The organism is Streptomyces sp. NPDC014870, from assembly GCF_043081505.1.
Classification (GTDB): domain Bacteria; phylum Actinomycetota; class Actinomycetes; order Streptomycetales; family Streptomycetaceae; genus Streptomyces.
This window is the reverse complement of the sequence record NZ_JBIBWQ010000002.1, coordinates 677,400-789,823: the sequence shown is the minus strand read 5'-3', so window position 1 is coordinate 789,823 and position 112,424 is coordinate 677,400. Positions and strand designations below refer to the sequence as shown.

Genomic DNA, 112,424 nt, shown 5'->3' with positions numbered 1-112,424 from the left:
AAGCGCCCGCGCACCTTGGAGATGCCGAGGTGGCGGATGGTGAAGCCGACGGCGGAGTGCAGCGGGTCGAAGGTCCAGCGCCCGGCGGTCAGCGGAAGCGCGGTCGGGGTGGCGGTCGTGGGGATCTGTGCGTCGTTGGTCATGGCTCCACGCTGCTGCCTGGCCGCACGGGGAGGAAGGCCGTGCCGGGAGGGGTAGCACGCAGACGGGTAGCGCGGAGAGTGGTAGTGAGAGGGCCACCCTCGCGCGCGTGCCGCCTCGTACGATCGAGGGATGAGCGACAACGAGCTGGGGGCGTTCCTGCGCGCCCGCCGCGAGGCCCTCACCCCCGCGGAGGCGGGGCTGCCGGCCGGGACGCGGCGTAGGACGCCGGGGCTGCGGCGGGCGGAGCTGGCGATGCTGGCCGGGATCAGTGTCGAGTACCTGGCCCGCCTGGAGCAGGGCAGGGACCGCAACCCCTCCGCGCAGGTCCTCGGCACGCTCAGCGACGCGCTGCGGCTGCAGCTCGACGCCCGTGTGCACCTGCGGCGGCTGGCGAAGTCCGACGGCGGCAAGCACCTGTGCGCGGCGGCTCCGGCGCCGGCCCGCGAGGTGCGGTCGACGGTGCGCGCCCTGGTCGACCGGCTCGGGGAGACGCCGGCCGCCGTCACGAACATGCTGGGCGAGACCGTCGCGTACAGCGACGGCTACGCCCGGCTCGCCGGGCCGCTCGGGCTCCTCGACGGCGATCCGCCCAGCCTGCCGCGGTACGTCTTCACCGATCCCCGGGCCCGTGAGGTCTTCCCTGACTGGGACCGGGTGGCGGACCGGCAGGTGGCGGCGCTGTACTTCGGCATCACTGGCTCCGACCCCACGATGGCGGAGCTGGCCAGGGAGCTGACGGTCACCGGGGGCGCGCCGTTCTCGGACCGGCTGGCCGCCTCGGGCGTCCTGCCGGACCGCTCGGGTGTCGAGCGCCTGGTGCACCCCGAGGTCGGCGAGCTGCGCCTCGCGTTCGAGGTCCTCGACCTGGCGGAGGCGGACGGTCAGCAGCTGGTGGTGCGGCTGCCCTCCGACGAGGCGTCCTCCATCGCCCTCGACCGCCTCGCGGGCCGCCGCCCGGGCACCCTGCGCGCGGTCGGCGGCTGACACCGGGCCCGTCACGGCCCCGGCGGAGGGCCGGCCACCGGGCCGGCCCTCCCGGACACGACCTAGACGGCCGTGTCGAAGGTGTAGTGGCGCGTGTGGTCCAGCATGTCCGCGGGGGTCACGTTGTTCCAGGGCCGCATGGTGTCGTTCAGGTCCACGACGTTCGGCGTGCCCGCGGCCGGAAGGTACGCGGACCGGGGGTGGCGGGCCTGCCAGTCGGCCCACAGCTTGTCGACGAAGGCGTGGTGCATCCAGAAGACGGGGTCGTTCGGGGAGACTCCCGTGCCCATCTGGCCGCCGACCCAGACGTGGACGCGGTTGTGGAGGTTGACGCCGCGCCACCCCTCCAGGTGGTTGCGGAACCCGTCCGACGAGCTGTTCCACGGCGCCATGTCGTAGGTCTCCATGGCGAGGACGGTGTCCACCTCGGCGCGGGTGGGGAGCTGACGGCCACCGGCGCCCAGGTCGCGCCGCAGGAAGTCACGGCCGTCGACGCGGACGTTGATCGTCCACCGGTTGCCGCTGCGGGCGAACGCCCCGTCCATCACCTGGCCGTCGCGGGCGCGGCCGGTGCCGCCGAGGAAGTCGGGGGCCCAGAGCGACGAGCGGGCCGTGCGGTCGGCGGTCCAGTCCCAGTAGGGCAGGGCGACGGTGGCGTCGACGGACTGCAGGGCCTGCTCGAACTCTATGAGGTAGCGGCGGTGCCAGGGGAGGAACGAGGGAGAGCGGTGGCCGACTCTGTCACCGCTGTCGGTGTCGCCCATGATGAAGGCGTTGTGGGTGGTGACGAAGGCGTCGTAGCGGCCCGAGCGCTTGAGCTCGAGGAGCGCGTCGACGAAGCGCTTCTTCTCGTCGGCGGTGAGGGTGGCCTGGTTCTTGCGTACGGTCATGGTGGTGCGGCTCCTGGATCGGGTCAGACGAGGGTGAGCGGAACGAGGGAAGCGCCCCTCAGTTCGCGGACGGCCGCACGGGCCGCCGCCTTGGGCGTGGCGACCGGCTCGTAGTGGCTGATCACGCTGATCCAGGTGCCGTCGGCGTTCTGCATGAGGTGCAGGTCCTCGCCGTCGATGGTCACGGAGTAGCCACCTCCGTGGTGCCCCCCGTGGTGGCCGCCGCCGTGCGCGGGGCCGCCCTTGATGCGCCGCCCCAGGTAGGTCTCGTCGAAGGAGGCCGGGGCGGAGCCGCTCGCCGGGGCCGCGGCGAGCGGCGCGGCCGCGTCGGCGGCCCCTGCGGCGGCGAGGCCCGCGACGGCACCGGCGGCGCCCGCGGCGACGCCGAGGGCCTTGCGGCGGGTGATTGTGGACATGATAGTCCCCCCAAATGGTCGGATACGACCGGGGGTTGGTCATATGCCCCCGGCAGGACCATCAATACCCAAGGGTGACGGAGCGCCGGAAATCACCTGATGACGGTTGGCCGCGAAATGGACAACTCCCAGCGAAATGTACAGAGTTGAACTGAGTTGATCTTGCGGCGCGACGGCGCCGGCACACCTCGGAGTGAAGATCTTACGGAGAACACGACGATTCCATGAAGATCTTTCACTCCGGGGTGCGGCGCGTGGCGGGCGTCACGCTCTCCGACTGTCCGAAAGCGGTCGCGGTCGCGGCGCCCGGAACGCGGGATTCAGCCGCGTGCCTTGCGCTGGGCGCGGAGCCATTCCTTGTTCATCGCGGCGATCGACGGCAGAGGGATGCCCTTCGGGCACGCCGTCGCGCACTCTCCGGTGAGGGTGCATCCCCCGAACCCCTCGGCGTCCATCTGGCCGACCATGTCGAGGACGCGGGTCTCTCGTTCCGGGGAGCCCTGGGGCAGGACGTTCAGGTGGTTGACCTTCGCCGAGGTGAAGAGCATCGCCGAGCCGTTGGGGCAGGCGGCGACGCACGCGCCGCAGCCGATGCACTCGGCGTGCTCGAAGGCGAAGTCGGCGTCGGCCTTCGGCACCGGGGTGGCGTGGGCCTCGGGGGCCGAGCCGGTGGGGGCGCTGATGTAGCCGCCGGCCTGGATGATGCGGTCGAAGGCGGATCGGTCCACCACCAGGTCCTTGACCACCGGGAAGGCGGAGGCGCGCCAGGGCTCCACGTCGATGGTGTCGCCGTCCCGGAAGGACCGCATGTGCAGCTGGCAGGTCGTGGTGCGCTCGGGACCGTGCGCGTCGCCGTTGATGACCAGGCTGCACGCGCCGCAGATGCCCTCGCGGCAGTCGTGGTCGAAGGCCACCGGGTCCTCACCGCGCAGGGTGAGCTCCTCGTTGAGCGTGTCGAGCATCTCGAGGAAGGACATGTCGCTGGAGATGCCGTCCACCTCGTAGGTGGCCATGGCTCCGGGGGCGTCGGCGTTCTTCTGGCGCCAGACGCGGAGGTTGAGCTTCATGCGTAGCTCCGCTGGGTGGGGTGGACGTACTCGAAGGCGAGGTCTTCCTTGTGCAGGACGGGGGCGTCGCCGGTGCCTCCGCCGTGCTCTCCCGGGGGACGCCCCCCAGACCCCCGAAATTCCCAGGCCGCCGCGTACGAGAACTCCTCGTCGCGGCGCTCGGCCTCGCCGTCCGCGGTCTGCGACTCCTCGCGGAAGTGGCCGCCGCAGGACTCGGCGCGGTGCAGCGCGTCGAGGCACATCAGCTCGGCGAGCTCCAGGTAGTCGACGATCCGGTTGGCCTTCTCCAGCGACTGGTTGAACTCCTCGCCCGTACCGGGGACCTTGATGCGGCGCCAGAACTCCTCGCGGATCTGCGGGATGCGGTCCAGCGCCTTGCGCAGCCCCTCGTCGGTGCGGGCCATGCCGCAGAACTCCCACATCAGCTGGCCGAGTTCGCGGTGGAAGGAGTCCGGGGTCCGGTCGCCGTCGACCGCGAGCAGCAGGTTCAGCCGGTCCTCGGTCTCGGCGAGCACCTCCCGTACCTCCGGGTGCTCGTCGGTCACCCGCTCGGCGTCCGGGTGGCGGGCGAGGTAGTCGTTGATGGTGGAGGGCAGGACGAAGTAGCCGTCGGCGAGGCCCTGCATGAGGGCGGAGGCGCCGAGCCGGTTGGCGCCGTGGTCGGAGAAGTTGGCCTCGCCGATGGCGAACAGGCCCGGGACGGTGGTCTGGAGGTCGTAGTCGACCCAGAGCCCGCCCATCGTGTAGTGCACGGCCGGGTAGATCCGCATCGGGACCTCGTACGGGTTCTCCGCGGTGATCCGCTCGTACATGTCGAAGAGGTTGCCGTACTTCTCCTCGACCGCCTTGCGGCCCATCCGCCGGATGGCGTCGGCGAAGTCGAGATAGACGCCCTGTCCGCCGGGGCCGACACCGCGGCCCTCGTCGCAGACGTTCTTCGCGGCGCGGGAGGCGATGTCGCGCGGGACGAGGTTGCCGAAGGAGGGGTAGATCCGCTCCAGGTAGTAGTCGCGCTCGTCCTCGGGGATCTCGGCGGCGGGGCGGGTGTCGCCCTCGGCCTTGGGGACCCAGATGCGGCCGTCGTTGCGCAGCGACTCGCTCATCAGTGTCAGCTTGGACTGGTGGTCGCCGGTGCGCGGGATGCAGGTGGGGTGGATCTGGGTGAAGCAGGGGTTGGCGAAGTACGCGCCGCGCCGGTGCGCCCGCCACACGGCCGTGGCGTTGGAGTTCATGGCGTTCGTCGAGAGGTAGAAGACGTTGCCGTAGCCGCCGCTGGCGAGGACGACGGCGTCCGCGTAGTGCGTGGAGATCGCGCCGGTGATCAGGTCCCGGGCGACGATGCCGCGCGCCCTGCCGTCGACGACGATCAGGTCGAGCATCTCGGTGCGGGCGTGCATCTCGACGTTGCCGGCGGCGATCTGCCGGGACAGCGCCTGGTACGCGCCGAGCAGCAGCTGCTGTCCCGTCTGGCCCCGGGCGTAGAAGGTGCGGGAGACCTGGACGCCGCCGAACGAACGGGTGTCGAGGAGGCCGCCGTACTCGCGGGCGAAGGGGACGCCCTGGGCGACGCACTGGTCGATGATCTCGACGGAGATCTGGGCGAGCCGGTGGACGTTGGACTCCCTGGCGCGGAAGTCGCCGCCCTTGACGGTGTCGTAGAAGAGCCGGTGGATGGAGTCGCCGTCGTTGCGGTAGTTCTTGGCGGCGTTGATGCCGCCCTGGGCGGCGATGGAGTGGGCCCGGCGCGGGGAGTCCTGGTAGCAGAACTGGACGACGTGGTAGCCCTGTTCGGCGAGGGTCGCGCCGGCGGAGCCGCCCGCGAGGCCCGTGCCGACGACGATGACGGTGTGCTTGCGCCGGTTGGCGGGGTTGACCAGCCTGGCCTGGAAGCGGCGGGTGTCCCAGCGTTCGGCGATGGGGCCCGCGGGGGCCTTGTGGTCGACGACCGGCTCGCCGGTCGTGTAGTCGAGGAAGCTCATGTCAGCTCACCACTCCGGTCATGACGGCGACGGGTACGGAGACGAAGCCCGCGGTCAGGACGAGCGCGAGGCCGTTCGCGAGGATCTTGAGGAGGCGTTCGCGGCGGGCGTTGCCGACGCCGAGGGTCTGGGCGGCGCTCCAGAAGCCGTGGCGGACGTGCAGGCCGACGGCGAGCATGGCGACGAGGTAGATGACGTTGCCGTACCAGGTGGAGAAGGTGTCGACGACGTTCTCGTACGGCCTGCCCTCCTGGAAGCCGCCGGAGTGGACGGTGCCGGTCGTCAGGTCCAGGATGTGCCAGACGATGAAGAGGGCCAGGATGATCCCGCCCCAGCGCATGGTGCGGGTGGCGTACGAGGACCCCTTGCGGCGGTGGACGTAGCCGGTGGGGCGGGCCTTGATGTCGCGCCTGCTGAGCTGGTACGCGGAGACGGCGTGGCCGATCACGGCGGCCAGCAGCACGATCCTGACCAGCCAGAGAGCCCAGGAGTAGTGCAGGACGGGGGCGCCCATGGTCCGCAGCCAGTGGCCGTAGACGTTGAACTCCTCGGGGCCGAAGAAGACCTTGAGGTTGCCGGCGACGTGCGCCACCAGGTAGCCGAGCATGATCAGACCGCTGACGGCCATGACGGTCTTCTTGCCGATGGTCGAGGACCAGAAGCCGCGGGGGCGGGAGGTCGACGGTGATCGTTCCTTCGATGCCGTCTTCGTTGCCAGAGCCATGGATCCGACGCTAGGGCCGAAGGGCCCGAGAGGTCCAAGACATGGTTCGGCTCATCTCGATAGGCTGAGCCTATGCAGTTCCAGCAGCTTCTGTACTTCGTGGCCGTGGCGGAGACCCGGCACTTCACGCGCGCCGCGGAGCGGGTGCATGTCTCCCAGCCCTCGCTGTCGCAGCAGATCCGGGCCCTGGAGCAGGAGCTGGGGGCGGAGCTGTTCAGCCGGGCACGGGGGAACATCGCGCTGACCGAGGCGGGCGAGGCGCTGCTGCCGCTGGCGCGGCGGATCCTCGCGGACACCGACACGGCCCGGCACGAGGTGCAGGAGCTGGTGCAGCTGAAGCGGGGCCGGGTGCGGCTCGGCGCCACGCCGAGCCTGTGCACGGGGCTGTTGCCGGACGTGCTCCGCGCCTTCCACGACCTGCACCCGGGGATCCGGCTGCTCATCGAGGAGGGCGGCTCGCACGATCTCGTACGGGAGCTGGCGCGCGGGGCGCTCGATCTGGCGCTCGTGGTGCTGCCGCTCCCGACGCCGTCACCGGCGCTGACGACGGTGGAGCTGCTGCGCGAGGACCTGGTGGTGGTGTCGAGCGCGGCGGCGCCCGCGCCCGCGCGGCCGGTGCGGATCGCGGACCTGCGCGACCAGCCCCTGGTGATGTTCCGGCACGGCTACGACCTGCGGGAGCTGACGGTGGCCGCCTGCCGGGCGGAGGGCTTCGAACCCTCGTTCACCGTGGAGGGCGGCGAGATGGACGCCGTGCTCGGTTTCGTACGGGCGGGCCTGGGTGTCGCGGTGGTGCCCGCGATGGTGGCCGCCCGGGCGGGCCGCGACCTGCGGGTCACGGCCCTGGCGCGGCCGGGCCTGCGCCGCACGATCGCCCTTGCCCACCGCAGCGACGTGGCCCCGCCGCGAGCGGCCCGGGAGCTGCAGCGTCTGCTCCTGCACTCGACGGGCGACCGCCCTGCCCGCTGATCCCCTCCGCTGTGAAGCCCGGTCCCGGCTACACCGCGTCCGCCAGGACCAGCGAGTGGATCCGGTCGGGGGCGCCCGGGCGGGCGTAGTACCAGCCCTGGGCGGTGTCGCAGCCGAGGTCGCGGAGCTGCTGCGCCTGCGCGCCGGTCTCCACACCCTCGACCGTCACCGCCAGCTCCAGGCTGTGCGCCAGCGAGACGATGCCCTCGACGATCTTCAGGTCGACCGGGTCCGCCGGGTGCTGCTGCATGCCCTGGGTGAAGGAACGGTCCAGCTTGAGGACGCTCACCGGCAGCCGTCGCAGATTGGCCAGGTTCGAGTAGCCGGTGCCGAAGTCGTCCAGGGCGATGTCCACGCCCATCTCGGCGAGCTGCCGCAGCGGCTTCAGGAGGTCGTCGTCCGCGCCGATGAGCGCCGACTCGGTGACCTCCAGGCAGAGCGCGCCGGGTTCGAGCCCCGACCGCTCCAGGACGTCGACCGTGTCGGCGACCAGCCGCGGATGGTGCAGCTGCGTCGGCGAGAGGTTGACGTTGATCCGCAGCGGGCCGCCGTCGGAGTGCCGGGCCTGCCAGAACCGGGCCTGGCGGACGGCCTCCTGGAGGACCCAGCGGCCGAGCGGCACGATCAGCCCGGTGTTCTCTGCGAGCGGGATGAACCGGTCGGGCCCGAGCACCCCGTGCTGCGGATGGCACCAGCGTACGAGCGCCTCGGCGCCGTGCACGCTGCCGTCGCCGAGGTGCACCAGCGGCTGGTACTCGATGAAGAACTCGCCGCGCTCCAGGGCCGCCGGCAGCGCGGTGGTGAGCCCGTGCCGGGTGATCGCGCGGGCGTCCGCGTCGGCGTCGGCGAACTCGAAGCGGTTGCCGCCGGCCGACTTGGCCCGGTACATGGTGATGTCCGCGCTGCGCAGCACCTCCGCCGGGGTCCGCTCGCCCGCCGGTCCCTCGACGATCCCGACGCTGCCGCGGACGCTCAGCTCGCGTCCGTCGATCCGGACGGGGGCGGCGAGCGAGGCGAGGATACGGTTCGCCAGCTCGACGACCTCCCGCTCGGTGTGCGGGCCGGTCGTCAGGGCGACGAACTCGTCGCCGCCGAGCCGGGCGACCATCTCGCCGGGCGCCGTGGCACAGCTCTGCAGCCGGTCGGCGACCTCGACGAGCAGCCGGTCGCCGGTCGAGTGGCCGAGGCTGTCGTTGATGGCCTTGAAGCCGTCGAGGTCGAGGTAGCACAGGCCGAAGCGCCCGCCGTCGGCCGAGGTGAGCGCCTTCTCCAGACGCTCGAAGAACAGCGTCCGGTTGGGCAGCCCCGTGAGCGCGTCGTGGGTCGCCTCGTACCGCAGCCGCAGGTTGAGCAGCCGTCGTTCGGTGGTGTCCTCCAGGAGCGCCAGCTGGTACTGCGGGACGCCCTGGGCGTCGCGCAGCAGCGAGACGGTGAGGTTGGTCCACAGGACCGTTCCGTCACCCCGGTAGTACGGCTTCTCCACCCGGTAGTGCTCGCGCTCACCGCGCACCAGCTCGCCGTAGAGCTTCCAGACGTGCGGGCCGTCCTCGGGGTGCGCCCACTCGCTCACGTTGCGGCTGCGGACGTGCTGTTCGAGACCGCCGAACATCCGGGTGAGGGTCTCGTTGACCTCCAGGACGTTGCCGTCGAGGTCGGCGATCCCGATCCCGACGGCGGCGCCGTCGAAGACCGCGCGGAACCGGCTCTCCGTGATGTGCAGGGCGACCTCGGCGGCGCTGCGGGCGCTGAGCGCGGACCGCGCGATGGCTTCCTGCTCCAGCCGCGTCCGCTCGCGCAGCGCCTGGGCGAAACCGGCGGCCATCGCGTGCTGGAGCCGCGCGCAGCGGGCCCGCAGCTCCTCCGCGGTGGCGCCCGTGGCCGTGGCCGCCGCGCCGGTCGGGGCGGTCGGGGTGGCCGTCCTCGTGGCGGCGGCCTCCTCCTCGCCGCAGTACAGCACCAGGTAGGAGTCGATGACCCCGAGGGTGCGGCTGAGCGCGTCGGGCTCGGTGCAGTGCACACCGACGAGCGCGGCTCCCGCGCGGTGCGCGGGAGCGGTGTCGAAGGACCTGTCGTGCAGCGCGGCGCGCAGTTCACGGGCGAGCGGCAGCAGATGCCCCTCGAACTCGGCGCGGGTCATCGAGGTGGCCGTGACCGGGAAGATGGCCCGGCTCCAGATCGTCACGAACCGCCTGAGTCTGTCCTCGAGGCCGTCCGGCTCCGCGCCGGAACCGGACGGCTGCGACGGCACCTTCACGCTGTGCGCCCCACCCCTGCGAAGCCCGAGAAGGCGAAGGGATCCTCGTCCTCGACCGGGCTGTCGGGTCGCCATTCGGGCATGGACACCAGGCCCGGCTCGATCAGTTCGCAGCCCTCGAAGAAGCGGCTGATCTCGCTGTGCGAGCGCATCACGAGCGGATTGCGGATGCTCTTGTAGACCCCGACGGTGCCGGCGGCCTCGTCCTGCGAGAGCGGAATGCCCTCGTACGAGGCGTGGGTCAGCACCAGCAGACTGCCGGGCGCGAGGGCTGCGAGGAGTTCGGCGACGGCCGCGCCCGGTTCGTCCTCGTCCTCGAGGAAGTGCAGCACGGCCACGAGCAGCAGTGCCACCGGCCGTTCCAGGTCGAGGAGTTCGCGGACCTCGGGGCTGTTCAGGATCTCCCGCGGCTTGCGCAGGTCGGCGGCGACGACGGCGGCGCGGTCGTTGCCCTCCAGGACCGCGCGGCTGTGCGCGACGGCGACCGGGTCGTGGTCGACGTACACCACGCGTGCCTCGGGGGACGCCGTCTGGGCGACCTCGTGGACGTTGCCGAACGTCGGTATGCCGGAGCCGATGTCGAGGAACTGGGTGACGCCGTTGTCGACGGCGAAACGCACGGCGCGACGCATGAAGGCCCGATTCGCCTGCATGATCTTGGGGAGACCCGGCATGAACTCCATGGCCTTGCGGGCCGCTTCCCGGTCCACCTCGAAATTGTGCGAGCCGCCCAGATAGAAGTCGTACATACGGGACACGCTCGGTACCGAAATATCGATACCCGGCGGGGCCCAGGCGGGACGCTCCATCAATGTCTCCAACAAGTCGCCACGGGGGATACGGCCATGTGTTCGCGGCCGGTGTTCGAGCCGAGGCTACTGATCGCCCGCCGAGAGAGCGAGTAGAAACGGAAATTCGCGGTCCGTTCTTGGTCACACGCCATTGGCACGTGCGTGTGGAACTGCGCGGGGAACGCAGAGTTCACGCCTTCAGCGCGTGCACTTTCACGTGCATGTGGACGTGCGCCGGTCCGCCGTCACCTGCGGGGTGACGGCGGACCGGCCGGCCGGAAGCGCTGCGCGGGGGAGTTACTTGGGCGCTCCGACCAGCTTTCCCTCGGGGGAGACGGCGTACCAGGTACCGCCCACACCTTGGCCGTTGGTCTCTCCGGGCGCGTTGTCGCCGGCGAAGGTGTAGAGGGGCCAGCAGTCGATCGTCTGCTGCTTGATGCCGTCGGGACGGGCGAAGGTGACGAAGCCCTTCTTGGTGATCCCCTCGGTGTCGTTCTTGTCGACAGGGGCGACAACCGGCCACTTCTCCAGGCAAGCGCCGGTGCAGGCCGTCTTCATGGGCCAGGCGGAATCCTTCTTGAAGCGGTAGACCGTCATTCCTCGCGAATCGACCACGATGTCACCGAGCTTGGGGTCCTTGCGCACCGAGAGGCCCGCCCCGGCGGTTTCCGGCGCCTCCTCCGCACCGTCCTCCGCGCCTTCCTCCGCGCCCTCGTCGGAGGCCGGCGCGGCCTTCTTTCCGTCCGGTGCCGCGGCGAACCAGGTGCCGCCGACGCCCTGCCCGTTGAGGTCGCCCGGCTTGGTGTCCTTGGCGTAGCGGTACATCGGCCAGCCGCCGATGGTCAGTTGTGTGGAACCGTCGGCGCGGGTGACCTCACCGAGCAGCGAGGCGTCCACGCCGGCCGGGGGCTCGGCGCCCTCGGCGCCGACCACGGGCCACACCGCGGCGCAGTCGCCCTCGCAGGTCGCCTTCGGCGGGGAGGAGGAGTCCTTGTCGAAGCGGTACAGGGTGAAGCCCTCGCTGTCGGTGACCACCTTGCCCAGCTGCTTGGTGGTCGACACCGCGAGCTGCCCGGCGGGTTCGGCCCCGCTCCCGTCGGCGGCACCGGAACCGGAGCCGTAGCCCCCGGAGGCGTAGCCGCTGTCGGCGGGCGCGCCCGCCGGGTTCGCGGCTCCCGCCGGCTGACCGCCCAGTGTCTGGTCGCCCTTCTCCTGACCGCACGCCGTCGTCAGCGCGAGTACGGCCGCCGCCGTGAGTGCGAGCGCCGCGTTCCGCCAGGTCTTCATCTCAACTCCCGTTGTTTACTTACCTGTTGAGGCGACCCGTTCGGCCGCTTCCCGGCATGGAGTACGGACCGCGCGGGCGTCGCACTCAACAGGAGCCGAAGAAAGTTCCGGAGATCGTCAAACCGGTGCGCGCGCAGATCCCCACCATCCGGGGAATCCGGGCCGATTCACGGCGCGCTGGGCCGGGACTGTGATCATGCTCGTCCGCGTGTCTCTGTACGGATCTCCTTTACGGCGGGCCCTGACGGCCGGCGTGCTGCTGTGGCTGCTCGCCGTCCCGGCGCCCGCGGCCGCCGACGCCTGCGCCTACGCCACGACCGGGCCCGGTGGCTCGAACACCTCGGTCGCGGTCATCGGACCTGGCGCGTGCTCGCCCACACCGACCCCTCCCCGGCCGCCGCGCCCGGCGCCCACGCCGGACCCCGCGCCGCCGAAGCCCGCCCCGCCGCCACCTCCCGTACGGGCGGACCCGCCGCCCCCGCCCCGGCCCGCCCCGCCGGGCCCCGAACCGGCGCGGACTCCCCCGCCGAGGCCCGCGCCACCGCCCGAGGCGCCCGCTCCCCCGCTACCGGCCCCGGCCCCGGCGCCGTCCCTGCGGCCCCGCGCGCCGGCCGCCACCCCCGTCGCCCTGCCCGCGTACCGCCGTACCGCGCGGCCGCAGCCCGAGAGCGGCACCTCGCCCGTGACCATGATGCTGCTGGTCACCGCCCCGGCAGTGCTCGCGACCGCGATCCTGCGTCCCCGTTCCCGCTGAGCCCCGCCGAAGGAATCACCATGTCCGAATGGCTCGTCCTGACCATCGCGATGGCCGCCGCCTGCGCGGTCGTCCTCACCATCGTCGTCATCAACAACCGCCGGGTCCCGGACGACGACGACCCCAGCGAGACGCCCGACGTCATGGAGTACATGACGATGATGATCGGCGTGATCTACGCGATCGTCCTCGGCCTCGCCATCGCCGGCGTCTGGGAGGCGCGCGGCGCGGCCCAGGAGACGGTGCGCCAGGAGGCCCAGGCGCTGCACGAGATCTCGGCCCGCGTCGAGGTGTACCCGACGGACGTACGGACCCGGATCCGCGCGGACGTCGACGCGTACGTCGGGTTCGTGGTCGACGAGGAGTGGCCGTACATGTCCGAGCACGGCGAGCTCAGCGAGGAGGGCACCCGGCTCCTGGAGCAGGTGCGCCGGTCGGTGACGGACTACCAGCCGGCCACCGACCACGAGGGCCAGGCGTACCAGCCGCTCGTGGACCAGGTGGCCGTGGTGGACGACGCACGGGGCGCCCGCGGCGAGGGGGCGGGGGCGACGATGCCGGGGGTGGTGTGGTTCGGCCTGATCATCGGGGCCCTGGTGACGGTCGGGCTGATCTTCACCCTGCAGATCAGGCGCACCGGCCGGGAGCTGCTGCTCGCGGGTCTGTTCAGTGCGCTGATCGCGTTCCTGCTCTTCCTGATCTGGGACTTCGACGCGCCGTTCGGGCGCGGGATCTCGGCGACGGCGGGCCCCTTCACCGCCCTGTTCCCGCATGTGACCCAGTAGCCCCGGCGCGACGCGCGTGTAGGCCGTGCGGGGGACATCGATGCCCCATTCGCCCGTCTGGGATCGCGACTGTGGTACTGCGCTCCTAGCGTTTCGGGTATCGAGGTGCACGCCCTGTCCTTGTGCGGAAACCGCTTCCGCTGCTGCTCCTCGGGGACCGGAGGATTCCATGCGCGCGATACGTGCCGCGTCCACTGCCCTGTTGGGGGCGGCCACCCTCGCCCTGGCCGCCCCCGTCGCCGACGCGGCGGACGGTGCGCCCGCACCGAACCCCCAGGCGGCCCAGGCGAAGGCACCGGGCGATTTCGTCATTACACCCTCACTGGTGGCGCCGGGCGGACGGGTGACGCTCACCGCCCCGGGCTGCGCCAGTACGGCGACGGCCTCGGCGGGCGTCTTCGACACGGTGACGATCGCCCCCGGCTCCTCGGCCACCGCGCTGGTGGACCTGGACGCCAAGCGGGGTGCCGTCTACACGGTCACGTTCCGCTGCACCGGCGGCATCACCGACACCGTCGGCCTGACCATCAGCGGCACCACGGCCAGTCCGACGTCCACCTCACGCTCCACCGTCCTGCCCACCCCGAGCGGTGTGCGGGGCGGCCTCGGCGGCTCCGTCGAGGGGGTCGGCACGGGAACGCTGGCGGCCGGCGCCGGTCTGGTCGTCGCCGCGGCGGTGGGCACCGTCCTCGTCGTGCGCCGCAGGTCGCAGCCGGCCCGCGGCCGTCGCCACTGACGGCGGGAACCGTGCCCCCTGCGAGGCCTGCGGAAGGCCGACCGACGCCCGTCGCCCCCGAATCCTGAACCAGGATTCGGGGGCGACGGGCGTTGCGGCCGACCGGGAGGTTCGGCCGGTCAGACCTTGGCGCCTGCCATACGGCGGCGGCGGGCGATGAAGAGGCCCCCGCCGAGCGCGGCCGCGGCGACGAGCGAACCGCCGACGGCCATCTCCGTGGAACTGGGAGCGAGCGAGCCGCCGATGCCGCCCTGGGCACCCCTCGCCTCGAGGACGGTGAACTGGCGGGTGGCCACGTTCGAGTTGTCGCTGCACTTGACGGCGAGGTTGTAGGTCCCCGGCGTGGCGTGGTTGTAGACCCGGCCGATCGCGCTGGAGATCCCGTTGGAGTTCACCGAGAGGTTGGTCGTCGGGAAGGCGTTGGACGTCACCTTGCCGCCGTGGCCGCAGCCCCTGACGGTGATGGTGATGGTCGAGCCCTGGTGGACGGCCGAGGGGTTGATCGTGACTTCGCTGGGCCCGTTGGTGGCGACGGCGAGGGGGGCCGCGAGCCCGACCGCCGCGAGTGCGGTGGCGGTCACCGCCAGAGTGCGTGCAGCACGCATGGTTGAACCTCCAGTGGAAGACGCCCCAAAGCGGTGCTCCGGGAAGTTCGACGAGTACGCCTTCCATGACGAACCCTCACAACTCACGGCGACCCTCGCATTTCGGCACTGGTCCACCCTGGTGAGCCGACACGCCGGGCGAAAGCCCGCGAATCTGACGGAGTCGCAGGTCACCGACCGTCAGACCGCTTATCTGACGATTACTCGGATGGGTCATCGTCCCCGTCACCCGCCCGCACCTCGGGTACCACAGAGCCCGGACACCTCGTCCGTGTCCGGGCCCGTGCCCGGGCCCCGCCCGGTCCGCGTCCGCGGAGCCCCGCGCCACCCGTTCGCCCCGCTCTGATCGCCGGTTCGCCCGGTCGCCCTTACCGTTCTGACGACGCCACGAAGGGAGAACCATGAGCCCCAAGGACTTCAGCGTCCTTGAGCCGAGGAGACGCGCCCCGTGGGGCGTTCTCGCTCTCGTCATGCTGTCCGGCCTGGCGATGATGCGCAACGGGGTCGACGTGGAGCTCGGCCCGCCGCAGCCGGCCGCCGCCGCGCGACCCGACACCCGCCCGCTCGGGACGCCGCCGCCGGCGCCCGACGGCCTGGAGACCCTGCCGCACGCCCCCGCCTCGCGGGTGAAGATCCCGGCCATCCGGGTCTCGGCCCCGATCATGGACGTGGGCCTCGACCCGGACGGCTGGATCTCGGCCCCGCCCCCGGAGGATCCCAACCTGGCCGGCTGGTACCAGAACGGCATCGCACCCGGGCAGCGCGGCACGTCCGTCCTGGTCGGCCACGTCGACAACGCGGCGGGCCCCGCGGTCTTCTACGGTCTCGGCTCGCTGGAGAAGGGCCAGCACATCGAGGTGGAGCGGTACGACGGCCGGGTGGCCGTCTTCGAGATCTACGGCGTCGAGGTCTACTCGAAGAACGACTTCCCCGGTGTGCAGGTCTACTCGGACACCGGAACGCCCGAACTGCGCGTCATCACCTGCGGCGGCGGCTACTCCCGCGCTCACGGCTACGACGGCAACGTCGTCGTCTACGCCCGGATGGTCGGCTCCCGCTGACCCTCTCTCACGGCGTCTCACGAACCGCGGCAGCTCGGAAGGCAGTGCGTCCCCCACAGCCTTCCGAGCATCCGGCATCAGCATCCACAGCTCCAGGCGCCCAGGCGCCCCGGCAGGCGATTCACCGGAAGGCGTCGACGTTCTCCGCGGCCCACTGCCGGAACGGCCGGGCCGGGCTTCCGGTGACCTGTGAAACCGTGTCGCGCACCGCCAGCAGTTCGTCGTTCACATCGCCGCCCATGACGTCGAGCACCGCGTCCGCGGCCCCGGCCCCGAAGACCGCGGCCATCTGCGCGTGGGCCTGCCGACGGCCGATCTCGGCGAAGGGCACCTCCCGGCCCAGTGCCGCAGCGATGGCCTCGACCTGCTGACGGGCGGTCACCGGCTGCGGACCGGTCAGGGCGTACGTGCGTCCCCGGTGGCCGGGCTCGGTCAGCGCCACCCGTGCCACCGACGCGATGTCCGCGGGGTGAATGGTCGGCAGTGCGGTCTCCGCGAAGGGCGCGTGGACGGTCTCGTGGTCACGGATGACAGCCGCCCACATCAGGCTGTTCGACGCGAACTGCGTCGGCCGCAGGATCGTCCAGGCCATCCCGCTCGCCTTGAGCAGCTCCTCCACCGCCAGGTTCTCGGCGGCGGGTCCAAGGTGCGGGTGCGTCTGGACGGTGATGGACGAGACGAGCACCACATGCTCCACGCCCGCCTGCCGGGCGGCTTCGAGAACGTCGGCGTCCGAGCCCGGACGCGACACGAGAAACACCGAGCGCACCCCGTCCAGCGCGCGCTTCAACGACTTCGGCCGCGCGAGGTCGCCCACTACGGCGTCGATCCCTTCCGGGAACGCGGCCCGTGCGGCATCACGCGTCAGCCCCCTCAGCGGCCCGGCCCCGCGCGCGTGCAGCTCCTTCACGAGGGCGCGGCCTATGTTCCCGGTGGCTCCGGTCACGAGGATCATGAGGGTTCCTCCCCTGTCAGATGATCGACGAGACCCACGCTAGAAGCTCAACCAAGCTTCAGGTCAAGGAACTCCCGCCTCTGGTCAGGACCCCGGAGACACTCACCCCGTCGGGGCCAGGTGGACACGACCGAAGAGAGATCGGGCCGCGCTTCCCGGCGCGCAGAAGGCCCTGGACGAGTCGAGGGCCTCCCTTCGCGCGGGGTTCGCTCAGCGTGGGGGGACGGTGATGTGGTAGTCGGAGTCCAGGAGTTCGGGGAGATAGCGCTTCAGTGCCGCGACGCTCTGTGAGCGGTTGCCGCCGGCGTCGTGGGAGAGCACGACCACCCCCGGTGCCGCCCCGTCCAGGACCCGGCGCACGATGCTGCCTGTGCCCGGTTCCTGCCAGTCGAGGGTGTCGACGGTCCAGGCGAGGGGCTCCATGCCCAGTTCGGCGCCGATCTCGAAGGAGTGCCGGTTCCAGGCCCCGAAGGGGGCGCGGTACCAGAGCGGGGCGGAGCCGGTGATCGTCTCGACGAGATCGCTGGTGGAGCCCAGTTCGTCGCGGATGCGGGAGGGCCGCAGCTTGGGGATGAGCGGATGCGACCAGGAGTGGTTGCCGACCACGTGCCCGTCCGCGGCCATCTCCCGTACCAGGTCCTGGTTGGCCTCCGCCATCTCCCCGCAGACGAAGAACATCGCCCGGCAGCCGTAGCGCCGCAGGGTGGCGAGGATCTCCGGGGTGTAGCGGGGGTCGGGTCCGTCGTCGAAGGTCAGCACCATCGAACGGCCGACCCCGGACATCTGGAGGAACGGCCGCTGCCGCACGGGCGGGATCGCCCGGCGGAAGGCCGGGGGCGCGTACGCCGTCATCGGCTGGAGCCGGTACGCGGAGGGCTTCAGGCGCGTGCTCGCGGGGGCGCCCGGGGCGGGTCCGCCGCCGCCCGGGGCGGCGGGAGCCGGACCTCCCGCGGCCTCCGGTGCCGACGCGCCCGGCGGGGCGCCGAAGCGGTCGGCGGTCAGGGCGCCGACCGTGGCGGTGGCCCCCAGGGCGGCGGCGATCCGCAGGACCGTCCGGCGCCCCATAGGCATCTGATCCTTCTTCATGACTAATAGCTCGCATGGCCGAAGGCCCACATCGCTCATCCACACCGGCCTCCCGCCCGAATGCACCCGATGAGCCGATAGCCTCGAAGGGCCCGGTCCGCTACTCCCCCATCACCAGGCCGTCCTTCGCCGCGCCCCGGCCGAGGACGACGTCGCGGATGGTGTCGCGTACGGCGGTGAGGGGTTCGCCCTTCCTGATGGCCGCGTTGAGGTCGACGACCCGGCCGTGGCCGGTGTCGAACCACTGCGGCAGGAACTCCGCCTTGGCCACCTCCCAGCGCGCGCCGGGGGCCGTGGGCGGGGTGAAGGTGAAGCGACCCAGGCTGGACTGGTTGCCCCGGGGGTCGTGGGCGCCGGCGTGGTTGATCATGTCGCCGGCGATCTGGTCGCCCATGCCGTAGATCACCCAGGTCCCGTTGACCTTCTCGTACGCCTGCGGGACGTGCGCGTGGGTGCCGAGGATCAGGTCGATGTCCGGCCTGCCGTCGGTCTGCGAGGCGGTGAGGGAGCGGGCGAGGGTGAGCTGGCGGTCGTCGGGGGCCGTCTGCCACTCCGTACCCCAGTGGATGCTGACCACGACGACGTCCGCGCCGGCCTGCCGGGCGGCCCGCGCGTCGGCGACGATCTTCCCCTCGTCGATCAGGTTGACGGACCAGGGCTTTCCTTCGGGCAGAGGGTAGCCGTTGGTGTCGTAGGTGTACGCGAGCTGGGCGACGGTCGCGTCACCCGCCTCGAGCAGGGTCGGACGGGCGGCCTCGTCGGCCGTACGGGCCGAGCCGGCGTGCCGGACGCCCGCCTTGTCGAGGGCGTCGAGCGTCCGGACGAGTCCGGCCGCGCCGTCGTCCAGGGTGTGGTTGGAGGCGGTGGAGCAGGAGTCGTACCCGGTCTCCTTGAGGGCGGGGGCGATCTCGGGCGGGGACTTGAAGGCGGGGTAGCCGGTGTAGGGCCCGCCCTCGGCGCCGTACACGGTCTCCATGTGGCAGATCGCCAGATCGGCTCCGGAGACCACGCTCTTCACCCCGGACAGCATCGGGCCGAAGTCGTGGCCCTGGCCGTTCGCGTCGGCGGCGGCCTTCTGGATGACCGAGTCGTGCGGCAGCACGTCACCGGTGGCGACGAGCGTGAATCCGGTCCGCGCGGAGGCTCCCCCGGGGGCGGCCGAGGGCGGCGCCGGGCTAGCCGGGTCCTCGCGCGCGGGTGGGGTGCCAGGGGCGTCGGCGCCGCCCGCGCACCCGGTCGCCGCCGTGAGCAGGACGGCCGCGACGGCCATCGCCCGCTGTCTCCTTCGCTGGGTCATCTACGAACTCCGCCTCATTCATAGGACAAACATCTTTCCTGATGAATTGACAGGGGATGAATGCCCTAGTCAAGAGGCAAAGCCGCGTCACCCGCCAAACCCTGCCGAAACGGATGAAGGGCGTCCGTCCGACCGCTCATCGCACCATTCGCCGCTCGGTGCGACCGCTCGTCGCACACCCTCGCCCGCTCCCTGTCCCCTGTCGCCCGTATGCGTTCGGATACGCACCGGGACGACGAGCCGGCAGGAGAGGTGTGGAGCATGACGACGGCGACCGCGACCAGAACGGCGACCACCGACGAGCGGACCCTCGCGGAGCTGCAGCGGGACCACGGCCCGGCGCTGCTCGGCTTCCTGCTCGGTCTGACCTACGGCGACCGGCAGCGCGCCGAGGACCTGGCCCAGGAGACGCTCGTGCGGGCCTGGCTCCACCCGGAGGCCTTCGACGGGTCGTACGCGTCGATTCGCCCCTGGCTCTTCACCGTGGCCCGGCGCCTCGCCATCGACGCCCGGCGCTCGCGGCTGGCCCGGCCGGCCGAGACGGGCGACGGGGTGCTCGCCTGCACCCCCGACCCGGCCGACGCCACCGAGTCGGCCGTCGCCGCCCTCGATGTCCGCGCCGCCGTCCGCGGCCTGAGCCCGGAACACCGCGCGGTCCTGGTCCGGCTCTACTTCCACGGCCTGACCGTCAACGAGGCCGCCGCCGACCTCGGCATACCCGCCGGGACCGTCAAGTCCCGCTCGCACTACGCGCTCCGCCAGCTCGGGCACCAGCTGCCCGGCTACCGGCCGCACCGCCGCGCCGTTGCCCGCCCGCACGCCGCGGCCGCACAATGAGCGGGTGACGACGCTGACTCCCGCCGCCGCGGACAAGGTACTCGCCGACAACTTCGCCCCCTGGGTGCTCGATCTGGGCCTCTCGGTGGTCTCGGTCGACGGCCACGAGGCGGTGCTCCGCCTGCCCTGGTCGGACCGGCTGGCCCGCGAGGGCGGCGGGCTCTCCGGCCAGGCGCTGATGGCCGCCGCCGACACGGCGACGGTGATCGCCGTCGCGGCCGCCCGCGGCGGCTTCGTCCCGATGACGACGGTGCAGCAGTCCATCAGCTTCCAGCGGCCCGTGCTCGGTACGGACGTCCTGGTACGGGCGCGGCTGACGAAGGCGGGCAAGCGGATGGCCTTCGCCGACATCACGATGACGGCCGATGGCACGGAGGAGACGGCCGCGCACGCGACGGCGGTCTACGCGCTCCTCGGCTGAGCCACCCCGGGCACACCTCCCACCCGTCGCACCGGCCGCGCCGACCCCACGCGCACCGATCCGGCGGAGGAACGTATCCGAAACCACACCGGCGAGTTGAGTAAAGAGCGACCCGCGCGCGTCTTCCTCGGTGGAGGCTCGTGGTCGGGATCGCCGACCGACATGTCCGGGAGAAGGTGGGAGCGTTGCTGCCCGAGAGTACGAACGGCACCAGCGGGGGCGGACTCGCCGTCCCGATGGCCTGGCTGTGTGCCGAGTTCATAGCGGACGATCTGCTGCGTGCGGGCTGCCTGGTGGAGCCCGGCACCCTGGAGTACCGGGCCGGCCGGCAGACGCTCGCGCTCACCATCCACCTCTGCGAGGGCGCGGACGCCCACGGCGGCGCCAGGACCGCGGGCCGGCTCGACGAGTGGCTCTGCCGCACCTCGTACGACCACCCCTGGCCGCAGTGGGTACGGGCCCGGCTCGCCGGGCGGACCCGCGCCGGTGAGGACGGACCGGACCTCGCCATGGCCAAGGAGACCTGGCGGATCCTGGAGGCGACCAGCGTGCGGGCGGCCGACCTCGGCGGCCTGCCACCCGCCGGCTTCGGTTTCCCGGTCGACGAGTGCGACCAAGTCTGGGTTCCCGCTTGGCAGTTGGGACTGCCTCTCGGGCATCTGGCCCTGCACCTCTACTGATCGGAGGACCGGCCGACCGTCGGGTGGACCCCCGGGCGGTACTTGGGGATCCGTACCGTCACCTTCATGCCCGCGCCGAGCCCGGTCTCGATGACCAGACCGTGCTCCGCCCCGTACACCTGGCGGAGCCGTTCGTCGACGTTGGACAGGCCGATGCCGGAGCCGGTGGGGCGCTCCCCGAGCAGGATCGCGCGCAGCACGGCCGGGTCCATGCCCACCCCGTCGTCCTCGATCACGACGACGGCCTCCGCGCCCGCGTCGCGGGCTGCGATGGTGACCCGGCAGTCGTGCACGCTGTCCTCCAGGCCGTGCTTGACGGCGTTCTCCACCAGCGGCTGGAGGCAGAGGAACGGCAGGGCCACCGGCAGCACCTCGGGCGCGATCTGCAGCGTCACCTTGAGGCGTTCGCCGAAGCGGGCCCCGGCGAGCGCCAAGTACTGCTCGATGGCCCGCAGTTCGTCGGCGAGCTGGGCGAACTCGCCGTGCCGGCGGAAGGAGTAGCGGGTGAAGTCGGCGAACTCCAGGAGCAGCTCCCTGGCTCGCTCGGGGTCGGTGCGGACGAACGAGGCGATGGCGGCCAGGGAGTTGAAGACGAAGTGCGGGGAGATCTGGGCGCGAAGAGCCCTGATCTCCGCCTCCACGATCCGGGTCCGCGAGCGGTCCAGCTCGGCCAGTTCGAGCTGGACGGAGACCCAGCGGGCGACCTCGGTCGCCGCCCGGACGAGGACGGCCGACTCCCGCGAACCGTAGGCCACCAGTGCGCCGAGCACCCCGTCCTCACCGGTCAGCGGGGCGATCACGACCCAGCGCAACGGGCAGGCGACATCGGCGCAGTCGGTGTGCGCGGAGAGGCTGCGACCGGAGTCGAGGAGCGGCCCGACCCGCTCCATGACCTGCTGCCGGTGGTGGCTCTCCCCCGGACCGTCCCAGGCGAGGACGGCGGACCGGTCGGTCAGGCAGAGCGCCTCCGTGCCGAGGAGCGGGCGCAGTCGGCGCACCGCCTTGCGCGCCGTCTCCTCGGTGAGTCCGGCGCGCAGCGGCGGGGCGGCCAGCGAGGCGGTGTGCAGGGTGTGGAAGGTGGCGCGCTCGACGGGCGTGCCGAGGTCGAGGTCGGCCGCCTTGTCGCCGCGCCGCGTGGCGAGCCGCCCGAGGGCGAAGCCGAGCAGAAGAAGCACCGCCGCGGCGGCGCCCGTCGCGGCGAGTTCGATCCCGGTCATCCCCCCTCACCACCCCCGCGCGCCTCGACCCGTCCGGGCTCGACCCGTCCGGGCTCGGCCCGCACCGGTCCGGGACGGCCGGTGAACTCCTCCGGGAGATGGAGGCGGGCCAGGAGCGCCGGGGTGCCCGGCGGGATGTGCCGGGGGGTCGCGAGGGACACCAGGATCATGGTGAGGAAGCCCAGCGGCACCGACCAGATCGCCGGCCAGGCCATCAAGGTGTGCGGCCAGCCCTCGTCCGGCAGTCCCGCGCGGGTCGCCATCACGGCGGTCAGCGCGGAGCCGCCACCGAGCAGCAGCCCGGCCGTCGCCCCCGGCGGGGTGAGCCGGCGCCACCAGATGCCGAGGACGAGCAGCGGGCAGAAGGAGGAGGCGGAGACCGCGAACGCCAGGCCGACGGCGTCGGCGACCGGGACCTTGGAGGCGAAGACCCCGGCGGTCAGCGGAACGGCCGTGGCCAGCAGGGTCGCGAGCCGGAAGTGCCGTACGCCACGGGAGGGCAGCACGTCCTGGGTGAGGACGCCTGCGACCGCCATCGTCAGGCCGGAGGCGGTGGAGAGGAAGGCCGCGAAGGCCCCGCCGGCCAGGAGCGCGCCCAGCAGGTCGCCGAGCACCCCGCCGAGCATCCGCTCGGGCAGCACGAGCACGGCGGCGTCGGCCGCCCCGGTGAGCGCGAGCTCCGGGGCGTAGATCCGGCCGAGCGCTCCGTACACCGGGGGCAGCAGGTAGAACGCGCCGACGAGCCCGAGGACCACCAGCGTCGTGCGGCGCGCGGCCCGGCCGTGCGGGCTGGTGTAGAAGCGGACGGCCACGTGCGGCAGGCCCATCGTGCCGAGGAAGGTGGCGAGGATCAGCCCGTACGTGGCGTAGAGCTGGTGTCCGTCGCGGCCGCCGGCCAGCGGCTGGGACCAGCCGAGGGGGTCGGCGCCGTCGGAGACCCGGGCGGGGACGGGCGCGCCCTCGGGGAAGGCGAGCGCGGTGCCGCCTTCGACGCGGTGCGGCCCCTCGTCCAGGGTCACGGTCCGTCCCTCGTACGGCAGGGAGTCGACGCGGCCGGTGACGGTGAGCGTGAGCGGGGCGTCGAGTTCGATCCGTACGGTGTCGGCGACCTTGACGACGGTGTGCTCGCGGAAGACGGCGGGGGCGTCGAAGCGGACGCGCGGCGCGTCGTCGCCGAACCAGGCGGCGGCCAGGAAGAGCGCGGGCACGAGCAGGGCGGTGAGCTTCAGCCAGTACTGGAAGGCCTGGACGAAGGTGATGCTGCGCATGCCGCCCGCCGCGACGATCCCGGTGACGACGAGGGCGACGAGGAGTCCGCCGACCCAGTCGGGCGCCCCGGTGAGGATCTCCAGGGTCAGCCCCGCGCCCTGGAGTTGCGGGAGCAGGTAGAGCCAGCCGATGCCGACGACGAAGAGGCTGGCGAGCCGGCGGACCTGCGGGGATTCGAGCCGGGCCTCGGCGAAGTCGGAGAGGGTGTACGCCCCCGAGCGGCGCAGCGGGGCCGCGACGAGGACCAGCAGGACGAGGTAGCCGGCGGTGTAGCCGACCGGGTACCAGAGCATGTCGGGGCCCTGGACGAGGACGAGGCCCGCGATACCGAGGAAGGAGGCGGCCGAGAGGTACTCGCCGCTGATCGCGGCGGCGTTGAGCCCGGGCCGGACGGTGCGGGAGGCCACGTAGAAGTCGGAGGTCGTCCGGGATATCCGCAGGCCGAGCGCGCCGATGAGCACGGTCGCGACGACGACGGCGGTGACGGCGGTCACCGCGTAGGTGTGGTTCACGTCCGGCCCCCGCGCTCAGCGGCCCTCGACGAGGCGGGTGAAGTCGCGTTCGTTGCGTTCGGCGCGGCGGACGTACCAGTGGGCGACGGCCCAGATGACCGGGTACACGCCGACGCCGAGCGCGATCCAGACGACGGCCTCGGGGGCGGGCAGCGCGAGGAGCAGCGGCAGCGGGCCGACGCACAGGGCGAGCGCGCCGAGCGCGGTGAGCGCGGCCCGCAACTGGCTGCGCATCAGGGAGCGGACGTAGGTGTGGCCGAGGGTGGTCTGCTCGCTGATCTCGGAGCGGGCGGGCGGATGGCCGGGAAACCGCCGCGCGGGCGGGCCGCCGCCCTCGCGGAGCGCCGAGGCGCGCGTGACGGTCTCGCGCCGGGGCCGGCGCGGCGTGGGGTCATCGGACGTCGGTGTCCGCTCCGGCATCGGGCGACCTCGCAGGGGCTGGGGAGAGTCCGCCGGGCCGGACCTCGAGGACGCGACCTGGGGAGGCAACGGAGTCTACGCAGCGGTGTTCACGCACGGTAGAGGCTCCGGCCACCTCTTGGTCAGCCGCCCGCGCGGCGCATCAGGAGGTCGCGCAGCGGGCGGGCGTGGCGGCGGCTGACGGCCAGTTCGGTGGTGCCGAGGCGCACGGAGGTGGCTCCGCCGTCGAGCCGGAGTTCGTCGATGCGGGCGAGGGCCACGAGGTGGCTGCGGTGGATGCGGACGAAGCCGCGGGCCGCCCAGCGCTCCTCCAGGGTGGAGAGCGGGATGCGGACGAGGTGGCTGCCCTCGTCGGTGTGCAGGCGCGCGTAGTCGCCCTGGGCCTCGACGTAGACGATGTCGTCGACGGCCACGAAGCGGGTGATCCCGCCGAGTTCGACCGGTATGTGCTCGGGGGTGGCGGGCGAGGCGGGTCCGGCGGAGGCGTGCACCAGTTCGCTGACCCGGCGGACGGCCTCGGCGAGGCGTTCGCGGCGCACCGGCTTCAGGACGTAGTCCACGGCCTTGAGGTCGAAGGCGTGCACCGCGAAGCCCTCGTGGGCCGTGACGAAGACGATCAGCGGCGGCCGGGCGAAGCCCGCGAGCAGCCGGGCGAGGTCGAGCCCGGTGAGCCCGGCCATGTGGATGTCGAGGAAGACGACGTCGATGGCCTCGTCCCCGTCGGGGCCGGCCTCCAGGGCGCGGCCGATCCTGCGCAGGGCCTCGGTGGCGTCGGTGGCACCCTCGGCGCCGCGGATCCGGGGATCGGCGCGCAGCAGGTAGAGCAGTTCCCCGAGGGCCGGGGCCTCGTCGTCGACGGCCAGTACGCGCAGCATGCGGCGGAGTCTAAAGGAGCGCTCCGAGACACCCCCTGGACGTCTACTTCAGGAACTTGGACGTGCGGCGGTCGGCGAGCGGCTTGCCGCCCGTCTGGCACGTGGGGCAGTACTGGAGCGAGGAGTCGTGGAACGACACCTCCCTGATGGTGTCGCCGCAGACCGGGCAGGGTTCACCGGTCCGGCCGTGGACGCGCAGGCCGCTCTTCTTCTCGGCCTTGAGCCTGCCCGCCGCGAGCCCGTGGGAGCGCTCGACCGCCGCGCGCAGGGTGGTGCGCATCGCCTCGTACAGCAGCGCCGTCTCGTCCTCGGTCAGGTTCTGGGTCGGTTTGAAGGGGGACATGCGCGCCACGTGGAGGATCTCGTCGCTGTAGGCGTTGCCGATGCCGGCGATCAGGCTCTGGTCGCGCAGGGCGCCCTTGAGCTGCCGCCGCTCCCCGGCGAGCAGGGCGGTGAAGGTGGCCAGGTCGAAGTCGTCGGCGAGCGGGTCGGGGCCGAGCCGGGCGACGCCGGGCACCTCCTGCGGGTCGCGGACCAGGTGGACGGCGAGGCGTTTGGTGGTGCCGGCCTCGGTGAGGTCGAAGCCGTCGCCTCCGGTGAGCGCCGTCCGCAGGGCCAGCGGTCCCTTGCCGGGGCGGGGCGGCCCGGAGGGCAGCGGGTCCCGCCACTGGAGCCAGCCCGCGCGGGCCAGATGGACCAGGAGGTGGAGGCGGCCCGCCGGCCCTTCGGTGACCAGATCGAGGAACTTGCCGTGCCGGGCGACACCGGTGACGGTGGCGCCCTCGACGGCGTTCAGCGGCGGGTCGTACGTCTTGAGCACGCTGATCGCGACGGGCAGCGCGCGGGCGATCTCCTTGCCCACCAGGTGGGTGTCGAGGAAGGCGCGGAGCGCTTCCACCTCGGGCAGTTCGGGCATGGCACCACCCTGCCTCAGCCGTGGTCCGGGCGCGCGCTCAGCCGGCCGCCCCGTCGAGGAGGTCGAGTTCGTCGACGAGGGCGGCGGCCAGCGCGTCGAGGTCGGGGACCGCCTTGCCGTCGGCGACCAGGCCGATGTGGACCCGGCCGCCGTACGGGGACATGGCGACGGCCAGCGACTGGCCCCGGGCGAGCGGGGCCATCGGGAAGAGGGTGCGCAGCGGGGCCCCGCCGAGGGAGAGGGCCGAGCGGGGCAGCGGCACGTTGGTGACGAGGACGTCGAAGAGGAGCCGGGCGGCGCCGCCGGCCAGCGGAGCGCCGAAGCGGTGGGCGAGCGGGGGCAGTTGGTCGGCGAGGACGGCGACGGCTCCGGCGCCCCGCAGCGGCCCGTCGGCCTTGTTGCGGTCCATGTCCCGGCGCACGGCGGCGAGCCGGGCGGCCGGGTCGGGCTCGGTGACGGGGAGCGCGAGCAGGTAGGCGGAGAGGCTGTTGCCGGTGCCCGCGGGGGCGCCGGGCCGGCGCCGGGAGACGGGGACGAGGGCGCGCGGGTCGGCGCCGGGGAACTCCGCGCCGCGCCCGTCGAGCCACCGGCGCAGGGCCCCGGCGACGACGGCGAGCAGCACGTCGTTGGCGGTGCCGCCCGCGCCGCGCCGGACCCGGTGGACGCGGTCCAGGTCGAGCACGGCCGTGGCGACCCGGCGGGTGCCGCTGGAGTCCGCGGCGAGGGCGGCCGTGGCGGGCGCGTCGAGCCGGCCGGCCCGGGCGACGGAGGCGCCGACCACGGAGGCGCCGACCTCGACGGCCCGGCCGAGGTCGCCGAGCCGCTCGCGGGCGGCGCCCATGATCCGGCCGGGACCGGGGAGCCAGGAGCGCGGGGTGACGGAGCGGGGCCTGCGGGCGCCCGCCGAGCGGCTGCCGACCCTGCGGGTGACGGCGGCGATCTCGTCGAAGATCCCGGCGCCGATGGCGACCGCCCGCATGCCGTCGGCGAGGGCGTGGTGGAGCTTGACGAGGACGGCGAACGAGCCGTCGGGCGCGCCCGTGAGCAGGTACATCTCCCAGGGCGGCAGCCCCCGTTCGACCGGCCGCTCCATGAGTTCGCCGGCCAGCCGGGCGGTCTCGGCGCCGAAGTCGGCGCCGGGCAGTGCGATCTCGCGCACGTGCCGTCGTACGTCGAAGTGCTTGTCGGTGCTCCAGGCGGCGCCGCCGACGGGCAGCAGGACGTCGCGGACCCGCATCCGCAGCCGGGGAACGGCGGCGGCGCGGCTGCCCAGGAGTTCCAGGACGGCGGACGGGTCGCCGTCGGCGGGGAGCGGGCCGAAGTGGGCGAGGGCGCCCAGGTGCATGGGGTGGTCGGAGGACTCGAGGTGCCAGAACGCCAGGTCGAGAGGTGCCAGAAGCTCGCTGCTCAAGGTGTCCCCATCAGCGGGTGCGGGTCGGGAAGGACGGGAGAGGGGTGGACGGCGGAAGCGGAAGGACGGGAGGGGCGGGGTGGACGGCGGAAAGGTCGAGGTGGACGGCAGGAAGGGCGCGGGCGGGCGGCGGGAATCGGGTGGCTGGAAAGCGAAGTCAATCGCGTACGGTCGGTTACGGTCAAGTACGGTCTGTATACGCGGGGTTAATAATGAACTCGCACCACACGCACTTGCCGCTGCCTCGCGACTCGACACCCCACACGTCCGAGAGCCGGTCCACGAGCATCAGTCCACGGCCCGAGACGCCCGCCTCCCCCGCCTCGCGACGGCGCGGCAGCGCGCTGGACCGGTCCTCGACCTCCACCCGCAGCCGCCGTTCCGGGCCCGCCAGCATCCGCAGGGTCACGATCGCCCCGGCGTCGGTGTGCATCAGCGCATTGGTGATCAGCTCGTCGGCGACCAGCTCGATCTCGTCCGAACGCTCGCCGGCGCCCCAGGCCCGCACCGCGGCCCGGATCATGTGCCGCGCCGAACTGAGCGCCTCCGGGTCGCTCTGCGCCACGTGCTGCTGGAGCCGGCCGCCGGGCTGCGGGAAGTACTCCCCCTGCCGCCGCAGCAGCAGGAGCGCCACGTCGTCCTCGCCACCGCGCTCGTCCACGACCTCGCAGAGGTGGTCGGCGAGCTGCTGGAGGTCGCGCGGCCCGCCCCGGACGAGCGAGGAGAGCCAGCGCAGCCCCTCGTCGAGGTCGGCGCCCGGCTTCTCGACCAGGCCGTCGGTGTACAGCAGGAGCGTCTGCCCCGGGGACAGCTCCAGGGTGGTCGCCGGGTAGTCGAGCCGGGCGAACTCGGCCGACAGGCCCAGCGGCAGCCCGCCGTCCACCGGCAGCCGACGGCAGCTCCCGTCGGTGTCCTGGAGCAGCGGGTCGACATGACCGGCGCGGACCACGTTCAGGATGCCCGTGGTGAGGTCCGCCTCGACATAGGTGCAGGTGGCGAAGCGCTCGGTGTCGAGTTCGTGCAGGAAGACCGAGGCCCTGGCCATGACCGTGGCGGGGCTGTGCCCCTCGGCGGCGTACGCGCGCAGCACGATGCGCAGCTGCCCCATCACGGCCGACGCGTGGGTGTCGTGGCCCTGGACGTCGCCGATGACGGCGCCGACCCGCCCGCCGGGCAGCGGGATGATGTCGTACCAGTCGCCGCCGATGTCCCGGCCGAGGCGGGCGGAGCGGTACCGGACGGCTATCTGCGCGCCGGGCACGTCGGGGATGCGGCGCGGCAGCATCGCCTGCTGGAGCCCCTCGGCCAGGTCGTGGTCCTGCTCGTAGAGCATGGCGCGCTTGAGGCTCTGCGCGATGCTGCTGCCGAGCGCGACGAGCAGATTGCGCTCGTCGGGGCTGAAGCCCGTCCGGTCGCTGTAGAGCAGGCCGAGCGCGCCGATCGGCCGGGCCTGCGCGATCAGCGGCAGATACGCGGCCGACGTGATGCCGAGGCCGCTGATGTGGGGCCACAGGATCGGGTACGACTCGGCGAAGTCCTTCGGGGACTCGATGAACCGGGGGGTGAGGGTCCGGATCACCTCCCCCATCGGGTACGGCTCGTCCACCCGGGTGAACCGGGTGCCGGGGACGAAGGCTCCTTCGGGTCCCTCGGCGACGAGGTGGATCCGGCCCGCCTCCAGCAGCCCGAGGACGAGGCTGGTGGCGCCGAAGTACTCCAGGCCGTGGGAGTCGTTGAGGATGTCGATGACGTCCTGGACGGTCCGTGCGTGGGCGAGGGCCGCCGTGGTGCTCTCCACGACGCTGGTGCGGGCGCGCCGGCCCTCGTCGAGGCCGAGCCGGGCGGCCTGCTCGCTGACCTCCTCCGAGGCGTCCCTGACGATGCCGACGATACGGACGGGCCGGCCGCTGTCGTCCCGTTCGATCTGGCCCTCGGTGTGCGTCCAGCGCGGGGTGCCGTCCCGCAGCCGGACCCGGAAGTACGCGCCGTAGTGGTCGCTGCCGTCCTTCAGCGCGTGGCTGACGAGCGTGTCGAGCAGCCGCCCCTCGTCGGCCGTGACGCGCGAGCCCAGGGTCGTGGGGTCACCGTCGTACTCGTCGGGACGCAGGTCGAAGACCCTCAGGGCGCCCTCGTCCATGGCCATCACACCGGTGAGCAGGTTCCAGTCGAAGCTGCCCATCCGGAACGCCCGGCCGTAGTCCCGGAGGAAGCAGCACGTCAGGCCCGCCGGCCCCGACTCACAGCGGCAGGGCACCACCGCTTCGCCTCCCGCGCTTCCCGCGCTCATGGGGCCACGCTAGGCGCAGCCCCGTCGGAGCGCACGGCGGAGATCATCGCTCGCTCAGCCCTCGAAGGTCTCCGGCTGCTGGGGAGCCGTGTCGCTGGGGAACAGGTCCTCGAAGGAGGGCCCGTCCGTCTCGGGTGCCGGTTCGGTCTCCGGCAGGGGTTCGACGGGCGGTTCCGGGGCGGTCGGCTCGCTCGGGGTCGGGGTGGGGCAGCCGGGCGGGATCGACGGCGTCCCGGTGTCCGGGGAGGTCGTGTCGGGGATGCCGGTCGGCCCCTCCGAGGGGGAGGTGGCGGGCGGCAGCGAAGGGCAGTCGGTGGTCGGTGAGCCGTCGCGATCCGGGGACGCGGGCGAGGAGGGGTCGCCGGGGGCCGTCGGCTCGCCCGGCGCGGTCGGGCCGTCGGTGACCGAGGGGGACGGTACGGGGATGGGCGTACCGGTCAGGTGGCAGTCGGCGGGGTCGCACGGCGGGGTCACGGCAGGGCGGGTGTCCCGCTCGCCGTCGGTGCCGGTCTTCCGTTCGATCCAGGTGTTGTCGTCGACGTTCACGATGACCAGGCTGTTCACGACGGTGGTCGTCGGTGTGATGACGACGACGCGGTCGGGGTGGTAGCCGCCCCAGGGCCGTCCCTTGTGGGTGGCGCCCGGGACGGCGACCGGTGAGCGCAGCGGGTTGCCGCAGGCGCAGCGGACGCGGGGCGTGCCGTACTGGTCGACGAGGACCGCCGTGCCGGCCTGGAGCACGGACTGGAACGCGGTGGGGGCGCCGTCGCGGTAGCCGTGGTTGGTGACCCGGGTGTCGGCGCGCAGGACGACGGGAGTGAGGCCACGCAGCCAGCCGGCCAGCGAGGTCTCGGGGAGGCCGGCCGCCTCGGCGAAGGCGCGGGCCTTGGCCCGGTCCTCGGCGAAGAAGGCGACCTGCTGCTCGACGTCGCAGCTGGCCACGGAGCGGGTGCCGCCGTAGAGGCCGGGAGTGGAGCCGATGACCTCGCGGACGGTCTGCGCCGTGGCGGACGGCGCGGGGGTGTCGGGCGGGGCGGTCGTGGGGCGACCCGGGGTGCCGGCCGTGGCCGTGGAGCCGGTGAACGGATCGGGCCCCCGGGCGGCGAGCGGCTGGAGGAGCACCTCCTGGGCGGCCGCCGTGGCGGTGGACCGGTCCGCGCCGTTGCCGCCGCCCTTGTCGCCCGACGAGCAGCCCGTGAGCAGCAGCACGGCGCCGAGCGTCGCGGCGGCGAGCGCCCTGTGTGCGGTGACGTGGGGCCGTGACGACCGGCGTGTCGGTGAGCGCACGTGGTTCTCCCGCCTCTTTCCACCCCGAGACATTCCTTCATGTCTGTCGCACCGCGCGCCCACCCGCAAGCGGGGCGGGTCCGAGCGGGCGAGAAAGAGACTTGAACACGTTCAAGGGAAGCCCTACCCTCGGAACCAGTCGGTTTGAACACGTTCAAGCGGAGGAATCGCCCCCATGGCCCGTCTGATCCGCGACCTCGCCACGCCCGCCGCGCCCGCGGCCTTCACCTACCGCGAGGTCGGCGCCACCGCGCGGGACTTCCTCCCCGGCGGCTACCAGCACCTCCACCACATGGTCCGCGTCGGCCGCGGCCGGGACGCCTTCGAGGCGGCCGGGGCCGCCGTCACCACCTGGCGGATGCACCGCGCCTCGGGCGCCCGGATCAGCACCGAGGCCGTCCGCGCCGCGCCGGGCGCCTTCGTCGAGGTCTCGCTGGGCCTCGGCCCGGTCCGTTTCTCCGCACCGTGCGAGGTGGTCTGGACGGCGTACGAGGAGGACCGCGTCGGATTCGCGTACGGCACGCGCGCGGGGCACCCCGAGAGCGGCGAGGAGTCCTTCGTCGTCGACCTCCACCCCGACGGCACGGTCTGGTTCACCGTCACCGCCTTCAGCCGCCCGGCGGCCTGGTACACGCGCCTGGCGGGACCGCTCGCCCCCGCCGCCCAGCGCGCCTACGCGCGCCGCCTCGGCCGGACCCTGCAGCGGGTCGTCGCGGGCTGAACCGGGGGCGGCCGCCCGGGCGACGCCCGGGGCGATACCCGGGGCGATACCCGGGGCTACGCTCTATCTGTAGGGAAATGTTCCGATCCGGGAGGCGGCCGTGAGCCAGTCCCAGTACGACATGTACAGCACTCCCTCGCAGGCCGAGGGGGAGCGTCAGGAAGACGACATGGACGCGCTGCAGCGGGACCACCGGCACCCCGCGACCGAGCGCACCACGCCGTCGCAGGCCGAGGGCCAGCGGAACACCGACGAGGAGGAGAAGGCCTGACGCCCGGCCCGGACGGCGCCGATACGGGAAGCGATGGAGTGGTTCACCGCACCGGACTACTGGCTGAGCCGGATCGTCTTCCAGCGCGGGCTCGCCGGGCTCTACCTGGTGGCCTTCCTCTCGGCCGCGCTGCAGTTCCGGGCCCTGATCGGCGAGCGCGGCATGCTCCCCGTACCGGAGTATCTGCGCCGGGTGGAGCCGCGCCGGGCCCCCAGCCTCTTCCACTGGCGCTATTCGGACCGGCTGTTCTCGGCGGTCTCGTGGAGCGGCGCCGCGCTGGCCCTCGCCCTGGTGGCGGGCGCGGGGGACGCGGTGCCGCTGGCCGTCTCGATGCTCTGGTGGGCGGTGCTCTGGGCGCTGTACCTGTCGATCGTCAACGTCGGCCAGACCTGGTACGGATTCGGCTGGGAGTCGCTGCTCCTGGAGGCCGGGTTCCTCGCGGTCTTCCTCGGCAACGACGACACCGCGCCGCCCGTCCTCGTGCTGTGGCTGCTGCGCTGGCTGCTCTTCCGCGTCGAGTTCGGCGCCGGACTCATCAAGATCCGCGGTGACCGCTGCTGGCGGAACCTGACCTGCCTGTACTTCCACCACGAGACCCAGCCGATGCCCGGCCCGCTGAGCTGGTTCTTCCACCATCTGCCACGCCCGCTGCACCGGGTCGAGGTGGCCGCCAACCATGTCGTCCAACTCCTTGTCCCAGTGCTCCTGTTCACCCCGCAGCCGGTCGCGACGGTGGCCGCCGGGCTGATGGTGGCGACCCAGCTCTGGCTGGTGCTCTCGGGGAACTTCGCGTGGCTGAACTGGCTGACGATCGTTCTCGCGCTCGCGGCGATGGACGGCTCGCTCGTCGTGGGCGAGCACCCTCAGCCGGACCCGCCGGTCTGGTTCGTGGTCGCGGTCGTCGCCGTGACGGCCCTGGTCCTGGTCCGCAGCTACCGCCCCGTCCGCAACCTGCTCTCGCGGCGCCAGGCGATGAACCGCTCGTACGACCCGTTCCACCTGGTCAACTCGTACGGCGCGTTCGGCACGGTCGGCCGGATCCGGGACGAGATCGTCGTCGAGGGCACCGACGACCCGGTCCCGCGGGAGGACACGGCGTGGAAGGAGTACGGCTTCAAGGGCAAGCCGGGCGATCCGCGCCGGCTGCCGCGCCAGTTCGCTCCGTACCATCTGCGGCTCGACTGGCTGATGTGGTTCGCGGCGCTCTCCCCCGTGTACGCCCGCGAGTGGTTCGGGCCGTTCGTCGAGCGGCTGCTCGACGGGGACCGGGACACCCTGCGACTGCTGCGCCACAACCCCTTCCCCGACGCTCCCCCGGCCCTCGTCCGGGCGCGGCTCTACCGCTACCGCTACACGACCTGGCCCGAGCTGCGGGAGACGGGGGCGTGGTGGCACCGCACGCTGGTGCGGGAGTACCTGCCGCCGGTCGGGCTCGGGGCGCCCGGACATACCCGTGCCCCCGGGCGCGGGGGCGGCCGGGGGCACGGGTGAAGCGGTACGACTCGGTCGGTACCGGGGTGGGTCAGTCGATACCCGGCAGGATGTGGGGCTCGGCGAGGTCGTCCTCGTAGCCCGCCAGCCGGATCGGGGCCGCGTGGGCCCACACGTCCAGGCTTCCCAGCTCACCGGAGCGGTGGGGCCGCTCCGGACGTTCCGCCGGTCGCTGTTCCTGCTTCGTCAGTTCTGGTGTCACCGCGCACTCCCTTGTGTCGCGTACCAATGTGGACATGGCCGTTCGGTCGCGGTGGCGCCGTTCTGCGGGCGGGACCGCGGCCTTGGTGGCAGGCCAGTCCCCGGGCCGGCCGTGAGGGTTTGGTGAAACCCTGGTGGCCGACCGTGGACATCAGACTAACCAAATGAGCGTGCCAGCGCTCTATGGGGCTCGGAAGTGTGATGCGATCGAGTGAATTCCGGACATCAGAGCGATGAGGCCCGGGCGAACGGGTGTGGCGGAAGGGTCACCCGTTCGACCACCCGGTCACCCGTACGCCTACCAGTTGCCGGGCTTGTAGTCCTTGAGGAAGCAGCCGTAGAGGTCCTCGCCCGCCTCGCCTCGCACGACGGGGTCGTAGACGCGGGCGGCGCCGTCGACCAGGTCGAGCGGCGCGTGGAAGCCCTCGTCGGCAAGCCGCAGCTTGTCGAAATGGGGACGCTCGTCGGTGATCCACCCGGTGTCGACCGAGGTCATGAGGATGCCGTCGCTCTGGAACATCTCCTGGGCGCTGGTCCGCGTCACCATGTTCATCGCGGCCTTCGCGGCGTTGGTGTTCGGGTGTCCGGCGCCCTTGTAGCCACGGCCGAAGACGCCCTCCATCGCCGAGACGTTGACGATGTACGCGCGCCCGCTGGCCGCCTTCTTCGCGGCGTCGGCCATCACCGGGCGCAGGGCGCTGATGAGGATGAACGGCGACGTGTAGTTGCAGAGCTGGGTCTCAAGCAGCTCCACCGGGGAGATCTGGTCGATGGTCTGCACCCAGGTGTTGGTGTCGACGACGTCCGGGACGAGCCCGCCCGCGTCGATGGCGCTGCCGTCGCGGTGGCGCTCGACGCTGGCGTTGCCCGCGACGAGCGCGAGGTCGGCGACCTTCTGCGCGTCCAGACCGCTCACCCCGACGGGCAGCGCGGCGAGACCGTCGACCGCTCCGGAGTTGAACGCGCCGATGACCTGGTGCGCGGGCAGCTCGCCGGCGGGCAGCGGCGCGCTCTCGCCCTCGACGAGCGCGGCGTACGCGGAGGGCAGCCGGCGGACGGTCTGCGTCGCGTTGTTGATGAGGATGTCCAGCGGGCCGCGCTCGGCGACCTGCTCGGCCAGGGCGACCGCCTGCGCGGGGTCGCGCAGGTCGATGCCGACGACCTCCAGACGGTGCATCCAGTCCGCCGAGTCCTCCATGGCCTTGAAGCGGCGGATGGCGTCCTTGGGGAAGCGGGTGGTGATCGTGGTGTGGGCGCCGTCGCGCAGCAGCCGCAGCGCGATGTACATGCCGATCTTGGCCCGGCCGCCGGTGAGCAGCGCGTGCTTGCCGGTGAGGTCCGCGCGGGCGTCGCGGCGCATGCGGTTCTCGACCGCGCACGGCTGGCAGAGCTGGTGGTAGAAGTAGTCGACCTCGACGTACCGGGTCTTGCAGACGTAGCAGGACCGGGGGCGCTGGAGTATCCCGGCGATCTTCCCGGCCTCGGTGACCGAGGAGGGCAGCAGGCCCTCGGTCTCGTCGTCGATGCGCTGCGCGGAGCCGGTGGCGGTCGACTCGGTGACGGCCTTGTCGTTCGCCGTCTTCGACGCGCGGCGCTCCTGGCGACGGCGCTGCTTCACCGTGCGGTAGATGCCGGCGGTGGCGCGCCGTACGGTGATCGCGTCGGGGTGGTCGACATCGAGCTCGTCGAGCTCGTCGAGCACGCTCAGGCAGACGGCCAGGCGATCGGGGTCGATACCCGGCCCGTACCCCTGGGATTCTTCGGTCACCGTCATGGCCTCTGCCGTTCCTCGCTCGCCGGTCGCGCCGGTCGTTCCGGTCGTTCCAAAAGAGGAACTTTACGGAGACGTGGGCCCGGTCTCCAAACCCGTTTGCCGTACACGGGCGGGCGGGTGGTCGAAGACACAGTCGCCGCAGAGGCCCCCTGAGGGGCAGCGGTAGTAGAGGCAGCAGCTGGTACGGCGCAGCGCGCGGCCCTCGACGGTGCGGGCGAGGTCGGGGTGGGCGAAGAGCCCGGCGACGAGTTCGGCGGCGCGGGCGGCGACCTCGGGCCGGCCCTGCGCGTGGGCCCAGCGGGTGAGTTCGCGCAGCGCGCCGGCGAGGGCCGAGCCGGCGTTGCCCCAGAGCAGCCGGGGCGAGATCCGGCCGTCGCGCCGGAAGGCCTCGTGCAGCGGGACGAGGTGCGCGGTCTGGACGGCCTCCCGGAGGTCCGCCACGGTGGCGGGCCGGGTGCCCGTGCCCGCCCACCACAGGTCCTCGGGCGAGGTCAGGGCAGGGTCCCAGGACAGCTCGGCCGGGTCGAGGTCGGGGAACCGGCCGAAGAGCGCGGCGGGCCCGAGCGCGATCGACCAGAGCCGGGCCGCGAGACCGAGGTGCGCGATGGAGGCGGCGACCCGGCGCTCGGGCGCGCCGAGCCGGTCCCCGACCCGGTCCACGCGGGCGGTGAGAGGGGCGAGCCCGGGCCCGCCCCCGGCCGCGTACAGCCGCGCGAGCGGCATGTGGCCGCCGGCCGCCTGCCGGCCCGCCGTCTCGGGGGCTGCCGTCCGCAGGGCGAAGAACCCGCCCACGGACGAACTCTCGACGAGATCCACCGCCACCACACCCCCGCTGCTCCGCGCTTCCCCGGCTTTCCCCGGCGTCGATCACCGTAGCCGGTCCGAGGGGCGGGCCAATGTGGCCCGGAGAAGGCGGCGACTGGCTCGGGATGGAACGTACGTCCGGGCCCGATCATGGCCGCCCGGTTCGGCCCCGATACCGGAAAAGTTCCCAATGCGCCCCAACTGACCTGCACGGTTGTACATCCACAGGCGTACGGCACAGGCCCGTACTGCGACGGCAGTACGTCCGAAGGCGTCCCCTGGTCTGACGACGTGAACGCTCGGAAGAGAGATCGTTGTAAGTATGAGCCCCCTCCTGCTGTCCGTGCTCCTGTCACTGGTCTCGGCGGTCGCCTACGCGGCCGCGGCGATCGTGCAGGAGCGGGTCGCGGCCTCCGCCGCCGGCCTCACGTACGCACCGTTGCGCAACCCGGCCTGGTGGGGGTCCGTGCTGCTCAACGGTCTCGGGGCGGCGCTGCACGTGGCCGCGCTCGCCTACGGCCCGCTCAGTGTGGTCCAGCCCCTGGGCGCCCTCACCATCGTCTTCGCGCTGCCCATGGCGGCCCTCTTCGTCGGCCGCAAGGCCGGTCGCACGGCCTGGCGCGGCGCGCTGATGGCCACCGTGGGTCTCGCCGGGCTGCTCAGCCTGACGGGCGGCAGCGACGGCCAGTCCCTGGCGGACGCGGAGCGCTGGCTGCTGGCCGCCGGGACCTTCGGGGTGGTGGCCGTGCTCTTCACGGCCGCGCACGTCGTGGGCCGCTCGGTGCTGCGCGGCATCGTCCTCGCCGCCGCGGCGGGCGTCGCCTTCGGGATCGCCTCGGTCTTCACCAAGACCGTGGCCGAGGAGTGGACGGCGAGCGCCCCGCTCGCCCAGTGGCCGAGCCTGCTGGTCCTCTCGGCCCTCGCCGTCACCGGACTCCTGCTCTCCCAGGCCTCCTACCGGGGCGCCGGTCTCGCGGCGCCGCTGGCGACGGTGACGGTCGTCAACCCGGTGGTGGCCGCGACGGTCGGCCTCACACTGTTCGGTGAATCCTTCCGCTACGGCGCGGCCGGCACCGTCGCCGCGCTGATCTGCGGCGCGGTGGCGGCACTCGGCATCGTCCAGCTCACGAGGGAGCGGCTGACGGGTCGGCCCGACTCCCTGTCGGTGTCAGAGGCGCCGACGTCGGAGACGCCGTCAGATCGAGACACCCCGGGCACGGAGGTAGGCGAGGGGGTCGATGTCGGACCCGTACCCGGGACCCGTGCGCACCTCGAAGTGGAGGTGCGGCCCCGAGCTGTTGCCGGTCGATCCTGAACGGGCGATGCGCTGCCCTCCGTTGACCCGCTGCCCCTCACGCACCGTGAGCGCGGAGAGATGCGCGTACTGGCTGTACCGCCCGTCGTCGTGCCGGATGACGATCTCGTAGCCGTACGCCCCGCCCCACCCCGCCGAGACGACCTTGCCGGGGGCGACGGCCTTCACGGACGTACCGGTGGGCACCGGGAAGTCGACACCCGTGTGGTAGCCGCTGGACCAGGAGGAACCGGAGACGCGGTAGCGGGTGCCGATGGAGGCCGCGACGGGCGCGGAGAAGCTGTCGGAGCGCGCCTCGGTCCTGACGGCGGGCTTCGAGACGGGCTTGGTCTTGCTGACGGGAGCTTTGGTGGCCGGGGGCTTGGTCGCCGGGGCCTGGGTGGCGGGGGCCTTGGTCGCCGGGGGCTTGGTGACCGGGGCCTTCGTCGCCGGGAGCTTGGTGGCTGCCGGGGGCTTCGCCTGATCGCTCTTCCCCGGCGCGGTCTGCCCGGGGGCGGTGTTCCCGGGGGCGGTCTTTCCGGGCGCCGCCTTCCCCGGCGCCGTGTTCCCGGGGGCCGTGGGCTTCTTCGGGGCGGGGGCGGTGATCCGGAGGGTCAGCTTCTGGCCCGGGTGGATGAGGTCGGGGTCGTCGCCGACGACGGCGCGGTTCGCCTCGTACAGCCGCTGCCAACCGCCCTTCACCCGCTCCTCGCGGGCGATGCGGGAGAGCGAGTCGCCCGGGGTGACCGTGTACATCTCGCGGACCTGCGGCACGGTGGTCGGCGTCGCCCGGTCCGCCGGGGTGCGGGTCTCCGGAGCGCTCGCCGGCCGTTGGCGCGGCAGGGAGGCGGGGACGACACCCGTGTTCCCCTGCTGGGTGAGCCCGGCGCGCGGGGAGCAGGTCGGCCAGGCTTCCGGGCCCTGTCCCTTGAGGACCTTCTCCGCGATGGCGATCTGCTGGTCCTTGGAGGCGAGGTCGGCGCGCGGCGCGTACCGGGTACCGCCGTACCGCTCCCAGGTGGACTGGCTGAACTGGAGCCCGCCGAAGTAGCCGTTGCCGGTGTTGATACGCCAGTTGGAGGAGGACTCGCAGGCCGCGACCTTCTCCCAGACGTCGAGGGAGGCGGCTTGGGCCGCCCCGGCGGCGACGAGCGGGAGCGCGATGCCGGCGCCGCCCGCGGTGACGGTCAGCGAGGCACGGTTGATCCGGCTCGGCTGGTACCGGCGGTGTCGTCCCCGTAAGGCCATGGCCCCCCCTTGAGCACGTGCGCTGAAGGCATCAGCAGTCGCCCAAGGTAGGGGAAGGTCACAGCCCGTGACAAGGCTTCCGGGCTTGTTCGAAGCGCGTTCAGCGCCCCGCGGGCCCGGGTTGGGGCTGGGGTTCGGGGTCCGGGAGGGGCGCGGGTCCAGGCGGCTCGGGCACCGGGTTGGGCGGCGGTACGGGAGGCGGCTCGGGCACCGGGGCGGGCGGGGACGGGGGCGGTCCTGGCGTCGGGATCGGTCCGGGCGGCACGGGATCGGGGAACGGGTGGGTCATGGCGGGGTCGGGCCTCTCGGTCGACGACGGGGCCGTACGGCTACGGCTCCAGGCTCTCCCGAGGCGTCTGCCCGCGCCCGCCGTGACCATTCATCCGTGGCGCAGCACGGCGCCCGCGGCCGCGGCGAGACCGAGGCGGGGGCTGGAGAGGACGGGCAGCGGGGTCGTGGTGCGGGCGGCGGCGTCGGTCATGGACGCCTGGGCCAGGACGACCACACCGCCGTCGGTGGGGTCGACGCTGTCCACGGCGGCCGCGACGGCGTCCAGATACCCGTCGTGGTCGCCGGCGAGGAAGCGGTCCCAGGCGCCGCGCACGAGCAGGGTGGCGACCATCGGGGCCAGGTCCCTGTCCCCCGCCTCCTCCCGGAGCAGGTCGAGCGTGGGGGCGAGGGTGGACTCGACGGACGCGACGACCACGATCCTCCCCCGGCCTCGGGTCCGGACGGCTTCGGCGGCCATCGGCCGGTCGACCCGGAGGACCGGCACGCCCAGCTCGTCGGCGTGGCGTTCGGCGACGCCGCCGAGGGTGGAGCAGGTGCAGAGGACGGCGGAGGCGCCGTCGGCGACGGCCTCGGCGAGAAGGTCGCGGACGGCGCCCGCCACGGCATCGGGGCCCTCGGCCCTGGCCCGTACGAGCAGTTCCTCGGCGACGACGTGCCGCAGGTCGAGACCGGGGTGGTGACGGTCGCGGAGCCCGTCGAAGACGGGCACGTGGACCGGCGAGGTGTGCAGGAGGGCGAGGGTCACCACAGCTCGGGGGTGGCCTTGAGCTGTACCTTGGCCGCGCGGACGACGTCCTCGGGCGGCACGGGTGCCTCGTCGGGGTGCTTCTCGGCCCACTTGGCGGCGTACGGACAGAGCGGCACGACGGGGACGCCCTGGCGAGCGGCGATGGCGTAGAACTCCCGCACGAGCGACCCGGCGATGCCCTTGCCCTCGTTGCCCTCCTCGACGACGGTGTGCACGGCCACCAGGGCGTGGGGTTCGGCGTCCAGGACGAAGTAGACGACGACACCGACGTACCGGCCGTCCTCGAACGCCTCCAGGCGCCCCTTCTCCCGGTCGTCGCGGATCTCCGGCTCGGCGGCCATGCGCAACCTCTTCCCTCGGTTCGGTCGGACGATCAGGCGCGCGCGGCCACGGCGTGCGGGGCGCGCAGGGTGTCACTTCCCGGCACGGGCGCGGAGGCGTCGCCCCCGAGCTCGACGATCCGGTTGTCCGCGTCCACATGCACGACGCGCGGCACGAACGCCCGTGCCTCGGCGTCCTCGATCTGGGCGTAGCTGATGAGGATCACCAGGTCCCCGGGGTGCACAAGATGCGCGGCGGCCCCGTTGATACCGATCACCCCGGACCCGCGCTCCCCCTCTATCACGTACGTCTCGAGCCGGGCCCCGTTGTCGATGTCGACGATGTGCACGAGCTCCCCGGGCAGCAGATCGGCCGCCTCCATGAGCTCGGCGTCGACGGTCACGGATCCGACGTAGTGCAGATCGGCCTGGGTGACGGTGGCACGGTGGATCTTGGACTTGAACATCGTACGTATCATCGAGGTACTCCTGGAACTAGGCTCCCTGCCTGCGTTTTTGCAGGTCAAGGGCGGTTTCCCTACCTTACAACGAGTCGCATGTTCGGTCAGCTTTCACCAGGTTTTTGAGGACTGATGCTGACCAATTGCTGACTTTTCTGACGCACTGTCAGGTCGGATCGGGATGGGCTGCGCGGGCCCGTCCACTCCCCCACCGGGACGACGGTGCCAGCCTACGCAACGCCCCACAGAGGCTCTGCGTGATCGCCGTCACTGCGGCATCCAGGGACACCAGCCGACCGCAGGCACGGCTCCTGGCACGAGTGTTCAGGGCGTCGATCGAACCCCGAATGCCCCGAGGGACCCCCGCAGCAGCACGGAAGGGTTGGTCAGGGAGCGCGGCAACATAGCAGCGGATCGCCGGTTAGCGAAACCGCCGTTTCTCGTGACCGTTGACGTAGCCCGCAGGTGGCGGCGGTACTTCGCGGGCCCTCTCGTACCTGGAAATGCAGCGCGAGCAGAACTCAATCCCCTTTCGCGATCAAGCCCCGACCGGCCTCAAGGAGCAAGCGTGCACGTTGATTCACGGACGTCCCCCTACGAGATTCGTACACAGACCGAATCACGGTCACGGCGCACGGTCGAGCCGGTACTCATGGACACGTCCGAGGTCGCGGCGATGCTCAACATGTCGACGAGCTGGGTCTACAAAGAAGCCGCGAAGCTGGGCCTGAAGGGGTACAAGCTTGGTCGCGGCAGGAATGCCAAGGTCCTCTACAAGAGGACCGAGGTCTTCAAATGGCTGGAGCAGCAGAAGGTCCATTAGACGCGGGCGTTGTGGAACCCACCCGGCCGAGTCCACCCCGGGTCAGTGGCATGCCGATAGTCGGCAATGCGTCTGGGGACCGTTCGGCCCCAGCGAGATGCCTGCCTGTGAACCAGACTGGTGGTGTCGGATCTGGGAGGTGTACATGAATACCCAGCCGAGCCCCGCCGCGACAGCCGAGCCTCTCCTGCTCGACGCGGCTCTGCCCGAGTTCCGGTTCTCCCGCCTGGAGTGCGCCGTGATCGCCGCCGCGCCGGACGTCGTGTACCGCGCAGCCCGAGATCTGGACATGCTGTCCATCCACTCGCCGCTGTTCGACGCGGTCATGTGGGCCCGTGGAGTCCCGGACCGACTGCGCCGTCGGCCAGTGGTCACACCGCCTTCAATGCGGGTGTCCGACCTGTTCGAAGCCGCCGCAGGCAGTGATCAGGGGGACCTGGAGGCCCAGCCCTGGGTTGCCCTGGGGGAGCGCGCGGGGCGCGAGATCGCCTTTGGAGCGGTCGGCAGGGTGTGGAAACCCACCATCGAGTGGCGCCGTGTCGAAGCCGATGACTTCGCGGGCTTCGAGGAGCCCGGCTGGGCGAAGATGGCCGCCGCCTTCGTCGTCCACCCCTACGGGGAGCGGCGGTCCCTCCTGACCTACGAAGCGCGAACCGCCTGCACCGACCCGGCATCCACCACACGGTTCGGCCGCTATTGGACGCTGGTTTCCCCGGGCGTCGGCATCGTGCTGCGCGGGGCGCTGCGGACGATCGAAGCGGCCTCGGAGGCCGGACAACGAAACCCGTGAGGAGATGAGTCGTGATGCGTGCCGTGATCGTGTACGAGAGCCTGTTCGGCAACACGCGCGAGGTCGCCGACGCAATCGGGGAGGGTGTGAAGGAGGCGCACCCGGACGCCGAGGTCGAGTGCGTGGCAGTGGCCGACGCGCTGCCGGAGCGTATCGGTCCCACTGACCTGCTGGTCGTGGGCGGCCCGACCCACATGCGGGGCATGACCACGGGGATGAGCCGGAAGATGGGGCTGAAGGCCGAGGCGAAGGAAGCCGAGAAGGAGGAGCGTCCCTTGACCTCCGAGGAGGGCGCCGAGGGCCCCGGCGTCCGCGACTGGTTCCACGACACGCTCCCGAAGGCCCACACCGGTACTCATGCCGCCGCGGCCTTCGACACCCGGGCGGACATGCGCCTGGCCGGCGCCGCCGCCGGCGGCATCGCACGTCGGCTGCGCAGCCATGGTTATGAACTCGTCGCGGAACCGGAGGGGTTCATCATCGAGGACACCGAAGGGCCGCTGCGCGAGGGCGAGAGGGATCGCGCCAGGGCGTGGGGCGCGGCCCTCCAAGTCGCTTGACCGACCCACCGGGAACCGCACGGGCCGAACAGCGCTCCAAGGGGACCATCCGGCCCTCCTCCCCCACCGCACGACACGGCCAGACTCAGCACCACCGTGACGTCCAGGCCGAGCACGGCGGTGATCGCCGAGGCGGCCAGGAACACCTGGGCCAGCAGCCGGCGTGGCCGGCCCGCCGACGTACGCGCCATCCAGGCCCGAGGCCTTGAAGAGCCCCTCGTCGTCGCAGAGCTGAGCCAGCACCAGTACGGCCGCGAGGAAGCCGATCACCGGCCCGAGGCGTTCCGCCTCGGCCAGCGCCTCGTCGAAGGAGAGGGCCCCGGTGACGATCACCAGTGCCGCGGCCGGGACGGCCACGACCGCCTCCGGCCATCCGAAGGGGCGGATGACCGCACAGGCCAGCACGAGGACGAGGAGGACGACGGAGACGGCCTCCGCGAGCTGGGGGGGTCAGGGTCCGGTCCTTCCGTGGCGGTGGTCGGGCCGCCCGAACCATCGCGCCGAACGCTACCCCCTCGTCACCCGCCTGTCTGAGGGCGGTAGGGCTGGAGGAGCTGGTCCACGGGTGCGTAGTCGTCGGTGAGTCGGCGGGCGTCGCCGATCCAGGAGGTGAGGTCGTCGCCGGTGGCGATCTTCCAGCCGGTCTCCCGGGCGTCCAGGGCTTCCTGGGTCGCGCGGAGGTCGACCGGTCGGTCGGAGGCGAGCACGATCATGTTGCCGCCCTTGGAGGTGGCGGTCGCGTCGAGACCGATGTCGGCGGGCTCGCCGAGGACGGCGACGTGCTCGAAGGTCGCGCTGAGGGTGGCGACTTCGGCGCGTGCGAAGGCCAGCGCGCCGTGATCGATGAGGTTGGCGACGTACAGCCCGTCGTCGTCGAGGACGCGCCGTACCTCGGCCATCGCCTCCGCGGTGGTCAGGTGCCACGGCACGCTGACGCCCCCGAAGGCGTCGCCGACGACGAGGTCACGGCTGGCGGCGTCCAGGTGCCGCAGGCCGAGCCTGCCGTCCTCGACGCGTACGTCGATGCCGCCTCGGGTCGCCAAGCCGAGGTCGTCGCGGTCGATGCCGACGACACCGCCGTCGATCTCGGACACCAGGCTGTGCGTTCCGGGCCGCGTCGCCGCGAGGTACCGGGGGAAGGTGAGCCCACCGCCGCCGATGTGGTGGGCGTCGAGTGGCTCACGCGCGGGAAAGGCCGCGTCGACCACCGCCGCGATGGCGCGCACGTACGCGAACTCGAGGTGGGTCGGGTCGTCGACGTCGACGTAGGAGTGCCGTACCCCGTCCAGTACGAGGATCCGGCCGCCGCTCCGATCGGGGTCCGCGACGACCCGTGCGCAGTGGTACCTGGTCTCCGTGTCACAGGCACCGGGCGCGACCGTCGTGGCGAGGCCGCCGGCCACGACCGCGAGGGCCAGGGCAGGCGTGCCCTTCCAGCCGCGGGTTCGCCACTCGACCAGGGCCGCGCCCACGACCAGGCACGAGCCCAGGCCGATCAGGATGCCGCTGACCGGCAACCGTGCGACGAGGACGAAGCCGGTGAGGACCGTACCGACGATGGCGCCGAGTGTGCTGACGCCGGACAGGCGACCGACGACCGTCCCGGTCTGCGCCAGGGTGGTCAGCCGCAACTTGGTCACCATCGGAGTCACGGCCGAGAGCAGCCCGCCGGGCACGAGGATGGCGAGCGACGCGGCCAGCAGCAGCAGGTCGGGTGACAACTCCGCGGTGGTGCGCAGCGCGGCGGGGGTGAGCGCGACGATCGCTCCCGACACCCCGAGCGAGGGGCCGATGAGCCTGCGGGGATCGAGCTGGTCGGCGAAGCGCCCGCCGAGCCAGGAGCCGGCGGCGATGGCGGTGAGCGCGATGCCGATCACCAACGTGCTGGTTTCGAGGGTGAGTCCGAGGTAGGGAGCCAGGAGCCGCAGAGCGACGATCTCCACCACGAGGACCGCGAACGACGACCCGAAGACGAGCGCGACGGCGGTGCGGGGGCCCAGGCCGCGGGCGCGAGGGGCGGCCTCGGCGGCCTGCTCGGAGACGGCTTCGGCGGCGGGCTCGGAGGACAGTTCAGTCACGGTCGACATCCTGGCATGCGACGCGTCGACAACACGCCTTGGATTCCACTTCGTTGACGAGGGCGGTCCGGTCCGGCCCGCCTCAGCCCTGGGCGGGGATGTCCAGGGCGGTTCCGTACAGGCGGGAGACCCGGATCAGGACGACCACGCGCCGGTCGGGCAGCGGCTGCCGGCCGGGGGCCGCCTCGTCGGCCGGGTCCACGATCTCCGCCAGACCCTCCGCCACGGCGAACGACCAGACGTCCGGACCACTGACGTGCAGCGAGGCGTGCGGATCGCGGCGCAACTGGCGGACCTTGAGGCGGTCGGCGGTGGAGGAGATCCGCAGGACGCGCTCCTCGGCGTTCCACTCGTAGAGAACGGTCGACAGATGGGGGTGACCTGTACTCCTGACGCTCGCGAGGATGCCGAACTGCTGCCGGCGCAGCAGTTGCGAGAGCTCCTGGTCGGTGAGGGCCCGGGGCGCCGGGCCGTCGTTCTTGGTGGTGGTGGCGGTGCTGGAGGTGGCGGTGTCGTCGATCACGGTCTCGGCCTTTCGGTGGCGGGAGCAGGAGGGGTCGGGTCGGGCACTGACCGGACACAAGGGACCGTAGCAGATAGTTTCGTTACAGACGATTATGCTCGCGACACCGACGCGGAGATGCCTCGGCCCTGGCGTCGTCTCGGGGATCCTGGAGCGGTCGAAGTCCGATCCGCCCCTCGGGAGGTGTGGCGTCATCGGATCCGACCGCGCGCTGCTGGGCGTGTACAAGGGGTTCGGCGCCGCGGCCGTCGCGGCGACCGTGCGCCACGAAGAGCTGGTGGGCCGGCCGATGGAGATCGGCAACGACTACCTGCCGCATGGGAGTTGGGCGGATTTCGAACCGGCGGCGATGCGCCGGCTACAGCTCGATCCGTGGCGCGCGTGGCGGGACGAACGGCCCGGATCGAGGTTCGTGTACGGCGTTCCGCTGCTGGTGGACGGTTGCGAGGGGGCGTTCGCGCGCGGGGTCGCGGGCGATTTCGACGCCTCGTACGAGCGGGCGGCACGGGCGCTGGTCGCGGCCGGGCACAGCGACGCGCTCGTCCGGCTCGGCTGGGAGCCGAACAACCGGGCCATCGGCCCGTGGCAGGCGACGGACGACCCGGCGGGCTACGCGGCGCTGTTCCGTCACGTCGTCGGCGTGTTCCGCGCGACGCCCGGCGCGTCCTTCACCTTCGAGCTGTCCAGCGCGTTGGGCCTGCAGCCCGGCCGGCGACTGTGCGCCTTCGCCGACTACTACCCGGGAGACGCGTACGTCGACTGGCTCGGGATGAACGCCTTCGACCTCAGATGGGGCGACCCGACGATGTCCCCGGCCGACCGGTGGTCCTGGATCCGGTCCCAGGAGGCGGGGCTCGACGCCCACGTGGCCTTCGTCCGCGCCCGGGGAAAGCGCAACGTGTGTTCCGAGTGGGGGCTCTACCGAGGCGGGGACGTGTTCGCCGGCGGCGGGGACGACCCGTATTACATCGACCGGATGACGGAGTATTTCTCCTGGGGTGAGGTCGCGTACCAGTCGTACTTCGACCACGATTGGGGTGGCGGCACGCTGGCGGAATTCCCGGCGGGGCAGGCGGCGTACGTGCGCCGATTCGGGTGACGGCAGGCCAGGACCTCGACCCCTCCTCGAACTGACGCACCCGCGACGCGCGTACGAAAACCCCCCGAACACGCGGGCGCGCACGCTTCCACCTCACACGTACGCGTGAGCCCGATCGACTACGCCGTTCGAACGCAGACCGGGCCCCGACCTGGTCGGCAACCCCTGGCGTCTCCACGCGCGGTACCTGCCGAACAGCCCATTCATCGCATCCGCCTCCGCGGAACGGACAACATATGCCCATATTCTCACACTGCGTTTTCTGAAAGATCTCCGCGGGCATTGCACTTTCATTCCTGGAGAAACACATGCGCGTTGTCGTCACCGGCGGCGGTGGATTCCTTGGGTCGCACCTGTGCGAGGCGCTGTTGCGACGTGGTGACTCGGTGGTGTGCCTGGACAATTTCTCGACGGGCGACCCGGCGAACATCGCACACCTCATGTCCCACCCGGCCTTCGACTTCCAGCACACCGACGTGACCGTGTCCATGGAGGTCACCGGCCACGTCGACGCCGTAGCCCATCTGGCATCCCCCGCCTCCCCTCCCGACTACCTGCGACAGCCGCTGGAGACGCTCGCCGTCGGCAGCCGCGGCACCGAGAACGCGCTGCGCCTGGCGCTGCGTCACGACGCCCGCTTCATCCTGGCGTCGACCAGCGAGATCTACGGCGACCCGCTGGTCCACCCGCAGGTCGAGACGTACTGGGGCAACGTCAACTCGATCGGACCGCGCAGCGTCTACGACGAGGCGAAGCGGTACGCCGAGGCGGTCTCGGCCGCGTATCGCCGCACCCGTGGCCTCGACGTCGGCATCGCGCGGATCTTCAACACCTACGGTCCGCGCATGCGCCCGCACGACGGCCGCGTGGTGTCCAGCTTCATCACCCAGGCCCTGACGGGAGAACCCCTCACCATCTACGGCGACGGCAAGCAGACGCGCAGCTTCTGCTACGTCGACGACCTGGTCCGCGGACTGCTCGCGCTCCTCGACTCCTCCGAGCTGGGCCCGTTCAACCTCGGCAACCCGGTCGAGCGCACGGTGTCCGAACTCGCCGAGACCGTGCTGGCCATGACCGGCTCGCTCTCCGAGGTGAAGTACCACCCGCTGCCGGAGGACGACCCGGTGCGGCGCCGGCCTGTGATCACGCGCGCCCGCGAGGTGCTGGGCTGGGAGCCGGAGGTCGACATCACCGAGGGCCTGCGCCGGACCGTCGCCTACTTCACCGCCCACTCCGACCGGCTCGCCGCGTCGGCCGCCGCGATCCGGGGCAGCCAGAGCGACACGGTTCCGCTGGTCGCGACGGTCCCGGCCGCCGCGACCCAGACCATCCCCGCTCCTGCGACGGCCGCGACCGGCCTGCCGGCCACCACCGCACCCGGCCAGAGCGCCGGGGAGAACTGACCTCCCGTCACCACCGGGCGTGCTCCCTCCTGCCGGGGGCTCGCCCCTTCCTTCCCTCCCCGCCCACGGCCGCTCTCGCACCGCCTGGAGAACTTGCTGACATGACGTCGCTGGATCAGGGTCCCTCGCTGGGGACCGGCACCGTCCAGGGTCCGCCGCTCCACTCCCCCGCTCCGGGATCGCCGGAGGAGTGGGTGGCCCTGGGCGAGGAGATCCGGTCCCTGTCGAAGGGCGCGGTGACCTCCGTCGGCCCGGACGGACCCGTCCTCGCGAGAGCGGTACGCCGGCGTACGGTCGACGCCTCCGGCCACCGGCCGGCGTTCTCGCGCCTCGACCGTGTCCTCGTCGTCCTGATGTCCCTGGGCTGGACCGCCTGCCTGGTCTGGTTCTGGGTCTGGTGGCTCCAGCCGTCCCACCGGATCGGCTGGCTGGGTCTGGTCATCAACAGCGCTCTCCTGCTGTACCTGACCTACCTGCCGGTGCACTTCCTCGTCGCGCTGCTCCGCATGCGGCGCTTCGACCCCGCCCGCGAGGTACCCGCGCTCCGCACGGCGTTCGTCGTCACCCGCGCTCCGTCCGAGGGCTGGGACATCGCCCGCACCACGCTGCGGGCCATGCTCGATCAGGACTTCCCGCACCCGTACGACGTGTGGCTGTGCGACGAGGACCCCACCGAGGAGATCCTCGACTGGTGCCGGGCCTCCGGGGTCGGCATCTCCTGCCGCCGGGGCCGTATCGACTACCACCGGGCCGACTGGCCCCGGCGCACGCGGTGCAAGGAGGGCAACCTCGCCTTCTTCTACGACCACTGGGGATACGACGACTACGACGTGGTCGCCCAGCTCGACTGCGACCACGTCCCCGGACGCCGGTACCTGGCCGAGGTCGTCCGCCCCTTCGCCGACCCCGCCGTCGGCTATGTCGCCGCCCCCAGCGTCTGCGACTCGAACGCCGACGAGTCCTGGGCCGCCCGCGGCCGGCTCCACCGCGAGGCCATGTTCCACGGGCCGGTGCAGCTCGGCCACTCCGCCGGCCTCGCCCCCGTCTGCATCGGCTCGCACTACGCCGTCCGCACGTCGGCGCTGCGGGACATCGGCGGTCTCGGGCCCGAACTCGCGGAGGACTTCTCGACCACGTTCCTCCTCAGCTCAGCCGGCTGGCAGGGCGCGTTCGCCATCGACGCGGAGGCGCACGGCGAGGGGCCGCTCACCTTCGGCGCGATGATCACCCAGGAGTTCCAGTGGTCGCGCAGCCTCGCCGTGATGCTCCTGGGCATGCTGCCCCGCCACCTGGGCCGGATGCCGGTGAAGCTCAGGGTGCGCTTCGGCGCGGCGCTGATGTACTACCCGCTCCTGGCCATGGCCACGGTCATGGGCATCCTGTTGCCGCCGATCGCCGCGATCACGGGCGCGCCCTGGATCAACGTCAACTACGTCGAGTTCCTCGCGCACTTCTGGAGCATGTCCGTCTGGCTGATCGCGCTGACGTGGCTGTGCCGCCGGCGCGGCCTTCTGCGCCCCAAGGACGCCCCGATCTTCAGCTGGGAGACCTGGCTCTTCGGACTCTCGCGCTGGCCCTACGTCGCGTGGGGGGTGCTGGCTGCCGTGGTGCAGCGGGTCCGGCCCCGTCAGATCACCTTCAAGGTGACGCCCAAGCGGCGCGACGGCCTGGAGCCCCTCCCGCTGCTGGCCGTGGCCCCGTACACGCTGATCACCGTGTTCCTCTCGGGCTCGGCCCTGGTGGGCGAGTTCACCGGCCCCGCTGTCGGCTACGTGTTCCTCTGCCTCCTCGGTTCCGCCTCGTACGCGGGAGTGACGCTGGCCGTGGGAGGGCTGCACATCAGGGAGACGGCGCGCGCGACCGGTGTGCCCGTCCTGCGCGCGTGGCGCACCGCGGCGCTGCCGGTCTTCGTCGGTGTGCTGTCCCTGCTTCCCCTGGCACTCGGCGTCGCCGTCTTCCCCACCTATCTCTCAGGCTTCTACGCCTGGTGACGGCCGCACGGCCGATCGAGCGAAAGAGGTTCCCGTGCCCCAAACGGTCCTGGTCACCGGAGGCGCCGGTTTCATCGGCAGCCACACCTGCGTCGAGCTGCTCGGCCGCGGCCACGACGTCGTCGTGCTCGACGACCACTCCAACAGCAGCCCCGAGGCACTCGAACGCGTCGCGAAGATCGCCGGCCGCCCGATCGCCGCGGCGCACGTGGGCGACGTGCGGGACAGGCGGTCCCTGGACGCGGTCTTCACGAGCCACCGGATCGACGCGGTCATCCACTTCGCCGCGAAGAAGGCCGTCGGCGAATCGGTTCGCCTGCCCTTCACGTACTACGACATCAACGTCGGCGGCACCACGGCCCTGGTCTCCGCGATGCACGACCACGGGGTGCACCGGCTGGTCTTCTCCTCCTCGTGCTCGGTCTACGGCGACGCGACGACCGTCCCGCTGACCGAGGAGTCCCCGACCGCGCCGACCAATCCGTACGCGGCCACCAAGTGGACCTGTGAGCGGGTCCTCGCGGACCTGTGCCGGCACGCGCCGGAGTTCCGTGTCCTGGCCCTGCGGTACTTCAATCCGACGGGCGCCCATCCCACCGGGCTGCTCGGCGAGGACCCGCGCGGTGTGCCCAACAACATCATGCCGTTCCTCAGCCAGATCGCCGTGGGCCGCCGCGACGAACTCAGCGTCTTCGGTGACGACTACCCGACGCCCGACGGAACCGGCGTACGCGACTACATCCACGTCGTCGACGTGGCCGAGGGTCATCGCGTGGCCCTCGACCACATCGACGACGAGCCCGGTATGCGGGTCCTCAACCTCGGGACCGGGCAGGGAGCGTCCGTCCTCGACCTCGTGCGCGCCTTCGAGGAGGCGTCGGGGCGGCCCATCCCGTACCGGGTCACCGGGCGCAGACCCGGTGACGTCGCGGAGCTCGTCGCCGACCCGTCGAAGGTCGCCGCCCTCTGGGACTGGAGGGCGCGCCGCGACCTGGGGGCGATGTGCCGCGACGCCTGGAACTTCCAGGAGCGGAACCCGTACGGCTACGCCCCCTGACCCGCCGCCCGCCCACTTCCCCGTAGCAGCCCCCCGCAGCCCCCCACAGCCGCGCCAAGACAGGAGAACAGCACATGCGGTTGACCGTCATCGGTACGGGATACCTCGGCGCCGTGCATGCCGCGTGCATGGCCGACATCGGACACGACGTCCTCGGCGTCGATGTCGACGCGGACAAGATCACGGCCCTTGCCGAGGGCCGACCCCCCTTCTACGAGCCGGGTTTCGCCGACGTCCTGAGGAGGGCGCTCGCCTCCGGGCGCCTCCGCTTCACCACCAGCCTGCGGCAGGCGGCGGAGCACGGCGAGGTCCACTTCGTCTGTGTGGGGACACCCCAGCGGGCCGGCTCCCAGGCGGCCGACCTGACGTACGTGGACGCCGTCGTCGACGGACTCGCGCCCCACCTGTCCGGCACCTGCCTGGTGGTCGGCAAGTCCACCGTCCCGGTGGGCACCACCGAGCGCCTGGCCGCCCGCGTGGCGGCCCTGGCGCCGACGGGCGTACGGGCGGAGCTGGCGTGGAACCCCGAGTTCCTGCGCGAGGGCTTCGCGGTCGAGGACACCCTGCGGCCGGACCGGCTCGTCGTGGGCGTGACCAGCAAGGAGGCCGACGAGACGCTGCGCCGGGTGTACGCGACGATGTTGGACGCGGGAGTCCCGTACATCTCGACCGACCCCAACACCGCCGAGCTGGTGAAGGTCGCGGCCAACTCCTTCCTCGCGACGAAGATCTCCTTCATCAACGCGATGGCCGAGATCTGCGACGCGGCGGGCGGTGACGTGGTCACACTCGCCGACGCCCTCGGGCACGACACCAGGATCGGCCGGCGGTTCCTCAACGCCGGTCTGGGCTTCGGCGGTGGCTGCCTGCCGAAGGACATCCGGGCGTTCGCCGCCCGCGCGCGGGAGCTCGGCGTCGGCACGGCCGTGGAGTTCCTCGACCAGATCGACGAGATCAACCAGCGTCAGCGCTCGCGCACGGTCGCCCTCGCGCGTCGCATGGTCGGCGGCGACCTGACCGGCCGTGTGGTGACCGTGCTGGGAGCCACGTTCAAGCCGAACAGCGACGACGTGCGCGACTCTCCGGCGCTCGCCGTCGCGACGGAGCTGCACCGGCAGGGCGCCGAAGTGCGCGTCCACGACCCGGAGGGGGCCGCGAACGCGCGGCGCGCCCATCCGCAGCTGACCTGCGGTGCGGACCTGCTGACGGCCTGCCGGGGCGCGGAGATCGTGCTCCACCTCACCGAGTGGTCCCAGTACCGCGAGGTGGACCCCGTCGCACTGGCCCGCGTGGTCCGCGAACCGGTGCTCGTCGACGGGCGGAACGCGCTGCCGCACGACGCGTGGCGGGCGGCCGGCTGGACCGTGAAGGCGCTCGGCCGGCCCGCGCGACCGGCCCGCCCCTCCTACGTCCGGGCACCCGAACCTCTCCGGGCGACGATCGCGTCACCTGCGGCCGAGGCGGACCGCGTCGGGGCGATGGCCGTACCGCCCGGCGGCCGGGCGTAGTTCGTACGGAAGCCGCACGGGCGCTGCCCCGGGGTCACGGTCGAGGACCGTGACCCCGGGACAGTTCTGTTCTCGCGCTCACGGTCCTCGCCCGTGCCCCGGGCAGTGTCGTCCTCGCGTCGGCCGCGAACGGCTCGGCCGGCGACCCGGCTCAGTCGACGGGGACCGCCTGCACGGCGCCGACCGCGAGCGCCTTGGGGACCCTGTTGCCGAAGTAGTCGACCGGCCCCACGTCGACGCCCAACGCCTTCGGCCCCAAGCCCCTCGGAACCTCATCCGCGCACGTGGGCACCAGGTCGCGGGCCTCTCGCCCGTCCTTGGTCGGGGCCACGAGCCCGGGCAGACACGGGTCGGCTGTGGCGCCGGTCGGCTCGCCGTCGAGGGTTTCCTGGCTGGACGCGGTGCGCCAGCTGCCCAGACCCGAGAAGCGCTGCTTGCCCCACTCCATCAGCCAACGGCCCGTGCTGTAGTAGACGTTGCCGTGGAGGCGCAGGGTGCTGGGGTTGTAGGACGACTGGGCTCCGACCAGGGGGCCGCCGTCGGTGGCGAAGATGTTGTTGTAGACGCGGACTCCCTGCATGCCGTCCCGCAGCCGCAGGGCGGGCGGCCGGTTCCCCGCGGCCTGCGCGGAGGGCAGGCCGCCCGTCCGCATCACGACCGTGTTGTGGTAGATGTCCAGGTTCTTCATGCGGGTGCCGTAGGCGACGATACCGCCGTACTCGGGCAGCTTCCGCGCGTCGTCCCAGCTCATGTTGAAGCGGACGACGTTGTCCTTGTGAGCTCCGGTGGCCTGGCCGGAGTAGACGAGGAACCCGGGTCCGTCGTTGTCGTGCGCAAGGTTGTACTGCATGACGGAGGACGACACGTTGTTGTCGAGGCCGAATCCGCCGCCGTCCACCCGGGAGCCGGTGCGGTTGCGATAGGACCTGTTGTGCTCCAGGACGACGTGGGTGGAGTCGTACACCCAGATGCCCTCGGGCCCCTCGACGGCCTCGGCGGCGGATCTCACGCCGTTGTCGTGTGCGACCGAGCGCGTCACCTTCGCGTCCCGCACGCTGCCGAGGGCGATGCCGCTGCCGGTGTTCCGCTCGTCGCTGCCGGGGTCACCGGCGTTGAAGGACGCCTTGACGCGCTCGAGGCGGAGCCCGGAGTGCGCGTAGGTGGGGCGGTCGGCCTCGAACTCGGGCCCGTAGAAGACGACTCCGCCCTCGAGGTTGTGGTGCACGGAGACGTCGGCGATCCGGACGTCGCCGTAGCCGGCGCCGGCACCCTCCTCCGCGCCGATGCTGATCCCGTTCTGAAAGCCCCGCGCCTCCACGTTCGTGATCCTGACGTGCTGGAGGCGCCGAGCGCCGGGCAGGGTGTTGCGGAAGGCGATCCCGACGCCCTCCTTGAACGACGTGCGGTCGCCGACGAGCGCGATGTCGCTGATCCGCACTCCGCCCGTGTTCCGTACGGTGATGCCGGACGTACCGCGTGGTGCGATCGTGGCGCGTCCGGTGCCGTACGACTCGATCACGACCGGCTTCGTCGCGCTGCCCGCCTCGTTCTCCTCCAGGGTGACGGTGCCGCGGAACCGCTCCCCGCCCTTGAGCCGCAGCCGGTCGCCCGGCCGGAATCGCACGGTGTTGGCATGGTCCAGCGTCCGCCAGGGCTTCTCGGGCGAGAGCCCGTCGTTGTCGTCGTCGCCGTCGGGACTCACGTAGAAGGTAAAAGGTCCGCCGGCGGCGGGCCTGGCCGGCCTGTACACACCGGGCACGTCACATGCCGTCAGCATCAGAAGCACCGCGGCGGACCCTCCCGCCACGGCCTTCATCGACCGGCTCCGCTTCACCGAGTTCAAGCGCATCCCCTAGGAACGTTCCCGCACATCGAGCGCACAACGGGACAGACTGCCAGAAAGGGTGCACTCAAAACGCCGACGAGAGCAGTCGCCCATCGGCCCGTTCGGACGAAGATGTTCGGCCGGGCGGCCGAAGGCCCGGTACGCCCTGTGTGCGGTCCGCCGAGGCGGGTGATTGCGTGACGCCCCGTGGGTTCCAGCCGACCTCATGGACCACGTGGTGGGAACGACGCCGCTCTCGTTTCCTTCGCTGTCGGACGCGCAGGCCCGACGTCACACCTTCCTGCCTGCTCGTCATGGAGGCCGTCTTCCTCCTGTACCGGCTGGACACGCACGGCGAGTTGGAGGAGCTCACCGACGCCGAACCGAGGAAGCCGCTGTGACCGAAGACCAGATCCTTCTCGGACTCGCCCTGACGGTCGTGCTCGCCATCGGCTCGCAGATCCTGGCGGGCAAGCTGCGGGTCCCGGCGCTGATCATCCTGCTGCCGGCCGGGTTCGCCGCGGGCGCGCTGACGGACGTCATCCATCCGGACCAGCTGACGGGACCGACCTTCTCCGCCCTCGTCTCGCTGTCCGTCGCGGTGATCCTCTACGACGCGGGCCTCGGGCTCGACCTGCGCAAGCTCACCGGCCGCACCCGGGCGACCGTGGGGCGACTGCTTGTGTACGGCGTGCTGCTCACGTGCCTGGTCATCGCGTCGGTGGCACCGGCCATGTTCGACATGCCGCTGCGCGTGGCCGCGATGGTGGGCGTGATCCTCGTCGTCTCGGGTCCCACCGTGGTGGGTCCGCTGCTCGACTTCGTGCGGCCGTCCGACAAGGTACGGCGCATCCTCATCTGGGAGGGGACGCTCACCGACCCGATCGGCGGCATCCTCGGCGCGCTCACCTTCCACGCCATCGCCACGACGGAGCAGGTCGACCTGGGGCGTGGGTACCAGTTGGGGCAGTTCGGCATCAGCATGGCCGTCGGCCTGGTCGGCGGGGGCGTGGGCACGGCACTGCTGTGGTTCACCCTGCGGACCCTGCGGCTCGGCGAGACACTCGGCACGCTGGCCCAACTCGCCACCGTGATCGCCGTCTCGGCGGGCTGCGACATCGTTCGGGACGACACGGGGCTCATCGCCGCGATCGTCACGGGCCTTGCGGTCGCCAACCTCCGCGGGTTCGACATGCCCGCGCGGCGTCCCTTCTTCGAGACCCTCGTGCAGCTGATCATCGGTCTGCTGTTCGTCTCCATCTCCTCCACCGTGACCCCGGCCTCCTTGACCCCGGTCCTTCTTCCCTCACTCGCCCTCATCGCGATCCTCGTCCTGGTGGTGCGGCCGCTGGTGGCCTTCGCGGCGACGGCGGGCTCGGGACTGGCCCGAGGGGAGCGGGCCTTCATCGGATGGATGGACCCGCGCGGCATCGTCGCGGCGGCCACGGCATCGGCCTTCTCCGCCAACCTGGTCGACCGGGGGGTGGACGGGGCCGCGAAGATCCTTCCCGTCACGTTCCTCGTGATCGTGGGAACCGTCCTCCTCTACTCGCTGACCGCCGCCCCGGTGGCCCGGCGACTGGGCGTCGTCAAGCCGATGGGGACGCGCATCCTCCTGGTGGGCGGCGAGCCCTGGGTCGTCGGCCTGGGGCGTGCCCTGCGGTCCGCCGGTCTTGACGTGCTGATGTGGGCGGGACGCGACGAACAGCGCGCACGCATCAAGAGGTCCGGGCTCGCCCTGGCCAAGGGTGACCTGCTGGCGACGGCGATCAACCCCGGGGCGCGTCTTGAGGGAGTGACGGCCGTGTACCTGGCCACCGACGACGACGACTTCAACGCGCTCGCCTCGGTGGTGATGCAGGACAACGTCGAGGGGCCCGTCTACCGCGTCGGGCCACCGCACGACAGCCATGGAGTGGTCGCCCCGTACACCGGTGGTGACATCCTCTTCGGCCGCGCCCTCGTCCGGCACGTCCTGGCGGCACGCTACGAGGAGGGCGCCCGGTTCCTCGTCCAGCCCGCCTCCGCCCCGGTGCCGCCGGAGCACGCGATCCTGTTCGTCGTACGGGGGGCCGACCACCGGCTGGACCCGATCACGGAGCGGGAACGAACCGCCCCCCTGGAGGGCGACACGGTCGTCCTTTTCGGCTCCGCCCCGGAGACACCGGCGCGGTGAACCTCGGAGCCGTGGCCATGACGATGAGCACCTGGCCGACACCCATGAGCAGTGATCGATGTCGTCGTTCCTGCGGCTGCGCCGGTCCGGTGTGCGACCGAAGGCCGACGGTCCGCCGTCAGCTCCGTTGTGCGGGTCCGACGACCGTCAGTCCCACCTGCGCGGCAAGCCAGTGAGCATACGGCTCGTTTCTCTGACGGCCGTCGAATCGGGCGCTGCGGACGTGAACGAGGACCGTGTGGTCGTCGGCCGGCTCGTCCCAGCCGCGGTCATGAGTGTGGAAGAGGAGCGTCACCTCGGCATGCGTGGACTCGCCGGGGAAGCCCACCTCGGGTGCGTCCGGCCAGTGCAGTGCCTGCCAGTTGATCTCGCCCGTGCTCGGGCCGGTCGTCGCGGCGAAAGCGTCCTGGATACTGCCGACGGGCAGGTCCAGCGCCTCCCACTCCACCGGCAGCCGTCCTTCATACGCGGACGGGTCGGTCGGCAAGGCGTTTCCCCCGACACCGACGACGAAGGCAGGCTGGTCCTCGAACGGCATCCCTGCGAATTCCCTCAGCTCGGACGCTCCGCGGAACCATCCTTCGGGCATGCTCTTCGCCGCCCGACGGACCTCCGCAACGGAGGAGAACTCCGCATACGCGGAAACGGTCCGGCGTGCCGCCTGCAGGAGGGGGGGACAGTGTGCAGGCCATGGCGAGGACTCCGGAGAGATGCTTCTGGCGTGGCGGTTGCCGGCCGCACACCGCCGTCCTGTCAGTGCGGCACAGGCTCGGAGGGGAAACAGACCGCCCGATCGCTCCTGCAGATCTCGGCCTCCGGGTCCAACTCCACACCGTGCCCGGGGTGGTCGAACGTCAGGAAGGTGACCATGCGACCGGAGGGGAACCTCGCGACCGCTTGGTTCACCGGCCCCGTCCCCTTACTGCGCTTGACGTGGTCAAAACGCTGCGGACCGCCCTCGGCCACCACGAAGCTCACGTTACGGACCCTGTCGAGATCGTCCTCGCTCGTCACCCGGTCATGGGTGACCGGGACGGTGACAAGCAGTCCGGGTGCCGGGCCTTCCTCGGGAAGCCGCCCGCAGGTGAACGAGCCGTGGGCTTCCCGGACCAGGCCGAAGCAGAAGGTACGCCCGTCAGGCATCCAGGCCAGCTCCCCGCTCTTGACGCCCGAGTGACGGATCACGGCCACCTCGCCGACGGGTGGAACCTCATACCCGGTCGGCACCCCGGAGGCGAAAGCCGCATCCACGAAGACCGAGGCGCGACCTGTGGCCACGGCCTTGCCCATCGGCCGCGCCGGCAACCCTTCGTACGGCCGTTGATCGACCGCCGACCGTGGAGCGGCCGAGGGCTTGGCGGCCGCAGGTTGCGAAGCCTTTCGCGGCGTCTCCGTCCCGGACGTGCATCCAGCCACCACCAGCAACGTGACTGCCGTGCTCATGAGAAACCGTCGCCTCAACACAATGCCCCCGTGTACGGATCCTGTCCGGCAGACGATAGTGCCGAAGCAGGTCACAGTCCGGCTCTTACCAGCGTCGCCGTACTCAACCCGTGGGAGGGGCGCCGTTCACCGTCGTCGGGCCGGACGGGTGGCTGCCGGTGGTCGGTTGGGCGCCGGTGCGGCCAGCGTCCCGGCATGCTCCAGCCCCTGCTCCGGCCCGCGCGCCGCGTCGTGCGGGGCCCGGCCGTCCGCGCCGCCTACCGACTCGACCGGACCCTGCGGCCGGTCGCCGCCGGGAACCGCGTATGCGATCGCCGATTCGCGCCGGCACGACGTGGAACGGCCCCCGGGGCCGCTTCTGCCCCTACGACGACGACGGCGCGGCGGACAGGGTCGTGAGGGCCTTCTTCGGCGGGGACTGAGGCGTACCCGGAGGCGCGGGAGCGCTCTGCCGGCCCCGGTCAGCGGCCGCCGTCCGCCATGGGTGCCCAGCCCGCGCGGGGAGACGGACACGGTCGGTGTCGACGGAGGCCGGATCCGTCACCCGGACAGCGTCGGGCGCAGAGGCCAGGCTGGAGGGGGACAGCGACGAGGAGGCCCCCATGAGCACTCCCCCCAACCCACGGCTCACAGCCGCCCTCTCCCCCGGCCAGCGCGACCGGCTGTGGACCTGCGCCACCCCCGTGGACTTCCCCGAGGAGACCCGGCTGCTGGAGGAAGGCACGTACGCAGACCGGTTCTGGATCATCAAGACCGGGACGGTCACCCTGGACGTCCGTGTGCCCGGGAAGCGGCCCGCCGTGGTCGACAGCGTCAGCGCGGGCGAGCTGCTCGGCTGGTCGTGGCTCTTCGAGCCGTACCGCTGGCATTTCGGCGCCGAAGCCATGACACGGGTACGCGCGGACGAGTTCGACGCGGCGACCGTGCGCATGATGATGGACGCGGATCCGGCCTTCGGGCTCGCCCTGGACCACTTCGTCGGCCAGATGCTCGCCCACCGGCTCTTCTCCGCCCGTGTCCGGCTGCTGGATCTCTACGCCCCGCGCGGGAGCGGCCTGTAGGCGTCCCCGTACCCGTCGGCTTCCGGGAGCACGTGATGCCATGACCTCACCATGTGACGGACAATCCTCGTGGGGCGGCGGGTGCGGCCCGCCGGCCCCTCCGGTGCCCCACCGCAGACAGGACGAACCGTGTCCACCACCCCGCTGACCCGCCCCGTCGTGACCTCGCTGATCGAGGACGCCGTCACGGCGCCTTCGATGCACAACGCGCAGCCGTGGAAGTTCGTCTGCAGGACGGACATCGGCGTCATCGAGCTGCACGGCGATCCGCTGCGCGGCATGCCGCACGAGGACCCGGACCACCGCGCCCTGCACCTCGGATGCGGCGCCGCCCTGTTCGCGCTGCGGGTCGGCGCCGTGCACGGCGGCCTGCACCCCGTGGTGCGTCTGCTGCCCTCCGCCGAGGATCCGTGGCACCTCGCCGACGTACGTCTCGACGGTCCGGACGACGCCGACAGCGACCTGGGCGCGCTCCACGAGGCCCTGGCGCGTCGGCACACCAGCCGGTTCCCGTTCACCGAGGAGCGGGTCCCCTCCGAGGTGCTCGAGGGACTGCGCGCCGCGGCCCTGCGCGAGGGCTGCCGCCTGGTCGTACCGGGCCCCTGGCACACCGACACCGTCATGGACCTCGTCCATGTCTCCGAACTGTTCGAGGCGGCGGACAGCGCCGTGCGCGCCGAGATCGCCGCCTGGACCCGGACGGGCACGGAAGGTGAAGGACCGGACACGGAGGGTATCCCCGCGTCCGCCTTCGGCCCTCGGCAGTACGACGTGACCTCTCCGGTCCGGGACTTCGGCTCCCACCGCCCCGTGCCCGGCCGCGACTCGGCACGCTTCGAGAAGAGGCCGCAGATCGCCCTGCTCGGCACGGCCGAGGACACCCCGGAGGACTGGCTGAAGGCCGGCCAGGCCATGCACCGCGTCCTGCTGCAGGCCACCCTCGACGGACTGGCGTCCTCCCTGATGTCCCAGCCGCTGGAATGGCCCGAACTCCGCGCCGAGGCACGCGACCCCGGCTCGACGACCGGCTTCGTCCACATGGTGATCCGCCTCGGCTACGGCCCCCAGGGCGAGGCCACGCCCCGCCGCCCGGTCTCCGACGTGCTCAGCTTCGACTGAACGAGGACCCTCGCGGCCGGCGTCATCTAAGATTCAAGGCCGCTGGGTCAGGGCGTCGCCCCCGGTCCGGCTCCGTGACGTTGATCACGAGGCCCCCGGGGAATCACATGGCCGCCGGTGCGCGTCTCATGGAAGCGGGCTGCCCCGCGCGTCCACCCCCGAACAGAAGACCAGGAGAAGTGAGGTATGCCGGTGATCTGCGTCGGCGGCATGATCGGAATCGGCAAGACGAGCGTGGCCGAGATGCTCGCCAAGGAGCTGGGCAGCCAGGTCTTCTACGAGAGCGTGGAGGACAACCCGATCCTGCCGCTCTTCTACACGGCGAGCCCCGAGGAGATCCAGGCGAAGCGCTATCCCTTCCTGCTCCAGCTCTACTTCTTGCAGACCCGGTTCGCCTCGATCAAGGAGGCGTACAAGGAGGGCGACAACGTCCTCGACCGGTCCATCTACGAGGACTGGTACTTCGCCAAGGTCAATCACGACCTGGGCCGGATCAGCTCTCTCGAGATGCGGGTGTACGAGGGCCTGCTCGACGAGATGATGCGCGAGATCGACGGCCTGCCGTACCGCAAGGCGCCCGACCTCATGGTCTACCTCAAGGCGGACTTCGCGACCGTGCTGCACCGCATCGGGCTGCGGGGCCGCGACTTCGAGCAGGACGAGAGCCTCGTCGCGTACTACCGGACGCTGTGGTCCGGCTACGACGACTGGGTGCACAAGCACTACTCGGCCAGCGACGTCCTGGTCGTCGACATGAACACCACGGACGTGGTGAACAACCCCGAGGACGCGACCCGCGTGGCGCAGGAGGTCAGGGACGCCCTGGCCGCGGTGGGGCGGCGACGGGGCTGAGTCCGGCCTGCGCGGCGTGTCCCGCCGACGGCCGCGGGGGCGGGCGTCGGCGGGACAGGTCCTGAGGATGCCGGGGATCAGTCCCGGTCGCGGGCGGTGGAGACCCGGAAGGTGCTGAGGACGGCCTTGTGGTCCGAGGGCCAGGTCCAGCTCGGCTCGCGGAAGGTCTCCCGGCCCGGCTCCTCCACCCGCTCGTTGCGCACGATCGACGTGGACGGACCGACGATCACGCTGTCGAGAAGGCGGATCCGGCGGTCCGGGTGGTAGAAGACGAAGTCGATCCGGTCCCGCTCGTCCGCCTTCGGCGCCCAGGTGAGCTGTCCCGGCTCGGCGCCCGCGTTGTCGCTGGGCCAGGTGAAGCCCGGCGTGCGCACCGGGTCGGGGTTGATCTCACGGTAGCTGTCGCGGAACCCGGCGTCCTCGATCGCCTTGGTGGTCGTCCACTCGACGACGGTGCCGTTGTGGTCGAACAGGTTGCGCGTCCGGCGGGTCCAGTCCCGGTGCGACGGCTCGTTGAAGTCGCCGGCCAGCAGGGTGAGCCGGCCCCGACGGCGCTCCTTCGCGGCGTCCGCGAGCACCGTCCTGGTCACCTGGGTGCGACCGGAGGCCTCGTTGATCCGGTTGATCAGGTCGACGTCGGTGATCGGGCCGGTCGGGATCTCGTCCCAGCCGTACTCGGAGGTCTCCAGGGGCGCCGGCGTACCGCCGCCGTAGCCGCGGGGCAGGTAGTTGGCGTAGTAGCGGTACTCAAGGTGCCCGGAGTAGGCCGCGACCTCGGTCCCGTCGACGTCGATGACCGCCTTCGACCAGGACGGGAAGGACTGGTGCTCGATGATCGGGTAGCGCGAGATCACCGCCGGGTCGGTCGGGTTCCGGTTGTCGTAGTAGGTCAGCCCTCGGGCCGCGAGATCGGCGAGGGCGTCGGCGACCCGCACCGGGTTCGACTCGCTGAGCATGACCACGTCCGGCTCGACGGCGGCGATCGTGTCGGCGATGCCCGCCCGGCCACCGGCGACCTGGCTGCCGCCCAGCCAGATGTTGAACTGGAGGACCTTGAGCGTGCGGTGCGACGGCCGCGGCCGACCGCCCCGAGACGCGGCCTCGGCCGTTCCCGCCCCCAGCACGCCCGCGCCGACGGTCGCTCCGACCACTCCGAGCAGCTCACGACGCCTCATCATGCATGACCTCCGTACATCGGCATATGCCACTGACCCCATGCGCTGATCAGCACGGGATGGGACGCAGTGTTCGGGCGTCGTGCGTCCACCGAGTGAACCCGGGTGGAACCTGGGAGGTGATCGCCGTGTCCGATGCCTGCGCCGTGGCGCTCCGCTTCGCCGAAGCTCCGTCCGTGGCGGTCGTGGTCGACGCGTGCGCAGGCTTCGTGGTGGCGGAGGCGACGGCCCACCGGTTCCCCTTCGCGATGGTGGCGGCTCCGGAAGGGCCGCTCATGGTCCTGCGTCCCCGTATGTCCCTGTGACGCGGTCGCCACACGGCTGCCGACCGTCCAAGGCGGCCTAGGAATCTTCGAGTTCGCCGCCCGAGGCGTTCCACGACCGGAGTTTCTCCGGGTTGCGGACGGCCCAGATCCGGGTGATGCGGGCTTCGGTGACGTCGAACGCCGCCACGGTGACGGTCACGTCGGCGTGTTGGGCGACCAGGCCGGGGCGGCCGTTGACCGTGCGTTCCATGAGCCGGAGGCCTGGGGAGACGGCGGCGATCTGGATCAGGTACTGGGCGATGCGCTCGGCGCCCTCGACCGGGCGCAGTACGGTGCCGACCTTGCCGCCGCCGTCGGCGATCATCGCGGCGTCGGGGTCGAGGAGACCGACGAGGGCCCCGATGTCCCGGGCCTCCCAGGCCTCCTTGAAGTGCCGTACCAGATGGGCCTGTCCGGCCACCGGAGGAGACGGGTCCTTCGCGGCGCGCATGCGTCGGCGGGCGGAGGACGCCAGCTGCCGGCAGGCCGCGGGCGTACGGTCGAGGATCTCGGCGATCTCGGCGAAGGGGTACTGGAAGACGTCGTGCAGCACGAACGCCACGCGTTCGGCGGGCGTCATCGACTCCAGTACGACGAGGAAGGCCATGCTGACCGACTCGTCCAGGGTGATCCGGTCGGCGGGGTCGGCCCCGGCCTCGGCCGAGCGTGCGCCGCTCCACTCCGTACGGTCGGGCAGCGGCTCGGGTATCCACGCGCCGACGTAGCGCTCGCGCCGGGCCCGCGCCGATCCGAGCACGTCCAGGCAGACACGGCCGGCCACCGTCGTCAGCCACGCGCCGGGCGACTCGACGGCCTCGCGCTTCTGCCTCGGCATCGCGTACCAGCGGGTGTACGTCTCCTGCACGGCGTCCTCGGCCTCGGCCAGTGAACCGAGCAGCCGGTAGGCGAGGTTCGTCAGCTGCCGCCGCTCCGCGACGATCACACCGAGGCCCGGTTCGGTCGGGTCGTCCATGCTCGTTGCCACTCCGCTCCCTCGTTCTCCTCGTCCGGACGCGACCGCCCGCCTCACATTTCGCGGGCCTGTGTCGTCGGACGTACGAGACAGTACCGAGAGAGAGAAGAGGACCACGTCATGGCCGTACAGACGACGGAAGTACCGGGCCGCGTCACGTTCCTGCGGGTCGCGATCGTCCTGCAGACCGCCGCCCTCTTCTTCCAGGCGGTCACCGCCGGAATGCTGCTGTCCTCGTCGCTCGGCGCGCTGCTGCACGACGTCGGATCACGCGTGATGTACGGAGCCTCGATGCTGTACGTCATCGCCGCGATCCTGGCGTGGCGACCGGGCGGTGGTTCGCCCCGCCCCATCGCCTACGCCACCGGGTTCCTCGTCCTCGCCTCGGCGCAGGTGGTCCTGGGCATCGCCCACATGCCGTCGCTCCATGTCCCCCTGGGCATAGTGATGTTCGCGCTCAGCCTGCTGGCGCTCGTCCAGCTGGTGTCCCGTCCGTCGGCGGTGCGCCGCGCCGGCGCGGAGCTGTAGCGGTCTCAGGAGGAGCAGCTTCGTTCACTCGTGATGGTGGCCGGCGGGCGTGCGCGGGGTCCCGGCGGTGCGGTTCGGGCAACGTGGGCCCCATGGACCGCCGAACGACTCTTGTCCTGCTCACCGCGCTGCTCACGAGCGGCTGCGTCGCCGTTCCGCCGCCCGCCGCCCCGAGCCCTCCCGCCCGGGGCGGCGAGGTCTCGCCGGCCGCCGTACGACCGCCGTCGCCGCTGCCCGAGTGGCCCGCGCCGCGGGAGGCCGAGCCCAGGGAGACGCTTGCCGCCACCGAGCCGGAGGCAGGGGCCGAGGCCGAGGCAGGGGCTGCGCCTGCGGCCGGGGCGGGGCCCGAGCGGTATCGGGCGACAGGCAAGGGGAAACGGAAGGCGTCGGTCCCCGCCGCCTCCTCCCGGCCCACGGTCGCCCCGGCACGCCCTCGCCGGCAGCCGAAGAAGCCGACGAAGCCCGCGAAGCCCGCGCGCACCGAGTCGCCGACCGGGTTGCGTGCCCTGTGCAGGCAGGCCGAGGGGTCGGGTGCCGTTCCCTCCGGCGTCGTCGACCTCTGCCGGAGGACGTACGGCCGCTGACGTACCGGAGGGACGTATTCTCGCCACGGGCACGCGCGCGGCGGGAGCACGCCCGTGGCGAGAGACGGAGAAGGCGGCGAAGGTGGCAGAGCGCGGCAGAAGTGGCTCGGCGGCGAGCGGATCGGCCTCGCTGAGCGCGCAGGCGCGGGACGCCGTCCTGCAGCGCATCGTCGACCGGCGGTACGCGCAGGGGGCCCGGCTCGTCGAGCGCGAGGTCGCCGAGGAGCTGAGCATGTCGCGCGTGCCCGTACGGGAGGCGCTGCGGGCGCTGGTCGCCGAGGGGCTGCTCGAACTGCTGCCGAACAGCGGCGTCCGCGTACGACGCCTCGAACGCGTCGACGTGGAGCACCTGTACGAGGTGTGGGAGCCGCTGGCCGTCCAGGCGTCGCGGCTCGCCGCGCGGGCCGTCGTCGCGGGCGGCGAGACGGGGCTTGCCGCCCTGGAGGCGACCCTGCGCCAGGCCGAGTCGGCGGCAGCGGCGGACGAGGGGACGCGGGAGGTGGCCGCGCACACCGCGTTCCACGAGGGAGTCGTGCAGTTGGCGGGCAATCCGCTGCTCGCGCGCACCATGGAGCAGTTGAGCTGGCAGTTGCGGCTGCTCTTCGGTCTGCGCGAGGAACCGGCACACATGCGGGCCCAACACGCCGAGATGTACCGGCACATCGCCGCCGGGGACGCGGAGGCCGCGGCGGCGAGCACCCTGCTGCACGTGCGCGACAGCAGGACGGTCGCACTGCGCTCCCTCTTCGGCCCCGCGTAGGCCTTTGTATACCAGACCGACAGCCGAACCCTCCCCGTCACGCATTTTTCTGCATCTTTCTTGCCACCCTTGCTCGCCCTTCTCTGCTTGGTATACAAAACGGAGTGCCACTGTCCCCTTTCCCAGGGAGCCCCCATGTGCGTCGAAGCCACTCCGCCGCCGTCCGGCCGACTGACCCGCCGCGGTGTCCTCGCCGGTGCCGCCGCGCTCGCCGGGACCATGGCCGCCGTCACGCCCGCTTCCGCCACCGTCCCCCCCACCGGGTCCGGTGCCGCCGCCCATGACGCCCGGCGGGCGGGCGGACGTCTTCTGATCCGGGGCGGCTCCCTCCTCGACCCGGCCACCGGCGCGGTCGTCGAGGACGCCGCGGTCCTCATCCTGGACGGGACCGTTCACGCCGCCGGGCCCCACGGCAGCTTCACCGTCCCCCGAGGTGTCGAGGTGCTCGACGCGCACGGTCGCTGGATCCTGCCCGGCCTGATCGACGCGCACATCCACCTCAGCACCGCCGCCGAAGCCCGCGACGCCGTCCACAAGGGCGCGACCAGCGCGCGCAGCGGATCGACCGCGTTCTACCAGGACATCGCCGTCCGCGAACTCGCCCGCCACAGCCCCGCCCTCGCGCCCCGGCTGACGGCCGCCGGGGTCTTCGTGACCCCCGACCTCGGCGACACCGTGCTCGCCGACCCCGACCTCACCCCGCTCGCCCGGCTGAAGGAGGGCGTGCGCTCGGCGGAGGCCCTGCGCCGCGTCGTGGAGGTCAACCTCGCCCGCGGCGCGGACGTCGTCAAGACCCGGGTCAACGAGCGCGCCGGCCTCCCGGAGCAGGACCCGCTCGCCCAGGTCTACTCGCACGAGCAGCTCTCGGAGATCGTCGCGGCGGCCCGGAAGCGCGGCAAGGGCGTCCTGTGCCACAGCTACAGCGAGCAGGGCTGCCACGACGCGGTCACCGCCGGCGTCCGATCCCTGGAGCACGGCGCGTTCGTCGGTGAGCGCACCCTGGGCGAGATGCGCCGCAGGGGTACGTTCTTCACCCCCACCCTCACCGCCATCGCGGGCCTGGCCGAGTCGCCCGACCCGGTGCTGGCTGAGCGGGGCCGCACGTACCTCCCCGTCCTGAAGCGGGCCGTCCTCGCGGCGTACGAACGCGGTGTCCCGCTCGCAGCCGGGACCGACTCGTCCGGCGGCACCGTGCGCCCGATCGGCCGGGAGGTCGAACTGATGCGGGCGGCCGGTCTGCCGGCACTCGACGCGATCCGCACCGCCACGACCGGCGCGGCCCGCCTCCTGGGCCTCGAACGCACGGCGGGCCGCCTCGCTCGCGGCTTCGCGGGCGACGCGATCCTCGTCGACGGCGACCCGCTGGCCGACGTCACCGTGCTCAAGCGCCCGGTGCGGGTGGTACGGGCGGGCTTCGCCCTCTGACCTCCTCGTCGAAGGGTCCCCCTTCGGCTGCGGGGCTGCCCGTCCCCGTCCCCGCCCCGTCCCCGTCCCCGTCCCCGTCCCCCAGGACATCTCTCCGCTCACCCCGGCCACTCCCCACCCTCCCCGCCTCCCGCTCTCCCGCGATCCCCAAGGAGCCCCCGTGCAGCCCTCCTCTCCTTCCGTCAGCTCCTCCAGCTCCTCCAGCGCGCTCTCGCGCCGCACGATGCTGGCCGGCGCGGCCGCGTTCGCCGGGGCGACGGCCACGTCGGGCGTCGCCGCGGCCCCCGCCGAGGCGGCGGCCTCCGGTCGGCCCGGGCCTCGGGACAGGGCCGTGGTCTTCCGTGACGTGCGGGTGTTCGGCGCCGCGAAGGCGACGGACCTCGTGGTCGTCGACGGCCGCGTGGCGGGCGGTCCTGCTCCGCGTGGCGCGAAGATCGTCGACGGTGGCGGACGGATCGCGCTCCCGTCGCTCGTGGACGCGCACATCCACCCCGACAAGACGACCTGGGGCGGCTCCTGGGTCTCCCGGCGGCCGGCGAGCGGCATCGCCGACTACGTCGCCCAGGACGTCGAGTTGTTCCGCGCCCAGCGCCGGCCCGTGGCGAAGCGGGCGTACGGGCTCATGGCGCACGCCGTCTCGCGCGGTACGCGGGCGATGCGCGCGCACGCCGATGTGGCCCCCGCCTACGGGCTCGCGGGCGTGGAGGGCGTGGCGGAGGCCCGCGAGCGGCTGCGGCACGCCCTCGACGTGCAGATCGTCGCCTTCCCGCAGCACGGAGTCGTCCGTACTCCGGGTACGGCGGAGTTGCTGGAGGAGGCGGCGCGCTCCGGTGCGATCGACATGATCGGCGGCATCGACCCGGCGGGGTTCGACGATGCCCTCGACGAGCAGCTCGACCTCGTCTTCGGCATCGCGGAGCGCCACGGCGTCGGCGTGGACATCCATCTGCACGACCGCGGTGAGAAGGGGCTCTCGGCCCTGCGCGGAATCGTCGAGCGCACCCGCGCGCTGTCCCTGGCCGGCCGGGTCACCGTCAGCCACGTCTTCTGCCTCCCGGGTCTGACGGACAGGGAACTCGGTTCCCTCGCCGCCGACTTGGGCGAGCAGGACATCGCCCTCACCACGGTGGCGCCGTCCGACTCCCTCGTCCTGCCGATCGCCCGGCTGCGCGAGCACGGGGTGCGGGTCGGGCTCGGCTCCGACGGCGTGCGTGACTCCTGGAGCCCCTTCGGCAACGCCGACATGCTCCACCGGGCGCAGCTGCTCGGTTGGGTGACGGACGTGCGGCTCGACGAGGAGCTGGCGAACTGTTACCGCGTCGCGGCCCATGGCGGCGCGGACGTGATGGGCCTCGCCCACGCCGACCTCGCGCCGGGCGCCCCGGCCGACTTCGTCCTCGTCGCGGGCGAGTGCCTGCCCCAGGTCGTGGTGGACATGCCCCGCCGCGACATGGTCGTCCACGGCGGGGTCGTCGTCGCCCGCGACGGGGAGTTCCTCGACTAGGACGCCCCGTACGGCGTCCGCGCTGTCCGCCTCGACGACGTCCGTGTGCGCGCCGTCCTGCCTACGCCCCGTCCGTCTCCGCCTCGTGCGCGGCCTCCGCCCTGGCCTGGGCGCGGCGGCCCACGACGGCGGCGGCCGCGACGGCGCTGCCGAGGAAGGCGGTCGCGACGACCCAGGGGCGGTCAAGGACGTGGCAGGTGGCGTGGTCGAGGGAGTAGCGGCCGGCGCCCGCGACGCCGATGGCGGCCGCCGTGAAGCCGAGGAACGCCGGGTACTCGTAGCCGCCGCCCTGGGCGAAGAAGCCCGCCGGGGCGTGGACGGCGACCGCGCCCGCCATCGCCCCGGCCGCGGCGGCGCCTGCCGCCGGGGTGGCCAGGCCGAGCGCCAGCAGGACCCCGCCGCCCGTCTCGCCGAGACCCGCGGCGATCGCGCTCTCGCGCGGCGGGTGGAAGCCCATCGCCTCCATCCCCTTCGCCGTGCCCTCCACTCCGCCGCCCCCGAACCAGCCGAACAGCTTCTGTGTGCCGTGCGCGGCGAGAACGGCACCGGTGCCGACCCGCAGGACGAGAAGCCCGAGGTCGCGTCGGTTGAGGGTGGTCATCTGGGTCTCCCTGGGCAAGGCGGCAGGAGGCGTGCGTCGTCCACGGCGGTCTTTCGCCGTCGTCTCCCACTGTCGCCGCGGCCCGCCCCCGGGCCTCGGTGTTGTTGCTCCACATGGGGAAGTTTTGCGCCCTTTGTCCCGTCCTGCTTGAGTGGGAGGGCCTCTGCCGCTCGGGCCGCCGCCCAGGAGCAGGCCGCATGGAAGTGGGTGCCCATGTCCACCGAGTCCACCGAGTCCGTCGGGACCGGCGAGCGCGCCGCGGCCACGGAGTCCGCCGCGCTCCGCGCCCGGGTCCGCGCGCTGATGCCCCGGGCCAAGGAGGATCTGACCGAGCTGGTGTCGATGCGCTCGGTCGCCGACCCGCGCCAGTTCCCGCCCGAGGAGTGCGCCGAGGCAGCCGACTTCCTGGTGCGCGCCTTCACGGAGGCGGGGCTCCAGGACATGCGCCGGGTCACCACCCCGGACGGCACCGACGCGGTCGTCGGCCACGCGCCCGGCCCCGAGGGCTCCCCCACCGTGCTCCTCTACTGCCACTACGACGTGCAACCGCCGCTGGACGACGACGCCTGGACCACTCCGCCGTTCGAGCTGACCGCGCGCGACGGCCGCTGGTACGGGCGCGGTACGGCGGACTGCAAGGGCAACATCGCCATGCACCTCACCGCGCTCAGGGCCCTGCGCGACGCCTCCGCCGGGGGTGGTTTCCCGGTGTCGCTGAAGTTCGTGGCCGAGGGCTCGGAGGAACAGGGCACCGGAGGGCTTGAGCAGCTGGTACCGATGCGGCCCGAACTCTTCGCCGCGGACTGTCTGTTGATCTGCGACACCGGCAACTTCGCGCTCGGCCTGCCGACGGCGACGACCTCGCTGCGCGGGCTCGCCAACGTCGTCGTCACCGTCTCCACGCTCAAGGGCGAGATGCACTCCGGCATGTTCGGCGGCCCGGCGCCGGACGCCCTGGCCGCGCTGGTACGGATCCTCGACAGCCTCCGCGACGAGCACGGCAACACGGCGGTCACGGGCCTCGCGGGCGACGGCCGGTGGGACGGGGTGGCGTACCCGGTCGAGCAGTTCCGCACCGACGTCGGGGCTCTCGACGGGGTCGCGCTCCTCGGTTCGGGTTCGGTCGCGGACGAGTTGTGGGCCCGGCCCGCGGTCACGGTCCTCGGCATCGACTGCCCGCCGGTGGTGGGCTCCTCCGCGGCCGTCCAGGCGAAGGTACGGGCCCGGGTGAGCCTGCGGGTCCCGCCCGGGGTGGACGCGGACGTCGCGCTGCGCGCGCTCACCGACCATCTGACCTCGGCCGCTCCGTGGGGCGTACGCGTCGAGGTGGAGGCCGAGGGCACGGGCCAGCCCTTCCGGGCGCGTACGGACGGGCCGGCGTACCGGGCGCTGGGCGCGGCGATGCGCGAGGCGTACGGGAGGGACATGGTCCAGTCCGGGCAGGGCGGTTCGATCCCGCTCTGCAACGTCCTGGCCGGCCGGTTCCCCGACGCCGAGATCGCGTTGATCGGGGTGGAGGAGCCGGGCTGTCTCATCCACGCCCCCAACGAGAGCGTGGATCCCGGCGAGATCGAGCACATGGCGCTCGCGGAGGCGCTCTTCCTCAGTTCGTACGCGACACCGCTCTGAGCGGACGGGAGTGTTCCCATGACCCAGACCCCTCACCGACCGTCCGACGACCCCTACGGGAGCGGGCGCCGGGACCAGGACGTGCTGCCCGGGCCGCTCGGCATGCTGGCCGGCGCCGCCTGGCAGGCGCTGCTCGTCGCCGGGCTCGCCTCGCTCGTCCTCGGGATCCTGGTCCTTGTCTGGCCGGGCGCCTCGCTCTTCGTGGCGGGCGTGCTCTTCGGCCTGTATCTGCTGTTCAGCGGTGTGATGCAGCTGGTCGCGGCCTTCGGGACGCACGCCTCGACCGCGCTGCGGGTGATGGCGTTCATCAGCGGCACGCTGTCGATCCTGCTGGGTCTGTTCTGCTTCAAGGGCGAGACGCAGTCGACCCTGCTGCTCGCGCTGTGGATCGGGATCGGCTGGCTGTTCCGCGGGATCACCATGACCGTGGCCGCCGCCTCCGACCCGGCGATGCCCGCACGGGGATGGCAGATCTTCCTGGGGATCGTCAACGCCCTGGCCGGCATCGTCCTGATCGTCTCGCCGCTCGAATCGGCGACGGTGCTCATCGTCCTGGGCGGTGTGTGGCTGCTCGTCGTGGGGGCCGTCGAGATCGCCACCGCTCTCCGGGTCCGCTCGCGCCCGAAGGACCTGCCGCCGGGCATCTGAACCGTCCCACCGGGCAGCCGACCTCGGTCTATGCGCTACATTTTGCCGGTCCTTGACCGCGATCACTCACGATCACTCATTTCTCGGAGCCGGCAACCCATGAGCGACATCGTCAACGGCCTCGGCCGGGCCTCCGCCTACGGCGCCCTCGGCGTGGTCCTGCTGATCCTCGGCATCGTCCTGGTGGACGTGCTCACGCCGGGGAAGCTCGGGCGCCAGATATGGGAGGAGCGCAACCGCAACGCCGCGACGCTGCTCAGCTCCGCGCTGCTCGGTATCGGCGGCATCGTCTTCACCTCCATCTGGACGACCTACGACGACTTCGGCAAGGGCCTCGCCTCGACGGCCGCCTTCGGTCTGCTGGGTCTCGTCATGATGGCCGTCGCCTTCCTGGTGGTGGACCTGGTCACGCCGGGCAAGCTCGGCGCCACCCTCGTCGACCCGCAGCCGCACCCGGCGGTCTGGGTGACGGCCTCCTGCAACCTCGCGGTGTCCGCGATCGTCTCCGCCTCCATCGCCTGAGCCGGCACGGGACACCCCCTAGGAGCTGCCCAGCGGCTCCACTTCGAGGAACCGTCTGCGGCGCGGCCCCCGGTAGAGCAGCGCGTCCCAGCCGAGCCGCTCCAGCGCGGGTACGCAGCCGCGCAGGGCGGACTCCTCCTCCTGCGCGGCCCCGCCACCGGGCGGTCCGACCCACTCGACGACGGCCGTGCCGGCCCGCTCCCCTGCCGTGACCCGGTAGCCCGTCGCCACCCGCGCGCCCGAGGCGTCGACGGCGGAGGGTGCGATGCCCGCCGCCTCCAGTGCGAGCGCCACCGCCCGGACGGGCTGTCTCCGCTCCCACTCGGCGGCACCCGTCCCGCCGGTCAGCCGCCGGATCTGCAGCAGCCCTTCGAGGGCCGCCCGCACCTCACGCGATCTCTGTTCCACGTCTCCCTCCGGCAGCGGCGGTTCGTCCCCCGTCGCCGCCTCGAAGACCCCCCGTTTCGTCGTCATGTCCCCACCGTAGGACCCGCCACTGACACCCGCTTCAGCGCTGGGCGCGTCCGCTCGTGACCGCGTAGTACTGCAGGTCCTGCCGGTCGACGGGGCGGCGGACCGGGTACCGGCTGGTGACCGTCGTGGTGGTCGTGCCGTCCCGTACGGCGGTGGCGGAGCTGTGTCCGGTGAGCAGGGGCAGCAGACGCGCGTGGACCCCGGACGGCGCGCGGTAGGTGTCGGTGGCGGTGCCGGTTCTGGTGCGGATCTCGGCCGGGGCGGTGAGGAAGGAGAGGACCTCGACGGTGTCGCGCGGGGTCGCGGTGCCCTCGCGGGGCCGTATCACCTGGGGCTGGCGCGTGGCGGGCGGCAGGTCGTCGACGAACTGGACGCGTGCGGTGAGGTAGAGGGTGTCGCGCAGGATCGTGGGCCAGGTACCGGTCTTGAAGCGGGTCAGGTAGTAGGAGCAGAGGTCCAGGTAGGCGTGGCCGTTGTGCAGCGACGGCGCGACATGGCTGCCTTCGGAGTAGTCGTTCCAGGTGGTGAGCTGGACCCAGTCGGCGCGGGCGTCGATGGCTGCCTGCCAACTGGCGCGCAGGGTCTCGGTGTTGCCGGCCTCGTCGAAGAGGCCCTGGTTGGGCCGGGCGTCCTGGACGGAGACGGGGTGCATCCAGATCTTGCCGAGCCGGTGGGCCCGTCGGGCGTCGGCGACCGCCCCGGACTGCCGGTCGGGGCTGCGGGCGCCCCACTCGGAGAGGCCGTGGCTGATCGCGGCGTAGTGGTCCCGGTCGGGGGTGAAGTCGAGGAAGAGCGGGACGAGGGCGGTTCTGATGCCGTGCCGGGTCTCCAGGTCGCGCATCATGGTCCGCCACCACTCCGCGCTCTTCGCCTCGGCCTTGAACGGGGTGACGACCAGTCTGCCGTCGGGGAGCCGGTGCGCGGAGGGGTGGCGGGCCAGGTCCGCGAGGAGGTCGGCGAGCGAGGCGGGGGTGGCGTCGGTGAGGGCCGTCATGTCGGGCATGAGCTGGATCCGGAAGCCCTGGTCCTCCTCCCGCGCCGCCCTGAGCAGGAGTTCGGCCCGCTCGCGGTGGCGTCCGGCCTCGGAGAGCAGGTCGAGGGTGAAGCCGTCGAGACCGGCGTCGCGGGCGGTGCGGATCTCCTGGCGGAGGTGGGCGAGTTCCCAGTCGCCGTCCTCGGGCGCGGCCGGGAGCGGGCGGTCGCGGAGGAGTCCTCCGTAGGCGCTGTGCTTGCCCTTCTCTCCGTCCGGGGTGAGGTAGTTCCGCGTGTAGTAGTCGCGGTCCGCGGGCTCGTTGTCGAGGGAGAGGGGGTACGGGGTGAAGTAGTGGGCGAAGACGAGCTTCGGTGAGCGGCGCAGTTCGGCGGTGGGTGGCAGGTCGAAGGGGAGGGCGGTGCTGTACGCCTTGGAGGACGCCGGCGCGGTGTCCACCGGCCCGTCCGCGCGCAGGGCCCCCGCCGTGGCGATGCCGGCCCAGGCGCCGAGGAGCAGGACGCCGAGGGCGATGCCCGCGAGGATCCCGCGCCGTCCGGAGGTCCTACGGTTCCGGCCTGAGGACCTGTCAGCCATGGGCGTCCTTGGGGTTCTTCGGGTCCGCTCGCGCGCTCCCGTCGGGGTCCCGCCGACGGCCTCGGATCCGTGCGGGCTGGCTGTAGTACAGCCGATGACCGGCGGGGGAACAACCACCGTCGGGCGGGTCGCGGCCGGCTAGGACGTACCGCTTCCGAGGCGGTCGGTGCGGTGAGCGGCGACGTAGGCGGCCATGGTGTCGTTCCGCATCGCCTCCCACAGGGCGCCGGATTCCTTCGCGTCGAGGAGGACGACGGACTGGCCCTTGATCGTGTCGGTGCCGGCGACGGGGGCGTTCATGAAGACCATGTCGGCGGGGCGAACGGACTTGTGGTCCCAGAGGAGTTCGCGCAGATCGCCGTCGCTGAGCCGGTCGTCGACGCTGACGCTCGCCGTGAGGTCGTCGAGGAGTTCGGCGGTGCGGACCGGGTTGGTGAGGTTGCGGGTGGTCATGGCCTTGGTGAGGACGGCGCGCAGGAAGTTCTGCTGGCGTTGGGTGCGGTCGAGGTCGCCGCGCGGCAGGTTCTTGCGCTCGCGCACGTAGACGAGGGCCTGCTCGCCGTTCATGTGGCGGACGGTGCCGTCGACGCGGAGGTCGACGCCGCCGACGGTGTCGGTGAGCTGCTTGAACCCCTCCCAGTCGATGACGGCGAGATGGTCGACGCGGACGTCGGTGAGGCGTTGGACGGTGTCGATGAGCAGGGGCGGGCCGCCCCAGGAGAAGGCGGCGTTGAGCTTGGACCTGCCGTGTCCGGGGATGTCGACCCAGGAGTCGCGGGGCAGGGAGACCACGTAGGCGCCTGAGTGGTCGGCCGGGAGGTGGACCAGCATCATCGTGTCGCTGCGCTGGGCTCCGTACGTCCACGTCGGGGCCTTGGCGTCCCGTCCGGTGGTGGGCAGGTCGGAGCGGCTGTCGACGCCAACGAGCAGGAACGTTTGGCCACCCTTGGAGGGGGCCGGTTGCTCGGCGGGCGGGACATGGGTGGGGAAGGCGCCGGGGATGCGGTCGACCTTGCCGGTGTAGTGCTCGACCGCCCACCAGCCGGCGCCGCCGGCCAGCAGGACGCCGAGAGCGAGGAGGGCGAGCGCGGCCAGCAGGACGCGTTTCGGGCTCACCCGGCGCTTACGTGGCGTGACGGACGGTGTGCTTTCCGCCACATCTTCGACTCTCTCCCCCATCGCGACCTCGTCCCCCACCGACACGTCCCCACCCCTTGTCCTCATGGCTTCACGTGCGTCAACTCCCGTTGGACAGACGTATCATGCGCCCGGCCGTGTCCACACCGGCCCCGATGTCACGAGATGAATACGCCATCACCTTCTGAGGTCGTTCGCGTGAACTGCAGCGGACGTGCGCGCGTATGTCGTACTGTTCCGGCGTTGCGACGCTTGTTCGTCGATCAGGGGGTCGACGAACAAGGTGGCGAACGTCGACACGTGCCTGGGGGGTACATGTGGCATGCCCGCACCACTGAGACCAACTCCACTGATACCGCTGCCGGTTCACCTGCAGCGGCGCCACGTCCGCGCGCGAAGGCGGGCTGGTATCCGGTCCTCGCGCTGACCGTGGACGCCCTGGGGGTGGGCGTACCGGTGGCGTCGATCCTCCATCTGGAGCGCCAGCCGTACGCCTCCGCGGCCGCCGTCGTCGCGGCCCTGTCCTGGGTCGTGGTGCGGGCGCTGCGGCGGAGGTACGCGCGGCGGGAGCTCGGAGAGTCGCGGGGCAGTCTGCCGGTCCTGCACGACTGGCTGATCCTGCTGGGCGTGCTCGCCGTGCTGCGGGCCGCCGCGGATCTGCACCATCCGGCGCTGCTCTGCCTCGCCGTGCTGCTGCCCGCGCCCGTACTCACGCTCATCTGCTCGAAGTTGACGTGGCATCACCTGGTCGCGGCGCGTCGGGAGGCGCAGGTGGTCACCCGGGTGCTCGTCCTCGGCGAGCCGACGGCGGCCGGTGACGTGGCCGAGCACCTGGCCGGCCGCACGGAGCACCCGTACGTCGTGGTCGGTGTGGTGGCCATAGGCGAGGGTCCGGTCCGCACCGGCGCGCCCGTCGCGGCCCGGCTGGGTACCGAGGCACCGGAGAGCGCCGACGGCGACACCTGCCATGTCCTCACGGCGGCACGCGAGTTGGAGGCGGACATCGTGCTCGTGGCGGCCGGTCCCCGGATGGCGGGCGAGCGGTTGCGCCGGCTGTCCTGGGGGTTGCACGACGCCGGGACGGAACTGGCCCTGGCGCCGGGCCTGGTGGAGTGCGCGGTGAAGCGACTGGAGACGACGTCGGCGGCCGGTCTCGCGCTGCTGCGGGTTGCTCCGCCGCTGCGCAGCGGGGTGCAGCCGCTGCTGAAGTCCGTGGTGGACCGGGCGGGCGCGGCCTTCGGCCTGCTGCTCCTGTCGCCGGTGTTCCTGGCGATCGGCGCGGCCGTGCGGCTCGGCTCGCAGGGTCCGGTCTTCTACCGGCAGGTGCGGATAGGGCAGGGCCGGGCGCCGTTCGTGATGTGGAAGTTCCGCACGATGTTCCTGGACGCCGACGCCCGCAAGGCGGAGTTGGAGCGCGCCAACGAGAACGACGGGCTGATGTTCAAGATGCGGCGCGATCCGCGGGTGACGCGGGTGGGCCGGCTGCTGCGCCGCACCTCGCTGGACGAGCTGCCGCAGCTGATCAACGTCCTGCTCGGGTCGATGTCGCTGGTCGGGCCGCGCCCGCCGCTGCCGGACGAAGTGGCGCGGTACGGGGACGTGGAGCTGCGGCGGCTTGCCGTACGGCCGGGGATGACGGGGTTGTGGCAGATCAGCGGCCGGTCGGACCTGTCGTGGGACGAGACGGTCGAGCTCGATCTGCACTATGTGGACAACTGGTCCTTCACCAGTGATGTGGATGTCATGGCCCGTACGTTCCGCGCCGTCGTCGACGGTCGCGGAGCGTACTGACGGGCCGGCCGCCGCATGAGATCAGTGCTGTTCCCGCCACCAGGCGTAGGTGGCGGCGATGCCGTCCGGCAGGGCGACGGCGGGCTTCCAGCCGAGGCCGGTGAGCCGCGAGACGTCGAGGAGCTTGCGCGGGGTGCCGTCGGGCTTGCTCGTGTCCCAGGCGATCTCCCCCTGATATCCCGTCACCTCGGCCACCGTATGGGCGAGTTCGCGGATCGTGAGGTCCTCGCCGCAGCCGATGTTGACCGGCTCGTCGCCGTCGTAGCGGTCCAGGAGGACGGCGCAGGCGGCGGCGAGGTCGTCGACGTGCAGGAACTCGCGGCGCGGGGTGCCGGAGCCCCAGAGGGTGATCTTCTCCCGGCCCTCCTCGCGGGCCTCGTGGAAGCGGCGGATCAGGGCGGGCAGGACGTGCGAGCTGTGCAGGTCGAAGTTGTCGCCGGGGCCGTAGAGGTTGGTCGGCATCGCCGAGACGTAGGCGGCGCCGTACTGCTTGCGGTACGCCTGGATCTGCACGATCCCGGCGATCTTGGCCAGCGCGTAGGCCTCGTTGGTGGGCTCCAGCGGGCCGGTGAGCAGGGCGTCCTCGGTGATGGGCTGCGGGGCGAGCCGGGGGTAGATGCAGGACGAGCCGAGGAAGAGCAGCCGGCCGACGCCCGCGGCGTGCGCGCCGGCGACGACGGCGAGCTGGATCCTGAGGTTCTCCTCCAGGAACTGCACCGGGTAGGTGCTGTTCGCCATGATCCCGCCGACCTTCGCGGCGGCGAGCACGACGGCGTCGGGACGGGTCTCGGCGAGGAAGGCGGCGGTGCGTTCGTCGTCGCGCAGATCGAGTTCGGCGCGGGTCCTGGTGATCACCCGGTGCCCGTCGGCGGTGAGCCGGCGGGCGATCGCGGACCCCACGAGGCCGCGGTGGCCCGCGACGAATATCCGGGACCGCTCGGGCAGGTACGACGTCGTTGCTCTCGGGGCTGCGCTCGTCGATTCAGTCATGGCCCGGATCATGCCAGGCCGAGTGGGACCTCAGTACCGCAGATCGGGATAGAAGGCCTGTAACACACCACAACCGCATCACCCGGACCGGCTGGGGGCCGGTCCGTCAGGGAGGGACAGCACGCATGGGCAAGACCGCACTCATCACCGGCGTCACCGGGCAGGACGGCTCGTACCTGGCCGAACTGCTGATGTCCAAGGGCTACACGGTGCACGGCCTGGTCCGCCGCTCGTCGAGCTTCAACACCGAGCGGATCGACCACATCTACCAGGACCCGCAGCAGGCGAATCGTTCCCTCGTTCTGCACCACGCGGATCTCTCGGACGGTGTGGCGCTGGTGAACCTGCTCCGGGACCTCCGCCCCGACGAGGTCTACAACCTCGGCGCGCAGTCCCATGTGCGGGTCTCCTTCGACGCACCGCTGTACACCGGTGACGTGACCGGCCTCGGCGCGCTGCGGCTCCTGGAGGCGATCCGGGCGAGCGGCATCGACACCCGGATCTACCAGGCGTCCTCCTCGGAGATGTTCGGCGCGACCCCGCCGCCGCAGAACGAGGGGACTCCGTTCCATCCGCGCAGCCCGTACGGCGCGGCGAAGGTCTTCGCGTACTGGGCGACCGTCAACTACCGTGAGGCGTACGGCATGTTCGCGGTGAACGGGGTGCTGTTCAACCACGAGTCGCCGCGCCGGGGCGAGACCTTCGTGACCCGCAAGGTGACCCGTGCGGTCGCCCGGATCAAGGCGGGGCTGCAGGACCGGCTCTATCTGGGCAACCTCGACGCCGTACGCGACTGGGGGTACGCCCCCGAGTACGTCGACGCGATGTGGCGGATGCTCCAGCGGGACGAGCCGACCGACTACGTGGTGGCGACCGGAATCCCCTCGACGGTACGGCAGTTCGTGGAGACGGCGTTCACCCACGCCGGGCTCGACTGGTCCGAGCATGTGCGGTACGACCCCAAGTACGAGCGCCCCAGCGAGGTGGACGCGCTGATCGGCGACGCCGGCCGGGCCCGGGACCTGCTCGGCTGGAAGCCCTCCGTACAGGTGGACGAGCTGGCCCGGATCATGGTCGACGCCGATGTCCGGCTCGTGGAGGACCAGTTGGCCGGGGCCACGGTGCGCATCGACCGCTGACCTGCTGGTTCCGGCCCCGCAGTCGCCCCTGGGGCGGTGGCGGCCCGGGCGACCACGGGGCCGGATGGTACGAGATTCGCCAAGTGGCCTTTTCCGACTGTCAGTTCGTCGTACAGTTCGCATTCATCAGATGGCAGTTGCACCACTTCACGCCACATTGACTGGGCTATCACGCCTGGGGGGAACATGCGTAGATCCTGGGGGCTCACCGCTGCCCTCGTCCTGACCGTCGCGGCCGGAGCCGGAGGCTCTCTGGCCCCGACGGCCGCGGCCCTGACGCCGCCGGTGGCCTTCACCGCGGACGATCTGCCGACCTGGCAGACCAACGGTGTCGTCTGGGCACTGGCCGAGACGAACGACACCGTCTTCGTCGGCGGCACCTTCTCCGAGGTGCGCCCGCCCGACGGCACCACCGGCGCCGCGAAGAGCGCCGTCAACTTCGCGGCGATGGACGCGGCCACGGGCGCGCCCACCGACTGCACCCTCTCCTTCACCGTCGGCAGCGGCACCGCGACCGTGCGGACGCTCGTCGTCTCGCCGGACAAGAAGACGCTGTACGCGGGCGGTTACTTCGGCGCCGTCAACGGCACGCCGGTCTCCAGCCTCGCCGCGATCGACGTCGCTACCTGCACCCCGAGGTCCAACTTCACGCCGAGCTTCCCCGCGACCGTGCGGGCGCTCGCCGTCACCGACACCACCATCTACGCGGCCGGCGACTTCGGCACCGTCGAGGGGCAGACCCGGCAGCGCTTCGCGGCCATCACCACCGGCGGGGAGCTGCTGCCGTTCACGGCCAACGCCGACGAGCCGGGCCGCGCCGTCGAGGTGACGCCCGACGGCCAGAACGTCCTGCTGGGCGGGGACTTCTTCACCGTCAACGGCGCCAACTCGCACGCCCTGGCCGTCGTGAACGCCACCACCGGCGCCGTGACGAAGGCGTACCCCAACGGCTGGATCCCGCAGAACTCCGTCGTCAAGGACATCGAGACCGACGCCACCGGCTTCTACACCGGCAACGAGGGCACCGGCGGCGGTGTCTTCGACGGCCGGATCGCCCTGAACCTGTCGAACTTCGAGCAGCGCTGGCGCGACACCTGCCTCGGCGCCACCCAGGCCGTCCGCTCGTACGAGGGCGTCCTCTACAGCGCCTCGCACGCCCACGACTGCTCCAGCGTCGGCGAGTTCCCCGACGGGCGCCGTTACCACCTGCTCGCCCAGCCGACCACGTCGACCGGCAAGCTCGGCTGGTTCCCCGACACCAACGACGGCATCGGCGAGGGCATCGGCCCGCGCGCCTTCACCATCTCGGGCACCGGAGCCACCAAGTACCTGTGGGTGGGCGGCGAGTTCACCACCACCAACGGGGCGCCCGCGCAGGGGCTGACCCGCTTCGCCTCAGGTCCCGACACCGGCGCGCCGACCGTCCCGGTCGCGAGCGCCGCCGCCGTCTCTCCGAACGCGGTGCAGATCCGCTGGCGTTCCAGCCTGGACCTGGACGACTCGCGGCTCACGTACAAGGTCTACCGCAACGGCGCCGCGACCCCGATCGCCACCGTCCAGGGCGACTCGCTGCACTGGTCCCGCCCCCAGGTGTCGTTCAAGGACACCGCCGTGACCCCGGGCCAGACCTACACCTACCGGGTGACCGCGGGCGACGCGGACGGCAACACCAGCGCCCTGTCGGCGACGTCCACCGTGACCGTGCCGACGTCCCCGGAGCCGTACGCCTCCCGCGTGATCGCCGACGGTGCGTCGCTGTACTGGCGCTTCGACGAGTCGACGACGCCGTACGCGGCCGACTCCTCCGACAGCGGCAACAACAGCGGTCTGTACGTCAACGCCCCCGCGCTGCGGCAGACCCCGGGTGCCGTCTCCGGCGCCTCCACGGCCGTCGCGCTCAACGGCACGGACGAGCAGATCCACAGCGACAAGCGGCAGTCCGTCACCGGCCCCTTCACCGTCGAGACCTGGTTCAAGACCACCACCAACCGCGGCGGGAAGCTGATCGGCTTCGGCAGCAACACCACGCGCAACAGCGGTAACTACGACAAGCACCTGTACATGACGAACTTCGGCAACATCGTCTTCGGCGTGTACAACGGCTCCACCCGGACCCTGACCTCCCTCGGCTCGTACAACAACGGCGCCTGGCACCACGCCGTGGGCACCCAGGGCCCGGAGGGCATGCGGCTCTACATCGACGGCAAGCTGGTCGGCTCCAACAGCGTCACCACCAACCAGCAGTACGACGGCTACTGGCACGTCGGCGCCGACAACCTCGGCAGCTGGCCGCTGCGCCCGACGAGCAGCTTCTTCGCCGGCCAGCTCGACGAGGCCGCCGTCTACCCGACGGCCCTCACCGCCACTCAGGTCGCCCAGCACCACAGCCTGGCCACCGCCCCCGCCGACACGGTCACCACCGTCACGGCCACGGAGGACACGTACGCCAACGCGGGCGCTCCCGGCACCAACTACGGCACGTCCAGCTCGCTGGCCGTCCGGGGCACCTCGGCGTACGAGTCGTACCTGCGCTTCCCGCTGCCCGCCGCCCCGGCGGGCAAGGTCCTCAAGAGCGCCCGGCTCGCGGTCAAGACGACCACGATGACCGGCGCGGGATCGACCGACTCCGTCTCGGTCGTGCCCGTCACGGGGGCCTGGGCGCAGGACACGGTGACGTACAACAACCGGCCCGCCCTCGGCGCGACGCCGGTGGGGACGCTGCAGGGCGCGGTGGACGGTTCGACCGTCTACTCGGCCACGCTGGACACCGCCGCGGTCACGGCCGCGCTCGGCGGCTCGTACAGCCTGGCGCTGACCAGCACCGGGACCGATCCGCTGTGGCTCTGGTCGTCCGAGGCCACGGCGGCGGAGGGCACTCCGCAGCTGGTCCTGACCTTCGGCGCGCCGTAACCGGTCACCGTCCCTCCACCACCGGAAGCGGGGCCCGGCCGACCGGGCCCCGCGTCCGACGTACCACGGGAGTTCCCTCATGCGTCGACCTCTTCACCGGCGCCCGGCAGCGGCGGCGGCCGTGCTCGCCGCGCTGCTCGCCCTGACCGCCTGCTCCTCCGAGGGGACGGGCGGTACGCCGAAGGCGGCCGGGCCCACACCCACCCGCTCCGCGGCGGTGCCCGACCGGCAGGCCGAGGCGGCCGAGAGCGCCGGACCGAGCGCCTCGGCCTCGGCCTCGGCGTCCAAGGGGCCGGTCGTGCCCGACGCGCAACTGAAGCCGGTCACGGGTTCGTTCACGGAGAAGGAGAAGAAGTATCTGAGCGGGCGGGTGCCGGTGAACACGGACCCGGCCGCCGTGCTCCAGACCGGGCAGGAGTCCTGCCAGCGTCTTGAGCGCACGGCCAAGCGGGACAAGGACGCCGCGATCGGCGCGATCGTCGCCGGGGACATCCCGGACGCGGAGGCGGTGATCACGCATCTGTGCCCCGCGCAGCAGCCGCTGCTCGCGACCGCGAGGACCGGCTTCGGCGAGGGCGCGGTCAAGGCGCCGAAGGCCGGGAGCTATCGCGCCCTGACCACGAATCCGGCCTGTGCGTGGCAGGCCCTCGGGGCGGACGGCAAGGTCCTCGCCTCCGGTCCCGCGCCCGGCGCCCGGGGGCCGGTGCGCGCCAACGTCCCTTCCGGGACCAAGGAGTTCACCTCCAGCGCCTGCTACGCCTGGCTGCCCGCGTAGGTCGTCGCCGACGGCTCGTAGCTCCGGCAGGAGGAGAGCCCGGTGCGGTCCGAGGACCGCACCGGGCTCTCCCGCGTCCTGAGAAGGGTCAGCTCGGTCCGGCCGCCCGGTCGTACACCCCGAGCAGGGTGTCCAGGACCGCGTCCATCGAGAACGCCTCGGCGGCCAGCTTCCGGGCCGCGGCCGACGCGGCGGAGTGCGCGCCCGGTTCCAGGAGCTCCCGTACGGCCGGGGCCAGGCCGGCCGCGTCCGTGACCACCCGTCCCGCGCCCGCGTCCGCGATGTCCCGGGCGAGCCCGTTGGAGGTGGTGACGACGGACGGGGTACCCACCGACAGCGCCTCGAGGACGGACATGGGGAAGGGCTCGTCGACCGAGGGCAGGACGTACACATGGGCCCGGCGCAGCTCCTCCAGCATCCGCTCCGAGGTCAGCGGACCGGGCAGGCTCACCCGGTCCCCGACGCCCAGTCGGGCGACGAGCGCGTCCACGGCGGCCCGCTCGCCCTCGTCGGGGCCGGCGAGGACGAAGGTGGCGTCGGGGTGGTGGCGCAGGATCTCGGGGACGGCCGCCACGAAGTCGGTCGGCCGTTTCCGGGCCTGGAGCCGGGCCGCGTACAGGATGCGCGGCGGCCCGGTCGGCGCGGGGCGCGGCTCCGGCGCGGCCGCCGGTACGCCGTTGACCAGGCGTACGGCTCCGGTGAGCGGGCCGCCGACGACGGCGTCCAGGTCCCGGCGCTCGCGGTCCGTCAGGTACAGGACGGCGGAGGCCCCGCGCAGCACGCGGCGGACGGCGACCGCGTCCAGGAGCCTCGCGAGCGGCTTGTCGCTCGGGTCGACCATGCCGTGGGTCTGGAGCACCAGCGGGCGGCCGGCGCGGAGCGCGGCCAGCGCGACGGGCAGGGTGACGAGGTCCCGGGCGAGATGGACGTGGACCACGTCGGCGTCCTTGACGAGGCCGGTGGCCCCGGCGAGCAGCGCGGGCGAGGTGATGCCGCTGAAGCCGAGCGGGAGGACGGAGCGGGCGCGGTAGAGCCGGGCGGGCACGCCGTCCACGTCGGTCGGCAGGGCGCCGGGAAAGCCGTCGCCGAGGGCGGTCAGCCGGACCTGGTGGCCCCGCGCGGCCAGGCCCCTGCCGAGATTCACCGCGACCCTGACGGGCCCGCCGAAGGCGTGCGTGGGGCTGTGCAGGGTGACGGCGTGGAGGACCTTGAGGGGTCCCCGGCCCCCGGGGCGGCTCACGCGGGCACCGGAACGGGTCGGCGGCCGTCGGCCGTGTGCAGGGTCAGCTCCGGGAGGTCCTTGTGGAGCGTCGTACCGGCGGCGACGACGGCGTGCCGGCCGATGGTGGTGCCGGCGAGGACGGTGGCGCGGGCGGCGACCCAGGCGCCGTCCTCGACGGTGATCGGGGCATTGCGGTAGCGGAAGTCGGCGGCCCGGTGGTCATGGCCGCCGGTGCAGAGCAACGCCTCCTGGGAGACGCAGACATGGGCGCCGAGGGTGATGGGCTCCAGGTTGAGCAGCCAGGCGCCCTCGCCGATCCAGGTGTGGTCGCCGACGGTCAGTTTCCAGGGCCACAGGATCCTGACCCGGTGCCGTATGAGCACGCCGTCGCCTATGGTCGCGCCGAAGGCCCGCAGCAGCGCGACTCGCAGCCGGGCCGGGCAGAACCAGGCCATGAAGACCGTGTTCATCACCGCGAACCAGAGGGCCTGGACGAGTCTGCCGCGGCCCTTGTCGTATCCGGCCAGTGTGAAGGCCGGTAGATTCCGCATGAGTTCACCCCCACCGGCGCCTCCCCAGGCGCCCGCCGATCAGACTAACGGTTACCGGGAGGTGACAGGGGGGCGTCGGTAGACTGGCCTGAAGTGAGGGGCCGGGGTGGGGACTTCGAGATCCGGGAGCGGTGGCTCCCGGGCTCCAGGGGGCGCGATGACGACCGAAATGCGCGGTACGGAAACCCCGGCGCGACCGGACCCCGCCGCACGGGACGGCGTCGCGTCGGACGGCGTCGCGTCGGGTCGTTCCGCCGCGGGTGCTTTCGTACCGGCGCCGTTGTTGCTCGCGCCCGCCGTGTCGCCGCGCACGCTGCTGTCGCGGGCCCTCTCGATCCCGCTCGTGCTCGGCTTCACGGTGTTCCTGCCGCTGCTCGTGGCGATCCAGCCGGGCGCGGGCGTGCACGACGCCGCGTACTACCTCCAGATCGCGCTGACCATGTACGCCGGGGCGCGGCTCTCGGCGATGATCCTGACCAGCCGCCGCAAGCTGCTGCAGGGGTCGTTCTGGCTCTTCGTCTACATGGCGATGGGGGTGGCTCCGCTCGCCCAGGCCGTCCTGGGCCGGGTGCCGACGCCGGTGGTGGGCCCACGCTCGGACCTGACGACGGCGGTGGCGCTGGTCCTGGTCGGCTGCGCCGCGTTCGACGTGGGGTCTCTGCTGGCCCGGGGCCGGCCGGGGACGTCCCGGCGGGCGGAGGGACGGCCGGCGCTCGTGCACCGGCGGCGGCTGTATCTGCTCGTGCTGCTCGCCTTCGCGTGCAGCGGTCTGTTCGTCATGAAGCTCGGCGGGCCCGCGGTGTTCTTCTCCAGCCGTCAGGAGATCATCGCGGGGATCGAGGAGGCGGGCGTCTCCCAGGCGGACTCGCAGGCCGGTCAGGCGTTCCTGCGCGGCTTCGGGACCGTGCCCGCGCTCTTCGCGCTCCTGGTGTACAGCCGCTGGCTGGTCACCTCGCGGCGGGCCCGGCGGCGGCCGATGGTGGTCGCGGTGTTCGTGGCCCTGGTGGCCCTGAACCTGGTGGTGAACAACCCGATCTCGAACCCGCGTTACTGGTTCCTGACGGTGATGTTCTCGCTGCTGTTCACGGTGTTCCCGGTGAGCGCCGCGATGTACCGGTCGGCGCTGAGTCTGGGGGTGGTGATGGCGCTGATCGTCTTCCCGTTCTCGGACCGCTTCCGCTACGACGAGAAGAACTACCGTCCGGTGGAGACGACGTCGGTCCTGGAGCCGTTGGCGCTCAAGGACTACGACCAGGTGGGCATGTTCGCCAACACCATCACGCTGGTCGAGTCGGGCAGCCGGCACCGGTACGGCCGTCAGCTGGCGGGGTCGGTGTTCTTCGCGGTGCCGCGTTCGGTGTGGCCGGGCAAGCCGCGCGACACCGGGGTGATGGTCGGCCAGTGGATGGGGACGGTCAACACCAATCTCTCCTCCCCCGTCTGGGCCGAGCTGTGGATCGACTTCGGCGCGGTGGGCATGGCAGCCGGGATGACGGGGCTCGGCTACGCGGCGGCCCGGGTGGACGGGCGGTTCGCCCGCAGAGGCACGCGCAGGGCGCCGCCGGGCAGTCTGATCTCGCTGGTGGTGCCGCTGGTCGCGGGCTACTCCTTCATCCTGCTGCGCGGCCCGCTGCTCCAGGCGTCCGGGCGGGTGGCGATCGCGCTGATCTGCGTCGCCCTGGTGATGACCTGGCGTCAGGACAAGGGGGCCGTGCTGCGCTGATCCTCCGGGCGGTCCTCGGCGGGCTCGGGCCGGACGCGTGCCACACGCGTCCAGGCGGCGAGCGCCTTCAGCGCCGAGCCGGCGGCCAGGCCCCAGGCGGCGCCGGGGGCACCGGCGAGGGCGTGGCCGGCGAGCATCAGGGCGACGGAGAGCAGGGAGAAGACCACCTGGACCCCGAGCGTGGCGCGGGGGCTGAGGACGCGCAGGGTGACCAGGGCGCAGGTGCCCGCCGCCATCACCGCGTACTGGCTGCCGGTGGCCGGCAGCAACGCAGCGGTCGACTGCCAGGTGGCGCCGAGGAGTTGGCGGCCCACGCGGTCGGGCAGGGCGTACAGGACGGCGGCCCAGCCGAGCGCGACGAGGGCGAGGACGGCGGCGAGCACCGCGGCGGCCCGCACGGTCGCGCGCCGGGAGCCTGCGCGGCCGAGCAGCGGAGGGCCGAAGGCGTTCACCGACGTGAAGAGGGTGTTGAGCGGGCCGAAGAGGGTGGTCGCGCCGCGGAGCGCGCCGACGGCGAGCGGGCTCGCGAGGAGCCCGAGGCCGAGGACGGCGAGCTGGCTGGAGCCGCTGCCGACGGCGAACTCGACGGCGAACCGGCGGCCGAGGTGGCCCCGGCCCAGATGGCGGCGGGGCGTGCCCTTCAGCCGCCGTACGTACGGGTGGAGCAGCGCGAGCCCGAGCAGGGTGGCGGGCAGGGCCGAGAGGCCCCAGGCGAGGACGAGGCGGGCCGGTGAGCTGCCGGACGGCTGGAGCAGCAGGGCCGGTACGGCGCAGCCGAGCCGGAGGAGGTCGGCGGCGAGGGCCCGGTGGGGCGTGCGCAGGGCGGAGAAGCCGTATCGCAGGCCGTCCTGGACGAGGACGACCGGCAGGACGGCGCCGAGGGCGAGTACGGCGAGTCCGGTGGGGCCGCCGATGACGGCGCCCGCCGCGAGGAGGAGGATCCCGGCGGCGGTGGAGGCGCCGGCGGTGAACGTGACGGCGGACCGGACCGCCGCGCCGACCTCGGGCTCCTCGCCCCGCTCCAGGACGACGCTCTGGCCGACGAAGGCCGCGCCGAGGCCGAGGAGCACGGTGAAGACGATGTACACCATGGAGAAGGCGGCGAAGCCGTCCGCGCTGGATGCGCGGGCCGCGATCACCAGGACGGCGATGTTGGTGAGGCTCGCCGCCGCCTGGTCCAGGACCGAGGCGGCGACGGTCGCGGCACGTCTCAACGGTCGCCCGCGTGGATGTCGCTTCCGCGCGGCTCCTGCGCGCGCAGGGCGCGCAGGGCGACGGTGTCGGAGCCGTCGCCGAGGAGGATCTGCTCGGGCTCCGCGGCGAACTCCTCGGGGGCGGGCGGCGGGGTGTGCCGCCTGCCGCCGCCGGGCCCCCGACGGGCCTGCTTCCTGGCGGCGCGGCGGCGGCGCCGGCCCGGGGTGTGCACGACGGCGCCGAGGACGGTGCCGCCCGCGCCCGCTATCAGCTCGCGGATGCGCTGGAGGTCCGTACGGTGGACGGCGCGCGGGTCGCAGACGATGAGGACGCCGTCGACGCGGTCGACGAGCGCGAGGGCGTCGGCGTAGTTGAGGACGGGCGGGGCGAGGACGACGACGGTGGCGTTCGGCGAGTCGGCCTCGGCGATGAGCCGGGTGACCCGGGGGCCGGTCAGCGCCCGCGCCACGTTCCGCACCCGTTCGCCGGGGACCAGGCCGAAGAAGCCCGACTCGCCCGCGTCGACGGAGAGTTGGCGTCCGGTGGGCCAGCCGTTCTCCTCGGTGTCCGCGCTCTCCACCGGGTTGCTCCAGCGGGGCGCGGTCGCCGCGTGGGCGCGGAGCCGGCCCTTGAGGGTGGGGTCGCGCAGGTCGGCCTCGATGAGCAGGACGTCCTTGCCGGTCTCGGCGAAGGAGGCGGCGAGGTGGGAGGCGACGGCGACGGCCGCCAGGTTGCAGCCGCGCGGGGCGACGACCAGGAGACGGCGACGGTCGGCGAAGCGCTGGTCGTAGGCGAGCCGGAAGGCGACGGAGCGGTACTCCTCGGCGGCCCTCGCGTCCGTGTGGTCGTCGGCGAGCAGGACGTCGGTGGCGCCGCGCGACAGGGTGCCGAGGACGGGCGCGCGCACCGCGCGGGCGACGTCGCCGGCGGAGCGGGGCGCGGGGTCGAAGACGAGCCTGACCCAGGCGGCGAGCAGCCCGAGCGCCACGCCGACGAGCGCGCCGAGGCCGAGGCTCATGGGCAGCCCTGGGCCGTCGGAGTAGCCGGGGGCGGTGGCGACCCGGATGACGGTGCCGGGCGACATGTCGAGGGACTTGAGCTGGCTGATCCGGGCGTCGAGTTCGTTGATGCGGTTGAGCAGGTTCGTCTTGACGCCGTACTCGGCGTCGCGGGCCGCCCCGTCGGGCATCCGGTCGAGTTCCTTGGTCTTCTGGTCGTGCTTCTTGGCCACCTCGTCGAGTTGCCGCTGCTGTCCGGCGAGCATGGTGGACCTCAGGTCGGTCCACTGCTTCTGCCGCAGTTCGAGGTAGGCCCGGGTGACGGCGTTGGCCCGGTCGGCGGCGGCCTGGGGGGTGTCGGCGGTGTAGGTGAACTGGAGGACCTGGCTCTGGGGCGGGTTGGTGACCTGGAGGTCCTTCTGCAGGCGGCCGATGGTGCCGGTCCAGCCGAGCTTCTTCGCGGCCTGTTCGGCGACGCTGCTGCTGAGGGCGGTCTGGCGCTCCGACCCCATGTTGAGGGTCTTGTCCTGGGAGATGCTGGGGTTGAACGGGTCGTTGACGGGGGCGCGCAGCACGACCTGGCTGGTCGCCACGTAGGTGTCGGCGTTGGACATCCCGAACCAGACGCCGCCGAGCAGTCCGATGCCGATGCCGGCGGTGATGATCGCGCGGTAGCGCAGGAGTTGGCGGAACTGGTCGCGCAGCAGCTCCGGTTCGTCGTCCTCGACCGCGGTGACGTGCGAGTGTGTCACGTGCTCGGACCCCCCAGAGCCTCGTCGATCAGTGCGTCGATCCGGGCGAGTCCGGCCGCTCGGGTCAGGTGGGCCTCGACGTGGCGGGGCCCCTGGGCGCCGAGCGCTTCGGCGGCCGTCGGATCTGCGCCGAGTCTACGGATTTCGGCCAGGAGCGCGTCCGGATCTTCCGGAGGTACGAGCACTCCGGCACCGGAGCGGAGGACTTCCTGGGCGGTGCCGCCCTCGGCGGCCACGGAGGCGACGACGGGGCGTCCCGCGGCGAAGTACGAGGTCAGTTTGGACGGCACGCTCATGTCCAGGACCGAGGCGCGCTGGGTGACGGCGAGGACGTCGGCGGCAGCGAGGGTGTCGGGGAACTCGTCGTCGCCGACGGGGGGCATGAAGTCGAGGTTGGGGACGTCCGAGCCCAACTCCTGAAGGTGGGCGCGCTGGTTGCCTTCGCCGAGGAGCACGATCCTGATCTTCGGGTCGCGGCGGGCCGCTTCGACGAGGACGTCGAGCCCCTGCTTGAGGCCCATGTTGCCGGAGTGCAGGACGACGGTCTCGAAGTCGCCCCAGCCCAGCCGTCGGCGGGTCTCGGCGCGGGATCCCGAAGGGCCTTGCACGTGGGACCAGTTGGGGACAAGGCGGATGCGGCGGCGGTCGACGCCCATGGCGGCGACCTTGTCGACGAAGGTCTCGTGGATCACGCCGACGAGCGCGGCCCGGCTCAGCGCGTATGTCTCCGCGCGCGCGGCGAGCGCGGCGGCGCGGTCCCCTCCCCTGATGCCACTCTGGGTGGCCGCCGCGCCCATCAGGTCCTGGACGACGGGAACGTACGGGACGCGCCAACGGGCCGCGAGGCGGGCGCCGATGACCCCGCCGGCCAGGCTGGGCAACTGGGCGAGCACGGCGTGCGGGCGGGCCATGCTCGGGGGCGCGAGGAGGCCGTGGGCGAGCACGCTGGCCTCGAACGCGGCGCGTTTCAGGGCGGTCTGGCGGGCGGGGACGGTGTGGCGCCTGCGGTGGACGACGACCCCGGCGCGCTCCTCGGTGCGGCGCCAGACCCCGGCGTAGGCCGGGTCGAGGGACCAGGCGGGGTAGTGCGGCATGCCGGCGAGGACGTGGGTCTCGTGGCCGTCCGCCGCCCAGTGCTCGGCTATCTGCGTGGCGTAGGGGCCTATCCCGGCGTGCTCGGGGGCGTAGTTGGTGGAGACCACCAGCAGCCGTCTGCGCGCAGCGGCCGGAGTTCCCAAGTCACCGCTCCCCGCCGTCACTTCGCCCACGCGACCGCCCCTCTCCCCCAGTGACGCGAACCGGACTTCACCCTAGTCGTTCACCCACTCTCAACGGAACGTGCACGCTATCGTCGGAACTCCTTCGCGCTGGGGAGCGCGAACGCACCTGGGGGGTTTCGCACATGACCGCAGGAAGGCCGTACCGCGTCGGCTACGCACCGGGGGCCTACGACCTCTTCCACATCGGGCACCTCAACATCCTTCGCCACGCGCGCAGCCAGTGCGACTACCTGGTGGCGGGGGTGGTCTCGGACGAGATGGCGGAGCTGGCCAAGGGCCGTCGGCCGGTGATTCCGCTGGTGGAACGCCTTGAGATCGTGCGCAACGTGAAATACGTCGACGCGGCCTTCGTGGAGACGGTGCCGGACAAGCTGGAGACCTGGAAACAGGTCAGATTCGACGTGCTGTTCAAGGGCGACGACTGGCGCGGCACGCCCAAGGGGGACCGTCTGGAGCGGGACTTCGCGGGGGTGGGGGTGGAGATCGTCTACTTCCCGTACACCATGCACACCTCCAGCACCCAACTCCGGCGGGCGCTCGACCTCCTGACGCAGGAGGCCGAGCCGGGTACCGGGGTCAGCGAGGGGCTGCGCTGAGTTCGCGGAACCACTTGGCGAGGAAGGCGAGGAGGAACACGGCGCTCGTGACACCGAGCGCCGTGTAGCTCCAGCGGAACGCGGTTCCGAAGCCCAGCAGCAGGAAGACCAGGCAGAAGACGCCGTGGTCGACGGGGAGCAGTGCCACCGCGCGGAGCGTCGACGGCTGGGCGGCCGGGGTGCCGGGAGCCGGGCGGGGCTTGAGCTTCTCGGTCAGCAGACCGCCGAAGAAGGTGACCACGGCGGCAAGTTGGAAACCGAGGGGGACCAGGAGCCAACCGTCGGCGGCGGTGCCGAAGTGGCCGGGATGGCGGTAGAAGGCGATCAGCACGGCGAGGTGCAGGGCGGTGATCTTGGCGCAGTCGACGACGTGGTCGAGCCACTCCCCCGCCGGGCTGCCGCCGCCGCGCAGCCGGGCGAGCTGCCCGTCCGCGGAGTCGAAGGCGAAACCGACGGCGAGCCCGAGCCAGACAAGGAGACCGAGGACCGGGGTCGGGCCGGAGAGGGCCAAGGCGGCGACGGCGGCGAAGCTGAACCCCGCGCTGATGAGCGTGACCTGATTGGGAGTCAGGCCGAGTGCGTACGAACCGGCCGCGAGGACGCGCCCCACCGGCCGGTTGACGAACCGGGAGTAGAGCGAGACCCCCTTCGCCGACTTCTGGGCGGATCGCAGCGCGCTCAGCGCGGTACCGATCGTTCCCGTATCCGTTCCCGTACCCGTTCCCGATGCCGTTCCCACGAACCCCCCAGGACCTTTGCGCGAGTTTCGTACTTTCGTACGTGATGCCGCACATCATGGCATCACCGGGGGGTTCGCGGTGGCGGGTCTACGCCTCCACGGGCTCGGCCTGACGGTTCTCCCTGATCGTGATGCGGCCCTTGCGGATCGTCGCGAGGCGCGGGGCGCGGCGGGCGATGGCGCTGTCGTGGGTGACCATCACGAACGTCAGACCGTGCTCCTTCCAGAGCCCTTCGAGGAGGTCCACGATCTCGTCGCGCATCGACTCGTCGAGGTTGCCGGTGGGCTCGTCGGCGAGCAGCACCTTGGGCCGCTTGACCAGGGCGCGGGCGATCGCGACGCGCTGCTGTTGGCCACCGGAGAGTTCGGACGGCAGGTGCCCGCACCGCTCGCCGAGGCCGACGGAGTCCAGGGCCTCGGCCGCCATCGCGCGCCGCTCGCCGGCCTTGATGCCCATGGGGACGAGCGCGGTCTCCACGTTCTCCTGGGCGGTGAGCGTGGGGATGAGGTTGAAGGACTGGAAGACGAAGCCGATGTTCTGGCTGCGGACGGCGGTCAGCCGGCTCTCCGGCAGTTTGGCCAGATCGACACCGTCCAGGACCACACTGCCCGAGGTGGGACGGTCGAGGCCGCCGAGCATCTGCAGCAGCGTGGACTTGCCGCCGCCGGTGGGGCCCTGGATGACGAGGCGGTCGCCCTCCCTGATGGTCAGGTCGACGCCGGCGAGCGCGTCGACTCTCTCCTGACCCCTGCGGTACTGCTTGGTGACGCCGGTGAGTTCGTACATGGTGCAACTCCTGCGATACGTGAAGGGGGTGGGGCGGCCGGCTACTCGACGCGGCGCAGCGCGTCCGCCGGTCGCAGCCGCGAGGCGCGCCAGGCGCCGAAGCCGCCCGCGACGAGCCCGCCGCCGAGGGCGAGGAGGACGGCGAGGCCGACGGTGGTGACGCTCACCGGCGCGGTGAGGGCGATGTCGAGGGTCTTGCCCCCGGCGCCCTGGCCCGCGGCGCCCATGCCGGGTCCGCCGAACATCCGGGCGCCCCCGCCGGCACCGCCGCTCGTCAGCGCGCCGGAGCCGAGCTCGGCGGTGAGGGTGGGGCTGACGGCGGTGACCAGGTACGCGCCCGCGAGGCCGACGGCGATGCCGAGGGCGCCTCCGATCAGGCCGTTGACGAGTGCCTCACCCATGACCTGCCGGGTGACCCGGCCGCTCTTCCAGCCGAGCGCCTTGAGCGTGCCGAACTCGCGCACCCGGCGGCTGACGGCCGAGGAGGTGAGCAGGCCCGCGACCAGGACCGCGGCGACGAGGACGGCGTACGAGAGCCACTTGCCCACGTTGGTGGCGAGGTTGGCGGCCGTGTCGAGGGAGCCGGAGACGGTCTCGGCGAGGTCGGCGGAGGTGGTGACCGTGGTCCCGGCGACGTTCTTCTGGATGGCGGACTTGACCGCGTCGATCCGCGTCGAGTCGGTCGCCTTCACATAGACGGTGGTGATCTTGTCCTTGGAGTCCGACAGGGTCTGGGCCTGCTTCAGCGGCAGGTAGACCTGCGCCGCGGACTGGCCGCTGTCGGCGGTGGCGATGCCGACGACCTCGAACTTCACCGCCTTGACCGTGAGGGTCTCCCCGACCGCGAGGCCTTCCTGCTTGGCGTAGGCGCTGTCGACGACGACGACCTTGGCGTCGGTCTCGGTGCTCTTGAAGGTACGGCCCGCGGTGATCGTGGAGGTGGTGAGGGGGCCGAGGTCGGGGGTGGTGACGTCGGTGCCGTAGAGGGTGAAGGAGTTGACGTCGAAGGCGGCTCCCCCGCCCTCGACGCGACCTCCGCCGCCGCTGCCTCCGCCGTTCCCGCCGCCGGGGCCGCCGGGCTGGGCGGGCTGCGTCTGACGGAACTCGCCGCGCTTGAACTCGCCGTCGATCTTGAGGTTGGTCAGGCTGAGGCCGCCGACGGCCTGATCGACGCCGTCCTGCTTCGCGACGGTGGCGACCGTCGACGCGGCAAGGGTCTGGAAGCCCTGGACCATCAGCCGGTCGCTGCTCTGCTCCTCGCCGTCCTCGCCGGCGTCGAACTCGAACCGCGGCCGCTGCGCCTGCTGACCGGCCTGGGGCTCCTCGCGGGCCTTGGTGACGGTCAGATCGGTGCCGAGACCGTAGAGGGACTCCAGGACCTGGGTCTGGGCCTGCTTCATGCCGGAGGCCACGGAGTTGACGACGATGACCAACGCGATCCCGAGCGCGAGCCCGGAGGCGACGACGAGCGCCGCCTTTCTGCGACGGCGCAGCTCGCGCCGGAGGTAGGTGAAGAACATGGACGCGAAGCTAGGGGCGCGCGGTGATGGCTGGATAAGGCCCACGTGAGAGAGGGATGAGAGTCCGGGCAGGCGCGCGCACGGCCACGGATGCGGGGTCCGTCAGCTCGTGTACGCCAGGGGGTCGCGCAGGACCTGGCGGACGACGTACGCGGCCGCGCCCCGCGACGCAGGGGTGGCGGGGGAGGCGGGCGACGCGGCGCGCAGTCGTCCCGCCGCCGGGGTCCAGAGGCCGGAGACCACGCGGTGGGCGAGTTCGGCGTCCACGGCGGGGCCGAGCCGGGCCATCAGCCGGGGGTAGAGGCCGCCGAGGACGACCGCCTCGGGGTCGAGCAGGTTCACCGCGCCGGAGAGCGCGAGCCCGAGCATCCGTCCCGCCCCCTCGACGGCGGCCACCGCCCGGGGCTCCCCCGCGTCGACGGCGCGCGCCAGCTCCTCGACGCCGACCGCCCCGGCCGCCCGCAGCAGCGCCGACTGGCCGGCGTACTGCTCCAGGCACCCGCGCGAGCCGCAGCGGCACAGCGGACCGTCGGCGTCCACGGGCAGATGGCCGATCTCACCGGCGAAGCCATGGGCGCCGCGCAGCAGTTCACCGTTGACGACGATGGCGCCGCCGACCCCGATCTCGCCGGTCAGGTAGAGGAAGCTCCGTACGTCACCGAGGGAGCCGAACCACAGCTCCGCGAGCGCCGCGGCGTTCGCCTCGTTGTCGGAGGTGACCGGGAGGTCGGCGGTGACCGGGAGGCCTGCGGCGGCAGGGAGGTCTGATGCGGCAGGGAGGTCGGCGGTCCCGCGCGTCCCCGGCCACCGCTCCGCGAGCGCCTCGCCGAACAGCCGGTCGGCGGGTACGCGGTTCCAGCCGAGGTTCGGCGCCTGGTGGACGGTTCCGGAGGAGACCAGGCCCGGCAGGGCGAGCCGTACCCCGGCCGGACGCAGGTCCCGCTCGGCCGCGCTCCGCAGGGCCTCGGCCGCGAGCCCTGCGGCGCGCGCGAGGAGTTCGGCCGGTTCGGCCGTGCGGTGGGCACGGTGGTCCAGGGGCTCGGTGATGCGGACGCGATCGGCTCCCGCGAGGTCGACGACGCAGACGGAGACGTAGTCGACGTTGACCTCGACCCCGAGCCCGGCAGGGCCGGTGCCGGCCGGCTTCAGGACGGTCCCGGGCCGCCCCGCCTGTCCGCTGAAGGTCTTGCCCGACTCGACCAGGAAGCCCTGCTCCAGGAGCTGCTCCACCAGGGAGGAGACGGCGGCGCGGGTGAGTCCGACGCGCGCCGCGACGGCCGCGCGGGTCGTCTCGCCCGCGTCGTGGACGGTGCGCAGGACGAGGCTCAGATTGTGGCGTCGCACGCTCGCCTTGTCGGCCTTGGGCTCCCGGGTCGGTGGGGTCTTCTTCATCGTGCCCGAGCCTAGTCCCCCTCCGTCCGCTTCTCCCTCATCCGTCTCTCTCCTGTCCCTCCCGCCGCTTTCCCTCAAGGAGTTCAACCACCGAACTGATTCCGCTACTGTCTGCCGCATGCCACTCCCCCGCGACTACAGCGGCCAGAGCTGCGCCCTCTCGCGCTCCATGGAGGTCGTCGGAGAGCGCTGGACGCTGCTGATCGTGCGGGACGCCTTCTTCGGGGTCCGCCGGTTCGGCGAGTTCGCCGCCCATCTCCGGCTCCCCCGCGCCGTCCTGGCCGACCGGCTCGCCATGCTCACGGCGGCGGGCGTCCTCGCCCGGCTGCCGGACACCGGGCGCCGCGAGGTCTACGCCCTCACCCCCAAGGGCGTCGCCCTGTGGCCCGCCGTCCGCGCGCTCACCTCCTGGGGCGACTCCTTCTACGGAGCCGACGGCGGCCCGCGCCGCGTCTTCCGGCACGCCGACGACGACGCGTCGCTCACGGACGACGGCCGCTGTACGGGGTGCGGGATCCTCGTCCCGGTCGGCGACGTCCTCGTGGCACCGGGTCCCGGCCTCGCCCCCGCGGCCGAGCACGACGACCCGGTGACGGCCGCCCTCGCCCGCCCGCACCGGCTGCTGCGCCCCCTGCTCATACCGTCCACCACGCACCGTTCCCCGAGAGGTCCGCACTCATGAAGATCCTGGTCGTCGGCGCCGGAGCCACCGGAGGCTACTTCGGGGCCCTGCTCGCCCGTTCCGGACAGGACGTCACCTTCCTGGTCCGCCCGCGCCGCGCCGCCGAACTGCGCGAGCGCGCCCTGCGACTCGTCGGCCGGGGCGGGGAATGGTCCGTCGAACCCCGGCTCGTCACGGCCGACACGCTGGACACGACGTACGACCTGGTCCTGCTCTCGGTGAAGTCCACCGCCCTCGACCAGGCGATGGAGGACGTCGCGCCCGCCGTCGGACCGGACACCGTGATCGTCCCGCTGCTGAACGGCCTCGCCCACGTCGACGCCCTGAACGCCCGCTTCGGCGCCGCACACGTCCTCGGCGGAGTCGCCAAGGTGGTCACCACGCTCGACGAGAACGGGGACATCGTCCGCCTCGCGCCGCTCGCCCACCTGACGATCGGCGAGCAGGACGGGACGCCCACCGCGCGCGTGGAGAAGGTCCGGTCCGTGCTGGCCGAGGCCGGCATCGACGTCCTGGTGCCGGCGGACGTGCTGACGTCCATGTGGCACAAGTGGGTGTTCATCACAACGTTCGGCGCGGTGACGAGCCTGATGCGGGGCACCGTCGGGGAGGTCAACGCCGTGCCGGGCGGCGCGGATCTGGGCCCGGCGGTCCTCGCCGAGGCGGTGGCGGTCGCGGAGGCGGCCGGGCATCCCGTACCGGAGGCGGAACGGGACGCCACCCTGGGCATCGTCACCGCCACCGGCTCCCCAATGGTGCCCTCCCTCTACCGCGACCTGGTCGGCGGCCGCCCGACGGAGGTGGAGCACCTCTTCGGCGACCTGGTGGCCCGCGCGCGTGCCCTGTCGGTGCCCACTCCGCTCCTCGACCTGGCGACCCTGCACCTCCGCGTCCACCAGGCACGCGTCACGGCCGTCGGCTGATCCGTCGGCCGAAACCGTCGACCGACCCCGTTGTCAGAGGCGCTCGTTAGGGTGCGGAGCAACTGATCGCCAAGGGACAGGGGGAGGGCCAGTGGGGCGCTCGGAGGACGTCGTGGACAGCGCGGGCAGTGCGGAGCACGTGGCTCCGGGGGTCCCGGAGGCCGCCCCGCTCGACGAGGACACCTTCGTCCTGCCCTCCGCCTGGAAGCGGAGTCTGCACCCGCGCCGCGGCGGGGTCCCGCGCACCGTGCCCGCGGGCGCCGCCGACGCGCCGGAGAGGCTCCGCGGGTGGCTCGCGCGGGAGGCAGACGCGATCGAGCGCGCGCTCGAATCCGAGGGGAGCGACCGCGCGCTCGTCGAGGCCGCCCGGGCGCACCGGGACGGCAGGCCCGACGCCGTCGGTGCCGCGGCGCTCGCGCGGATGCTCAACCTCCAGCAAGGGGGCTACGGGACGGTCGCGGACGCCTGGGCCGCGGAGTTCGGGCTGCCGTTCGCCGCCTGCGCGGCGGTCGAACTGGGCGAGACGCGGAACATGTGGCTGAAGGAGGACCGGCGGAGCGTCCTCGTCGGTGTCGAGGTGAACCCCGAGGATTCGAGCGGCTGGGGGCACCGCGTCACCCTGGTGGCCCTTGAGCGGGTCAGGGCCTTGCTGGCGGGGGCGGACGAGGCCGTCTACCGGGCCACGGTCGAGGCGCTCGCCGGGCACCGGCACGGTGTCCGCAGAGCGGTCAGGGTGTCGTTCCTCGTCCCCTCGGAGAGCGCGTGGGTGGAGGAGTGCTGCGCCCGGCTCAACCACCCCGTCCACGCCGACTCCCTCGTACGCACGATGCTGCTGTGCTCGCTCGGAACCGCCGAACAGGTCGCTCTCTTCGGGGACCGCTGCGACCTCGGTTGGCGCGGCTGGAACGCGGCGGTCGTCTCGACGCTCGGTGAGGGCGTGGGCGCGGCCATGGCACCTCTGCTCGCCGGTGAGCTGAACGGTCCGCACATCGACGCGGAAGGCGTCAAGGCCATGGCCGCCGCACTCGGCGAACTGCCTTCGGACGAGGCCTTCCGCCATCTGCTCGCCCGTGTCGACGACAAGCACGTGCGGGGCACCGTGGTCACCGCCGCGCGCCGCTACCCGGTGCGTGCTCTGCGCCTGCTGGCGGAGGCCGCCGGCGCGGACGATACAGGCGCGGGCGGTACGGGCGCGGGCGGTACGGGCACCTCGGCGGTCACGGTCCGCAGGCTCCTCACGGCCCATGTCGCGGCCCATCGTGAGACCGCCCTCGCCCTGCTGCCCGGTCTCCCCGAGGAGGCAGCGGAGCTCGTCGGGCCGCTGGCGCGCCAGGACGGACGCGTCGAGGACGTCGCCCTCGCCTCCCTGCCCGAGGTGCTGACGTCCCCGCCCTGGACCCGGCCCCGCAAGGTCGCCAAGCCCCGCGTGGTGACCGGGCTCGTCGCCCCGGCGGAGCCGCGCATCGCGTGGGAACCGGGCGAGCAGCAGCGGTGGGCGGTCGCCGAGTCCTGGGTCACCGGCTGGCAGCCGTACCGGCCCATGGAGGAGCTGATCGAGCAGGCGCGCTCGGGCCTGCTGAGCTCCTGGCACGACGTGGCGGTGTTCACGCACGGCCCCGTCGAGGCGGTCCGGCCGCTGATCGCCGACTGGAGCGGCGGCGACGGCATCCACGACGGCCCGAACACCTACAAGCCGTTCGTCGCCCGCCACGAACTCCTCGCGCTTCCCACGGTCATGCGCGTCGCCACGAACCATCCGACCTCGATGGCGCCGCTCCTCATGCCCTTCGTCGGTCCCGACGTGGCCCGGCTGATGGCCGACTGGCTGGAGCGGCTCAAGGTGGCCGGCAGGACGGCCGCGGCCTGGTTCGCCCGGCACGGCGCCGACGCGGCGCGGCTGCTCGTCCCCGACGCCCTGGGCAGGCCCGGCGCGGCACGGACCGCCGCCGAGCGGGCGCTGGCGCTGATCGTGTCGGCGCACGGTGCCGAGGTCGTACGGAAGGCGGCGGCGGAGTACGGCCGGGAGGCGTCCGAGGCGATCGAACTCCTCCTCGGCTCCGACCCCCTGACGGCCGGGCTGCCCGCCCGGATGCCCGAGCCGGGTGCCTGGGCCGATCCGCTCGCGCTTCCGCAGCTCCTGACCTCCGGCGGCGGCGCGCTCCCGCCCTCGGCCGTCGGCCATGTCCTCACCATGCTCGCGCTCTCCGCACCGGGCGCCGTGTACCCGGGCCTGGGCGTCGTAGGGGACCTCTGCGCCAAGGACTCCCTCGCGGCGTTCGCCTGGGCGCTGTTCGAGGAGTGGCGGCTCGCGGGGATGCCCTCGAAGGACGCCTGGGCGCTCCGCGCGCTCGGCTGGTTCGGCGACGACGACACGGTCCGCGCGCTGGCCCCGATCGTCCGCGCCTGGCCGGGCGAGGGCGCGCACCAGCGGGCAGTCGACGGGCTCGACGTGCTGGCCGCGATCGGTACGGACGTGGCTCTGCTGCAGCTGCACGGCATCGCCCAGCGGGTGAGGTTCAAGGCGCTGAAGCTGCGCGCCCAGGAGAAGATCGCCTCGGTCGCCGCCGATCTCGGCCTGACCGGTGAGGAGCTGGCCGACCGGCTGGTGCCGGACCTCGGCCTGGACGCCGACGGCGGCACGGTCGTGGACTACGGCGACCGCAGCTTCACGGTCGGCTTCGACGAGCAGCTGAAGCCGTTCGTGCGCGACGGGGCCGGACAGCGCCTGAAGGATCTGCCGAAGCCCGGTGCACGGGACGACGCGGAGCTCGCCCCGGCCGAGCGCAAGCGGTTCGCCGCCCTGAAGAAGGACGCCCGGACGATCGTCTCGAACCAGGTTCGGCGCCTGGAGCAGGCGATGGTGACCCGGCGCTCCTGGACGGGAGGCGAGTTCCGCCGGCTGTTCGTGGAGCATCCGATGATGGGGCTCCTGGTGCGGCGTCTGGTGTGGCTGGCCGAGGAGCGGGGCACGGTCACCGCGTTCCGGGTGGCCGAGGACCGTACGTACGCGGACGTCGGCAACCGGACGGTGACCGTCGCCGACGACGCGACCGTCACGCTCCCCCACCCCCTGCACCTGGACGGTGCCGCGCTCGGCACCTGGTCGGGGCTGTTCGCGGCAAACGAGATCGTGCAGCCCTTCCCTCAGCTCGCACGGCCGGTCCTCGCCGTGACCGGCGAGGAGGCCGCCGGTGCGCGCCTGACCAGGTTCGAGGGGGTGACCGTGCCGGTCGGCAGGCTGCTGGGTCTGCAGAAGCGCGGATGGGAGCGGGGCGAGCCGCAGGACGCGGGCGTGGAGCGGTGGTTCTCCCGGCGGCTCGGGCCGGAACGCCATCTGGTCGTCGCCCTGGAGCCGGGCATCGCGGTGGGCCATGTCGAGATGTTCGCGGACCAGACACTGGAGACGGTCTGGCTCGACAAGCGGCCGGGCGACCACTGGGGATCCCGCGCATACCCCCTGGCCTTCGCCGACCTGGACCCGGTGACCGTCTCCGAACTCCTCGCCGACCTCACGGAGCTGACGGCCGCGGAGACCGGCGCCCGGACACGACCTAGCGGCTGAGCCACCCCCTCAGGAGTCTGCTCACGGCCGGCATCGACACGTACGTCATCAGGATGTTGAAGACACCGGCGACGACGGCGCTGCTCAGCACGTACGGCAGCGAGGTCAGCCGGGGCACCAGGAAGTAGCCGCCGAGGAGGGAGATCGGGTAGATCGCCAGCGTGGCGCTGATCGCCATCTTCCATCGCGGCGGCGCGGGCCGGGTCGAGCCCGGCTTGGCGAACCAGGTCTCCATGCCGGTCAGGACCCGCCGGGCGATCTCGATGTGGTGGTGGCCCTCGCAGTCGGCGAACCAGGCCGCCCGCTCCGGCGACTCCTGCCAGGTCCGGCAGGCCTCGTCGTCTCTGAACCGGTGGACGAGGAACCAGGGCGCGTCGCCTCCGGACGAGCGGAAGAGCCCGTACCCGAGGTGGCCGGGGAAGGCGGCCGCGGTCTCCAGGATGCCCTTGGCCCAGCGCTCGAAGGCCGCTTCGTAGCCGGGCTCCACCCGGCGGGCTATCAGCAGGGTCACCTCGCCGGCGTCGGCGGGGACGGTGGTGTGCTCAAGACTCACCGCGGTCACTCGTACTCCTCGTGATCACACCGCGCCCGCCGCCACTGTACGCGCTGCCGGGTCGAGGAACGCAGGTGAGGGGGGTGCCCGGCCGGCCCGTCGAGGAGGTGCGCTCCTCGACGAGCCGGTACGCGGCCGTACGCGGCCCACTCCTCGGCCCGCCCCCGTCGGCCGGCGCTCGGGCTCACCCCACCTCCGCCCCCGCGGGAGAGTCGTCGAGGAAGCCGCCCGACTGGTGCTGCCAGAGCTTCGCGTAGGCGCCGCCCGTGGCGAGCAGTTCCTGGTGCGTGCCCTGTTCGATGATCCTCCCCCGGTCGAGGACGACGAGGCGGTCCATGCCGGCGACCGTGCTGAGCCGGTGGGCCACCACGAGCGCGGTCCGCCCCTCCATGAGGCGCCAGAGCGCGTCCTGGACGAGGATCTCGCTCTCGGAGTCGAGGGCGCTGGTCGCCTCGTCGAGCAGCAGGATCGGCGCGTCCCGCAGGATCGCCCGGGCCAGGGCGACCCGCTGGCGCTGGCCGCCCGAGAGCTTCACCCCGCGCTCGCCCACCATCGTGTCGAAGCCGTCGGGCAGCGCGTCGGCGAACTCCGTGACGTGGGCGGCCTCGGCCGCGCGGCGGATCTCCGCCTCCGTGGCGTCCGGCCGGGCGAAGGCGATGTTGTCCCGGAGCGAGCGGTGGAACATCGCCGGGTCCTGCGGGACGTAGGAGATCTGGTCGCGCAGGTCCTTCTGCCGCAGCCGGCTGATGTCCTGGCCGCCGATCAGGATCCGCCCGTCGTCGATGTCCGTCATCCGCAGGAGCAGGCGGGTGAGCGAGGTCTTGCCCCCGCCGGACCGGCCGACGAGGCCGAATTTCGCCCCGCCGGGCACGTCCAGGTCGAGCCCCTTGAACAGCGGCTCCGCGCCCGCGTGGGAGAACGTCACCCGCTCGAACCGCACATCGGCCGACCCGGCCACGAGCGGCTCGGGGACCGGCGGGTCGAGCACGGTGGGCGGGTCCATGAGCAGCTCGGTGAACTGCGCCGCCTCCGTCATGGAGCTCTCCAGGCGGCGGTAGATCTGGTTGAACTCGAACATGATGCGGGTGGCGTTGGCGTAGTACGTGAAGGCGACGATGACCGCCTCCACCCCGAGCTCTCCCCCGCCGAGCGAGAGCGCGAGCAGCAGTCCCAGGACGTTGGTCAGCACGGACATCGGCGCGACGAGCGTGTCGATGCGCAGGTTGCCGTAGTCCCAGGAGCGCAGTGTGAGACGGCGCGACTCCGCGACGCGCGAGCGGTGTTCGGCGGCCTCGCGCTCCTCGGCGGCGAAGGCCCGGACGGTGTCCATGTTCATCAGGCTGTCGGCGACGTGCCCGGAGACCCGGGCGATGGCCTGCTCCCGCTGGGCGACGAGCGCCTGCCGACGGCGGATCAGGGGTGCCACGCCCACCGCCGTGACCAGGATCATCGTCAGCAGCCCGACGACGAGCAGCGGGTCGTACTGCCAGAGCACCACCGACGCGAACGCCAGCGGCACGAGGCTGCCCATGACGGAGAACGTCAGCGTGTCGACGAACTCCTCGAAGCGGGAGGCGAAGCTGAGGACCCGCTTGGTGAGCGACCCGGCGAAGTTGTCGTGGAAGAACGAGGAGTCCTTGGCGAAGAGTTCACCCATTCCGACGACGTACAGGTGCTCGATGCCGCGGGCGTCGAGACGGTTCAGACAGTGCAGCCCGACGCGCCACAGCGCCTCGGAGAACAGCAGCACGCCGGCGAAGGCGAGGACGTACGGGAGCATCGGGCCGATCGCAAAGGCGGCGGCGCCGTCCCCGGCGATCCGGCCGACGAGCTTGGCGACGATCAGCGGCGCCACGTAGTTGATGCCGACGTTGCCCAGCGCGGGCAGCAGCATCGCGGGCAGGGTCAGCCGGCGGAGCCGGGCCAGTTCGCGCCCGTAGTGGCGGAGTGCGAGGAGGACGGAACCCCTGCTTGGGGCTCCTTCGGACGATTGATGTGATTCCATCACGAGCCTGTACTTTTGGACCATCGTGTGAGCCACAAAAGTGTTCCGTGCCGAACCCCGCGCGGTCCAAGCGTTTTTCGGCGCGGGGACGGGTTCAGGCCTCGGTTCCGACCATGGTGACCGTCCGGACGCGGATGTCCCCGGCCGAGCGGCCCACGAGGATCTCGTAGCCGCCGGGTTCCGTACGCCAGGCGGTGTCCTCGGGCGACCAGTGGCGGAAGGCGCGCGCCGGGATCCGTAGCGTGGCGGTCACCCGCGCGCCGGGGGGCGCGTGGACGGTGGCGTGGGTCGCGAACCAGCGGTATGGGCGGTCGAGGGCCGAGTCCGGGCGGGCCAGATAGAGCTGGACGACCTCGCGGCCCGGCCGCCGGCCGGTGTTGCGGAGGTGGACGCGGACGGTGACGTCGGCGCCCGCGCGGACCTCGCCGGGGGCGTCGACGGCGTCGTACTCCCAGGTGGTGTAGCCGAGTCCGTGCCCGAACCAGTAGGCGGGCACGCGGCCCGCGCGCAGCCAGGCGCGGTGGCCGATGTGCAGTCCCTCCGGGTAGGCGAGCCGGCCGTCGGCCGGCCGGGTGATGGTGACCGGCGCGTCCGCGAGGGAGGCGGCCCAGGTGGTGGGGAGCCGTCCACCCGGTTCGGCGGCGCCGAACAGGACGTCGGCGAGGCCGGTGCCGGCCTCCTGACCGGGGAACCAGGCGAGCAGGAGCGCCCCGATCTCGTCGCGCCAGGGGAGTTCGACCGGGCTGCCGCTGTTGAGGACCACGGCCGTCCGGGGGTTGGCCGCCGCCACCGCGCGGACGAGGGCGTTCTGCGGGGTCGCGAGCCGGAGGTCGGTGCGGTCGTACCCTTCCGTCTCGTCGTGCTCCGTCGTACCGACCACCACGATCGCGGCGTCGCAGGCGCGGGCGGCCGCCACGGCGGCGGCGAGGGCCGCCCGGGCCTCGGGTTCCGGTGGGGCGGCCGAGACGGTCGTGGCGCGGCCCGAGCCGGGCACCAACTCCCGCCGGGCCACCAGGTGGACGGTCCGCCCGGCCCCGAGAACCGTTCGGGCCGTCCGTCGCGGCGGGTTGACGTGGACCACGGCCGGGTCGTCGACGTCCTGCGGGTAGCGGCCGTCGAGGAGCGGGCGGCCGTCGACCGTGAGGGACATCCGGCCGAAGCCGCCGACGGCGAAGGTCCACTCCCCCGGGGTCTGGGGAGTCAGCAGCGCGCTGATCTCCACGGTGTGGGAGCCGGGGACGAGTTCGGGTTCGAGGACGCGGCCCGTGAGCCGGTGTTCGGCGGCGAGTTCCCGGCCGTCGGCGTCCAGGAGGCGCAGCAGCACACCGGGGTGTCCGGTGGCGGGGTCGCGGCACCGGTCGACACCGAGCGGGGGTGGCGGGGCGGGCGCGGCAGGACCGGGGACGTGGCGGACCTCCGCTCTCCCCCGCAGCCGGGCGCGGATGCCGTCGAGCGGCGTGACGACGGTGTCCGGGAAGACCCCGGCGCTGCCGCCGCCCTGCAGCCGGGGGTGGGCCGCGTGCGTGCCGATCACGGCGACGGACGACAGGCGCTCCGCGTCCAGCGGGAGCAGGTCGCGGTTGTGCAGCAGGACGGACCCGGCCGCGACGGCCCGGCGCAGCAGGACGCGGGCGGTCGGACCGGCGATCGGATCGCCGGATGCGGCGGCGGCAGGACCGGGTGCCGGTCCCGGCGTCGGACGGGTGGTGGAACCGGCCGACGGGCCCGTGGTCGGACCGGCCGACGGACAGGCCGTGTTCGGACCGACCGACGGACCGGCCGTGGGACAGGCCGCCGGACCCGCGGTCGTGGCAGTGGGGCGGGCCGCGGCCGCGGGCGGGCTCCCACGCCCGGGCCGGCCCAGTGCCCCGACCCGCCCGGCCAGCCGGAGCAGCCGACGTACCTTGTCGTCGACGGCCGACTCGGGGACCCGGCCGTCCTCGACGGCCCGCAGCAGGCCCTCCGCCCAGGGGCCGCCCGGCCCCGGCATGGCGAGGTCGAGGGCCGCGCGGGCGGGGGCTTCGACGGATCGGACGGCGCCCCAGTCGGAGAGGACCAGGCCGTCGAAGGCCCAGTCCGTCTTGAGCGGGTCGGTGAGGAGCGGACTCGCCGCCATGGTGGTGCCGTTGACCCCGTTGTAGCCGGCCATGACCGCCCACACGCCCGCCGCGACGGCCGCCTCGAACGGGGCGAGGTACACCTCGCGCAGCGCGCGCTCGGCGACGCGTACGTCCACGGTGAGCCGGTCGGTCTCGGAGTCGTTGGCGACGTAGTGCTTGGCCGTGGCGGCCACACCGTGGGCCTGGATGCCCCGGACGAGGGCGGCGCCCGTACGGCCCGCCAGTTCGGGGTCCTCGGAGAAGCACTCGAAGTGACGGCCCCCGAGCGGGGTTCGGTGCAGGTTGAGGGTGGGGGCGAGGACGACGTCGACGCCCTTGCGGAGCGCCTCGCGGGCGAGGAGGCCGCCGAGTTCCTCGGTCAGCTCCTCGTCCCACAGGGCGCCGATGGCCGAAGCGGAGGGCAGCAGCGCGGAGGGGCTCCGCTCGTCCCAGGCCTCGCCGCGGACCCCGGCGGGCCCGTCGGAAGTGACGACGGGACGCAGTCCGACCGCCGGTTCGGCGGCGGTGCGCCAGGTCGTGGCACCGGTCAGGAGGCGGACCTTCTGCGCGGTGCTCAGCTTCCCGACCAGCCGGTCGAGTTCTTCGTCGTCCATCCCCCACCCTCGTGTTTCCCGTGGTGTGTGCCGCCCGGTCAGGGCAGGCGGTAGTCGGCGTTCAGGACCGCGCCGCGGCCGGGGTTGTTCTGGTCGTACCCGCGCGGGTCGCACTGGAGGCCGCCCACGATGCAGTGGTCGACCATCGCCTTGAGGGTGCGTTCCTCCCACGCGTTGAAGAAGTCGTAGTGGAAGGAGTAGCCCCGGCCGCTGGCCAGACGGACCTGGCTCATGTCGCCGTTGACCGGCCAGGCCATCTTGAACTCGACCATCGGCAGGGCGACCGGGTGGGAGTCCGGGCACATGTCGTCGTTGGTCCCGGGCTTCACGACCGGGTAGGCCATGTGGCTCTGGTGATCGGGTGTGTCCAGGTACAGGCCGTTCCAGCAGCTGGGCGCCTGCATCCGGAGGTTGAGCTGCACGTCGGGGCGGCTGGGGCAACTCGCCGGGATGTCGGTGTTGAAGAAGCTGTCACCGCATTCCCAGCCCTCGACGAAGCCCTTGTGGCCGAGGAACTCCTGGGCGCTCTGCAGCGGGTTGCCGACGACGAACCGCAGCCCCTTGGGGAAGGGCCGGACACTGCGGTAGTCGGTGACGCCCGCCTTGTAGTAGATGACCTGCGGTCCCACGGGCAGGATCTTCTGCTCGCCGTTGTAGAGCGAGGGCATCCAGTACGCGGAGGCGTCCGCGGGCGCCTTGCAGGTGGTGGTCCCTCCGTTGAGCGAACCGGTGGTGCTGGAGGCGTCGGTGGAGGTGTTCCCCATGAAGGTGTGGTCGTGGGAGGCTCCGGGCCGGCCGGGGTAGACGATCGGGTCGTCCGGCGCGGTGTGCGTGACGGAGCAGTTGGCCTGGAACTCGTGGAAGTAGGCCTGAGGCGGAGTGGCCGTGGACGGCGTCACTCCGGTGACGGGCGGGACGGCGGGGATGTATCCGTCGCCGTCGGGGTCGTCCGCGGTGGGCAGCGCGGCCTGCGCCTTCATGTGCCCGGCGTGCGCGCGGGCCGCGGCGGAAGGTGCCGGGCCGCCGTTGTCGGAGGCGGCGGCGAAGGTGCCGGCGCCCAGGGCGGTGGCCGCGAGGGCCACGGTGAGTAAGACGGCGGACAGGGATCTCGATCGTGTTCTCATGGGCTTCTCCTGGGTGGGAGGGAGGGGGAGGGTGCGTCAGCCGTAGACGCCGAACTCGTGGAGCGAGTAGCCCCAGCCGGTGCCCCGGGCGGTCAGCTGGAGCCGGACGTGCCGCGCGGTCGTCGCCGCGTCGACGGTGTCCACGTCGCCGTCGCCCGTGGTCGTGGTGTGGACGGTGCGCCACGTGGTGCCGTCGTCGGAGACCCGGACCTCGTAGGCCCGGGCGAAGGCGGGGTCCCAGACGAGCTGGAGCTGCCGGACGGAGCGGACGGACCCGAGGTCCACCTGGATCCACTGCGGGTCGCTCCAGTCGCTCGCCCAGCGTGTGGTGCCGTTGCCGTCGGTGGCGTGCTGCGGCGGGCAGGGGCAGTCGCCGTAGGAGGGCTGGAAGGAGGAGGCGGTGGTGGGCCGGTTCAGGGCCAGGTTGGTCCCGGCGACGGGCGGGGCCACGACCTTGACCGACCTGGTCTCGATACCGGCGTTGCCGCGGCCGTCCTCGGCCTGGACGTACACCTTCCACACGCCGAGCTTCTGCGGGGCGGTGACGACGAAGGTGCCGTTGCCGGTGGCGCGCCACTGGGCCTCGACGAGCCGTTTGTCGCCGTTGGCGTAGTTCCCGCTGAGGAAGACCTTGTACGTCAGCGGGTCGCCGTCGGGGTCGCGGATGTCGGCGCGGACGGTGAACTCACCGCCGGCCGGGGCGCTCCCGGCCGGGGTGACGGTCATGCCGCTCACCACCGGCGGGGTGTTGTCGCCCGCGGTGCTGCCGCTGTACGCCTTCTTCACCGCGTAGTACGAGAGCCGCTTCAGGCCGTCGGGCAGCAGGTTGAACCAGACGCCGCCGAAGTCGTGCTCGATGCCGTAGTGGAAGAGGGTGGCGCCGAGGGCGACGCCCTGGTGGCCGGCGACGCAGTTCCAGGCCTGGGTGTAGCCGGCGGCCTTCTGGACGTCGGTGGGCTCGTCGGGCACGCCGTTGGCGTCGTCGGGCACCTCCCACTCCCCCGCCGGGCCGGTCTCGGTGATGATGTACGGCTTGGTGTAGCCGCCCTCCTCCCAGTCCTGGCGGACCCCGCAGATGTCGCCGTAGGAGTTCATCGAGTACAGGTCGAGATCGGGGGCGTTGCGCTGGTAGTAGGGCCAGGCTCCGGTCCAGGCGTCGGTGGAGGTGACCGGGTGGTCCGGGTCGATCTCGTGGATCTTCCTCGCGACGTCGTTGACGAAGCTCGTGTACGCGTTGCGCTGGGCTTCCAGTTCCGTCCCGGCGTAGCAGTTCTGCAGGCCGAGGACGGACTCGTTGCCGACGTTCCACATGAGCGTGGCCGGGTGGGTCCTGTAGGCCTCCACCCACCGGGCGAACTCGGCGAGCATGCTGCTCTTGTACGCCGTGTCGGTGACGTAGTTCACGCAGCCGCCCGAGCCTGGGCCGCCGCCGGGCTGGAGCCAGAAGCCGTTGACGACCTTGACGCCGTGCGCGGCCGCGGTGTCGAGGAGGGGCTTGGTGGAGCCGTCGGTGCCCCAGGTACGGATGGTGTTGACGCCCATGGACCGCACGTCCGGCATGTACCGGGCGGCGTCGGCGACGGCGGGCCCCCAGGTCAGGCCCTTGACGGTGTAGGGCTCTCCGCCGACGGTGAGCCGCCAGTGCCCCTGGGTGCCGGTGACGCGGACCGCTCCGCCGGCGGGCGGCTGGGTGCCGCCGTCCTCGCCGTACACCTGGAACTCCCAGAGCGAGTAGCCGTATCCGGTCGCGCGCTGGGTGCCGAGCATCCGGACGTACCGTCCGGTCCCGGAGAGGGCGACCTCGTCGGTGCCGCCGTCCGAGCCGGTGACGGCCTTGAGCGTGCGCCAGTCTGTGCCGTTGTCGGAGGCCTGGATCTCGTACTCCTTGCCGTGCGCCGCCTCCCAGGTGAGGACGGCACGGCTGAGGGTGGCACTGCGGCCGAGGTCGACCTGGAGCCACTGGGGATCGCTGCGGTCGCTGGCCCAGCGGGTGCCGGTGAGGTCGCCGTCGACGGCGGCGGACGCGGGGAATGCGGCGCCTTCGGTGCTGGAGGCGGTGGCGGTCCTCCCCTGGGAGAGCAGGGTCTCGGCCGCGCCGGCGGTGGGGGCGGCGGCGAGGGTGAGGGCCGAGGCGAGCAGGGCGGCGAGGGTGAGGGGGGTGACGAGCGAGGTGGGGCCGGTGCGGGGCATGGCGGCTCCTGCGGGTGGTGTGGGGTGGGGGTTGCCTGAGGGGCCGGTGCCCGCTGTGGCGGAGGCGGCGGGCGGACACCGGCCCCCGCAGGTCAGGGGAAGGAGACGACGGTCGAGGGGATGGTGTCGGTGCCCGACGTGGGCGCTCCGATGTCGTTGATGACGTGGTCGAAGTGGCCGTTGCCGCCGAGGGAGACGGTGAGCAGGCTGTGGAACTTCACCCCGGGCTTGACCGGGGCCTTGAAGCCGTGCGCCTGGCGGATGGTCGGGTCGACGTTGTAGTAGCAGTAGCTGCCGAGGCCCCAGCCCTCGTGGGTGTTCACCGAGTCGTCGACGCGGTAGGCGGCGTAGCCCTTGGTGGCGCCGTTCTGGACGGCGGCCTGGTTGGGGGCGTCGTACGCCTTCTCGTTCTGGAAGAAGATCGTCCTGCCCCGCTCGCCGTACCACTCCACGTCGTACTTGTTGAAGTGCTCGACGAAGAGTCCGGTGGCCAGCACGTCGTCGCCGTTGACGCGGACGCCGTAGTCGGCCCGGTTCGTCTCCCAGCCGACGCCCTCGCCGTGGTCGGCGCGCCAGACCCAGGTGTGGTCGATGATCGTGTCGTCGCTGTTGACGACCATGCTGGTGGTGGCCTTGCCGGCGCCGGCGCCGCCGATCCGGATGTACACGTCCTGCACGGTGGTGGGGTTGGCCGCGTGGTCGGCGGAGGCGTTCTGCGGGCCGACCTCCAGGAGCGTCGGGGAGTTGACGGGTCCGGCGTCGATGAGGAAGCCGGCCAGCCGGACGCCGTCGACGTCGGCGACCCTCATCGCGGTCACGCCGTTGTCCGGGATGATCGTGGCGAGTCCGAGGCCGAGGACGATGGTGTCGGCACGGTTGATCTCGATCGTGCGGTCGACGTGGTAGACGCCCGGGGTGAAGAGCAGGTGCAGGCCCTGCGCGACGGCCGCGTTGATCGTGGCGGCACTGGCGCCCGGCTTGACGACGTAGAACTGGCTCAGCGGGATCGACGTGCCCTGCGGGGCGCCGCCCGCCCAGGTGGTGCCGCGCGCGTTGGTCCGCTTGGCGGGCGCGAAGACCTTGAACTCCCCGCCCTCCCAGAACAGGAAGGGCTTCTCACGGGAGATCGGGGTGGTGTCGAGGGTGGTGTAGCGGGGCTCGGGGAAGCCGGTGGCCGGGGCGCCCTCGACGCCGGAGAAGACCTGGTTCCAGACGGAGTTGGACCAGCCGCCGATGGCGCTGTCGCGGGTGTACCACTGCTGTTGCGAGTAGTTGCCGATCTGGCCGTCGATCCTGCTGTCGGCGATGTAGCCGCCGCTGGCCCAGCCGTAGCCGTCGGGCGAGAGGTTGAGGCCGCCCCTGACGTGCATGCGGCGGAAGGAGGCGGCCTGCGAGACCGCCCACCGGTTGGTGCCGTTGACCGGGGTGAGGGCCAGGTTCTCTGCGGAGCGCCAGAAGTTCTGGGTGGCGTTGCCGTTGAACCAGCCCGCGTCGACGGTCACGTCGCCGTTGATCGAGGTGTCGTCGGGGCGCAGTCCGAGCCCGGCGATCTGGGTGTAGAAGCCGATCTGGGCGTTGAGCCCGCTGTACGTGCCGGGCTTGAAGAGGAAGGCGTGTCGGCCGGCCCCGAACTGGGCCGACTCCTGCTGCCGGAAGACCTCGTCCAGCTTGGCCTGGATGCCGGGCGTGGTCGGGTCGAAGACGTGCACGTTCGGTCCGAGGTCGCCGCCGCCCGGGATGACCGGGCCTCCGTCGGTGCCGTACACCTGGAACTCCCAGAGCGAGTAGCCGTATCCGGTCGCGCGGGTGACGCCCTGCAGGCGGACGTAGCGCGCGGTGCCGGAGACGGGGACGTTCTCCGTGCCGCCCGCGCCCGTGGTCGTGGAGTGGGCGGTCGTCCAGTCGGTGCCGTTCGTGGAGAACTCGATGCGGTACGCCGAGGCGTAGGCCGCCTCCCAGCGCAGTTCGACCCGGGAGAGCGCGGTGGGCGCGCCGAGGTCGACCTGCAGCCACTGGTTGTCGGAGAAGGCGCTGGACCAGCGGGTGCCGAGGTCGCCGTCGACGGCCGCCGCGGCGGCGGTGCCGGCCTGCTCGACGCTGGAGGCGGTGACGGGCTTGCCCTGCGAGACCGGCAGGGGCGCGGCCTGTGCGCCGGTGGCCGGGGTCAGCGCGAGCAGGGTGCCGGCCAGGGCGGCGGCCACGGCGGCGGCGATACCGCGGCGGGCCGGTGCGGGTCCGCGGCCGGGTCCACGTCGTCCGCGTGAGGTGAGGGGTGGGTGTTGCCCAAGGGGAGACATGCGGGGCTCCTAGAGGGAACGGAAAGCGGGAGAGCGCTCTCCGACACCCTGCACGGACCGGAAACTGACGGTCAATAAGTCTGACCGCACTTTTCTTTCGACTTGCCTTAAGCCTGAGCCCCTCGGTACACCGGGCACCGGAATGCGGAGAGAAAGCGCGCGTTAGGGTGCGGTGGTGGGCAGAAGGGGACCGACGCTGGAAGACGTCGCACGAGAGGCCGGGGTCTCGCGCGCGACCGTGTCACGGGTGGTGAACAGGGTCCGCAACGTCGACCCGGGCATCCAGGAGGCCGTCCGGCGCGCGATCGACCGGACCGGCTACTCCCCCAACCTGGCGGCGAGGTCGCTGGTGACACGGCGCACCGAGGCGGTCGCGCTGGTCCTGTCGGGGGCGGGCGAGACGTTCACGGCCCGCGTCTTCTCCGACCCCTTCTTCGGACGGGTGGTGGAGGGAGCGCTGGGCTTCCTGCGCGCCCGCGCCATCCATCCGGTGCTGCTGCTCGCGGAGTCCGGGGCGGCCAGGGAGCAGGTCGTCGCGTATCTGCGGCAGGGCAGCGCGGACGGCGCCCTGGTGGTGTCGGTCAAGGCCGACGACCCGCTGGCCGGGATGCTGGCCGGGGCGGGGGTCCCGGCGGTGCACTTCGCGCGCCCCACCGGGCCGGGGAGGACGAGCCATGTCGACCTCGACAACGCCGAGGGCGGCCGACTGGCGGGCGCGCACCTGCTCGCGCGCGGGCGCGGGCGGATCGCGACGATCTGCGGTCCGCCCGCGCTGCCGGCGGCGCGCGAGCGGCTGCGCGGCTTCCGCGAGGCCCTGCGGGAGGCCGGGATCACCGACGTGCCGACCGCCGAGGGGTGTTTCACCGTCGGGAGTGGGGCCGCCGCGACGGCCCGCCTCCTTGCCGAACACCCGGACCTGGACGGGGTGTTCGCCGCGAACGACCTGATGGCCCGGGGCGCCTGCCAGTACCTGCGCGAGCGGGGCCGGTCGGTGCCGGGGGACGTCTCCGTCGTCGGCTTCGACGATTCGAGCGCGGCGGTGGCCTGCCCGCCGACCCTGACGACCGTACGGCAGCCGGTGGAACGGATGGCCGCGGCCATGGCGCAGCTGCTGACCGAGCACCTCCAGGGCACGCGGACGGAACCGGCGTCGCTGGTGTTCGAGCCGGAGTTGGTGGTACGGGAGTCGTCCTGAGCGGCCCCGGAGTCGGACGGCGGGGTGGGGGGGCCCCCCCCCCCCCCCCCCCCCCCCCCCCCCCCCCCACCCCCCCCCCCCCCCCACCCCCCCCCCCCCCACAAAACACACCCCAACCCCCCCCCACCCCCCCCAACAAAA

99 protein-coding genes and 1 pseudogene (1 of these 100 only partly in view) are annotated in these 112,424 nt (G+C 72.4%); 44 read left to right on the top strand and 56 right to left on the bottom strand.

Annotated elements, in window-relative coordinates:
- A protein-coding gene (locus ACF09C_RS08110; RefSeq protein WP_392090018.1) for a YceI family protein crosses the window boundary here: on the bottom strand, positions 1 to 143 show its 5' portion. The gene continues 421 nt to the left of window position 1, outside the view; 143 of the gene's 564 nt are visible here — the first part of the coding sequence; it begins with the start codon at positions 141 to 143; the stop codon falls past the left edge of the window.
- A gap of 130 nt (positions 144 to 273) precedes the next feature.
- On the opposite strand from ACF09C_RS08110, the gene ACF09C_RS08105 reads away from it, so the two are divergent.
- Positions 274 to 1,128 carry a helix-turn-helix domain-containing protein gene (locus tag ACF09C_RS08105; protein ID WP_392090016.1) on the top strand — a complete coding sequence of 285 codons (855 nt, stop codon included), beginning with the start codon at positions 274 to 276 and terminating at the stop codon, positions 1,126 to 1,128.
- 62 nt (positions 1,129 to 1,190) lie between these two features.
- Here ACF09C_RS08105 and ACF09C_RS08100 read toward each other — a convergent pair whose 3' ends face one another.
- From ACF09C_RS08100 to ACF09C_RS08080, 5 genes are all read right to left on the bottom strand, one after another.
- The gene (locus tag ACF09C_RS08100) at positions 1,191 to 2,018 is read right to left on the bottom strand and encodes a tyrosinase family protein (protein ID WP_392090014.1); all 828 of its coding nucleotides are present in this window, start codon (positions 2,016 to 2,018) and stop codon (positions 1,191 to 1,193) included.
- A 23-nt stretch (positions 2,019 to 2,041) separates the two neighbouring features.
- Positions 2,042 to 2,434, bottom strand: coding sequence for a tyrosinase cofactor (locus tag ACF09C_RS08095; RefSeq protein WP_392090012.1), 393 nt, complete (start codon positions 2,432 to 2,434; stop codon positions 2,042 to 2,044).
- Between the two features lie 320 nt (positions 2,435 to 2,754).
- Positions 2,755 to 3,501, bottom strand: coding sequence for a succinate dehydrogenase/fumarate reductase iron-sulfur subunit (locus ACF09C_RS08090; protein ID WP_392090010.1), 747 nt, complete (start codon positions 3,499 to 3,501; stop codon positions 2,755 to 2,757).
- Positions 3,498 to 5,480 (bottom strand): fumarate reductase/succinate dehydrogenase flavoprotein subunit, encoded by a 1,983-nt coding sequence (locus ACF09C_RS08085; protein ID WP_392090007.1) that lies wholly within the window; start codon positions 5,478 to 5,480, stop codon positions 3,498 to 3,500. The genes ACF09C_RS08090 and ACF09C_RS08085 overlap by 4 nt, the downstream gene beginning before the upstream one ends.
- Position 5,481: 1 nt before the next feature.
- Positions 5,482 to 6,204 carry a succinate dehydrogenase gene (locus tag ACF09C_RS08080; protein WP_392090004.1) on the bottom strand — a complete coding sequence of 241 codons (723 nt, stop codon included), beginning with the start codon at positions 6,202 to 6,204 and terminating at the stop codon, positions 5,482 to 5,484.
- Positions 6,205 to 6,276: 72 nt separating this feature from the next.
- Between ACF09C_RS08080 and ACF09C_RS08075 the strand changes: the two genes are divergently transcribed.
- The gene (locus tag ACF09C_RS08075) at positions 6,277 to 7,173 is read left to right on the top strand and encodes a LysR family transcriptional regulator (RefSeq protein ID WP_392090002.1); all 897 of its coding nucleotides are present in this window, start codon (positions 6,277 to 6,279) and stop codon (positions 7,171 to 7,173) included.
- Positions 7,174 to 7,201: 28 nt separating this feature from the next.
- On the opposite strand, the gene ACF09C_RS08070 is transcribed toward ACF09C_RS08075, so the two are convergent.
- From ACF09C_RS08070 to ACF09C_RS08060, 3 genes are all read right to left on the bottom strand, one after another.
- On the bottom strand, positions 7,202 to 9,427 hold the full coding sequence (locus ACF09C_RS08070; protein WP_392090000.1) for a putative bifunctional diguanylate cyclase/phosphodiesterase: 2,226 nt from the start codon (positions 9,425 to 9,427) through the stop codon (positions 7,202 to 7,204).
- Positions 9,424 to 10,236: an SAM-dependent methyltransferase gene (locus ACF09C_RS08065; RefSeq protein ID WP_392089998.1), complete on the bottom strand. Its 813-nt coding sequence runs from the start codon at positions 10,234 to 10,236 to the stop codon at positions 9,424 to 9,426. Before ACF09C_RS08065 ends, ACF09C_RS08070 begins: the two co-directional genes overlap by 4 nt.
- Before the next feature lie 279 nt (positions 10,237 to 10,515).
- Positions 10,516 to 11,505 carry an SCO0930 family lipoprotein gene (locus ACF09C_RS08060; protein WP_392089996.1) on the bottom strand — a complete coding sequence of 330 codons (990 nt, stop codon included), beginning with the start codon at positions 11,503 to 11,505 and terminating at the stop codon, positions 10,516 to 10,518.
- Between the two features lie 208 nt (positions 11,506 to 11,713).
- On the opposite strand from ACF09C_RS08060, the gene ACF09C_RS08055 reads away from it, so the two are divergent.
- The 3 genes from ACF09C_RS08055 (at position 11,714) to ACF09C_RS08045 (ending at position 13,780) form a co-directional block, all read left to right on the top strand.
- Positions 11,714 to 12,259 carry a hypothetical protein gene (locus ACF09C_RS08055; protein ID WP_392089994.1) on the top strand — a complete coding sequence of 182 codons (546 nt, stop codon included), beginning with the start codon at positions 11,714 to 11,716 and terminating at the stop codon, positions 12,257 to 12,259.
- 20 nt (positions 12,260 to 12,279) lie between these two features.
- On the top strand, positions 12,280 to 13,044 hold the full coding sequence (locus tag ACF09C_RS08050; RefSeq protein ID WP_392089991.1) for a hypothetical protein: 765 nt from the start codon (positions 12,280 to 12,282) through the stop codon (positions 13,042 to 13,044).
- Positions 13,045 to 13,213: 169 nt separating this feature from the next.
- Positions 13,214 to 13,780 (top strand): hypothetical protein, encoded by a 567-nt coding sequence (locus ACF09C_RS08045; RefSeq protein WP_392089989.1) that lies wholly within the window; start codon positions 13,214 to 13,216, stop codon positions 13,778 to 13,780.
- A 119-nt stretch (positions 13,781 to 13,899) separates the two neighbouring features.
- Here the strand turns inward: ACF09C_RS08045 and ACF09C_RS08040 are convergent, their stop codons facing one another.
- On the bottom strand, positions 13,900 to 14,385 hold the full coding sequence (locus ACF09C_RS08040; protein WP_392089986.1) for a hypothetical protein: 486 nt from the start codon (positions 14,383 to 14,385) through the stop codon (positions 13,900 to 13,902).
- Between the two features lie 401 nt (positions 14,386 to 14,786).
- Between ACF09C_RS08040 and ACF09C_RS08035 the strand changes: the two genes are divergently transcribed.
- On the top strand, positions 14,787 to 15,446 hold the full coding sequence (locus ACF09C_RS08035) for a class F sortase (RefSeq protein WP_392089983.1): 660 nt from the start codon (positions 14,787 to 14,789) through the stop codon (positions 15,444 to 15,446).
- A gap of 121 nt (positions 15,447 to 15,567) precedes the next feature.
- Here ACF09C_RS08035 and ACF09C_RS08030 read toward each other — a convergent pair whose 3' ends face one another.
- The 3 genes from ACF09C_RS08030 to ACF09C_RS08020 all read right to left on the bottom strand — a co-directional run bounded on the left by ACF09C_RS08030 (position 15,568) and on the right by ACF09C_RS08020 (position 18,784).
- Positions 15,568 to 16,401: an NAD(P)H-binding protein gene (locus ACF09C_RS08030; RefSeq protein WP_392089981.1), complete on the bottom strand. Its 834-nt coding sequence runs from the start codon at positions 16,399 to 16,401 to the stop codon at positions 15,568 to 15,570.
- A gap of 210 nt (positions 16,402 to 16,611) precedes the next feature.
- Positions 16,612 to 17,487 carry a polysaccharide deacetylase family protein gene (locus tag ACF09C_RS08025; RefSeq protein WP_392089979.1) on the bottom strand — a complete coding sequence of 292 codons (876 nt, stop codon included), beginning with the start codon at positions 17,485 to 17,487 and terminating at the stop codon, positions 16,612 to 16,614.
- Positions 17,488 to 17,587: 100 nt separating this feature from the next.
- Positions 17,588 to 18,784, bottom strand: a complete 1,197-nt coding sequence (locus tag ACF09C_RS08020) for a CapA family protein (RefSeq protein ID WP_392089976.1) — start codon at positions 18,782 to 18,784, stop codon at positions 17,588 to 17,590.
- Between the two features lie 261 nt (positions 18,785 to 19,045).
- Between ACF09C_RS08020 and ACF09C_RS08015 the strand changes: the two genes are divergently transcribed.
- From ACF09C_RS08015 to ACF09C_RS08005, 3 genes are all read left to right on the top strand, one after another.
- Positions 19,046 to 19,621 carry a sigma-70 family RNA polymerase sigma factor gene (locus ACF09C_RS08015; protein ID WP_392089973.1) on the top strand — a complete coding sequence of 192 codons (576 nt, stop codon included), beginning with the start codon at positions 19,046 to 19,048 and terminating at the stop codon, positions 19,619 to 19,621.
- 4 nt (positions 19,622 to 19,625) lie between these two features.
- Positions 19,626 to 20,042: a PaaI family thioesterase gene (locus tag ACF09C_RS08010; RefSeq protein ID WP_392089971.1), complete on the top strand. Its 417-nt coding sequence runs from the start codon at positions 19,626 to 19,628 to the stop codon at positions 20,040 to 20,042.
- Positions 20,043 to 20,227: 185 nt separating this feature from the next.
- Positions 20,228 to 20,722: a hypothetical protein gene (locus tag ACF09C_RS08005; protein ID WP_392089968.1), complete on the top strand. Its 495-nt coding sequence runs from the start codon at positions 20,228 to 20,230 to the stop codon at positions 20,720 to 20,722.
- On the opposite strand, the gene ACF09C_RS08000 is transcribed toward ACF09C_RS08005, so the two are convergent.
- The 8 genes from ACF09C_RS08000 to ACF09C_RS07965 all read right to left on the bottom strand — a co-directional run bounded on the left by ACF09C_RS08000 (position 20,716) and on the right by ACF09C_RS07965 (position 30,916).
- Positions 20,716 to 21,939, bottom strand: a complete 1,224-nt coding sequence (locus tag ACF09C_RS08000) for a sensor histidine kinase (RefSeq protein WP_392089966.1) — start codon at positions 21,937 to 21,939, stop codon at positions 20,716 to 20,718. The two genes, ACF09C_RS08005 and ACF09C_RS08000, sit on opposite strands and share 7 nt — an antisense overlap.
- The gene (locus tag ACF09C_RS07995; protein WP_392089964.1) at positions 21,936 to 23,720 is read right to left on the bottom strand and encodes a cation acetate symporter; all 1,785 of its coding nucleotides are present in this window, start codon (positions 23,718 to 23,720) and stop codon (positions 21,936 to 21,938) included. Before ACF09C_RS07995 ends, ACF09C_RS08000 begins: the two co-directional genes overlap by 4 nt.
- A gap of 15 nt (positions 23,721 to 23,735) precedes the next feature.
- Entirely contained in the window at positions 23,736 to 24,140 is a 405-nt protein-coding gene (locus ACF09C_RS07990) for a hypothetical protein (protein ID WP_392089961.1), read from the bottom strand.
- Positions 24,141 to 24,262: 122 nt separating this feature from the next.
- Positions 24,263 to 25,015 (bottom strand): LytR/AlgR family response regulator transcription factor, encoded by a 753-nt coding sequence (locus tag ACF09C_RS07985; RefSeq protein WP_392089959.1) that lies wholly within the window; start codon positions 25,013 to 25,015, stop codon positions 24,263 to 24,265.
- Between the two features lie 43 nt (positions 25,016 to 25,058).
- Entirely contained in the window at positions 25,059 to 25,931 is an 873-nt protein-coding gene (locus ACF09C_RS07980) for an Fpg/Nei family DNA glycosylase (protein ID WP_392089957.1), read from the bottom strand.
- Between the two features lie 37 nt (positions 25,932 to 25,968).
- Positions 25,969 to 27,342: a wax ester/triacylglycerol synthase family O-acyltransferase gene (locus ACF09C_RS07975; RefSeq protein WP_392089955.1), complete on the bottom strand. Its 1,374-nt coding sequence runs from the start codon at positions 27,340 to 27,342 to the stop codon at positions 25,969 to 25,971.
- Between the two features lie 181 nt (positions 27,343 to 27,523).
- Complete coding sequence (locus tag ACF09C_RS07970) at positions 27,524 to 29,629, bottom strand: SpoIIE family protein phosphatase (protein WP_392089953.1); 2,106 nt, start codon at positions 29,627 to 29,629, stop codon at positions 27,524 to 27,526.
- Between the two features lie 54 nt (positions 29,630 to 29,683).
- Complete coding sequence (locus tag ACF09C_RS07965) at positions 29,684 to 30,916, bottom strand: DUF6777 domain-containing protein (RefSeq protein WP_392089951.1); 1,233 nt, start codon at positions 30,914 to 30,916, stop codon at positions 29,684 to 29,686.
- 175 nt (positions 30,917 to 31,091) lie between these two features.
- Between ACF09C_RS07965 and ACF09C_RS07960 the strand changes: the two genes are divergently transcribed.
- The 3 genes from ACF09C_RS07960 to ACF09C_RS07950 all read left to right on the top strand — a co-directional run bounded on the left by ACF09C_RS07960 (position 31,092) and on the right by ACF09C_RS07950 (position 33,399).
- Positions 31,092 to 31,637 carry a DUF1990 family protein gene (locus ACF09C_RS07960; RefSeq protein WP_392089948.1) on the top strand — a complete coding sequence of 182 codons (546 nt, stop codon included), beginning with the start codon at positions 31,092 to 31,094 and terminating at the stop codon, positions 31,635 to 31,637.
- A 100-nt stretch (positions 31,638 to 31,737) separates the two neighbouring features.
- Entirely contained in the window at positions 31,738 to 31,908 is a 171-nt protein-coding gene (locus ACF09C_RS07955; RefSeq protein ID WP_392089946.1) for a hypothetical protein, read from the top strand.
- A 33-nt stretch (positions 31,909 to 31,941) separates the two neighbouring features.
- Positions 31,942 to 33,399: a lipase maturation factor family protein gene (locus ACF09C_RS07950; protein ID WP_392089944.1), complete on the top strand. Its 1,458-nt coding sequence runs from the start codon at positions 31,942 to 31,944 to the stop codon at positions 33,397 to 33,399.
- 31 nt (positions 33,400 to 33,430) lie between these two features.
- On the opposite strand, the gene ACF09C_RS07945 is transcribed toward ACF09C_RS07950, so the two are convergent.
- From ACF09C_RS07945 to ACF09C_RS07935, 3 genes are all read right to left on the bottom strand, one after another.
- Positions 33,431 to 33,601 carry a hypothetical protein gene (locus ACF09C_RS07945; RefSeq protein ID WP_361965288.1) on the bottom strand — a complete coding sequence of 57 codons (171 nt, stop codon included), beginning with the start codon at positions 33,599 to 33,601 and terminating at the stop codon, positions 33,431 to 33,433.
- Positions 33,602 to 33,898: 297 nt separating this feature from the next.
- Complete coding sequence (locus ACF09C_RS07940; RefSeq protein ID WP_392089942.1) at positions 33,899 to 35,374, bottom strand: SDR family NAD(P)-dependent oxidoreductase; 1,476 nt, start codon at positions 35,372 to 35,374, stop codon at positions 33,899 to 33,901.
- A 63-nt stretch (positions 35,375 to 35,437) separates the two neighbouring features.
- The gene (locus tag ACF09C_RS07935; protein ID WP_392089939.1) at positions 35,438 to 36,190 is read right to left on the bottom strand and encodes a (2Fe-2S)-binding protein; all 753 of its coding nucleotides are present in this window, start codon (positions 36,188 to 36,190) and stop codon (positions 35,438 to 35,440) included.
- 310 nt (positions 36,191 to 36,500) lie between these two features.
- Here ACF09C_RS07935 and ACF09C_RS07930 point away from each other — a divergent pair, with 310 nt between their 5' ends.
- Positions 36,501 to 37,493 (top strand): DMT family transporter, encoded by a 993-nt coding sequence (locus ACF09C_RS07930; protein WP_392089937.1) that lies wholly within the window; start codon positions 36,501 to 36,503, stop codon positions 37,491 to 37,493.
- Here ACF09C_RS07930 and ACF09C_RS07925 read toward each other — a convergent pair.
- From ACF09C_RS07925 to panD, 4 genes are all read right to left on the bottom strand, one after another.
- Positions 37,374 to 38,720: a transglycosylase family protein gene (locus ACF09C_RS07925; RefSeq protein WP_392089934.1), complete on the bottom strand. Its 1,347-nt coding sequence runs from the start codon at positions 38,718 to 38,720 to the stop codon at positions 37,374 to 37,376. The two genes, ACF09C_RS07930 and ACF09C_RS07925, sit on opposite strands and share 120 nt — an antisense overlap.
- A 379-nt stretch (positions 38,721 to 39,099) precedes the next feature.
- Positions 39,100 to 39,756 (bottom strand): aspartate/glutamate racemase family protein, encoded by a 657-nt coding sequence (locus ACF09C_RS07920; RefSeq protein WP_392090299.1) that lies wholly within the window; start codon positions 39,754 to 39,756, stop codon positions 39,100 to 39,102.
- A complete protein-coding gene (locus ACF09C_RS07915; protein WP_392089932.1) occupies positions 39,753 to 40,100 on the bottom strand; it encodes a GNAT family N-acetyltransferase in 348 nt (115 codons plus the stop codon). The genes ACF09C_RS07920 and ACF09C_RS07915 overlap by 4 nt, the downstream gene beginning before the upstream one ends.
- A 32-nt stretch (positions 40,101 to 40,132) precedes the next feature.
- Complete coding sequence (gene panD, locus ACF09C_RS07910) at positions 40,133 to 40,558, bottom strand: aspartate 1-decarboxylase (RefSeq protein WP_392089930.1); 426 nt, start codon at positions 40,556 to 40,558, stop codon at positions 40,133 to 40,135.
- 550 nt (positions 40,559 to 41,108) lie between these two features.
- On the opposite strand from panD, the gene ACF09C_RS07905 reads away from it, so the two are divergent.
- The 3 genes from ACF09C_RS07905 (at position 41,109) to ACF09C_RS07895 (ending at position 42,713) form a co-directional block, all read left to right on the top strand.
- A complete protein-coding gene (locus tag ACF09C_RS07905) occupies positions 41,109 to 41,363 on the top strand; it encodes a helix-turn-helix domain-containing protein (RefSeq protein ID WP_392089928.1) in 255 nt (84 codons plus the stop codon).
- Between the two features lie 145 nt (positions 41,364 to 41,508).
- Positions 41,509 to 42,153 (top strand): hypothetical protein, encoded by a 645-nt coding sequence (locus ACF09C_RS07900; protein ID WP_392089926.1) that lies wholly within the window; start codon positions 41,509 to 41,511, stop codon positions 42,151 to 42,153.
- 23 nt (positions 42,154 to 42,176) lie between these two features.
- On the top strand, positions 42,177 to 42,713 hold the full coding sequence (locus ACF09C_RS07895) for a flavodoxin family protein (RefSeq protein ID WP_392089923.1): 537 nt from the start codon (positions 42,177 to 42,179) through the stop codon (positions 42,711 to 42,713).
- An 86-nt stretch (positions 42,714 to 42,799) separates the two neighbouring features.
- Here ACF09C_RS07895 and ACF09C_RS07890 read toward each other — a convergent pair.
- From ACF09C_RS07890 to ACF09C_RS07880, 3 genes and pseudogenes are all read right to left on the bottom strand, one after another.
- Positions 42,800 to 43,118: pseudogene (locus tag ACF09C_RS07890) on the bottom strand (SLC13 family permease); the annotation flags it as partial.
- A gap of 113 nt (positions 43,119 to 43,231) precedes the next feature.
- Positions 43,232 to 44,800, bottom strand: coding sequence for a fused MFS/spermidine synthase (locus ACF09C_RS07885; RefSeq protein ID WP_392089920.1), 1,569 nt, complete (start codon positions 44,798 to 44,800; stop codon positions 43,232 to 43,234).
- A 73-nt stretch (positions 44,801 to 44,873) separates the two neighbouring features.
- A complete protein-coding gene (locus tag ACF09C_RS07880) occupies positions 44,874 to 45,314 on the bottom strand; it encodes a pyridoxamine 5'-phosphate oxidase family protein (RefSeq protein ID WP_392089919.1) in 441 nt (146 codons plus the stop codon).
- Positions 45,315 to 45,408: 94 nt separating this feature from the next.
- Between ACF09C_RS07880 and ACF09C_RS07875 the strand changes: the two genes are divergently transcribed.
- The 5 genes from ACF09C_RS07875 (at position 45,409) to ACF09C_RS07855 (ending at position 52,372) form a co-directional block, all read left to right on the top strand.
- Positions 45,409 to 46,413 carry a hypothetical protein gene (locus tag ACF09C_RS07875; RefSeq protein WP_392089917.1) on the top strand — a complete coding sequence of 335 codons (1,005 nt, stop codon included), beginning with the start codon at positions 45,409 to 45,411 and terminating at the stop codon, positions 46,411 to 46,413.
- A gap of 308 nt (positions 46,414 to 46,721) precedes the next feature.
- Positions 46,722 to 47,816, top strand: a complete 1,095-nt coding sequence (locus ACF09C_RS07870) for a UDP-glucuronic acid decarboxylase family protein (RefSeq protein ID WP_392089914.1) — start codon at positions 46,722 to 46,724, stop codon at positions 47,814 to 47,816.
- A gap of 101 nt (positions 47,817 to 47,917) precedes the next feature.
- Positions 47,918 to 49,807: a glycosyltransferase family 2 protein gene (locus tag ACF09C_RS07865; RefSeq protein WP_392089912.1), complete on the top strand. Its 1,890-nt coding sequence runs from the start codon at positions 47,918 to 47,920 to the stop codon at positions 49,805 to 49,807.
- A gap of 34 nt (positions 49,808 to 49,841) precedes the next feature.
- The gene (gene galE, locus ACF09C_RS07860; RefSeq protein WP_392089910.1) at positions 49,842 to 50,864 is read left to right on the top strand and encodes a UDP-glucose 4-epimerase GalE; all 1,023 of its coding nucleotides are present in this window, start codon (positions 49,842 to 49,844) and stop codon (positions 50,862 to 50,864) included.
- A 74-nt stretch (positions 50,865 to 50,938) separates the two neighbouring features.
- A complete protein-coding gene (locus ACF09C_RS07855; RefSeq protein WP_392089908.1) occupies positions 50,939 to 52,372 on the top strand; it encodes a UDP-glucose dehydrogenase family protein in 1,434 nt (477 codons plus the stop codon).
- A 151-nt stretch (positions 52,373 to 52,523) separates the two neighbouring features.
- Here ACF09C_RS07855 and ACF09C_RS07850 read toward each other — a convergent pair whose 3' ends face one another.
- Positions 52,524 to 54,074 (bottom strand): right-handed parallel beta-helix repeat-containing protein, encoded by a 1,551-nt coding sequence (locus ACF09C_RS07850; protein WP_392089906.1) that lies wholly within the window; start codon positions 54,072 to 54,074, stop codon positions 52,524 to 52,526.
- 520 nt (positions 54,075 to 54,594) lie between these two features.
- Between ACF09C_RS07850 and ACF09C_RS07845 the strand changes: the two genes are divergently transcribed.
- Positions 54,595 to 56,373: a cation:proton antiporter gene (locus ACF09C_RS07845; protein ID WP_392089903.1), complete on the top strand. Its 1,779-nt coding sequence runs from the start codon at positions 54,595 to 54,597 to the stop codon at positions 56,371 to 56,373.
- 118 nt (positions 56,374 to 56,491) lie between these two features.
- Here ACF09C_RS07845 and ACF09C_RS07840 read toward each other — a convergent pair whose 3' ends face one another.
- Both ACF09C_RS07840 and ACF09C_RS07835 read right to left on the bottom strand, forming a co-directional pair.
- On the bottom strand, positions 56,492 to 56,911 hold the full coding sequence (locus tag ACF09C_RS07840) for a hypothetical protein (protein ID WP_392089901.1): 420 nt from the start codon (positions 56,909 to 56,911) through the stop codon (positions 56,492 to 56,494).
- A 215-nt stretch (positions 56,912 to 57,126) separates the two neighbouring features.
- On the bottom strand, positions 57,127 to 57,816 hold the full coding sequence (locus ACF09C_RS07835; protein WP_392089898.1) for a hypothetical protein: 690 nt from the start codon (positions 57,814 to 57,816) through the stop codon (positions 57,127 to 57,129).
- 602 nt (positions 57,817 to 58,418) lie between these two features.
- Between ACF09C_RS07835 and ACF09C_RS07830 the strand changes: the two genes are divergently transcribed.
- The 3 genes from ACF09C_RS07830 (at position 58,419) to ACF09C_RS07820 (ending at position 60,848) form a co-directional block, all read left to right on the top strand.
- On the top strand, positions 58,419 to 58,877 hold the full coding sequence (locus ACF09C_RS07830; protein ID WP_392089896.1) for a Crp/Fnr family transcriptional regulator: 459 nt from the start codon (positions 58,419 to 58,421) through the stop codon (positions 58,875 to 58,877).
- 129 nt (positions 58,878 to 59,006) lie between these two features.
- Positions 59,007 to 59,996, top strand: coding sequence for an Acg family FMN-binding oxidoreductase (locus tag ACF09C_RS07825; protein ID WP_392089894.1), 990 nt, complete (start codon positions 59,007 to 59,009; stop codon positions 59,994 to 59,996).
- A 186-nt stretch (positions 59,997 to 60,182) separates the two neighbouring features.
- Entirely contained in the window at positions 60,183 to 60,848 is a 666-nt protein-coding gene (locus ACF09C_RS07820) for a deoxynucleoside kinase (protein WP_392089892.1), read from the top strand.
- A gap of 77 nt (positions 60,849 to 60,925) precedes the next feature.
- Here ACF09C_RS07820 and ACF09C_RS07815 read toward each other — a convergent pair whose 3' ends face one another.
- Positions 60,926 to 62,026, bottom strand: a complete 1,101-nt coding sequence (locus tag ACF09C_RS07815; RefSeq protein WP_392089890.1) for an endonuclease/exonuclease/phosphatase family protein — start codon at positions 62,024 to 62,026, stop codon at positions 60,926 to 60,928.
- Positions 62,027 to 62,151: 125 nt separating this feature from the next.
- On the opposite strand from ACF09C_RS07815, the gene ACF09C_RS07810 reads away from it, so the two are divergent.
- Entirely contained in the window at positions 62,152 to 62,328 is a 177-nt protein-coding gene (locus ACF09C_RS07810) for a hypothetical protein (protein ID WP_392089888.1), read from the top strand.
- 37 nt (positions 62,329 to 62,365) lie between these two features.
- Here the strand turns inward: ACF09C_RS07810 and sigJ are convergent, their stop codons facing one another.
- Entirely contained in the window at positions 62,366 to 63,301 is a 936-nt protein-coding gene (gene sigJ / locus ACF09C_RS07805) for an RNA polymerase sigma factor SigJ (protein WP_392089885.1), read from the bottom strand.
- Between the two features lie 120 nt (positions 63,302 to 63,421).
- Between sigJ and ACF09C_RS07800 the strand changes: the two genes are divergently transcribed.
- From ACF09C_RS07800 to ACF09C_RS07780, 5 genes are all read left to right on the top strand, one after another.
- On the top strand, positions 63,422 to 63,829 hold the full coding sequence (locus tag ACF09C_RS07800; protein ID WP_392089883.1) for a hypothetical protein: 408 nt from the start codon (positions 63,422 to 63,424) through the stop codon (positions 63,827 to 63,829).
- A gap of 92 nt (positions 63,830 to 63,921) precedes the next feature.
- Positions 63,922 to 64,413, top strand: coding sequence for a hypothetical protein (locus tag ACF09C_RS07795; protein WP_392089882.1), 492 nt, complete (start codon positions 63,922 to 63,924; stop codon positions 64,411 to 64,413).
- An 82-nt stretch (positions 64,414 to 64,495) separates the two neighbouring features.
- On the top strand, positions 64,496 to 65,173 hold the full coding sequence (locus ACF09C_RS07790; RefSeq protein WP_392089880.1) for a GntR family transcriptional regulator: 678 nt from the start codon (positions 64,496 to 64,498) through the stop codon (positions 65,171 to 65,173).
- A 135-nt stretch (positions 65,174 to 65,308) separates the two neighbouring features.
- Positions 65,309 to 66,598: an amidohydrolase family protein gene (locus ACF09C_RS07785; protein WP_392089877.1), complete on the top strand. Its 1,290-nt coding sequence runs from the start codon at positions 65,309 to 65,311 to the stop codon at positions 66,596 to 66,598.
- Positions 66,599 to 66,758: 160 nt separating this feature from the next.
- Positions 66,759 to 68,102 carry an amidohydrolase family protein gene (locus ACF09C_RS07780; RefSeq protein ID WP_392089875.1) on the top strand — a complete coding sequence of 448 codons (1,344 nt, stop codon included), beginning with the start codon at positions 66,759 to 66,761 and terminating at the stop codon, positions 68,100 to 68,102.
- A 61-nt stretch (positions 68,103 to 68,163) separates the two neighbouring features.
- Here ACF09C_RS07780 and ACF09C_RS07775 read toward each other — a convergent pair whose 3' ends face one another.
- Positions 68,164 to 68,703 carry a DoxX family protein gene (locus ACF09C_RS07775; RefSeq protein WP_392089873.1) on the bottom strand — a complete coding sequence of 180 codons (540 nt, stop codon included), beginning with the start codon at positions 68,701 to 68,703 and terminating at the stop codon, positions 68,164 to 68,166.
- 213 nt (positions 68,704 to 68,916) lie between these two features.
- On the opposite strand from ACF09C_RS07775, the gene ACF09C_RS07770 reads away from it, so the two are divergent.
- From ACF09C_RS07770 to ACF09C_RS07760, 3 genes are all read left to right on the top strand, one after another.
- Positions 68,917 to 70,332 carry a dipeptidase gene (locus ACF09C_RS07770; protein ID WP_392089870.1) on the top strand — a complete coding sequence of 472 codons (1,416 nt, stop codon included), beginning with the start codon at positions 68,917 to 68,919 and terminating at the stop codon, positions 70,330 to 70,332.
- Positions 70,333 to 70,350: 18 nt separating this feature from the next.
- Positions 70,351 to 70,980: an HdeD family acid-resistance protein gene (locus tag ACF09C_RS07765; protein WP_392089868.1), complete on the top strand. Its 630-nt coding sequence runs from the start codon at positions 70,351 to 70,353 to the stop codon at positions 70,978 to 70,980.
- A gap of 99 nt (positions 70,981 to 71,079) precedes the next feature.
- Positions 71,080 to 71,502 (top strand): DUF350 domain-containing protein, encoded by a 423-nt coding sequence (locus tag ACF09C_RS07760; protein WP_362413058.1) that lies wholly within the window; start codon positions 71,080 to 71,082, stop codon positions 71,500 to 71,502.
- Between the two features lie 18 nt (positions 71,503 to 71,520).
- On the opposite strand, the gene ACF09C_RS07755 is transcribed toward ACF09C_RS07760, so the two are convergent.
- The 3 genes from ACF09C_RS07755 to ACF09C_RS07745 form a co-directional block, all read right to left on the bottom strand.
- On the bottom strand, positions 71,521 to 71,976 hold the full coding sequence (locus ACF09C_RS07755) for a hypothetical protein (RefSeq protein WP_392089865.1): 456 nt from the start codon (positions 71,974 to 71,976) through the stop codon (positions 71,521 to 71,523).
- Positions 71,977 to 72,010: 34 nt separating this feature from the next.
- Complete coding sequence (locus ACF09C_RS07750; protein ID WP_392089863.1) at positions 72,011 to 73,543, bottom strand: glycoside hydrolase family 71 protein; 1,533 nt, start codon at positions 73,541 to 73,543, stop codon at positions 72,011 to 72,013.
- 138 nt (positions 73,544 to 73,681) lie between these two features.
- Positions 73,682 to 74,659, bottom strand: a complete 978-nt coding sequence (locus ACF09C_RS07745; protein WP_392089861.1) for an LCP family protein — start codon at positions 74,657 to 74,659, stop codon at positions 73,682 to 73,684.
- Between the two features lie 336 nt (positions 74,660 to 74,995).
- Here ACF09C_RS07745 and ACF09C_RS07740 point away from each other — a divergent pair, with 336 nt between their 5' ends.
- Complete coding sequence (locus ACF09C_RS07740) at positions 74,996 to 76,471, top strand: sugar transferase (RefSeq protein ID WP_392090297.1); 1,476 nt, start codon at positions 74,996 to 74,998, stop codon at positions 76,469 to 76,471.
- A 21-nt stretch (positions 76,472 to 76,492) separates the two neighbouring features.
- On the opposite strand, the gene ACF09C_RS07735 is transcribed toward ACF09C_RS07740, so the two are convergent.
- A complete protein-coding gene (locus ACF09C_RS07735; RefSeq protein WP_392089859.1) occupies positions 76,493 to 77,461 on the bottom strand; it encodes a GDP-L-fucose synthase family protein in 969 nt (322 codons plus the stop codon).
- A 125-nt stretch (positions 77,462 to 77,586) separates the two neighbouring features.
- On the opposite strand from ACF09C_RS07735, the gene gmd reads away from it, so the two are divergent.
- From gmd to ACF09C_RS07720, 3 genes are all read left to right on the top strand, one after another.
- Positions 77,587 to 78,600 carry a GDP-mannose 4,6-dehydratase gene (gene gmd / locus ACF09C_RS07730; RefSeq protein ID WP_392089856.1) on the top strand — a complete coding sequence of 338 codons (1,014 nt, stop codon included), beginning with the start codon at positions 77,587 to 77,589 and terminating at the stop codon, positions 78,598 to 78,600.
- A 186-nt stretch (positions 78,601 to 78,786) separates the two neighbouring features.
- Positions 78,787 to 81,510, top strand: a complete 2,724-nt coding sequence (locus ACF09C_RS07725; RefSeq protein WP_392089855.1) for a DNRLRE domain-containing protein — start codon at positions 78,787 to 78,789, stop codon at positions 81,508 to 81,510.
- Between the two features lie 79 nt (positions 81,511 to 81,589).
- The gene (locus tag ACF09C_RS07720; RefSeq protein ID WP_392089853.1) at positions 81,590 to 82,285 is read left to right on the top strand and encodes a hypothetical protein; all 696 of its coding nucleotides are present in this window, start codon (positions 81,590 to 81,592) and stop codon (positions 82,283 to 82,285) included.
- A gap of 88 nt (positions 82,286 to 82,373) precedes the next feature.
- Here the strand turns inward: ACF09C_RS07720 and ACF09C_RS07715 are convergent, their stop codons facing one another.
- Positions 82,374 to 83,525, bottom strand: a complete 1,152-nt coding sequence (locus ACF09C_RS07715; RefSeq protein WP_392089851.1) for a glycosyltransferase — start codon at positions 83,523 to 83,525, stop codon at positions 82,374 to 82,376.
- Positions 83,522 to 84,058, bottom strand: a complete 537-nt coding sequence (locus ACF09C_RS07710; RefSeq protein WP_392089848.1) for a WcaF family extracellular polysaccharide biosynthesis acetyltransferase — start codon at positions 84,056 to 84,058, stop codon at positions 83,522 to 83,524. The genes ACF09C_RS07715 and ACF09C_RS07710 overlap by 4 nt, the downstream gene beginning before the upstream one ends.
- Positions 84,059 to 84,215: 157 nt before the next feature.
- Between ACF09C_RS07710 and ACF09C_RS07705 the strand changes: the two genes are divergently transcribed.
- On the top strand, positions 84,216 to 85,781 hold the full coding sequence (locus ACF09C_RS07705; protein WP_392089846.1) for a hypothetical protein: 1,566 nt from the start codon (positions 84,216 to 84,218) through the stop codon (positions 85,779 to 85,781).
- Here ACF09C_RS07705 and ACF09C_RS07700 read toward each other — a convergent pair.
- Genes ACF09C_RS07700 through ACF09C_RS07690 form a run of 3 tightly spaced genes read right to left on the bottom strand, consistent with a single transcriptional unit; the run spans position 85,754 to position 89,927 of the window.
- Positions 85,754 to 86,995, bottom strand: coding sequence for a hypothetical protein (locus ACF09C_RS07700; protein WP_392089845.1), 1,242 nt, complete (start codon positions 86,993 to 86,995; stop codon positions 85,754 to 85,756). The genes ACF09C_RS07705 and ACF09C_RS07700 overlap by 28 nt on opposite strands.
- The gene (locus ACF09C_RS07695; protein WP_392089843.1) at positions 86,992 to 88,725 is read right to left on the bottom strand and encodes a lipopolysaccharide biosynthesis protein; all 1,734 of its coding nucleotides are present in this window, start codon (positions 88,723 to 88,725) and stop codon (positions 86,992 to 86,994) included. Before ACF09C_RS07695 ends, ACF09C_RS07700 begins: the two co-directional genes overlap by 4 nt.
- Positions 88,722 to 89,927: a glycosyltransferase family 4 protein gene (locus ACF09C_RS07690; protein ID WP_392090294.1), complete on the bottom strand. Its 1,206-nt coding sequence runs from the start codon at positions 89,925 to 89,927 to the stop codon at positions 88,722 to 88,724. The genes ACF09C_RS07695 and ACF09C_RS07690 overlap by 4 nt, the downstream gene beginning before the upstream one ends.
- Positions 89,928 to 90,127: 200 nt before the next feature.
- Here ACF09C_RS07690 and ACF09C_RS07685 point away from each other — a divergent pair, with 200 nt between their 5' ends.
- The gene (locus ACF09C_RS07685; RefSeq protein WP_392089841.1) at positions 90,128 to 90,601 is read left to right on the top strand and encodes an adenylyltransferase/cytidyltransferase family protein; all 474 of its coding nucleotides are present in this window, start codon (positions 90,128 to 90,130) and stop codon (positions 90,599 to 90,601) included.
- On the opposite strand, the gene ACF09C_RS07680 is transcribed toward ACF09C_RS07685, so the two are convergent.
- From ACF09C_RS07680 to ACF09C_RS07665, 4 genes are all read right to left on the bottom strand, one after another.
- Positions 90,582 to 91,340 (bottom strand): CDP-alcohol phosphatidyltransferase family protein, encoded by a 759-nt coding sequence (locus ACF09C_RS07680; RefSeq protein ID WP_392089839.1) that lies wholly within the window; start codon positions 91,338 to 91,340, stop codon positions 90,582 to 90,584. The genes ACF09C_RS07685 and ACF09C_RS07680 overlap by 20 nt on opposite strands.
- Before the next feature lie 88 nt (positions 91,341 to 91,428).
- The gene (locus ACF09C_RS07675; protein ID WP_392089837.1) at positions 91,429 to 92,127 is read right to left on the bottom strand and encodes an ABC transporter ATP-binding protein; all 699 of its coding nucleotides are present in this window, start codon (positions 92,125 to 92,127) and stop codon (positions 91,429 to 91,431) included.
- A gap of 41 nt (positions 92,128 to 92,168) precedes the next feature.
- Positions 92,169 to 93,647: an ABC transporter permease gene (locus ACF09C_RS07670; RefSeq protein ID WP_392089835.1), complete on the bottom strand. Its 1,479-nt coding sequence runs from the start codon at positions 93,645 to 93,647 to the stop codon at positions 92,169 to 92,171.
- Positions 93,648 to 93,749: 102 nt separating this feature from the next.
- Positions 93,750 to 95,039, bottom strand: coding sequence for an ROK family protein (locus tag ACF09C_RS07665; RefSeq protein ID WP_392089833.1), 1,290 nt, complete (start codon positions 95,037 to 95,039; stop codon positions 93,750 to 93,752).
- A gap of 118 nt (positions 95,040 to 95,157) precedes the next feature.
- On the opposite strand from ACF09C_RS07665, the gene ACF09C_RS07660 reads away from it, so the two are divergent.
- The 3 genes from ACF09C_RS07660 (at position 95,158) to ACF09C_RS07650 (ending at position 100,206) form a co-directional block, all read left to right on the top strand.
- On the top strand, positions 95,158 to 95,721 hold the full coding sequence (locus tag ACF09C_RS07660) for a winged helix-turn-helix transcriptional regulator (RefSeq protein WP_392089831.1): 564 nt from the start codon (positions 95,158 to 95,160) through the stop codon (positions 95,719 to 95,721).
- On the top strand, positions 95,718 to 96,644 hold the full coding sequence (locus ACF09C_RS07655; RefSeq protein WP_392089829.1) for a ketopantoate reductase family protein: 927 nt from the start codon (positions 95,718 to 95,720) through the stop codon (positions 96,642 to 96,644). Before ACF09C_RS07660 ends, ACF09C_RS07655 begins: the two co-directional genes overlap by 4 nt.
- A gap of 91 nt (positions 96,645 to 96,735) precedes the next feature.
- Positions 96,736 to 100,206, top strand: coding sequence for a DUF4132 domain-containing protein (locus ACF09C_RS07650; protein ID WP_392089827.1), 3,471 nt, complete (start codon positions 96,736 to 96,738; stop codon positions 100,204 to 100,206).
- Here ACF09C_RS07650 and ACF09C_RS07645 read toward each other — a convergent pair.
- The 6 genes from ACF09C_RS07645 to ACF09C_RS07620 all read right to left on the bottom strand — a co-directional run bounded on the left by ACF09C_RS07645 (position 100,196) and on the right by ACF09C_RS07620 (position 111,088).
- Positions 100,196 to 100,768: an antibiotic biosynthesis monooxygenase gene (locus tag ACF09C_RS07645; protein ID WP_392089825.1), complete on the bottom strand. Its 573-nt coding sequence runs from the start codon at positions 100,766 to 100,768 to the stop codon at positions 100,196 to 100,198. The genes ACF09C_RS07650 and ACF09C_RS07645 overlap by 11 nt on opposite strands.
- 175 nt (positions 100,769 to 100,943) lie before the next feature.
- Positions 100,944 to 102,764 carry an ABC transporter ATP-binding protein gene (locus ACF09C_RS07640; protein WP_392089823.1) on the bottom strand — a complete coding sequence of 607 codons (1,821 nt, stop codon included), beginning with the start codon at positions 102,762 to 102,764 and terminating at the stop codon, positions 100,944 to 100,946.
- Positions 102,765 to 102,858: 94 nt separating this feature from the next.
- Complete coding sequence (locus tag ACF09C_RS07635) at positions 102,859 to 105,477, bottom strand: glycoside hydrolase family 3 C-terminal domain-containing protein (RefSeq protein ID WP_392089821.1); 2,619 nt, start codon at positions 105,475 to 105,477, stop codon at positions 102,859 to 102,861.
- A 38-nt stretch (positions 105,478 to 105,515) separates the two neighbouring features.
- A complete protein-coding gene (locus ACF09C_RS07630) occupies positions 105,516 to 106,601 on the bottom strand; it encodes a DUF1996 domain-containing protein (protein ID WP_392089819.1) in 1,086 nt (361 codons plus the stop codon).
- A 36-nt stretch (positions 106,602 to 106,637) separates the two neighbouring features.
- Positions 106,638 to 108,791 carry a discoidin domain-containing protein gene (locus ACF09C_RS07625; RefSeq protein WP_392089817.1) on the bottom strand — a complete coding sequence of 718 codons (2,154 nt, stop codon included), beginning with the start codon at positions 108,789 to 108,791 and terminating at the stop codon, positions 106,638 to 106,640.
- A 92-nt stretch (positions 108,792 to 108,883) separates the two neighbouring features.
- On the bottom strand, positions 108,884 to 111,088 hold the full coding sequence (locus ACF09C_RS07620) for a discoidin domain-containing protein (RefSeq protein WP_392089815.1): 2,205 nt from the start codon (positions 111,086 to 111,088) through the stop codon (positions 108,884 to 108,886).
- A 175-nt stretch (positions 111,089 to 111,263) separates the two neighbouring features.
- Between ACF09C_RS07620 and ACF09C_RS07615 the strand changes: the two genes are divergently transcribed.
- Entirely contained in the window at positions 111,264 to 112,283 is a 1,020-nt protein-coding gene (locus ACF09C_RS07615) for a LacI family DNA-binding transcriptional regulator (RefSeq protein WP_392089813.1), read from the top strand.
- Positions 112,284 to 112,424 lie beyond the last annotated feature (141 nt).

Bases quoted from the DNA above. Each gene is read 5' to 3' on its own strand.
- ACF09C_RS07660 (WP_392089831.1), top strand. From the start codon at position 95,158: ATGCCACTCCCCCGCGACTACAGCGGCCAGAGCTGCGCCCTCTCGCGC.
- ACF09C_RS07685 (WP_392089841.1), top strand. From the start codon at position 90,128: ATGACCGCAGGAAGGCCGTACCGCGTCGGCTACGCACCGGGGGCCTAC.
- ACF09C_RS07740 (WP_392090297.1), top strand. From the start codon at position 74,996: ATGTGGCATGCCCGCACCACTGAGACCAACTCCACTGATACCGCTGCC.
- ACF09C_RS08100 (WP_392090014.1), bottom strand. From the start codon at position 2,018: ATGACCGTACGCAAGAACCAGGCCACCCTCACCGCCGACGAGAAGAAG.
- ACF09C_RS07705 (WP_392089846.1), top strand. From the start codon at position 84,216: ATGACGACCGAAATGCGCGGTACGGAAACCCCGGCGCGACCGGACCCC.
- ACF09C_RS07765 (WP_392089868.1), top strand. From the start codon at position 70,351: ATGACCCAGACCCCTCACCGACCGTCCGACGACCCCTACGGGAGCGGG.
- ACF09C_RS08030 (WP_392089981.1), bottom strand. From the start codon at position 16,401: ATGATCCTCGTGACCGGAGCCACCGGGAACATAGGCCGCGCCCTCGTG.
- ACF09C_RS07885 (WP_392089920.1), bottom strand. From the start codon at position 44,800: ATGTCGACCGTGACTGAACTGTCCTCCGAGCCCGCCGCCGAAGCCGTC.
- ACF09C_RS07720 (WP_392089853.1), top strand. From the start codon at position 81,590: ATGCGTCGACCTCTTCACCGGCGCCCGGCAGCGGCGGCGGCCGTGCTC.
- ACF09C_RS07835 (WP_392089898.1), bottom strand. From the start codon at position 57,816: ATGAGCACGGCAGTCACGTTGCTGGTGGTGGCTGGATGCACGTCCGGG.
- ACF09C_RS08095 (WP_392090012.1), bottom strand. From the start codon at position 2,434: ATGTCCACAATCACCCGCCGCAAGGCCCTCGGCGTCGCCGCGGGCGCC.
- ACF09C_RS07925 (WP_392089934.1), bottom strand. From the start codon at position 38,720: ATGGCCTTACGGGGACGACACCGCCGGTACCAGCCGAGCCGGATCAAC.
- ACF09C_RS07865 (WP_392089912.1), top strand. From the start codon at position 47,918: ATGACGTCGCTGGATCAGGGTCCCTCGCTGGGGACCGGCACCGTCCAG.
- ACF09C_RS08045 (WP_392089989.1), top strand. From the start codon at position 13,214: ATGCGCGCGATACGTGCCGCGTCCACTGCCCTGTTGGGGGCGGCCACC.
- ACF09C_RS07800 (WP_392089883.1), top strand. From the start codon at position 63,422: ATGGCCGTACAGACGACGGAAGTACCGGGCCGCGTCACGTTCCTGCGG.
- ACF09C_RS07815 (WP_392089890.1), bottom strand. From the start codon at position 62,026: ATGATGAGGCGTCGTGAGCTGCTCGGAGTGGTCGGAGCGACCGTCGGC.
- ACF09C_RS08105 (WP_392090016.1), top strand. From the start codon at position 274: ATGAGCGACAACGAGCTGGGGGCGTTCCTGCGCGCCCGCCGCGAGGCC.
- ACF09C_RS07980 (WP_392089957.1), bottom strand. From the start codon at position 25,931: ATGCCCGAACTGCCCGAGGTGGAAGCGCTCCGCGCCTTCCTCGACACC.
- ACF09C_RS07990 (WP_392089961.1), bottom strand. From the start codon at position 24,140: ATGCCGGAGCGGACACCGACGTCCGATGACCCCACGCCGCGCCGGCCC.
- ACF09C_RS07755 (WP_392089865.1), bottom strand. From the start codon at position 71,976: ATGACGACGAAACGGGGGGTCTTCGAGGCGGCGACGGGGGACGAACCG.
- ACF09C_RS08085 (WP_392090007.1), bottom strand. From the start codon at position 5,480: ATGAGCTTCCTCGACTACACGACCGGCGAGCCGGTCGTCGACCACAAG.
- ACF09C_RS07830 (WP_392089896.1), top strand. From the start codon at position 58,419: ATGAGCACTCCCCCCAACCCACGGCTCACAGCCGCCCTCTCCCCCGGC.
- ACF09C_RS08000 (WP_392089966.1), bottom strand. From the start codon at position 21,939: ATGACCGGGATCGAACTCGCCGCGACGGGCGCCGCCGCGGCGGTGCTT.
- ACF09C_RS08015 (WP_392089973.1), top strand. From the start codon at position 19,046: ATGACGACGGCGACCGCGACCAGAACGGCGACCACCGACGAGCGGACC.
- ACF09C_RS07665 (WP_392089833.1), bottom strand. From the start codon at position 95,039: ATGAAGAAGACCCCACCGACCCGGGAGCCCAAGGCCGACAAGGCGAGC.
- ACF09C_RS08065 (WP_392089998.1), bottom strand. From the start codon at position 10,236: ATGGAGCGTCCCGCCTGGGCCCCGCCGGGTATCGATATTTCGGTACCG.
- ACF09C_RS07820 (WP_392089892.1), top strand. From the start codon at position 60,183: ATGCCGGTGATCTGCGTCGGCGGCATGATCGGAATCGGCAAGACGAGC.
- ACF09C_RS07960 (WP_392089948.1), top strand. From the start codon at position 31,092: ATGGCCCGTCTGATCCGCGACCTCGCCACGCCCGCCGCGCCCGCGGCC.
- ACF09C_RS07870 (WP_392089914.1), top strand. From the start codon at position 46,722: ATGCGCGTTGTCGTCACCGGCGGCGGTGGATTCCTTGGGTCGCACCTG.
- ACF09C_RS08090 (WP_392090010.1), bottom strand. From the start codon at position 3,501: ATGAAGCTCAACCTCCGCGTCTGGCGCCAGAAGAACGCCGACGCCCCC.
- ACF09C_RS07760 (WP_362413058.1), top strand. From the start codon at position 71,080: ATGAGCGACATCGTCAACGGCCTCGGCCGGGCCTCCGCCTACGGCGCC.
- ACF09C_RS07855 (WP_392089908.1), top strand. From the start codon at position 50,939: ATGCGGTTGACCGTCATCGGTACGGGATACCTCGGCGCCGTGCATGCC.
- ACF09C_RS07635 (WP_392089821.1), bottom strand. From the start codon at position 105,477: ATGGACGACGAAGAACTCGACCGGCTGGTCGGGAAGCTGAGCACCGCG.
- ACF09C_RS07785 (WP_392089877.1), top strand. From the start codon at position 65,309: ATGTGCGTCGAAGCCACTCCGCCGCCGTCCGGCCGACTGACCCGCCGC.
- ACF09C_RS08075 (WP_392090002.1), top strand. From the start codon at position 6,277: ATGCAGTTCCAGCAGCTTCTGTACTTCGTGGCCGTGGCGGAGACCCGG.
- ACF09C_RS08040 (WP_392089986.1), bottom strand. From the start codon at position 14,385: ATGCGTGCTGCACGCACTCTGGCGGTGACCGCCACCGCACTCGCGGCG.
- ACF09C_RS07620 (WP_392089815.1), bottom strand. From the start codon at position 111,088: ATGTCTCCCCTTGGGCAACACCCACCCCTCACCTCACGCGGACGACGT.
- ACF09C_RS07735 (WP_392089859.1), bottom strand. From the start codon at position 77,461: ATGACTGAATCGACGAGCGCAGCCCCGAGAGCAACGACGTCGTACCTG.
- ACF09C_RS07840 (WP_392089901.1), bottom strand. From the start codon at position 56,911: ATGCCGTTCGAGGACCAGCCTGCCTTCGTCGTCGGTGTCGGGGGAAAC.
- ACF09C_RS07630 (WP_392089819.1), bottom strand. From the start codon at position 106,601: ATGAGAACACGATCGAGATCCCTGTCCGCCGTCTTACTCACCGTGGCC.
- ACF09C_RS08025 (WP_392089979.1), bottom strand. From the start codon at position 17,487: ATGAAGAAGGATCAGATGCCTATGGGGCGCCGGACGGTCCTGCGGATC.
- ACF09C_RS07985 (WP_392089959.1), bottom strand. From the start codon at position 25,015: ATGCTGCGCGTACTGGCCGTCGACGACGAGGCCCCGGCCCTCGGGGAA.
- ACF09C_RS07750 (WP_392089863.1), bottom strand. From the start codon at position 73,543: ATGGCTGACAGGTCCTCAGGCCGGAACCGTAGGACCTCCGGACGGCGC.
- ACF09C_RS07670 (WP_392089835.1), bottom strand. From the start codon at position 93,647: ATGTTCTTCACCTACCTCCGGCGCGAGCTGCGCCGTCGCAGAAAGGCG.
- ACF09C_RS07915 (WP_392089932.1), bottom strand. From the start codon at position 40,100: ATGGCCGCCGAGCCGGAGATCCGCGACGACCGGGAGAAGGGGCGCCTG.
- ACF09C_RS07725 (WP_392089855.1), top strand. From the start codon at position 78,787: ATGCGTAGATCCTGGGGGCTCACCGCTGCCCTCGTCCTGACCGTCGCG.
- ACF09C_RS08050 (WP_392089991.1), top strand. From the start codon at position 12,280: ATGTCCGAATGGCTCGTCCTGACCATCGCGATGGCCGCCGCCTGCGCG.
- gmd (WP_392089856.1), top strand. From the start codon at position 77,587: ATGGGCAAGACCGCACTCATCACCGGCGTCACCGGGCAGGACGGCTCG.
- ACF09C_RS07795 (WP_392089882.1), top strand. From the start codon at position 63,922: ATGGACCGCCGAACGACTCTTGTCCTGCTCACCGCGCTGCTCACGAGC.
- ACF09C_RS08080 (WP_392090004.1), bottom strand. From the start codon at position 6,204: ATGGCTCTGGCAACGAAGACGGCATCGAAGGAACGATCACCGTCGACC.
- ACF09C_RS07900 (WP_392089926.1), top strand. From the start codon at position 41,509: ATGAATACCCAGCCGAGCCCCGCCGCGACAGCCGAGCCTCTCCTGCTC.
- ACF09C_RS07940 (WP_392089942.1), bottom strand. From the start codon at position 35,374: ATGACGGTGACCGAAGAATCCCAGGGGTACGGGCCGGGTATCGACCCC.
- ACF09C_RS07675 (WP_392089837.1), bottom strand. From the start codon at position 92,127: ATGTACGAACTCACCGGCGTCACCAAGCAGTACCGCAGGGGTCAGGAG.
- ACF09C_RS07710 (WP_392089848.1), bottom strand. From the start codon at position 84,058: ATGCGGAATCTACCGGCCTTCACACTGGCCGGATACGACAAGGGCCGC.
- ACF09C_RS08035 (WP_392089983.1), top strand. From the start codon at position 14,787: ATGAGCCCCAAGGACTTCAGCGTCCTTGAGCCGAGGAGACGCGCCCCG.
- sigJ (WP_392089885.1), bottom strand. From the start codon at position 63,301: ATGGACGACCCGACCGAACCGGGCCTCGGTGTGATCGTCGCGGAGCGG.
- ACF09C_RS07970 (WP_392089953.1), bottom strand. From the start codon at position 29,629: ATGAGCGCGGGAAGCGCGGGAGGCGAAGCGGTGGTGCCCTGCCGCTGT.
- ACF09C_RS07875 (WP_392089917.1), top strand. From the start codon at position 45,409: ATGCTCGCGACACCGACGCGGAGATGCCTCGGCCCTGGCGTCGTCTCG.
- ACF09C_RS08060 (WP_392089996.1), bottom strand. From the start codon at position 11,505: ATGAAGACCTGGCGGAACGCGGCGCTCGCACTCACGGCGGCGGCCGTA.
- ACF09C_RS08020 (WP_392089976.1), bottom strand. From the start codon at position 18,784: ATGACCCAGCGAAGGAGACAGCGGGCGATGGCCGTCGCGGCCGTCCTG.
- ACF09C_RS07950 (WP_392089944.1), top strand. From the start codon at position 31,942: ATGGAGTGGTTCACCGCACCGGACTACTGGCTGAGCCGGATCGTCTTC.
- panD (WP_392089930.1), bottom strand. From the start codon at position 40,558: ATGATACGTACGATGTTCAAGTCCAAGATCCACCGTGCCACCGTCACC.
- ACF09C_RS07775 (WP_392089873.1), bottom strand. From the start codon at position 68,703: ATGACCACCCTCAACCGACGCGACCTCGGGCTTCTCGTCCTGCGGGTC.
- ACF09C_RS07640 (WP_392089823.1), bottom strand. From the start codon at position 102,764: ATGGAATCACATCAATCGTCCGAAGGAGCCCCAAGCAGGGGTTCCGTC.
- ACF09C_RS07770 (WP_392089870.1), top strand. From the start codon at position 68,917: ATGTCCACCGAGTCCACCGAGTCCGTCGGGACCGGCGAGCGCGCCGCG.
- ACF09C_RS07625 (WP_392089817.1), bottom strand. From the start codon at position 108,791: ATGCCCCGCACCGGCCCCACCTCGCTCGTCACCCCCCTCACCCTCGCC.
- ACF09C_RS07930 (WP_392089937.1), top strand. From the start codon at position 36,501: ATGAGCCCCCTCCTGCTGTCCGTGCTCCTGTCACTGGTCTCGGCGGTC.
- ACF09C_RS07655 (WP_392089829.1), top strand. From the start codon at position 95,718: ATGAAGATCCTGGTCGTCGGCGCCGGAGCCACCGGAGGCTACTTCGGG.